General features: G+C 60.8%; 107 protein-coding genes and 1 pseudogene (1 of these 108 cut by a window edge). 56 read left to right on the top strand and 52 right to left on the bottom strand.

Annotated elements, in window-relative coordinates; translation table 11 throughout:
• Positions 1-110, bottom strand: the beginning of a protein-coding gene (locus BLP82_RS02255) for an excinuclease ABC subunit UvrA (protein WP_092164964.1). Its footprint begins 2548 nt before the window's first position; 110 of the gene's 2658 nt are visible here — the first part of the coding sequence; its start codon is at positions 108-110; the stop codon falls past the left edge of the window.
• Positions 111-304: 194 nt separating this feature from the next.
• Here BLP82_RS02255 and BLP82_RS02250 point away from each other — a divergent pair, with 194 nt between their 5' ends.
• Positions 305-1783, top strand: coding sequence for a hypothetical protein (locus tag BLP82_RS02250; RefSeq protein ID WP_092164962.1), 1479 nt, complete (start codon positions 305-307; stop codon positions 1781-1783).
• A gap of 209 nt (positions 1784-1992) precedes the next feature.
• On the opposite strand, the gene BLP82_RS02240 is transcribed toward BLP82_RS02250, so the two are convergent.
• The 5 genes from BLP82_RS02240 to BLP82_RS02220 all read right to left on the bottom strand — a co-directional run bounded on the left by BLP82_RS02240 (position 1993) and on the right by BLP82_RS02220 (position 7239).
• On the bottom strand, positions 1993-2958 hold the full coding sequence (locus BLP82_RS02240; RefSeq protein ID WP_092164958.1) for a phosphoribosyltransferase: 966 nt from the start codon (positions 2956-2958) through the stop codon (positions 1993-1995).
• Between the two features lie 453 nt (positions 2959-3411).
• Positions 3412-4779: an anthrax toxin-like adenylyl cyclase domain-containing protein gene (locus tag BLP82_RS02235; protein WP_092164956.1), complete on the bottom strand. Its 1368-nt coding sequence runs from the start codon at positions 4777-4779 to the stop codon at positions 3412-3414.
• Positions 4772-5029, bottom strand: coding sequence for a hypothetical protein (locus BLP82_RS31360; RefSeq protein WP_092164954.1), 258 nt, complete (start codon positions 5027-5029; stop codon positions 4772-4774). The genes BLP82_RS02235 and BLP82_RS31360 overlap by 8 nt, the downstream gene beginning before the upstream one ends.
• 81 nt (positions 5030-5110) lie before the next feature.
• Positions 5111-5560 (bottom strand): DoxX family protein, encoded by a 450-nt coding sequence (locus BLP82_RS02225; protein ID WP_218189402.1) that lies wholly within the window; start codon positions 5558-5560, stop codon positions 5111-5113.
• 119 nt (positions 5561-5679) lie between these two features.
• On the bottom strand, positions 5680-7239 hold the full coding sequence (locus BLP82_RS02220; RefSeq protein WP_256576522.1) for a GMC family oxidoreductase: 1560 nt from the start codon (positions 7237-7239) through the stop codon (positions 5680-5682).
• Between the two features lie 580 nt (positions 7240-7819).
• Between BLP82_RS02220 and BLP82_RS02215 the strand changes: the two genes are divergently transcribed.
• Positions 7820-8386, top strand: a complete 567-nt coding sequence (locus BLP82_RS02215; protein WP_092164950.1) for a helix-turn-helix transcriptional regulator — start codon at positions 7820-7822, stop codon at positions 8384-8386.
• A 194-nt stretch (positions 8387-8580) separates the two neighbouring features.
• Complete coding sequence (locus BLP82_RS02210) at positions 8581-9045, top strand: transketolase (RefSeq protein WP_092165033.1); 465 nt, start codon at positions 8581-8583, stop codon at positions 9043-9045.
• A 172-nt stretch (positions 9046-9217) separates the two neighbouring features.
• Here the strand turns inward: BLP82_RS02210 and BLP82_RS02205 are convergent, their stop codons facing one another.
• Both BLP82_RS02205 and BLP82_RS02200 read right to left on the bottom strand, forming a co-directional pair.
• On the bottom strand, positions 9218-11029 hold the full coding sequence (locus BLP82_RS02205) for a hypothetical protein (RefSeq protein WP_139197797.1): 1812 nt from the start codon (positions 11027-11029) through the stop codon (positions 9218-9220).
• Positions 11030-11262: 233 nt separating this feature from the next.
• On the bottom strand, positions 11263-11703 hold the full coding sequence (locus tag BLP82_RS02200; protein WP_092164946.1) for a CesT family type III secretion system chaperone: 441 nt from the start codon (positions 11701-11703) through the stop codon (positions 11263-11265).
• A 598-nt stretch (positions 11704-12301) separates the two neighbouring features.
• On the opposite strand from BLP82_RS02200, the gene BLP82_RS02195 reads away from it, so the two are divergent.
• From BLP82_RS02195 to BLP82_RS02140, 12 genes are all read left to right on the top strand, one after another.
• Entirely contained in the window at positions 12302-13249 is a 948-nt protein-coding gene (locus tag BLP82_RS02195; protein WP_092164944.1) for a sigma 54-interacting transcriptional regulator, read from the top strand.
• Between the two features lie 62 nt (positions 13250-13311).
• A complete protein-coding gene (locus tag BLP82_RS02190) occupies positions 13312-13668 on the top strand; it encodes a type III secretion system major pilin HrpA (protein ID WP_092164937.1) in 357 nt (118 codons plus the stop codon).
• Between the two features lie 69 nt (positions 13669-13737).
• Entirely contained in the window at positions 13738-14625 is an 888-nt protein-coding gene (locus tag BLP82_RS02185) for a hypothetical protein (protein ID WP_092164935.1), read from the top strand.
• 54 nt (positions 14626-14679) lie between these two features.
• A complete protein-coding gene (gene sctI / locus BLP82_RS02180; protein ID WP_092164933.1) occupies positions 14680-15036 on the top strand; it encodes a type III secretion system inner rod subunit SctI in 357 nt (118 codons plus the stop codon).
• 7 nt (positions 15037-15043) lie between these two features.
• A complete protein-coding gene (sctJ, locus tag BLP82_RS02175; RefSeq protein WP_092164931.1) occupies positions 15044-15847 on the top strand; it encodes a type III secretion system inner membrane ring lipoprotein SctJ in 804 nt (267 codons plus the stop codon).
• Between the two features lie 98 nt (positions 15848-15945).
• Positions 15946-16365 (top strand): hypothetical protein, encoded by a 420-nt coding sequence (locus BLP82_RS02170; protein ID WP_092164929.1) that lies wholly within the window; start codon positions 15946-15948, stop codon positions 16363-16365.
• 25 nt (positions 16366-16390) lie between these two features.
• Complete coding sequence (locus BLP82_RS02165) at positions 16391-16969, top strand: HrpE/YscL family type III secretion apparatus protein (protein WP_092164928.1); 579 nt, start codon at positions 16391-16393, stop codon at positions 16967-16969.
• A gap of 102 nt (positions 16970-17071) precedes the next feature.
• On the top strand, positions 17072-17296 hold the full coding sequence (locus BLP82_RS02160; RefSeq protein ID WP_092164927.1) for a type III secretion protein: 225 nt from the start codon (positions 17072-17074) through the stop codon (positions 17294-17296).
• The gene (locus BLP82_RS02155; RefSeq protein WP_092164926.1) at positions 17283-17708 is read left to right on the top strand and encodes a type III secretion protein; all 426 of its coding nucleotides are present in this window, start codon (positions 17283-17285) and stop codon (positions 17706-17708) included. The genes BLP82_RS02160 and BLP82_RS02155 overlap by 14 nt, the downstream gene beginning before the upstream one ends.
• 1 nt (position 17709) lies before the next feature.
• A complete protein-coding gene (gene sctC / locus BLP82_RS02150; RefSeq protein ID WP_092164925.1) occupies positions 17710-19791 on the top strand; it encodes a type III secretion system outer membrane ring subunit SctC in 2082 nt (693 codons plus the stop codon).
• Positions 19788-19997 carry an HrpT family type III secretion system protein gene (gene hrpT / locus BLP82_RS02145; protein ID WP_170842256.1) on the top strand — a complete coding sequence of 70 codons (210 nt, stop codon included), beginning with the start codon at positions 19788-19790 and terminating at the stop codon, positions 19995-19997. Before sctC ends, hrpT begins: the two co-directional genes overlap by 4 nt.
• Before the next feature lie 5 nt (positions 19998-20002).
• Entirely contained in the window at positions 20003-20350 is a 348-nt protein-coding gene (locus tag BLP82_RS02140; protein ID WP_092164924.1) for a type III secretion protein HrpV, read from the top strand.
• A 93-nt stretch (positions 20351-20443) separates the two neighbouring features.
• Here the strand turns inward: BLP82_RS02140 and BLP82_RS02135 are convergent, their stop codons facing one another.
• The 14 genes from BLP82_RS02135 to sctW form a co-directional block, all read right to left on the bottom strand.
• Positions 20444-21865 carry a hypothetical protein gene (locus BLP82_RS02135; protein ID WP_092164923.1) on the bottom strand — a complete coding sequence of 474 codons (1422 nt, stop codon included), beginning with the start codon at positions 21863-21865 and terminating at the stop codon, positions 20444-20446.
• Complete coding sequence (locus BLP82_RS02130) at positions 21853-22800, bottom strand: type III secretion system chaperone (RefSeq protein WP_139197796.1); 948 nt, start codon at positions 22798-22800, stop codon at positions 21853-21855. Before BLP82_RS02130 ends, BLP82_RS02135 begins: the two co-directional genes overlap by 13 nt.
• A gap of 73 nt (positions 22801-22873) precedes the next feature.
• A complete protein-coding gene (gene sctU, locus BLP82_RS02125; protein WP_092164921.1) occupies positions 22874-23950 on the bottom strand; it encodes a type III secretion system export apparatus subunit SctU in 1077 nt (358 codons plus the stop codon).
• Entirely contained in the window at positions 23947-24741 is a 795-nt protein-coding gene (gene sctT / locus BLP82_RS02120) for a type III secretion system export apparatus subunit SctT (protein WP_092164919.1), read from the bottom strand. The genes sctU and sctT overlap by 4 nt, the downstream gene beginning before the upstream one ends.
• Complete coding sequence (gene sctS, locus BLP82_RS02115; RefSeq protein WP_092164917.1) at positions 24741-25007, bottom strand: type III secretion system export apparatus subunit SctS; 267 nt, start codon at positions 25005-25007, stop codon at positions 24741-24743. Before sctS ends, sctT begins: the two co-directional genes overlap by 1 nt.
• A gap of 7 nt (positions 25008-25014) precedes the next feature.
• The gene (gene sctR / locus BLP82_RS02110; protein ID WP_092164908.1) at positions 25015-25668 is read right to left on the bottom strand and encodes a type III secretion system export apparatus subunit SctR; all 654 of its coding nucleotides are present in this window, start codon (positions 25666-25668) and stop codon (positions 25015-25017) included.
• Positions 25665-26045, bottom strand: coding sequence for a FliM/FliN family flagellar motor switch protein (locus BLP82_RS02105; protein ID WP_092164906.1), 381 nt, complete (start codon positions 26043-26045; stop codon positions 25665-25667). Before BLP82_RS02105 ends, sctR begins: the two co-directional genes overlap by 4 nt.
• The gene (locus BLP82_RS02100; RefSeq protein ID WP_092164904.1) at positions 26035-26757 is read right to left on the bottom strand and encodes a hypothetical protein; all 723 of its coding nucleotides are present in this window, start codon (positions 26755-26757) and stop codon (positions 26035-26037) included. Before BLP82_RS02100 ends, BLP82_RS02105 begins: the two co-directional genes overlap by 11 nt.
• The gene (locus BLP82_RS02095; RefSeq protein WP_092164902.1) at positions 26754-27314 is read right to left on the bottom strand and encodes a type III secretion system HrpP C-terminal domain-containing protein; all 561 of its coding nucleotides are present in this window, start codon (positions 27312-27314) and stop codon (positions 26754-26756) included. The genes BLP82_RS02100 and BLP82_RS02095 overlap by 4 nt, the downstream gene beginning before the upstream one ends.
• Before the next feature lie 7 nt (positions 27315-27321).
• Complete coding sequence (locus tag BLP82_RS02090) at positions 27322-27765, bottom strand: type III secretion protein (RefSeq protein WP_092164900.1); 444 nt, start codon at positions 27763-27765, stop codon at positions 27322-27324.
• A gap of 2 nt (positions 27766-27767) precedes the next feature.
• Positions 27768-29117 carry a FliI/YscN family ATPase gene (locus tag BLP82_RS02085; protein WP_092164898.1) on the bottom strand — a complete coding sequence of 450 codons (1350 nt, stop codon included), beginning with the start codon at positions 29115-29117 and terminating at the stop codon, positions 27768-27770.
• Positions 29114-30073 (bottom strand): FHA domain-containing protein, encoded by a 960-nt coding sequence (locus BLP82_RS02080; protein ID WP_092165029.1) that lies wholly within the window; start codon positions 30071-30073, stop codon positions 29114-29116. Before BLP82_RS02080 ends, BLP82_RS02085 begins: the two co-directional genes overlap by 4 nt.
• Before the next feature lie 17 nt (positions 30074-30090).
• Complete coding sequence (gene sctV, locus BLP82_RS02075) at positions 30091-32190, bottom strand: type III secretion system export apparatus subunit SctV (RefSeq protein ID WP_092164896.1); 2100 nt, start codon at positions 32188-32190, stop codon at positions 30091-30093.
• On the bottom strand, positions 32190-33302 hold the full coding sequence (gene sctW, locus BLP82_RS02070; RefSeq protein WP_092164894.1) for a type III secretion system gatekeeper subunit SctW: 1113 nt from the start codon (positions 33300-33302) through the stop codon (positions 32190-32192). Before sctW ends, sctV begins: the two co-directional genes overlap by 1 nt.
• 246 nt (positions 33303-33548) lie before the next feature.
• On the opposite strand from sctW, the gene BLP82_RS02065 reads away from it, so the two are divergent.
• From BLP82_RS02065 to BLP82_RS02050, 4 genes are all read left to right on the top strand, one after another.
• Positions 33549-34085 (top strand): RNA polymerase sigma factor, encoded by a 537-nt coding sequence (locus tag BLP82_RS02065; protein ID WP_092164892.1) that lies wholly within the window; start codon positions 33549-33551, stop codon positions 34083-34085.
• A gap of 97 nt (positions 34086-34182) precedes the next feature.
• Positions 34183-34542 (top strand): hypothetical protein, encoded by a 360-nt coding sequence (locus BLP82_RS02060; protein WP_092164890.1) that lies wholly within the window; start codon positions 34183-34185, stop codon positions 34540-34542.
• Positions 34543-34661: 119 nt separating this feature from the next.
• The gene (locus tag BLP82_RS02055) at positions 34662-35456 is read left to right on the top strand and encodes a lytic transglycosylase domain-containing protein (RefSeq protein WP_092164888.1); all 795 of its coding nucleotides are present in this window, start codon (positions 34662-34664) and stop codon (positions 35454-35456) included.
• A gap of 54 nt (positions 35457-35510) precedes the next feature.
• A complete protein-coding gene (locus tag BLP82_RS02050) occupies positions 35511-36848 on the top strand; it encodes a hypothetical protein (RefSeq protein WP_092164886.1) in 1338 nt (445 codons plus the stop codon).
• Between the two features lie 202 nt (positions 36849-37050).
• Here BLP82_RS02050 and BLP82_RS02045 read toward each other — a convergent pair whose 3' ends face one another.
• Together BLP82_RS02045 and BLP82_RS02040 are read right to left on the bottom strand one after the other, a co-directional pair.
• On the bottom strand, positions 37051-37797 hold the full coding sequence (locus tag BLP82_RS02045; protein ID WP_092164884.1) for a hypothetical protein: 747 nt from the start codon (positions 37795-37797) through the stop codon (positions 37051-37053).
• 355 nt (positions 37798-38152) lie between these two features.
• Positions 38153-39265 (bottom strand): FAD-dependent monooxygenase, encoded by a 1113-nt coding sequence (locus tag BLP82_RS02040; RefSeq protein WP_092165027.1) that lies wholly within the window; start codon positions 39263-39265, stop codon positions 38153-38155.
• A 391-nt stretch (positions 39266-39656) separates the two neighbouring features.
• Here BLP82_RS02040 and BLP82_RS02035 point away from each other — a divergent pair.
• The 3 genes and pseudogenes from BLP82_RS02035 (at position 39657) to nahK (ending at position 44170) form a co-directional block, all read left to right on the top strand.
• Positions 39657-40126, top strand: a pseudogene (locus BLP82_RS02035) (nitrous oxide reductase accessory protein NosL).
• 308 nt (positions 40127-40434) lie between these two features.
• Complete coding sequence (nosP, locus tag BLP82_RS02030) at positions 40435-41598, top strand: nitric oxide-sensing protein NosP (protein WP_092164882.1); 1164 nt, start codon at positions 40435-40437, stop codon at positions 41596-41598.
• On the top strand, positions 41528-44170 hold the full coding sequence (gene nahK, locus BLP82_RS02025) for a hybrid sensor histidine kinase/response regulator NahK/ErcS' (RefSeq protein ID WP_256326633.1): 2643 nt from the start codon (positions 41528-41530) through the stop codon (positions 44168-44170). The genes nosP and nahK overlap by 71 nt, the downstream gene beginning before the upstream one ends.
• 178 nt (positions 44171-44348) lie before the next feature.
• Here the strand turns inward: nahK and BLP82_RS02020 are convergent, their stop codons facing one another.
• The 6 genes from BLP82_RS02020 to BLP82_RS01995 form a co-directional block, all read right to left on the bottom strand.
• Positions 44349-45014 carry a response regulator transcription factor gene (locus BLP82_RS02020; protein WP_072405723.1) on the bottom strand — a complete coding sequence of 222 codons (666 nt, stop codon included), beginning with the start codon at positions 45012-45014 and terminating at the stop codon, positions 44349-44351.
• Between the two features lie 60 nt (positions 45015-45074).
• Entirely contained in the window at positions 45075-45608 is a 534-nt protein-coding gene (locus tag BLP82_RS02015; protein WP_092164878.1) for a PQQ-dependent catabolism-associated CXXCW motif protein, read from the bottom strand.
• 149 nt (positions 45609-45757) lie between these two features.
• Positions 45758-46549: an ABC transporter permease gene (locus BLP82_RS02010; protein ID WP_060742605.1), complete on the bottom strand. Its 792-nt coding sequence runs from the start codon at positions 46547-46549 to the stop codon at positions 45758-45760.
• Positions 46546-47277 carry an ABC transporter ATP-binding protein gene (locus BLP82_RS02005; protein WP_092164876.1) on the bottom strand — a complete coding sequence of 244 codons (732 nt, stop codon included), beginning with the start codon at positions 47275-47277 and terminating at the stop codon, positions 46546-46548. The genes BLP82_RS02010 and BLP82_RS02005 overlap by 4 nt, the downstream gene beginning before the upstream one ends.
• The gene (locus BLP82_RS02000; protein ID WP_092164874.1) at positions 47274-48263 is read right to left on the bottom strand and encodes a YVTN family beta-propeller repeat protein; all 990 of its coding nucleotides are present in this window, start codon (positions 48261-48263) and stop codon (positions 47274-47276) included. The genes BLP82_RS02005 and BLP82_RS02000 overlap by 4 nt, the downstream gene beginning before the upstream one ends.
• 27 nt (positions 48264-48290) lie before the next feature.
• Positions 48291-49457: an ABC transporter substrate-binding protein gene (locus BLP82_RS01995; RefSeq protein WP_092164872.1), complete on the bottom strand. Its 1167-nt coding sequence runs from the start codon at positions 49455-49457 to the stop codon at positions 48291-48293.
• Between the two features lie 377 nt (positions 49458-49834).
• Between BLP82_RS01995 and BLP82_RS01985 the strand changes: the two genes are divergently transcribed.
• Both BLP82_RS01985 and BLP82_RS01980 read left to right on the top strand, forming a co-directional pair.
• A complete protein-coding gene (locus BLP82_RS01985; protein ID WP_092164868.1) occupies positions 49835-51088 on the top strand; it encodes a HAMP domain-containing sensor histidine kinase in 1254 nt (417 codons plus the stop codon).
• Positions 51088-51726 (top strand): response regulator, encoded by a 639-nt coding sequence (locus BLP82_RS01980; RefSeq protein ID WP_092164866.1) that lies wholly within the window; start codon positions 51088-51090, stop codon positions 51724-51726. The genes BLP82_RS01985 and BLP82_RS01980 overlap by 1 nt, the downstream gene beginning before the upstream one ends.
• A 177-nt stretch (positions 51727-51903) precedes the next feature.
• Here BLP82_RS01980 and BLP82_RS01975 read toward each other — a convergent pair whose 3' ends face one another.
• A complete protein-coding gene (locus BLP82_RS01975) occupies positions 51904-52548 on the bottom strand; it encodes a pentapeptide repeat-containing protein (protein WP_092164865.1) in 645 nt (214 codons plus the stop codon).
• A gap of 147 nt (positions 52549-52695) precedes the next feature.
• The gene (gene exaA, locus BLP82_RS01970; RefSeq protein ID WP_092164863.1) at positions 52696-54561 is read right to left on the bottom strand and encodes a quinoprotein ethanol dehydrogenase; all 1866 of its coding nucleotides are present in this window, start codon (positions 54559-54561) and stop codon (positions 52696-52698) included.
• 253 nt (positions 54562-54814) lie between these two features.
• Here exaA and pedF point away from each other — a divergent pair, with 253 nt between their 5' ends.
• From pedF to mqo, 10 genes are all read left to right on the top strand, one after another.
• Complete coding sequence (gene pedF / locus BLP82_RS01965) at positions 54815-55276, top strand: cytochrome c-550 PedF (protein ID WP_092164861.1); 462 nt, start codon at positions 54815-54817, stop codon at positions 55274-55276.
• Between the two features lie 5 nt (positions 55277-55281).
• The gene (locus BLP82_RS01960; protein WP_092164859.1) at positions 55282-56157 is read left to right on the top strand and encodes a substrate-binding periplasmic protein; all 876 of its coding nucleotides are present in this window, start codon (positions 55282-55284) and stop codon (positions 56155-56157) included.
• A 10-nt stretch (positions 56158-56167) separates the two neighbouring features.
• Positions 56168-56923 (top strand): quinoprotein dehydrogenase-associated SoxYZ-like carrier, encoded by a 756-nt coding sequence (locus BLP82_RS01955; RefSeq protein WP_092164857.1) that lies wholly within the window; start codon positions 56168-56170, stop codon positions 56921-56923.
• Between the two features lie 16 nt (positions 56924-56939).
• Positions 56940-57878 carry a quinoprotein relay system zinc metallohydrolase 1 gene (locus BLP82_RS01950; RefSeq protein ID WP_092164855.1) on the top strand — a complete coding sequence of 313 codons (939 nt, stop codon included), beginning with the start codon at positions 56940-56942 and terminating at the stop codon, positions 57876-57878.
• Between the two features lie 300 nt (positions 57879-58178).
• A complete protein-coding gene (locus BLP82_RS01945; RefSeq protein ID WP_092164853.1) occupies positions 58179-59954 on the top strand; it encodes a PQQ-dependent methanol/ethanol family dehydrogenase in 1776 nt (591 codons plus the stop codon).
• A gap of 283 nt (positions 59955-60237) precedes the next feature.
• Positions 60238-61758 carry an acetaldehyde dehydrogenase ExaC gene (locus BLP82_RS01940; RefSeq protein ID WP_092164852.1) on the top strand — a complete coding sequence of 507 codons (1521 nt, stop codon included), beginning with the start codon at positions 60238-60240 and terminating at the stop codon, positions 61756-61758.
• Positions 61759-62016: 258 nt separating this feature from the next.
• The gene (gene pqqA, locus BLP82_RS01935) at positions 62017-62088 is read left to right on the top strand and encodes a pyrroloquinoline quinone precursor peptide PqqA (protein WP_003243383.1); all 72 of its coding nucleotides are present in this window, start codon (positions 62017-62019) and stop codon (positions 62086-62088) included.
• A 132-nt stretch (positions 62089-62220) separates the two neighbouring features.
• Positions 62221-63378: an alcohol dehydrogenase-like regulatory protein ErcA gene (ercA, locus tag BLP82_RS01930; RefSeq protein ID WP_092164851.1), complete on the top strand. Its 1158-nt coding sequence runs from the start codon at positions 62221-62223 to the stop codon at positions 63376-63378.
• Positions 63362-64732, top strand: a complete 1371-nt coding sequence (locus tag BLP82_RS01925) for a hybrid sensor histidine kinase/response regulator (RefSeq protein WP_092164850.1) — start codon at positions 63362-63364, stop codon at positions 64730-64732. Before ercA ends, BLP82_RS01925 begins: the two co-directional genes overlap by 17 nt.
• A 484-nt stretch (positions 64733-65216) precedes the next feature.
• Positions 65217-66860 (top strand): malate dehydrogenase (quinone), encoded by a 1644-nt coding sequence (gene mqo / locus BLP82_RS01920; protein WP_060742587.1) that lies wholly within the window; start codon positions 65217-65219, stop codon positions 66858-66860.
• A gap of 114 nt (positions 66861-66974) precedes the next feature.
• On the opposite strand, the gene BLP82_RS01915 is transcribed toward mqo, so the two are convergent.
• Positions 66975-67442, bottom strand: coding sequence for an Rrf2 family transcriptional regulator (locus BLP82_RS01915; RefSeq protein ID WP_092164849.1), 468 nt, complete (start codon positions 67440-67442; stop codon positions 66975-66977).
• Positions 67443-67589: 147 nt separating this feature from the next.
• On the opposite strand from BLP82_RS01915, the gene BLP82_RS01910 reads away from it, so the two are divergent.
• Positions 67590-68483, top strand: coding sequence for an NAD(P)/FAD-dependent oxidoreductase (locus BLP82_RS01910; protein WP_092164847.1), 894 nt, complete (start codon positions 67590-67592; stop codon positions 68481-68483).
• A gap of 80 nt (positions 68484-68563) precedes the next feature.
• On the opposite strand, the gene BLP82_RS01905 is transcribed toward BLP82_RS01910, so the two are convergent.
• Both BLP82_RS01905 and BLP82_RS01900 read right to left on the bottom strand, forming a co-directional pair.
• Positions 68564-69415, bottom strand: coding sequence for a CAP domain-containing protein (locus tag BLP82_RS01905; protein WP_092164846.1), 852 nt, complete (start codon positions 69413-69415; stop codon positions 68564-68566).
• A 194-nt stretch (positions 69416-69609) separates the two neighbouring features.
• The gene (locus BLP82_RS01900; RefSeq protein ID WP_092164845.1) at positions 69610-70383 is read right to left on the bottom strand and encodes an L-iditol 2-dehydrogenase; all 774 of its coding nucleotides are present in this window, start codon (positions 70381-70383) and stop codon (positions 69610-69612) included.
• Positions 70384-70637: 254 nt separating this feature from the next.
• On the opposite strand from BLP82_RS01900, the gene BLP82_RS01895 reads away from it, so the two are divergent.
• Positions 70638-71558 (top strand): helix-turn-helix domain-containing protein, encoded by a 921-nt coding sequence (locus BLP82_RS01895; RefSeq protein ID WP_092164844.1) that lies wholly within the window; start codon positions 70638-70640, stop codon positions 71556-71558.
• A 285-nt stretch (positions 71559-71843) separates the two neighbouring features.
• On the opposite strand, the gene BLP82_RS01890 is transcribed toward BLP82_RS01895, so the two are convergent.
• Positions 71844-73619: a sigma-54-dependent Fis family transcriptional regulator gene (locus BLP82_RS01890; RefSeq protein WP_092164842.1), complete on the bottom strand. Its 1776-nt coding sequence runs from the start codon at positions 73617-73619 to the stop codon at positions 71844-71846.
• A 285-nt stretch (positions 73620-73904) separates the two neighbouring features.
• Between BLP82_RS01890 and BLP82_RS01880 the strand changes: the two genes are divergently transcribed.
• From BLP82_RS01880 to BLP82_RS01855, 6 genes are all read left to right on the top strand, one after another.
• A complete protein-coding gene (locus BLP82_RS01880) occupies positions 73905-75377 on the top strand; it encodes a benzaldehyde dehydrogenase (protein ID WP_092164840.1) in 1473 nt (490 codons plus the stop codon).
• Positions 75378-75448: 71 nt separating this feature from the next.
• Complete coding sequence (locus tag BLP82_RS01875; RefSeq protein ID WP_060742578.1) at positions 75449-76216, top strand: coniferyl-alcohol dehydrogenase; 768 nt, start codon at positions 75449-75451, stop codon at positions 76214-76216.
• Between the two features lie 90 nt (positions 76217-76306).
• A complete protein-coding gene (locus BLP82_RS01870; RefSeq protein WP_092164839.1) occupies positions 76307-77956 on the top strand; it encodes a DUF1302 domain-containing protein in 1650 nt (549 codons plus the stop codon).
• A gap of 15 nt (positions 77957-77971) precedes the next feature.
• Positions 77972-79333: a DUF1329 domain-containing protein gene (locus tag BLP82_RS01865; RefSeq protein WP_092164838.1), complete on the top strand. Its 1362-nt coding sequence runs from the start codon at positions 77972-77974 to the stop codon at positions 79331-79333.
• A gap of 69 nt (positions 79334-79402) precedes the next feature.
• A complete protein-coding gene (locus tag BLP82_RS01860; RefSeq protein ID WP_092164837.1) occupies positions 79403-80506 on the top strand; it encodes a WD40/YVTN/BNR-like repeat-containing protein in 1104 nt (367 codons plus the stop codon).
• Positions 80507-80558: 52 nt separating this feature from the next.
• Complete coding sequence (locus BLP82_RS01855; protein ID WP_092164836.1) at positions 80559-82979, top strand: efflux RND transporter permease subunit; 2421 nt, start codon at positions 80559-80561, stop codon at positions 82977-82979.
• A gap of 57 nt (positions 82980-83036) precedes the next feature.
• Here the strand turns inward: BLP82_RS01855 and mhpT are convergent, their stop codons facing one another.
• Positions 83037-84260 (bottom strand): 3-(3-hydroxy-phenyl)propionate transporter MhpT, encoded by a 1224-nt coding sequence (gene mhpT / locus BLP82_RS01850; protein WP_092164835.1) that lies wholly within the window; start codon positions 84258-84260, stop codon positions 83037-83039.
• 312 nt (positions 84261-84572) lie between these two features.
• Here mhpT and BLP82_RS01845 point away from each other — a divergent pair, with 312 nt between their 5' ends.
• Entirely contained in the window at positions 84573-85880 is a 1308-nt protein-coding gene (locus BLP82_RS01845) for an OprD family porin (protein ID WP_092164834.1), read from the top strand.
• 237 nt (positions 85881-86117) lie between these two features.
• Here BLP82_RS01845 and BLP82_RS01840 read toward each other — a convergent pair whose 3' ends face one another.
• Positions 86118-86603, bottom strand: coding sequence for a MarR family winged helix-turn-helix transcriptional regulator (locus BLP82_RS01840; RefSeq protein WP_092164833.1), 486 nt, complete (start codon positions 86601-86603; stop codon positions 86118-86120).
• 213 nt (positions 86604-86816) lie between these two features.
• On the opposite strand from BLP82_RS01840, the gene BLP82_RS01835 reads away from it, so the two are divergent.
• From BLP82_RS01835 to BLP82_RS01825, 3 genes are all read left to right on the top strand, one after another.
• Positions 86817-87647 carry a p-hydroxycinnamoyl CoA hydratase/lyase gene (locus BLP82_RS01835; RefSeq protein ID WP_003202420.1) on the top strand — a complete coding sequence of 277 codons (831 nt, stop codon included), beginning with the start codon at positions 86817-86819 and terminating at the stop codon, positions 87645-87647.
• A 105-nt stretch (positions 87648-87752) separates the two neighbouring features.
• Positions 87753-89201 (top strand): aldehyde dehydrogenase, encoded by a 1449-nt coding sequence (locus BLP82_RS01830; protein ID WP_092164832.1) that lies wholly within the window; start codon positions 87753-87755, stop codon positions 89199-89201.
• Between the two features lie 141 nt (positions 89202-89342).
• Complete coding sequence (locus BLP82_RS01825) at positions 89343-91220, top strand: feruloyl-CoA synthase (protein ID WP_092165025.1); 1878 nt, start codon at positions 89343-89345, stop codon at positions 91218-91220.
• A 132-nt stretch (positions 91221-91352) separates the two neighbouring features.
• Here BLP82_RS01825 and BLP82_RS01820 read toward each other — a convergent pair whose 3' ends face one another.
• Complete coding sequence (locus tag BLP82_RS01820) at positions 91353-91670, bottom strand: ElaB/YgaM/YqjD family protein (protein ID WP_092164831.1); 318 nt, start codon at positions 91668-91670, stop codon at positions 91353-91355.
• A gap of 162 nt (positions 91671-91832) precedes the next feature.
• On the opposite strand from BLP82_RS01820, the gene BLP82_RS01815 reads away from it, so the two are divergent.
• Positions 91833-92087, top strand: a complete 255-nt coding sequence (locus BLP82_RS01815; protein WP_003181187.1) for a hypothetical protein — start codon at positions 91833-91835, stop codon at positions 92085-92087.
• A gap of 3 nt (positions 92088-92090) precedes the next feature.
• Here the strand turns inward: BLP82_RS01815 and BLP82_RS01810 are convergent, their stop codons facing one another.
• The gene (locus tag BLP82_RS01810) at positions 92091-92999 is read right to left on the bottom strand and encodes a LysR family transcriptional regulator (protein ID WP_092165023.1); all 909 of its coding nucleotides are present in this window, start codon (positions 92997-92999) and stop codon (positions 92091-92093) included.
• Between the two features lie 85 nt (positions 93000-93084).
• Here BLP82_RS01810 and BLP82_RS01805 point away from each other — a divergent pair, with 85 nt between their 5' ends.
• Complete coding sequence (locus BLP82_RS01805) at positions 93085-94008, top strand: carbon-nitrogen hydrolase family protein (protein WP_092165021.1); 924 nt, start codon at positions 93085-93087, stop codon at positions 94006-94008.
• A gap of 1 nt (position 94009) precedes the next feature.
• Here the strand turns inward: BLP82_RS01805 and BLP82_RS01800 are convergent, their stop codons facing one another.
• Positions 94010-94480, bottom strand: coding sequence for an LEA/WHy family protein (locus tag BLP82_RS01800; protein WP_092164830.1), 471 nt, complete (start codon positions 94478-94480; stop codon positions 94010-94012).
• A 303-nt stretch (positions 94481-94783) separates the two neighbouring features.
• Here BLP82_RS01800 and BLP82_RS01795 point away from each other — a divergent pair, with 303 nt between their 5' ends.
• From BLP82_RS01795 to BLP82_RS01780, 4 genes are all read left to right on the top strand, one after another.
• Entirely contained in the window at positions 94784-95500 is a 717-nt protein-coding gene (locus tag BLP82_RS01795) for a helix-turn-helix transcriptional regulator (protein ID WP_092164822.1), read from the top strand.
• 51 nt (positions 95501-95551) lie between these two features.
• Positions 95552-95893 carry a nuclear transport factor 2 family protein gene (locus BLP82_RS01790; RefSeq protein ID WP_092164820.1) on the top strand — a complete coding sequence of 114 codons (342 nt, stop codon included), beginning with the start codon at positions 95552-95554 and terminating at the stop codon, positions 95891-95893.
• Positions 95894-96093: 200 nt separating this feature from the next.
• Positions 96094-97215 carry a cell division protein ZapE gene (gene zapE, locus BLP82_RS01785; protein ID WP_092164818.1) on the top strand — a complete coding sequence of 374 codons (1122 nt, stop codon included), beginning with the start codon at positions 96094-96096 and terminating at the stop codon, positions 97213-97215.
• A gap of 57 nt (positions 97216-97272) precedes the next feature.
• On the top strand, positions 97273-97767 hold the full coding sequence (locus BLP82_RS01780; RefSeq protein ID WP_092164816.1) for a GNAT family N-acetyltransferase: 495 nt from the start codon (positions 97273-97275) through the stop codon (positions 97765-97767).
• A gap of 24 nt (positions 97768-97791) precedes the next feature.
• Here BLP82_RS01780 and BLP82_RS01775 read toward each other — a convergent pair whose 3' ends face one another.
• Together BLP82_RS01775 and BLP82_RS31115 are read right to left on the bottom strand one after the other, a co-directional pair.
• Positions 97792-99531, bottom strand: a complete 1740-nt coding sequence (locus tag BLP82_RS01775; protein WP_092164814.1) for a phosphoethanolamine transferase CptA — start codon at positions 99529-99531, stop codon at positions 97792-97794.
• Positions 99532-99904: 373 nt separating this feature from the next.
• The gene (locus BLP82_RS31115; RefSeq protein ID WP_013693491.1) at positions 99905-100078 is read right to left on the bottom strand and encodes a DUF6026 family protein; all 174 of its coding nucleotides are present in this window, start codon (positions 100076-100078) and stop codon (positions 99905-99907) included.
• Positions 100079-100328: 250 nt separating this feature from the next.
• On the opposite strand from BLP82_RS31115, the gene gnd reads away from it, so the two are divergent.
• Genes gnd through BLP82_RS01760 form a run of 3 tightly spaced genes read left to right on the top strand, consistent with a single transcriptional unit; the run spans position 100329 to position 103665 of the window.
• On the top strand, positions 100329-101333 hold the full coding sequence (gene gnd, locus BLP82_RS01770; RefSeq protein WP_256574159.1) for a phosphogluconate dehydrogenase (NAD(+)-dependent, decarboxylating): 1005 nt from the start codon (positions 100329-100331) through the stop codon (positions 101331-101333).
• Entirely contained in the window at positions 101330-102850 is a 1521-nt protein-coding gene (zwf, locus tag BLP82_RS01765) for a glucose-6-phosphate dehydrogenase (RefSeq protein ID WP_092164811.1), read from the top strand. The genes gnd and zwf overlap by 4 nt, the downstream gene beginning before the upstream one ends.
• Positions 102847-103665: an HAD family hydrolase gene (locus BLP82_RS01760; protein WP_092164809.1), complete on the top strand. Its 819-nt coding sequence runs from the start codon at positions 102847-102849 to the stop codon at positions 103663-103665. The genes zwf and BLP82_RS01760 overlap by 4 nt, the downstream gene beginning before the upstream one ends.
• A 162-nt stretch (positions 103666-103827) precedes the next feature.
• Here BLP82_RS01760 and nhaB read toward each other — a convergent pair whose 3' ends face one another.
• From nhaB to BLP82_RS01745, 3 genes are all read right to left on the bottom strand, one after another.
• The gene (gene nhaB, locus BLP82_RS01755) at positions 103828-105330 is read right to left on the bottom strand and encodes a sodium/proton antiporter NhaB (protein WP_092164807.1); all 1503 of its coding nucleotides are present in this window, start codon (positions 105328-105330) and stop codon (positions 103828-103830) included.
• Between the two features lie 95 nt (positions 105331-105425).
• Positions 105426-106715, bottom strand: a complete 1290-nt coding sequence (locus tag BLP82_RS01750) for a hypothetical protein (RefSeq protein WP_092164805.1) — start codon at positions 106713-106715, stop codon at positions 105426-105428.
• A 184-nt stretch (positions 106716-106899) separates the two neighbouring features.
• Complete coding sequence (locus BLP82_RS01745; RefSeq protein ID WP_013693488.1) at positions 106900-107166, bottom strand: hypothetical protein; 267 nt, start codon at positions 107164-107166, stop codon at positions 106900-106902.
• 341 nt (positions 107167-107507) lie between these two features.
• Here BLP82_RS01745 and BLP82_RS01740 point away from each other — a divergent pair, with 341 nt between their 5' ends.
• Positions 107508-108833 (top strand): sigma-54 dependent transcriptional regulator, encoded by a 1326-nt coding sequence (locus BLP82_RS01740; protein ID WP_092164804.1) that lies wholly within the window; start codon positions 107508-107510, stop codon positions 108831-108833.
• Between the two features lie 161 nt (positions 108834-108994).
• Here BLP82_RS01740 and BLP82_RS01735 read toward each other — a convergent pair whose 3' ends face one another.
• The 6 genes from BLP82_RS01735 to BLP82_RS01710 form a co-directional block, all read right to left on the bottom strand.
• Positions 108995-110275: a transporter gene (locus tag BLP82_RS01735; RefSeq protein ID WP_092164803.1), complete on the bottom strand. Its 1281-nt coding sequence runs from the start codon at positions 110273-110275 to the stop codon at positions 108995-108997.
• Positions 110276-110321: 46 nt separating this feature from the next.
• Positions 110322-111068, bottom strand: a complete 747-nt coding sequence (locus BLP82_RS01730) for a hypothetical protein (RefSeq protein ID WP_092164802.1) — start codon at positions 111066-111068, stop codon at positions 110322-110324.
• A gap of 58 nt (positions 111069-111126) precedes the next feature.
• Complete coding sequence (locus BLP82_RS01725; protein ID WP_092164801.1) at positions 111127-111807, bottom strand: C39 family peptidase; 681 nt, start codon at positions 111805-111807, stop codon at positions 111127-111129.
• Between the two features lie 174 nt (positions 111808-111981).
• Positions 111982-112965, bottom strand: a complete 984-nt coding sequence (locus BLP82_RS01720; RefSeq protein ID WP_092164800.1) for a heme utilization protein — start codon at positions 112963-112965, stop codon at positions 111982-111984.
• Between the two features lie 59 nt (positions 112966-113024).
• Positions 113025-113618, bottom strand: coding sequence for an adhesin (locus BLP82_RS01715; RefSeq protein WP_092164799.1), 594 nt, complete (start codon positions 113616-113618; stop codon positions 113025-113027).
• 1 nt (position 113619) lies between these two features.
• Entirely contained in the window at positions 113620-114066 is a 447-nt protein-coding gene (locus tag BLP82_RS01710) for a hypothetical protein (protein ID WP_060742551.1), read from the bottom strand.
• Positions 114067-114222: the final 156 nt, after the last annotated feature.

Raw genomic sequence — 114222 nt, 5'->3', positions numbered from 1 at the left:
ATGTCCACGTCGACATTCTTGAGGTTGTGTTCGCGGGCGCCACGCACCCGGACGAAACCGTTGGTTTGCGGCAATGGAGAGGCGGTGGCGGGGCCGGAGCTTGCGGGCATTGGGCGTTCCTTGTGGGCGTCTGCTTAACGCGTTGGGGCTTTCAGGTGAAGCGGCGTCACGCAGAGAATGGAACCTGGGTCACAGCGTTGACAATTATGCGACCGGGTTCGTCCATTCTCGTGCGATAAAAATTTACTCCGGACAAAAGAGATGAGAAAAGCTTCGCAGTTTCCCCCCGGATACGGACCTCCCCATGCCTCGTTCAAAACTGTTCTCTAGACTGTTTGTCGCTCTGCTGGCCGGCGCGGCGCTGTGGTACATGTGGATGATCACCAGTGCCAAGCTGGAGTGGGGTGGCGACAACCCCGATCAGCAGCAAGTGGGCGCCGTAAAGGATACCCGCTTGCGCGCGATGACCCAGTATTGCACAGGCGTGACGGTGACTCCGCAGGGGACTTGGCTGGTGGGACGCCTGGAGGAAGAGGCCCAGGCCCTTGAATCGTCCGCTGATGTCGTGGACCTGGATGCGGTGGTCTATGGCAAGCCCGCTGAGGCTGAAGAGTCGGGGGAGCCCGAGACATTTGCCCGATTGTTCTCTCGTGCCGAAAAGGAAACTTCCTTCATTTCCCGCCTGGATGCCCAAGGGCAATTTCAGCTCGTGGCCCATGTCAGCGGCGCCGCTTGTCTCGTGACGAGCCCCGACGGGAGCAGTGTATTCCTGCTCACGGGCCTGCGTCGGCCTGAAACGGCGAATACCCATGAGCCCGATCAAACCGTGGTCCTTCGCAGTGATGATCAAGGCCGACGCTGGACGTGGTTGACCAAGGGCTGGTTTCCCGAGGCCGATTCGTTGGCCTGGAACCTGGTTCCCTATTTCCACGGCTCGAATGAAGTCTGGGCCGTGGGCCCACCGGACGTGGCGGATGAAGACAGCGATGAGGAAAAACCGACAGCCGTTTCCACCGGCGTCTTTTACTCGGCCGATCGCGGTGCGAACAGCTCGCCGATAATGGCGCCCGAGTCGCTGCTGGTGTCCGCCGAATACGCCCGTGGCAAACGTCCTGACATCACTGACTGGAGCACGAACGCAGGCGAACATGGGGAAGTCCAGACCCATGTCCTGCAACTGAATGCACAGACTGCCTTTATCTGGGCGTCCCAACGCTTCTGGGGTGGCCATCCCGATGGCGTCAGCCACAATATCGCGGTCAATGTCACGACACGGGCCCGATTGCAGGCCCAGGGAGGGCACTGGCAGGTGGTGGACAAGCAGCGCCATGACAACCTGTTCGTGAGCAAGCTGCTACGAAACGATGCCGGGCGGGTGATTGGACTGATCGACCAGGGGGCTCGCGGGCAAGATGTGGTCGCCGAACTGGATACCGCCGCGCTGACCTGGACGCCGTTGAGCGACCTGCCCAGTGTGTTCGCGCCGTTGGGTTCGGATAGTCAGGTGCGTGGCAGCAACTTCTGGATGGGGCAAAACACCCTGCTGATCAACACCACCAGCAATCACCATCCACCGCGCTGGCTCTACTGGTGGTCGGACGCGAACATCTCCGCCGATGGGGTGTTCTATTCCCAGGATTGGGGCCGCTCCTGGCAGCGCCTCGCCATCGGCGGTTACCTGGGCATCCTCGGTTTTCAAGCAGAGCAGGATCGGGTGATCTGGGCCAAGGGCAACTGGTTCGACAACAATGACCTGGGGATTTATTCCTATGGTTTGCGCTGAACGTTAATCAGCGAACCTGGTGCCCGAGTGAGCAATTGTGGCAAGGGAGATCCCGCCGCCTCTTCGACGCTGGACTGTCGGGCGGCAAACGAAGGGTGATGCCAAGGCCAGGCTGACCCGATCGCCGTGAAGCAGCGGATCGGTCACGCCATGGTGGGTGGCTTGTCGGTCCTCGGTGATAACCAGCGGCGTGTTCGCCATTTTCACGTTCAGGATGGTGCCCCAGGCGCGCCGTGTTTCCAATCTGCCGCGCCGATCAATCTTCCCCGGCCGCACCCGGCATGCCACCAGATTACCCGCAATAAAGGCGCTTGCTGCGCGATCAGGATTGCTTGTGTCGGGTCGCTTTCAACGAAGTGCGTGCACCCCAACTGTACGCATGCCCGGGCTTTGTAGAGAGCAACCTGTTCTGGGCTGTCGTTGCACGAGCGGGTATCTCTCATGACCAGCGGTGTCCCGCCATGGCCGTGTTGGCTTAGCCAGGCTTGAGTACGAACGCGATCCATCTCCGGGCGCCCGGTGATAATCGCCTTCACCCGCTCGAGGGGCGGCAGCTGCTTGAAGGGCGCGAGGCGGTCGCGTTCGTCAAGCGCCGCGCTCAAGTCAGCCGCATAACGTTGGAGCGGGATATCCGGAAGCAGTATTCCGTCGAGGTCGATGGCGTACACGTCGTAATCATGATCATGGGCCATCCTGCCGGTACGTCCGCCACCTGTGGCGTTCCAGCGATCGCGATAAGCGCGGGTAACGGCTTGGCGCTCCCAAGGGAACTGCAAGAAATATCCTCGCCCGTCCAGCCCGTAATCAGGGCGAATGCCGCTTAGATCGTCGAAGCCGACAGTGAAGATCTTGACCTTCAAACCCCGCTGCTGCAAAAACGCCACGCAGTCCTTCAGGGTATGCCCGGTGCCGGCGATGTCCTCACAGAGCAGCACTTTGCTGCCCGGTGGAGGGAGCGGGACCGATGAGTCCCAGATCACGCTTCGATCCGCCCGGTAATAACGCAAAAAGGCCGGTTCTACGCCCGTGGCATGCGAGACCATCAACGCCAAGGGGGCGCCGCCTCGCAAGATGCCAATGATGCTACTGAAGGCTTCTTCCAGAAGCGTCGGTTGTATCGAGGCGACCCAGCGATCCATTTGCTCATATGTGACAGGCAGTACGGGTTTATTCAAGGGCGATTGCTCGACAGGCGCTGTTCTATCCGGTGATGAAGCGACTCGGTTGGCGGGTGCCTGTTGTTCTTGATGGTGTTGCAGAGCCATTGCGCAGGACTATGGGTGGTTACAAGGCAACTGGCTCACCACCGTCGGCGGCCACGAAGGAACGTCGGGAGGACAGCTCGCGAAACTCGTCGAGGGAATGTCGTGCTTCTTCAGAAAGAATGCGCGGGTGAAAGTTTAGCGATGTGCTCGGTTTGAGCCGAAGTCTTGGCAGACTCGATGGCTTGCCCATGCCGCAAGCGACCAAGGAGCACAGAAGAACTACTTGCACCCGATATAATTTGATTTTTCTCCTCATGCGCTTGTGCAATTGGTTCGATCAGATGAGTGGTCAATAGTGTTATGCCGGTTCCCACATCAGCCCGATAAATGTGCACCGTATAAGTCGGCGAGGATCTACTCGGTCTATCCGCCGGACTGAATTCGCCGGTGCTCGGCAACCACTTTCAATAAATCCAGATCAGACTGGGAAATATGACTGCCACGCCGGCTGTCTTGGCCGGACGCTGTACTCCCGCGACGAGTGTCAGGGGTTGATAGGGTAGACGACTGACTACTGAGTTTGCGCATGATTTCTTGACTGCGGTTGGCGACGTTAGTCTTTAATTCGTCATCAAACCAACGCCTGTTTCCGACCAGCACATAGCTTGTATGATCGCTTGGGTGAGCGTCACGCGCCTCCTTCAGGAAATCGTTTAACGTGACCTTGTCAGGTATGACTGCAATGGCGCCAAATTCTCCCAGTGCTTGCGGAGCAATGACGGTAGCTGGAAGGTTCCTGTGCATGTCTGTGCTTGGATTGCCTTCATCCGAGCCATGATGAACCAGATTCCAGTCTGATGGATCATCGACATTCAGATGTGTTTTCAACTCGCCGCGCAATGCGTGGTTGATGTCGTCAATGACGCGTTCCTCGAGGCGGGTGACATAATCAACAGTCGGGGCGGCCCCCGCCATATCTTTGGCGGCGATATTTTCATATTTCGATCGAATATGGGCAATGCCAAGATCAGCGGGCTGCTCGTTTGGCGCGGCTGGTTTTACCGAGCCTCGTCGTTGACTCTGTTGTGGGACGTCATCCCATTGCGGCATCAAAAACAGCAAGTCGTAGTCAGCGGTGAAGGGAAGAGCAGGCCTGCCGTGAGGTTGAACCTTCGGTGCCAGCACCTCAACAGCCTGACCGTCCGTGGTTATTCGATAGGTGCCGTTTGCTGTTTTCTCAGCAGTGAAGTTAAACGCGGAACCATCCTCCTTGGTGCTTGCGAACGCAGGTGGAACAAGCGGTCTTATCAAATTATGTTGCTTCAGGTAATCCATACGTGCCGCTGGCAGTTCCAAAGGCACCTTAACCGCATGGCCGTTCGCCACGCACTCTTCGATTTGAAGATTCGCTTTTTCCGTCTCGGCCGATGTCGTGTTGCCTTTTCCACTGAGCTGCTGATTTGCCGGAATAAAACCGAACAGCGGGCCGACCATGGAACTCTTCCCTTTTATATTCAGCCCCTTGGTGGGATAGCCCATCTCGATCAGCTGTGCGTTGTGTGGATCAACAGGGCGGAAAGCGATAATGCATCGATGCTTCCGAGCGATGTCATGGAGCTGGTGCAAGTGCTTCCCACAGATGCCTGTTTGCTGGCTGACTTTATCGATATCGTCGCGAACAACCTCAGTCAACGGGCGGGCGGAAACTGACGTGGCATGCTCAGCCTTAGGCGCTGTTGCTGGGGTAAAGCTGAATGTTGGGCTCCATTGAACCGGACCTAAGCTACTCATTCCATCTGCTTTCCATAATTTTAGTTCTCGAATAGGTGGCGATTTCAGGCATGTGGGTTCCGCAAACCTCGGGAATTTGCTCCTGAAGGTTAGGGCGACCGAGTGGAATACCGCCTGACGCACCCATGATCACCTGCTTGCCGCCTCCATAATCGGTACCTGCTTCCTTTGGCAGGCGCTCGGCCGATGGCACCGAAAAAAAACGCGCCCGAAAGAGCGCGTCAAAAATTGGCTGGATGCGGCCAACCAAAGGAGCTCATGACTGGACCTGCGCGGCTGTTTGATCGGCGGGTCAATGCAATCGCACGCGTGGGTCCATGATCTCTGGCCCTCAGAAACGTGATTTCCGCCCTTTGCTTTCAACCAACGGCAGCAGGCAACGGACGGCATTGCTGCGCAGGTAAAGCGAAGCCCAGGCCGCAATGCCCAATAGCGCACTGATGACCTGCGAAGCAGAGCCGAATTCCCCCAGGCGCAAATGGGTGCAAATGGCACCACCCAGGAACCCTGTCACCAGTATCGCGCCCAATACGGCGGTTCTCGGAATCACGTAGAGCACCGCGCAAACCAGGATGATGCCGCCAATGACAGAGGAGAGGTGATCAGGGAATCCGGTCAGCTCCATGTTTTTTGCGAGGACATGGGGTGCGAAAAGATTCACACCGGCGTCGGCAAGTAACGCCAACACCACCAGAGCGCCCAGGACTCTGCCCGTCCAGCGCGCGGCGCTGGTTTTTTTATGTATATCTGAAATCATGATCAGGACCGTGGTAAAACTCATTGGATGGGTTGACGCACCCGTGTTGAATTCAAGCGAGGCCCGGTTCTCCCGCGGGATTCGGCTCGAAGCAGCCCTAGCGAGTGGCTGGCTCGAGCAGAGTCACCGGCGCCTGCTGACGCTCAAAACTCGTAAGTGGACCGTATAGCCTCCACGGCCCGCTCGCCGATCACGACGCACGGGGCCATGGTATTGCCGCTCGTGACATGGGGCATGATGGAGGCATCGGCGATGCGCAGGCCCTGGATTCCGTAGACGCGCAGTTGACTATCGACCACGGACATCGCGTCCTGACCCATTTTTGCCGTACCGCATTGGTGCCAGTAAGTAACGGCAGCGTTGCGAGCGTAATGTTCGAGCGATTGGGTGTTGAGTTTTCCAGGTAGGCTTTCATGTTTGATCAAGCCCTTGAAGGGCGCCTGCGCGCCCAATTCCTGGACAAAACGAATGTTTTCCAGCGCGTTGCGCCGATCGGTAGGATGCGACAGCGTGTTGGGCTGAATGATCGGCGCATCGGTCACATTCGGGCCGCTGAGCTTGACCCGGCCGCGACTTTCCGGGTGGGCAAGGCCAGCGAACATAGTCCAGCCATGTGCGGGAACGCCAAGTGAGGCGGTCTCTGCGCTGGGCACTGGAAATTCAACTTGGCAGTGGAACATGTCGGGGAGATGCAAGGCGCTTTCGCTGCTCCAGTAGAGCGTGGCCTCCGAGCCGCCATAACCCACTGGTTGAGGTGTCGCGTACTCGAAAATAACGGCAAAGGACACGTGGTCCTGATGATTGGCGCCAACGCCGGGGAGATGCTGGACGAGGGAAATACCATGGCGCTGCAGTTCCTCCTCCGGTCCCACGCCTGATTGCATCAGGACCTTGGGCGTGTTGACCGCCCCCAACGAAAGAATGACTTCGTGATCGGCGTAAAAGCACTCAGTCTGCCCATCTTTTATGGTTTGCACGCCGATGGCGCGTTGGTCCCTGAACAGCACGCGGCTGACAAGCGTATCGGTCAGAACGGTGAGGTTGGGCTGACCACAGCGTGGAGCGACGTAGGCGCGGTAGATGGAGTTGCGCCGGCCATCCTTGACGATGAGATCGTTCAAGGCCGCACCTCCGCGGCCTTCCATCATGGTGCCATTGGGATTTTCAAAAGCCGGTATACCCATGCCGGCAGCCGCACTGATCATGGCGTTGGCAATCGGTTGGGCGTCTCGCACAGGCGCGACATGAACCGGTCCGCCCTTGCCGCGACGCACCGGATCGCAGGTGCCCCGATAGTCTTCCACGCGTTGATAAATTTTCAGGACCGACGTGTAGTTCCACGCCGGGTCGCCACTGAGTGCGGCGAAGTCTTCCCAATCGTTTTTGTGGCCGCGAGCCCACAACATGACATTGACGCTGGATCCGCCACCCAAGCCGCGGCCCATATTCAGTGGGATTTTCCGGTCGTTGAGATGAGGGTTCGCGGCACCTACGAAGTTCCAGTCGCGCTCGGTGCCCAGGTTCAGCGGCCAGTTCCCCGGTTCCAGCACGTGGGGGTGGTCATCGCTGCCTCCTGCCTCGATGAGCAACACCTGCACCTCGGGATTCTCGGCCAGCCGTCCGGCCACGACGGAGCCGGCGGTTCCCGCGCCACAGACGATAAAATCGAAATGATGCTTTTTCAGCTCGGGATTCATAGGCATGAGCGAGGTTCCTTGGCCGGTGTGGTATCGCTCGCCAGATTCAAGCGTCGATCGAGGGGCAAAATCATTGCAGGGGAGAACATGCGGTGAATCTCGCTAGGGTATTGATGGATGAAGCCGGGCACGATGACGGGTCAATCGACTGCCGTTTTGTTTGTTGGGCAATGAGTGACGGCAGGCGGGCAAAAGGTTCCAACGGATGTTTTCCGTCGGCTCGGTAGCAGGAGGTGAAACTCAATCTCGTCAGAGGTGACGAGCGTTGCGAGGGAAGTGCGTTGCGTCCTCGATCCGGGCGCAGAAGAGGACCGAAGTTATTGGCCCTTCTGAACGGCCTGGATGACCGTATTTTCGGTCTCGGCAGGTGTGCTTGCGCGTGGTCGGAAAAATTCCTGAGTCAGCGAGTTATTGCTTTTATTGTGTTTGGATTGATTTATATGAAACAAAAATAGTTTATATGATGGATAGAGAAATATTGTTTCGTGTTTTCGTGAAAATATGCAACACGCTTTCTGATAAATATACTTAAGCTTAAGCAGCGGACCTGTCGACAAAACGTGAATAATAAAACCGGGAGCTGAGCATGATGGACCTGAACGGTTTTAGTTGCCTGTCAAGCGATGCCGAGAGCCACGCCATGGCGGCTCATCATATCTGGCTCATTCCCGGGGTGCTTCCAGATGACGGTTTTGCAAAGAAAGCCAGGGTGCCTCATTGGACCGTCGGTGCCTGCGGTCAGCACGATGGACGTTCGTGGGCGGCTCAGGGATTGGTCCAGTCTTATGATCGGCTCGATGGCCGCGGCTATATCCGCGGCTTCGAAAGCGATTCAGGGCTGATTCGCTATCGACTGCGAGTTGCAACATTGACTTTGGAGGCATTGCGCAGCCAGCCACCGCGGCCACCCGACTTGAGCGCCGAAGGAACTCGCGCCATGGCCCAACCCAGAACAAACAGCAACCCGCTCTCCGAGCGTGAAGCGCAAATATTGCGCTGCATCAGTAAGGGCGGCAGCAACAAGGAAGTAGCGCGTCAGCTTGGAATCAGCCCGAGTACGGTGCGCACTCACGTTGAAAACATGTTCCGCAAGCTGCAATGCACCACACGCGCAGCGGCCACGCTCAAAGCACTGAGCCTCGGGTTGATCTGATTCAGAGCGGAATATGCGGCGTCCACGGCACCTGGCGCCGTATGAGCGGGTGGGTAATATTGAATGTCACGCATCATGGACGCCGATGTGCGGCTGGGTGCAGCGGGTTTTTAATATCGGTATCCGGCCAAGCGGCAGGTTTGCTCTCCGGGATCAGGTAGTGCAATAGGTGCAGATTAATGGGAGTGGGTGCGATGGATGTGATGTTACAAGCAGCAGCTTGGATCAAGGAGCCCTCGCCGGATGTCGGGGTGGTTATTGTCATCAGTGCGTCGTTACCCAAATACATCATTGATCAGGTGCACATTGCCTTGGACGATTGGGATCAGGTTGCGTATCTGGCGGTCCATCGTCCAGCGGAATTGATGCGCGACTGGCTGCAGTCAGGGGCGAAGCCGACGCAATCGGGGACGCCTTCTCACGGTCAGGCGAGGCAGTTGCTAAGCCCTGTGTGTCCAAATTGCTTTTTGTTGGATGTCGAAGTCGAAGCGATCCCAAGCCTCGCTTGGCTGGGGTCGGTCTGTGGTCACAAGCTGCGGGTCCTTGAGCTGAGTCTCGATGGGCTGTCCAATGTGGAAATGGACCAGCAGGTCGAGCGGATTCTGTCGGCCGCTCGGACCCTGGCCCGGTGCCTGCTGCAAGAGCGATGCGCGCTCTAGCGTAGGACGTCATCGCTGCACCTTCGAAACACTTCCTGAACCACGTCCATCGATGTGGACAGCCTGGCGCCGTGGGAGATGAGCAGGGCGTCAATAAAACTTCAACCGGCAGCGCCAGGGGTATGTGTCTGCCGGCTGAAGTGTCCAGTTATCCGGAGGCTATCGAGCCGCGTCACTTTTGCGAAGAAGCTCCTGGTGGTTGTGGGGCCGCCACGTCATCAGAGTCCTCACCCAAGCGCGCGGCAACTTGCTTGATGGCGAGCTCGGTGAGCTCCGTCGGAACCTGGGACGCGACTTGTAATCCCCCTCGGACACGATGGTAGGTATTTTCTGCAGCTCTGCCCCATGTTCCCGGCATGGACCCGTGCGGTAAATCGGCCCGGTCGGGCAACCGGATGTTCTGCATTGCCGTTTGTGTGCGTGGGAAGTTGGACGCCGGTACTTGAGCGGGGGCGCCCGGCCCGGGCAACTCTTGCGTTTTATGCTCCTTTTCAAGCGCCGCCTGATGGGCCTCGGTTTCCGCGCCCGCCTGAAAGCTTGCATAGGCCGGAATAAGTAGCGCCGGCGAGCCCAACGCAGCCAGGAGTACCTGGCCGAACTGCTGCGCCGGTGTGTCTGAGCCAAAGGCCCGCGCCGCTGAGCTGACCGCCATTGCACTGCCCAACCCGACGAGTGAACCGTAGGTTTTACTGAACAGGCTTTGACGGACCTCGGGATTGCTCGGATCGCTGGCCAGCACCGCGTCCGAAGCCGCTTTCGCCAAGCGATTCGCCAAAGGTTTGTCGACGTCCTTGAAGGTGTGGGTCGGCAGCGCGCGCCCGCGCCGATCAGGAACGCTGCTGCGTAGCTGCGCACCCGATTGCACACCTCCCATGAACAGGCCGCCCGCCATGGAGGCCAGCGTGCGCGGCCCAAATTGATCTACTGGAATATGCGGCTTGGCTAGCCCTATGCCTTTGCGAATACCTTGTGCCAGGCCAAACGCGCCGAAGGCTTCAGCCTCGCCAATGCCGGTTCCATTCTTGTTGGCTTGCTGGGCGTTGAGATGGCGACTGCGCAGTTGTTCAACCTCCTGCATGGCGGCGTCTTTTTGTTCTGCGGGCAGGGGCTTGAGCTCGCCATCGACAATAACCCGGGGGTTCGGGTTTGGAATGACCTCTGACGCTTTCACCGGCTTAAGCGCCCACCCGCCCAGCATCTCTTGACTCATGGGTTTGAGCAGGTTGACCCCTACCTCATGTGCCGCCGCCATCACGGGGGCGGTGGCGAATGCCTGGGCCTTGAGGTTGGGAACCGCTGACTCCACGACCGCCCGCGCGAAGCCGAACGCCAGGCCCGACGCGAGCATTTGTGGCACGGCGCCTGCGACGACCGCCTTGGCAGTCGCTCCCCAGCCGTCGTTGTGTTGATGGAGCTGCTGAAGCCTGGCCGGAAGCTTGGCGTTATCCAGTGCATCTTTGAACTCGCCATCGATTGATGTGTGCTCGACCAATTCACCGAGCATCTGGCTGATGCTTTCCCAGTCCTCTGACGGTTGTTTCAATTGCTTCAGCGCGCTGACTGTTGCGTCTGCTTTGGTCAAGGCTGTTTTTAAAGCGCCCGGGATCGAGTTCACAGTCTGTTGGGCATGAAGCGAGAAGGCGTTTTCGCTACGTTCTATGTGTTGTCGGTCGGCGGCCGATAGCTGTGGGTCGGTCAATACCTGGTCATAGAGTGCGACGTGTGCGCCAAGTAAATCAGTTTGCGCGCGCACTGCCTCTGTCAGCACGTTGCGGCAAGCCTCCAGGTCCGGTGGTTGTTGTGGATCCTCCGTCAGCTGTTCCAACTCGCGGATCAGCGTCTGTTGCGCCTCCTTGGCGTCGACCAGCAAGCGGCCAGTCATGGATTCGGGCGCTTTTCCATTGGCTCTTGCAAATAGCTTGTCACTTATATCGGCGTAAGGAGTACCAGGGTGCTCCTGTAAATACTTACCTTCCAGAACCATGCGCTGCTTGGCTATCGCGACGTCAAAGCCGGACCGCCCCAGTCGGGGTGCCAACAACGCGGCCTCCCTGGCTAGCGCGGGGGACGGCTGTCCAGGTTGTGGCGGCTGATGAGCTTGGGGGGCTGGGTTGTTGACGGGCGCACGAGCACGAGTGGGCGTCAAGGGGATATTTGTCCCAAGTGTGGACTGTGTTGGGGTGAAGGGAAAATTTCCTGCGGGTAGCGTCAGACCTATCATAATCCCCCCAGATTCGTGCGCGCCGAGGGATCGCGTTTTGCGCCTTCATCGAGAAAGTAGCAGTGCTGCCATGATTGCGCATATTCAGCGATATGCCCCAGCAACTGCACGAACTGAGGTGCGCCGATCTGGGTCAGCTCGACTGTGCAACTGAACTGTACTTGGCCGGTGTCGTCGTTGTGTGAAAAGCAACAGGAACGGTCCCCGTTGAATAAATGAAAATTGACATTCATAAGCTGAAGTAGGATGGCATCTCTGCGTCGATCCGGTAATGGACCGAAGTCTGCGTGAATCATGACGGTATCGGCTAAGTTGGCAAAATTGAAGGCAATGCCTTTCACGTTTAGCTGAACCAGATCGAAGTCAAGCGCAGTCACAGGGATTTGACAGAGCTGACAGATATCAGTAACCAAACGGTGGTAGCGCTCTTTACTCATTTTTTATTCTCTGAGCTGTTTGAAGGTGAAACAGTTGTTTTTTTATTGTGTTGAACTGTCTCAAGTACTGAGTGGTGCATGCCGTCGGGCAGGTTCCATGTTTTTTAAAAAAATAACGCCAAGCCGTAAAATGTTTATCGAACTTTCTCGAGGGCTCCGGTCAAACCGCGTTGTATCCAACTGTGAAGTAATGCCATTAAAGTGACCGCCGGCGATTGACAGGATTTGGGTGAGCGGTATTCTCTGCCGCCCTAAAGCACTAGTTGTTGAATGGCTTTCAAGAAGAAGCGCTGACAGCGACCAGAGAAAACTGGTCGGTACGATAGTGCCAAGTGGTCATTCAAATTGTTTCAAAAAATATCTCCTACGCTCGATGGAATAACTGATCGCAGCGCGCGTCACACACGCACTTTTGGATCTGCCGTGGAATTTGATCAATAAATGGACTGTAAGCGCAGTGCGCGTGCAGTCGTCAGGCTTGGTGTAGCGGGTCTGTCCGACCTGCGATCATAACTAATGATCGCGCAGCTTATGGCCATGCTTCGCCTCGTGCTTGCAGCGGGAGGGCGTATGAAGTAGTGCCGATCACGGGGTTTATATGGGTGTGTGCGATTACTTTTACTGCGGACCTGACAACATTGCTGAAGCGCCTGATATCAAGGTCATCGCCCAAAGTACTTCGCTGCTTGGCGTCGATCTATTGCTCTCTGGAGAGACGGGGACCGGCAAGGACACTTTGGCTCAGCGGATTCATTCGATGTCCGGGCGCAAGGGTGCCTTTGTCGCGATGAACTGTGCGGCAATCCCGGAATCATTGGCCGAAAGTGAATTGTTTGGTGTGGTCAATGGTGCGTTCACCGGGGCTAACCGCTCGCGAAAGGGCTACATCGAGGCTGCGCAGGGCGGGACTTTGTACCTCGATGAAATCGATAGCATGCCGCTCAGTCTGCAGGCCAAGTTGCTGCGTGTCCTTGAGGTGCGAGCGATTGAGCGCTTGGGCTCTACCACGGTCATTCCGTTGGATATTTGTGTGATTGCATCGGCTCAGCGGCCCTTGGCCGAGCTGGTGGATCGGGGCGAGTTCAGGCGCGATCTGTATTTCCGGCTCAACGTGCTGACGATCCAGTTGCCAGCGCTACGTGACCGTCGCGAAGACATCGTTCCGCTGTTTTCCCAGTTCGTGGCCGCGGCTGCGCAAGACCTGGGGTGCGAGCCTCAGGCTATATCGCCCGAACTCATGCAAGCGCTCTTGGGTCATCCCTGGCCGGGGAATATCCGCGAGTTGAAATCAGCGGCCAAGCGATTTGTTCTGGGACTGCCGTCGTTGACCCTTGGCTCAAGCGCGGAGATCGAGGGGCGCACGCTCAAGGCGCAAATGCGGGCTATCGAACGGATCCTTATTCAGGAAGCCCTCAAGCGTCACGGGCATTCCATTGATGCCGTGAGCTTGGAGTTAGGCATACCACGTCGAACGCTCTATCACCGAATAAAGTCGTTGGACGTATTTGGCAAGACCTCCATGATTGAAAAAAAATCTGGAACCTGATTTGAACAACTTCCCACCCATTGGTACCTAGCAAATCCGCTAGAGTATGAGGAGTTGTTATTATGCCAGGTATTTCAAGCAATCCTTTTAGCAACATTACTAATACGCTGGGTAGTGCTGCAAATATGGGTGTCAACGCATTTGCAGGTGCAAAGCAGGAAGCCAATAGCGTTAAAGCTAACGCCGCTACGCAAGGTCAGTTGACTAACGCAGCATCAGGTGGTGAGTCAATGGCCGCCCAGTTGGATGTAATGAAGCGCAACGATAAGGAACAGGCTGGATTGATTAAGTTGCAGGGCGAGGCGGCTATGCAAACTATGAGACTGAATACAGCGAGCGCTATCGATTCCGCTCGTTCTGACGCGGCAAGCAAGTCTATTTCCAATATGGCTGGCCAGGCTAAGGCCATCAGTTACTAACGATCTGCCCTCCTTTTTTCAGTGTTGCGGTAATAAAAAGGGGGGTAGCCTTTAGCGAGAACCTTAAAAATGCTGAATTCTGTTATAGGCCTTGCAGCATCGGCTGTCGGTGGGGTAGGTGTCTCTGGTGTTTCTCAACCTAAACACGACGTTTCATCAAACATCTCGCCTTCTTTGTCAGGCGTAGTTTCGGAGCTTGCCAACTCCCTAATGTCCGGTGGGAAGCCCGATTTTAATAGTCCGCTGGGCAAGATGGTGCACGAAAAACTTTCCGAAAATGGCGGGTTGGGTCTTATGGGGATGGCGTCGAAGCCCCAAGAGACCTTGAAGAATGCCCTGATGGATATCGTTAAAGACAAGATGGGTAGCAATTTTGTTACCAGCGCCGGCGGCAGGGACAGTAAAGAACTCATGGGTCAGGTTATGAGTGGGTTGGGCCAATCCGCGCTGAATAACGCACTGCAGCCCAAAGGCGATGGCACGACATTTTCCAATGCTGACAAGCCGCTGCTTCAGCAAGTGGCCGATTATATGGACAAGAACAAGGCTGCCTTTGGAGCGCCAGATTCCGGCTCATGGAGTAAAGAGCTGGATGAAGATAATTACTTGTCCAGGGGTGAAACTGCCAAATTTCAACAGGCACTCGAACAAGTCTCTCAACACATGGGGGCCGGAGCGAGTAGAACCGACTATCCGGGCGCTGAAAGGATGATGGAGGGCGGAGAAGGTGGCCTTGGTAGCAGTTCTTCGCTTTCGGGAGGTGGCATGAGTGATCTGGAGCAATTGCGCCAGATGCTAAAAGGCAACGACGGAATGAATATCTTTCAGCAAGGGTTGCAGTTGGGATTAGAAATTGCTTCTGGTACGCAAACCGGCCCTCAGGTGAATCAAGGAGGGCAAGCAGCTTCTCATGCCGCTCAGAATGTCCTTGATGTGATGCGCGCTAGCATAACGTGAGCCCTGAAGCGAAAGTTTGATATTCCATCGTCTATGTTCCATAGGAGAAAACCGGTGACCATTTCCAACGTCAATTCATTCAGGGGTGTCACACCTGACCATGAGCTGGAGATGGTTTCCGCTCCCGCTCAGGCTGATGTGGATTTGTTCAATAGCGCAGTGCGCAGCAATCAAGAGCCAGGTGGTCTGGCAAGTAATCTGCTTGGTGTGATCTCGGAGCGTCTAACCGGTCAAACCGAGTTATCGCATCAGGCTGAGCGTGCGATGAAGACCGCTTCATCTTCAACCGATCCGTTGGATATGCTGAAAATGAATAGTGCTCTCTCCCAATATTCGTTGCAAACGGCGCTCACCACCAAGGTGGTGAGTAAAGGCGCGCAAGTGCTCGATAAACTGACCAATTTGCAATAGGTTCCTCGTGAAAGTACCCGGATTACTAACGGTCTTGGCCTCCTTGGCGCTCGCCGGCTGCAGCGACGACACCGTACTGTTCAGTGGTATGACAGAGCAGCATTCAAACTCAGTGGTCGCTAGGCTGGCACAGGAACACATAGCCGCGCGTAAGCAGATAGAAAAGGCCGGCATAACCGTAATCGTTGCCAATGATGATGTGAATCGGGCGGTGCGGGTGTTGGATGCTGCTGGTTTGCCTCATCAGACCCGGACTAGTTTGGGCGAGATATTTAAAAAGGAAGGGGTCATCTCCACGCCTCTGGAGGAACGCGCTCGCTACATCTACGCGCTTTCGCAAGAGTTGGAATCAACGCTGTCCCAAATCGACGGCGTCATCGTGGCCCGCGTACATGTCGTCTTGCCCGAGCGAATCGCGCCGGGAGAGCCCGTTCAGCCGGCATCTGCATCGGTGTTTATTAAGTATGCAGCGTCGGCCTTGGATCCGGACAGTGTCCGTGGGCGCATTCAGCAAATGGTTGCCAGCAGCATCCCGGGGATGAGCCAGGAGAGCAATTCCACAAAGAAATTTTCGATTGTATTCGTGCCATCTATGGAGTTTCAGGACCCTGAGCATCTCGTGTCCTTCGGACCGTTTCTCATTGATAGCAAGGATGCAGGCTTTTGGTGGGGGCTGATAATTGCGTTGCCTTTGGGTCTGGTGTTTGCGGCAGGTGTCTCGGTCCTGATGTTGCGTCCAGACTGGCGCCAAGCATTGCTTACCCGCTTGCGCGCCAGGCGCCGGACAGCCGGCTTGCCCGCGCAGCTATGACCGATGAGCAGTGGGTCCGATGGTGGTGCTGTACGTGGCGCTGGATGCACCCAGAGTGGAGGTCCGGTGTATGGGAAAGAAATGGAGTTGATTTTGATGTGTGCATTGAAATCTGCCGCAGCCAACACGGCATCTTGCTCAGCTTACTGGGCATTGTCCCATCTGCGCCGCCCGAGCCAGAGCCCAACGTTATCGAATGGCTGTCGTTGACAGAAAAGCAACGTCTGCAGGCTTTATCTCTGGTTCACGCAATTTGTTTTGCGGTGAGAAATGATGAGTTGTCGGAGGAGCAGTGGTCGTGGTGCCGTGGCATAGCCAAGGCGCTGCGACCAGGACTGTGGTTGACTGCTGATGTCACTGACTCGCGCGCGATGCTTGGGGGGTGGCTGGGTGAACGATACTGGTCGCGCCTGCGTGTGTCGTGGGCGCCCCAAGTGGCGCTGGAGCCTGCTTTTAATGTTCCCGCACGCAAACTTGATGCGCTGTGGCGGTCGGTGTTGTGGAGGGTTCAGGTATGACAGGCGCGCAGATTGAGTGTCGAAAATGCTGATTCGTCGAAGTATGTCCTTGGGCGATCTTGAACTTGGACGCGAGTTAATCGTTCGTCACGAGCAGTTCGCTGACTATCGGGGAGCTGTTGACGTGATGTTGCAGGCGCGTGCTGACGCCAATGCGCTGCTGCAACAGGCAGAGACCCTGCGACAAGAGTCTCTGGATAGAGCGCTGGCTGAGTTTTGGGCCCAGGCCTGTGGTTTTTTAGAAGCGTTAGAGGCAGAACGCCAACAATGCAGGGAGGGTGTAGTTGAGGTGTGCCGCGAGTTGTTGAATGTCGTTATCGGCAGACTGTTCGATGAATGCCCTCCGAAGGAACGCATCAGGATTCTGCTGGATCATCTAGTAGCAACCTGTGCATATCCGTTGAGTAGCGCCACTTTGAAGTGCCATCCCGAACTTTATGTTGAGGTGCAAGCCTGGCTGGCAGCCAACAGTTCCTCGGCCCTGTGGCAGTTGAGGGAGGACAGTACGATGGCGGTCCAGTCTATTCGCCTGAGCACCGAAACCGGCGAATACGCCGTTGAGTGGGACGACTTGCGGCGTTCGCTTCAGGCCGCGAGTGCATAATATTTCAATATACCCACGCATGTTTGACTCCAATTATTCTTTTGGAACCTCCAAGAGCATTGGCGCCACCCATGTTGGGTAAATTTTCAGGGAGTTGCACGCATGATCAATTTTAAGTCCCTCCAAAATCAATTGGAAAACAACTTTTCCAATGCAAGTGACAGCGTTGATGAAGCAGCCATAAATGTTGCTGAAAGCGGCAATTTGGAAGACATGAGGGCGTTCGTTCAAGCGACCCAGTCGATGGGCATCACGACCGTTGTCTTGGGTGAAGGGATGCGCGCTCATCACAGCATGACCAAAGCGATCATCGATGGAATTCAGTGATTTCAGCGCGCGACTGAACCGGTGGCTCGATGACTGTTCGGTCGCCCCTTTGGATTGCTGGGTTGACGATGCGAATGTGCAGCTTGCCTGGGTCGAAGGAGGAATCCGCTGCAGCATCGACGTGCTGGATCCGTTTGATGCCAGCGCTCCTGATCGACTGATGAGCATCCTGGGGCAGGGAGGGGCGAGCGTTGCGTGCCGTTGTCCGGGGGCACTGGGTACCGATCCGCAAAGCCAGTGTCTGGTGCTGGTGCACTGGATGGCCTCGTCCAGTTCGGTCGAGGCCTTGCTGGAGGTCTTACAGACCTTGGCCAATCAGCGCGCAGCCATGGTCAGCCTGATGCATAAAACCTTATTTGATTCGCCTTCGGCCGAGTCCCGTCTAGCAACTAATTGGCACACTGGAGTGTGATATGCGTAAGGCCTACCGGTGGTTACCGTGGCTGTTATTGGGACTGAGTGCCCCGGCGTTCGCGGCGATACCGCCAGCGTGGAAACAAACGGCCTATGCGTTCGACGCGCAACAGACTGAGCTTTCAAGCGTTCTTGAAGCATTTGCCCGAGAGTTTGGCGTCAACCTTGAGATGGACCCCATTGAAGGTATCGTCGAGGGGCGTATCCGCGCGGACAGCCCGCAGGCGTTTCTTGATCGATTGAGCCAGCAGCATCAGTTCCAATGGTTCGTCTACAACAACACCCTGTATGTCAGCCCGGCCCGTGACCAGATAACCGAGCGAATCGAGGTATCCCCGGACGCCGTTGACGACCTCAAGGGCGCATTGACTGAACTCGGCTTGCTCGATTCACGATTTGGCTGGGGAGTCCTGCCGGATGAGGGCGTGGTGTTGGTCAGCGGACCTGCGCGGTATGTTCAGTTCATTCGCGACTACAGCAGCAACGTCGACAGGCCCGAGGAAAAGCAAGACGTCGTGGTCTTACCGTTGCGTTACGCGAACGCTGCCGATCGCACCATCAGTTACCGTGATGAACAGCTGACCGTTTCAGGGGTAGCCACGATCCTCAAGGAGCTGCTGGATAGCCGCTCGCAAGGCGGGTCAGGTAGCGTCTTTAACGTGTTGCAAGGCGCGGGACTGGGAGCTGGCGCGAGCAGCGCCAGCAGCTTCGCGGGCACGCCAAGTTTGCTTGGCGGCTTGGCCGATGATCAGTTGCAGCAAACCCTGGATCGCGTGATTGCCGGCACCAGCGGCGGCGCTCAGAACAAGGGCGGCTTTGCTGGCAGGTCGCGGATACGGGTCGCAGCCGACGTACGCAACAATGCGGTGCTGATCTACGACTCCCCCAAGCGCAGGGCCTTGTACGAGAACCTGGTCAAGCAGCTTGATGTGCCACGCAACCTGATCGAAATCGACGCGGTGATCTACGATATCGACCGCGACGAGTTGAACGAGTTGTCCAGCAACTGGAATGTCTGGGCCGGAGGGACCAACGTCAGAGGGTCCTTGCTTGAATCAGGCAGCTCGACGCTGTCGGCCGAAAACGCCGGGCGGTTCGCCCTGGCGGTCCGCACGCTGGAAGCCAAGGGGGCGGCGACGGTGATCAGCAATCCTTCGATCCTCACCCTGGAGAACCAGCCCGCTGTCATTGATTTCAGCCGGACCGAGTTCCTCACCGCGACGGGGGAGCGTGTTGCCGATATCCAGCCGATTACTGCCGGTACCAGCCTGCAAGTAGTTCCGCGCTCGATGCAGCACAATGGCAAGACGCAGGTGCAGTTGATCCTCGATATCGAGGACGGACAAATCGAAGCATCGCTGCTTGATGGCACCAAACCCAGCGTGCGTAACGGCAGCGTCAGCACTCAGGCGGTCATCGCCGAGCGTGGATCGTTGGTGGTCGGTGGTTTTCATTCTCTGCAGTCGAGCGACAAGGTAAGCAAAATCCCGTGGCTCAGCGACATTCCGCTCATCGGCAAATTGCTGTTCACGTCCAGCAGCCGCAGCACCAACAAGATAGAGCGCTTGTTCATTCTTACGCCTCGGCTGGTGGGCAACCAGATTGACCCGGCACGTTATGTCGAAAGCGGCAACCCGGAAGATATCGATTCCGCCGCCCAGCGGATCGACGGGCGCCATGGCGATGGACAACCCACTCGCGTTGATATTCAGCGCGCCTTCACTCAATTGTTGAGTGATGTGCAACCGACAGGTTTTACCCCGAGTAACGAGCCTTTATTCACGCCGGCCACTTTATGCGCACCGCAACAGGGCCTGGTCATCGACGCCGATCGCAGCCAGTGGTATGGGCGCAACGCCTGGAGCATTGGCGTGGTGGTCGCGCGCAATACGGGTGATAAACCGCTGCGTATTGATGAAAGCAGTTGTGGTGGGCGCTGGGTGCTGGGTGTCAGTGCATGGCCTCGCGCTTGGTTGCAGCCTGGGGAACAAAGCGAAGTCTATGTCGCGGTGCGTAATCCCCAGTCGCTCAAGAGCAACGCGACCCTTCGCGACTCATTACTCAAGGAGGCAACTCGATGACCAAGATGAACTGGGCTGCGTTCGGCCTTCTGTGTGTGATGCTCTCCGGTTGCTCGACGACCTGGGGCGGCTGTTCTGGACGGTCCTGCGACCATCCAGACTCCAATAACCGGGAGCTGGTGATCTGGTGGCCGGCGGACATGCGTACTGGCCTGGAAAATCCGCAGGACACCGCGGACTATACTGTCGTGCCACTGCGGGATTGAGCATCATGATACAAGTCTCGGGGAAAGCGGAGTTCTACGAACGGGTAGCTGCTGGGCAAACAGCGGTATGGCCGGTAGCAGCGGGTGTTTCTTTCGTGAGTCGCCATGAGCACCATGATTGGGGTATAGCGTTGCACATCGACAGTCGTGCGCTGCAGCCCCAGCAACTGCGTGAGGCGCTGGAGCGGCGCTTCACGCAATCCTACCTGTTCCCTGACTATTTTCTGTTTCTCGATGCCCACCGCGACTTCGTCGTCTGGCATGCGGTGCCGTCATCCTCCCATGGTCGCGCGGTGCTCGATAATATCTGCCAACATCAATTGCTGTTGGCAGGCTTGAGCCCCTTGGAATGACCGTCCAGCCACTGCGCCAGTAGCGATTGCTGGCGCAGTTTCCCTTCCTTTTGCGACGCTTGAACTGTCGACCGCGCGGCGCGGCGTTGCGGTTCAAGCTTGCTGTTGCCCCGCAGCAGCCGTCGCCGCTTGTTTGTCGACGGCCTTGCGCACACTCGCGTGGGATTGGAATGTTTGATTGACGGTGCGATAGGCCAAACCCATCGCCGCTGCGGTCCCCATATTCCCGAGAAAGCCGGAGAGGGCGGGCGGAACCTTGCCGCGCAGTGCTTCGCCGGTGGCCATATTGATTGCGCCAGCCAGGCTGGCCCAGGCGACTCGAGCGGGGGATTGGTCCAAGACCCGGCCATAATCCTTGAGCGGAAGGTTCGGCTTCAACTCCTGGTTGGTGCCAACCTGGCGCGTGTCGAAATGCCGCTGCAGATGGTTGTCGAGGGTTGCGACAACGGTGTTGAATGCCGCGCGCGTGCCGGCCAGGGATTGGATGGAAGCGGCCAGTGCTTCGCCCAACAGCGGTTGCTGATCCGGCCCGAGCAGTGCCGGACTCGTCAACGTCTGGCCCGGTGGCAAGACCTGTTCACTGATGGAATCGAGCATGAAACCCATGCTCAAGGTCATGGCACCGTAGGCCCAGCCGAGCGTCGGCATATTATCCTCGTCGACCCCGTAGGTCTTGGTGTCGTCCTGGGGGGCGGTCATGCTGAAAGTGGCCTGCATGGTTTCGCGAGAAAGAGCATAAATCACGTCGCGTAGCTGAGTGGCCAAAACCCTCGCGCTCAGCGCACCGTCACCACGCGCGGCGCCCATGGCGCCCATGCCCAGATAAAGCGCCTCGGCGACGACCTGGTTGCGGGTGATGTTGCGCGAATCGCGCTTCATCTGCAGGCGCAGTGTGTCTTGCTTATCGGGCGGCAGAGCGTTCCATTTCGCTTCGCTGAGGGCGAAGTGCCCGCGCACCGCATCGCTGGAGTCGGCGGCGAGACGCTCCAGGCGCGGTTGGCGTACGTAGAGCTGGGTGGCAATGGTCGCCAATGAGACAGCGGCCTGCAAAGCCAGCATTCCCCCCGGGCTTTTTTTCGCGAGCCCCTCGTTGAGTGCACTGTAGGCATGCATGAACGCCAACTCGCGAAGATAGGTAGGCGCTCCGCAGTTGACCATCTGTTGGACCGTATGGCCCGCAGCGGCAAGCGTTGTGCGGCCGGAAGGCAAATTAGCCATGCTGTCGCTCAACGCGAGCTTTGCTCCGCGTCCGACCTTGTTGCCCAGGGCCACGCCGTGTTCCTTGGCGCTTCCCCAGAGGGCGCCCGTGGCTCTGCCTGCCGGCGCCAGATAGTCGCGATGGAAGGCCTGGCTCAGGCCTGTCACATGCGCGCGGGCGCGCGAAGTGAAATCAGGCAGGTGAACGGGGGCCTCGCCGCGCTCCAAAGCATTGATATCAGCGGTGGGATGTCGATGCCGCAGCTCGATTTGCGGTGCTGGCAGGATACGTCCCAGGTTTGGGGCTATCGGGTCCATGGGATGTTCCTTGCTGGGCGAATGGCCGGGGTCTGCATGAAGCTCTCGGCCAGTTTACCGAAGTCCAGCAGCCATTCGGCAAATGCCTGACCGTCCAGCCCCGTGCTGTTCCAGCGCGCCTGTAACGCGCTGCCGTGTGGCGCGAGGACCACGGCAGCTTGGGTCAGCATCATCAGGTGCAGGTTGGCCAGTAATGCGCGTTCGCGTTGCGTCGCCGTGTTCAGCGAAGTTGGCAGCGGCGTACTGATCAGCAGATGTTGGTGATCACTGTCGGCAATCACTTCATAGGCACGGCCGTTGGCCTGGATCACGCCGACGGTCAATATCTGCTCGAAGGGTGGGGCGGCGATGTCCAAGTGCTGCAGCGCAGCGATCAGTAATGGACGATGCCATTCCCGATTCATCGCCGCCTGCGCCTGTTGCCCCGCGCGCTCATCTTGCCTCGGTGCTGTGGTGACGGGCCCGGGTGCGCCGCCTTGGTTTTCTTGAAGTGCGGTGGCACCCGCCACGAGGCTTTCGGCGACGGACAAGAGATGGCTCAGCTCATCGGCAAGCATTTCACGCTGATGTTGCGGCTGCGAGATAAGGCGCAGCACGAGCACGGCGTCACCGCTGTCATTCAGGCTCACGCTACTACTGCTCATTGCCGATATGGCGCAATTGGACCGCAGCAGCAACTCGCTCCAGACCTCAACCGGCAAACCGTTGGGGCGTGGCAGCAGAGCCAACACCACCCACTGCTGCACAGGCGACGTCTGCCAGAGCGACAATTGCAACGTCAGCCCCGGCAACGACAGTTGGGCGCTACGGGAGAACGCTCGTGCCTGCGCAGAGGGAATGCCGAGCCGCTCAGCGGCCTCCAATAACCACGTGTTCGTTTGCTCTGGGAGAGGGATCGATCCCGGGGATTGGAAGCGCGAGCTCGACGAAGGCATGGGGTAGACTTCCAGAAGTTTTGACCACCATTAAAGCGCGCCGGTATTAAAGTTTTATGACTGCAATGGTGGCTCAGTGGGTTTCGAGCTGGATGATTTCCTCGGTGACTTCATCAAGCTGGCGAATGACCTGATAGATGTGGGCAACTTCCAGCAGGGTTTCGCGCGGTATATGGCGACCCGTGCGAACGGTGTACAACGCACGTGCCAGCCAAACACACTGGACCACCGGAATCTTGGCGTCCTGGGCGCGCTTGATCAGCGCCAGTGCATCATCGTCTTGTCCTTTGCAATGAATCAGTGGCAAAGGTGTCTGGCCTGGTCGATAGAACAGGGCCACCGCGTAGTGGGTCGGATTGACCAACAGCAGGTCGGCATCCTCGACCGGCCGGGGGGCTGTGCTGGGTTCGGAGTTGAGCAGTTCGTGCGCCAGCTGACGACGATGGCCTTTGACGTGCGGATCGCCCTCGGACTGCTTGTATTCCTGCTTGATGTCTTCGTGGCTCATGCGCAATTTCTTGGCGTGAAAATATTTCTGCAGGGCAAAGTCGACCATGCCGATCACCAGCAACAGGCCCAAGGTGTTGCGCAAGATGTTCCGAAATACCTCCAGCAACGAGCGCCAGTAGGTGACGAGATCGGTGTCGGCCAACAGCACCAGCTTGCCCAGGATGGGCATGATCGAGACATACAGAATGACCGCAATGGCCAGCGCTTTGAGGACGCTCAACAGCAGGTTCATCAGATTCTGTTTAGAGAACATCTGCTTGATCTGGCCGATTGGATTGAGCTTGCCAAGATCGACCTTCAGGGCCTTGGGCGCAAAGAGAAATCCGATCTGCATCCAGGTACCGGCCAGGCGTATCAGAATCGCCACGCCGACGCTGGCCACGATGAAGGAAACAAGTGTCCACAGCGCTGTTCCGCTGAGCTCAACGGCAGTACTGGCGAAGGGTTCGTTCAGTCGTCGCAAGGGTAATTCGGTGAGGTGCTGGAGGCGCGTCATGCTTTCCTCGGCCATGCCCAGACAGACTTCGCTGACCACCATCAGCACCAGCAGTTTGGCCAGGTCCTGGCTCTGCCCAACCTGGCCTTTTTCCCTCGCGTCGCGTTCTTTCTTTGGCGTCGCCTTTTCGGTTTTTTCGCTCACGGCACTTTCACCAACAGGTTCAGCAGAAATTTCAAATCGAACCAGCGTCCGACCTCGGCGTTACCCAGATCGAGCAGCGTGGGCAGATACACGAGCAGAAACAGCAAACCGATAACGCTCTTGGCCGGCATCGCCAGAATCGAAACATTCAGTTGCTGGGCATAAAGACCGACGATGGCGAAAGCGGCTTCAATCAGCAGCAACAGGCCTATGAATGGCGCCGCGTACAGCAATGCGTGCTGCATGGTTCTGTTCAGCTCTCCAAGCAGTATGTCCAGCCCCTCTACCGTCATGATCGGCATCCAGGCGGTGGGCGGCCAAATGATGTAGCTGTCCCAGATGACCTGGGTAATCAGCGAGAGGCCGCCGGACAGGATGACTAGCATGATGAGCACTTCCTGCAGCAACTCCCCCAGTGGCGTCGCGTCGGGCCCGAGGGATGGGTTGATCTGACCGCCGCTGAGGGCGCCGCGCTGGCTGTCGAGCAAGGCGCCTACCGTCGCGAACATCCAGAAGGGCATATACAGCAGTAACCCCAACAGAACGCCCAGGACCATTTCCTTGAGTAACAAACCGCCGATCATCAGCCAGTTTTCATGTTGTCCGGACAACACCCGACCGATGCTCGGCGCTGGAACCATCGCAACCGCGCAGGTCACGGCATAACGCAGCGGGCCCTTGAGGTATTTGAAGCAAAACGCTGGCACCAGCATCATGCACGGCAGAATCCTAGCCATGGCTAACGCGATACCGAGCATTAGTTCGAACAAATACTCGGCGTTGAATGGCATCAAACGGCGCCTCCGGTGCGTGCGATAAGGTCGAACGCGGTGTTGATGAACAGGATCAATTCAACACCGATCCAGCGGCCGGTCGCCGCCAGGGTCACGCCCACGGCGACCAGTTTGATACCAAAGGGCAGGGTCTGGTCCTGAATCTGCATCAAGGCTTGCACGAGCGACGTCAATACGCCCACCAGCACCGCGACCAGCAGCGGTGGCGCGGTAAGAATCACCACCAGGTACATGCCCTGTTTGAACAACTCCAGCGCTTCCACGGCAGCCTCACAGATAGGAATAGAACAGACTGTCGAGTAACCGCGTCCAGCCCTGGACAAGGACGAACAGCAGCAGTTTGAGCGGCAGCGAAATGGTCATGGGCGAGACCATTTGCATGCCAAGCGCAAGCAGCAGGTTGGACACGATCAGATCAATGACGATGAACGGAATGTAAATCAGAAAACCGATCTCGAACCCGGCCTGCAGCTCCGACAATACAAAGGCTGGAATCGCCAGTAGCAGATCCTTGCTGCTGGCTTTTTCGGCCAGTTCCGCAGGCCACATACGATGGGTGTTGTCGACCAGATGAGTCAGCACGTCCGGATCGGTGTTACGGCTCATGAAGTTTTGCAGCGGGGCGATGACCGTGTTCACGCTGGCTTGAAGTTGTTCGGTAGTGCCTATCTGCAAAGGATTTTCAGCCACCCGTTGCTGGATTTCATAAGCCACCGGAGCCATCACGAACATCGTCGCCGCCAGGGCAGTGCCGTACAACGCCATATTGGGCGGAACCTGTTGAACGCCGATGGCATTGCGCGTTATCAGCAACACCATGGAGATTTTCAGAAATGCGGTGCAGATAATCAAAAACAACGGGATCAGCGAGAGCGCACCCAGAAACAGCGCGAGCATGATCGGGTTCATGCCATCCAGAATCATTGATCAAATACCAAGCGAGTGATTTGCATACCCAAGCGTCCATCCACGTCTACCAGCTCACCGTAGGCGACCACCCGCTCCTCATGGCACAACGTCGCTGCCCCCGGTGCCATGCCCGTGACATCCACCACGGAACCGGCCGCCAGCCGGCCGAGCGCTTCGAGGCTCAGCTTCACTTCGCCACACCGTACGGTCAACGCCAGGGTCACGCCGGACAAGGGCGATGGCGGCTGCGTTGCAGCCTCCTGCGGGAGGGGGGCGTCTGGCTGCGCCGAATCGAGCCGTTCCTGCTGGTCGTCGTTCGCTTCCTGGGCCGCCAACTCATCGTTATTGTCGAACTCGTACAACGGTTCTTCATCCTGCGGTTCATTGCTCATGAATGGAGCCTTCTTCGTGAATCAGCCTGAGCTGTAAGTGATCATTCCGGTCTTCGCTACAAACCGCCCAGCGCTGGTTGCCCAGGTGCAGGTTTCCTCGACCTTGAACATCGAAGACTGCCTCGGCAGGCAACAGCACATCGCCTGGACGTAATGAGCGCAGCTGATTGACCAGCAAATCCATGCGCCCAACGATGACCGGATGAGTCAGGACCCAACATTCAGGCACGGTTTGTTCGATAAATCGCCACGGTGCGTCATTCAGCACTCGCAGCAGTGATTCGGCGCCGAGGCTTAGCGTTCCGTAGGCTTTCTCGCCATTGCGCTCGATGAGCACGCGACAATCCCAGCGGTCATCCAGTACCGGCTCCTCGGCCAGTGGCGCCAACGGTGCGAGCAGGTCGGACAACACCGGCGCCATCCGTTGATTGATCAACTGCCAATACCACGCTTGCGGCGGCTCGACGGTGAGCACGGGAACTTCACCGCACAGACTCAGCAGCGCATCGGCGTTCGACAACAGCAGGGGGCCGTGTCGGCTGGACAAGCCTATCCAGCGCTCATCGGCAATGGCGCCGCAGGGTGTCAGCGGGCCGAGCGTCATGCGTATCTTTTCAGCTCCGCTGGTGAACTCCAGGAAGCGGCCGCGCCCCAAGGCCAGGGAGGCCATTGCGGCCGTGCTCGTCAGGCGTCGCAGGCTGAGTTTTTTCATGCGGGCCCCGTCGGCTGTAATCTCAGCTCGACGTCATGGTCCAGCGCCTGGGCGAATGCTTGCTGGCAGGCGCCATGATGCTTGGTCAATCGCTCCAGGACGTCTGCGCGCTCCAGACCAAGCTCGATATCCCAATGGCTGTCTCGTTTCTGGGCGCGAATCTGGACCTTGCCCAGATTGGGCATTAGCAGGGTGGCGCTGAAAGGACGGTTGCCGTGTTGCGGCAACTGCAGCGCCAGCTCATCAATCAACTGTGTCGGTATGCCGTCGAGCGGCGCGAACATAGAGAACGAGCTCGAACCATTGCCCGAGCTGCCCTGGTCGTCCGAATGGGCGGGCGGTGGTGGTACAAGCATCTGCATGAACAACATCGCATCGGCGTCCAGTGGCCTGACGCCGTCGTTGGCAGATCTGACTTCGACCGGACGGTTGCGTTGGACCTCGGTGCCTTTGCTCGACGGCGTCGTGGATGCCGCGGCAGTGGGTTTTGCCGCAGGCGCGGCAGGTGCCTGTGGAGCAGGGCGCTGGGGTGGCGTGTGCTTGATGGGGGCAGTCATGTCTCACTTATTCCTCACTGAGTGTCTCGCTCATGCAGGCGAGTTTTTCCACCGCGCGTTGCCGTGCCTTGGCGTCCAACTGTGCTTGTTGCAACGACTGCTCCTGCGCTTCGATGTGCAAGCGCAACTGGCTGACGTCCTGGCGGATCTGGGCGAGGCGATCAAGCATGCGTCGCTCCTTTTCGTGCCAGCGGTCGATATCAGCCAGTTCCAGCGTGGTTTGCAGGTGGGTATCGGCTAACGATCGCCGCTTGCGCTTCTGATTGGTACGCTCCTGGTTCATTGAGCGTTCGCTGGCCAGCAGTTGCTCGCGCAACCTCGCCACCTCCCGTGCAAGGCGCGCACGGGCACGTTCTGCACTGGCCTGGCGGTGCTGACGCAAAGGGCCGAGCAGGCCGATGACGCGCTCCAGCGCCTGGCGCTCCGGGTCCATATCGAGATCTTCGTCCAAGGTCAGTCCACCAGTTGCGAGGTAATGTGATTGAGTTGGGCGAGTGTTTCTTCGAGCGCTACCGGCCCGCGCAGGTCCTGGCGCAGGAAACGGTTGATGCTGTCGTTCAGTTGTACCGCCAGGTCAGTGACCGGGTCGGCACCGGCCTGGTATTCACCCAGGCGCAGGAGCATTTCCACCTGTTTGTAGGCCGCCATCAACTGGCGCAGGCGATTATTGGCCTGGACATGCTCGCGGCTGGTGACGTTGCCGAGGATCCGGCTGATGCTCGCGGACACGTCAATGGCCGGATAGTGCCCACGCTCGGCCAACTTGCGCGACAGCACGATGTGCCCGTCGAGCAACGACCTGACTTCGTCGGCGACGGGATCGTTCATCGAGTCGGCCTCGATCAGCACGGTGTAGATGGCGGTGATCGAGCCGTTCTCGCTCATGCCCGCGCGCTCGACCAGTTGCGGCAGCAGGGTGTAGACCGAGGGGGGCAGGCCGCCACGTCCGATCGGTTCCCCGGCGGCGATGCCGATTTCGCGTTGAGCACGGGCAAAACGGGTGAGCGAGTCAATCAGCAAGAGCACTTTCATGCCGCGCTGACGGTAGGCTTCCGCGATAGCGGTGGCGGTGAAAGCGGCGCGCGCACGCTCCATGCTGGAGCGATCGGAGGTGGCGCAGATCAGTACCGAACGCCGGCGTAGTTCATCATCCAGTTCATGGTCGAGGAACTCGCGCAGCTCCCGTCCCCGTTCGCCGATCAGGCCGAAAACGATGACGTCGCAGTCCATGTTCCTGGCCATCTCCGCCAGCAGCGTGGTCTTGCCACAGCCCGCTCCGGCGAACAATCCGACACGCTGCCCTTCGCCCAACAGGATGGCGCTGTCGATGGCGCGAATACCGGTGGGCAGCGGGTTGCTGATGCGTGGTTTTTGCATCGGCGGCAGGGCATCGGCGATCACAGCTGTGGTGCTGCGACCATCATGGACATCGGCAAAGGCGCCGAGGCCGTCGCCCAGCAACGGTCGACCAAAACCATCGAGCACGCTTCCGAGCAACTGATCATCCACCCCTATGCGGTGCGCCATCCCAAGCGGTTGGATGCGGGCCCCGACTTGAATGCCGGCAGGGGTGCCAAGGGCACTGAGCAGTGTGCATTGATCGGTAAAACCGACAATTTCCGCCAGCATTGAGCTGCCGTCCGCCTTGCTGACTTCGCAAAGATCGCCAATCTTGGCCGCAGGCACCTGGCACTCCAGCAGTATCCCGCTCACCGCCGAAACCTTGCCGCTGACTCGCACGGCCGAACAACTGGCCAGCCGCGCGCGCTGTTGTCGAGCCCATTGTTCAAGCGCATCGGTCACCAGCTCACCTCGATATGCTGGTCGCCATCGAAGATGATTTTGTGCTCATCTATCCGCGTCAAACGCAGGCCCTGCACCACGTCGCCAACATAAATCTGCAGGCCGTCGGCGGTCACCAGGTGAGCATTGTTGCCAGCAATAATTTGCACCAAGGTGAACGGCAAGCTGGTCCTGACGATGCCGACTTGATCGACCATCGGGACCGTGGTGGGGTAGCGCTCTTTGAAACTCTTGAGCATTCGCTGATAGACCTCCAGCGCTTCCTCCTTGAGGTTGCCTTTGAGCACCAACCCTTCGTCAAGCTCCTCGACGGTGACCTCTGTGAGCAGGCGTTCCGCCAATTGAGTGGTCAGGAGCCGGCGGATCTGTTCCCGATCTTTCAGGCTGGTGCTACCGGAGGATTGGGCGGAAGCAGGCGCCGGGGAGGGTTGCGCCGGACTTTGAGGCGCCTTGGCCGCGGTAACCTTGACGGTGCTCGGCGGGGCTTCGGACTGGCTAAGGCCCCAGGCGCCACCGACCAGGCCTACGACCACGCCAGCGATCACCGCCGATATCAGCTTCAAGGAGGGCACGCCTGGCATCGATTTACGCGCGGGAGACGCTGACGACTGAGGCGGCTGGCCGTTGGCATCCGCAGGCGTGGCCAGAGCCGGTACGTCAGGCCAGGGCTCTTCGGCGGATGCCAGGCACAGCCAGACGTTTGCGACGGCGAACGGTTGGTTCGGCGTCAATGTGATAGCGTTTGACGCACGCCCTTCGTCGTCGTTGACCGGCATCTGTTCGGCCGCCAGGTTCCAGCCTTCCTCGGTTCTGCTCAACCGACAATGGAGCGAGGCGATGCCCGGGTCGTATAACGCCAGATCATGGTCGTCGTTGGCGCCGATCAGCCATTGGTCGCCAACCAACGGCAATGCAGCGCCCTGGTGCAGCCCATTCAATACTCGTAGTTCAAACATCGCGAAGGCACTCGACATCAAGCCGCATAGTCGTCTTCCAAGGGCAAAAATTCATTTTCCAGGTCGAAACGGCCGAGGACCTTCACCTCGGAGGCATTGGTAATCTCGGCAAAGGAGAGCACCGGCACGTGATGGAACTCGTCCTGCAATAACGTGCGTAGCGGAGCGCGCAGATCCTGGGCGACCAACATCACCGCACGTTCTGACGATCGCTGCGGGAAAGCCATGCGCAATTGTTGAACCAGCATCAGGCTGGATTCGCTGTTCAGGGCAAAGAACGTCTCGGTTTGCGTCTGACGCAGGCTGTCACGCAGGATGCCTTCGCTCTCAGGGGTGAACAGCCAGACGAGCAATCCCTCCTGGCTGCAATACTGGTTGTAGATCAACGACTTGAGGGCGATACGTACATAATCGGTGAGGGCCAGGACATCGCGCTCATGTTGCCCATGTTCGATCAAGGTTTCGGCGATCACCCGGATACCGCGCAGGGGCACGCATTCGGAAGCCAGCCGCTGCAGTACCTGAGAAAAACGCGCGAGAGGCATGACGCGCTGCAGCTCCTGGGCCAGTTCCGGCTGTTCTGTTTCCAGCCAGCCGAGGATCGCCTTGGTTTCCTGCAGCCCGATGAATTGCGGTCCGCAAATCTGCAGCGCGCGCTCCATGCGTTCGATAATCAGCGTACTGGGGCTGATAATTTCCACGTCGCAATTGTGCAGGTGTTCAGCATCGGCCGGTACCCAGATCCACTGGCTTTCCTGCCGTTCCGAACTGCCTTTGCTGTATTGCTGGTCGTTCTCAATGGCTTGTGAGGAGCCATCGATAGCCACCAGGGTCTCGCTGAACGTGGCCTTGAGTACAGGAACCTCGTACACCGTAAAGCGGAATTCATCCGGCTCCAGATGCGCCTGGTGTTCGATGATGAACGAGGGCAGCGTCAGCCCGAAGTTCACCACCAGGCGATTGCGCCGTTGACGAATCTCGCTGACCAGGGCTTCGATCCGCTCAAGACTCTGGCTGGGATGAAATTGCAGGACAAACTGGCGGCTGGGCAGGAACATTCGCAGGTCTTCCTGTCCGTTATTTTCCGGGGTTGTCGGGGCAGCTTGCTCTTGATTGCCCTTGGGGTTGGCGCGATTGATCTGCAACAGGCCGCCGCCGCAACAGATGATGGCGATCGTGATGAACACCAGGGTCGGCATCCCGGGCATGGCGGCGAAGCCGAGCATTGCTGCCGAGGCGATGATCCAGGCTTTGGGTTGGCTGGTGATCTGTTCGGCAATTTCACGGCCGATATTGGCCGGCCCGGCGGCATCTTCGTTCGGCACACGAGTGATGATCATGCCGGCCGTCACGGAGATCAGCAGCGCGGGGATCTGTGCAATGAGGCCGTCGCCGATGGTCAGTACCGAATACAGCTGCACGGCATCGCCGGCAGTCATGCCGTGTTGTATGACGCCAATGGTGATACCGCCAATCATGTTGATTGCGACGATGATCAGGCTGGCGATTGCGTCGCCGTTGACGAACTTCATTGCGCCGTCCATTGCGCCAAACAGCTGGCTTTCCTTGCCAAGCTCCGAGCGCCTGCGCTTGGCCTCGTGGACGCTGATGAGGTTGGCGCGTAAGTCGCTGTCGATCGACATCTGTTTACCGGGCATGGCGTCAAGCGTGAAGCGTGCGCCTACTTCGGCCACCCGTTCCGAACCCTTGGTGATGACCATGAAATTCACCACTGTCAGAATCATGAAAATCACCATGCCGACCGCCAGGTTTCCGCCCACCACGAATTGCCCGAACGCTTCCACAATGTGCCCAGCGTCCTGGTCCAGCAGAATCAGCCGGGTCGTGGCAATCGACAGGGCCAGGCGAAACATGGTTGTGATCAGCAGTACCGAAGGGAACGTCGAGAAGGCGAGTGGGCGAGGCAACTGCATGGCCAACATGATCAGCAGACAGGAGATGCAGATGTTCACCGCGATCAGAATGTCCACCAGCCAGGTGGGTATCGGGGTAATCATCATGAACACAATGGCCAGCACGATAAACGCGCCGACGACTTCTGAGCGGCGCATCGCCGCGAGTGCCAGACGGTTTAGCAGGTCGATAATCAGATTCATCAGGCCAGGTTCCCCTTGAGCTGGTTTTGCTCTTGCTGAGTGAGTTCGGCCATCAGCAACAACAGGTTCCCCAAGGCATTCTGTCGGGACTTGAGGTCTTGCCACAGCAAGATAGGCAGCTGTTGGAGCATCGGGCGCAGGCCGTTGAGAAATGACAACTGATGCTTGAGTTGCGCGCCGCCGATAAATTGCGTGAGTTGCAAGGTTTCCTGCAGGTTCATGCCCTTGCCCGAGAGTACGAGCAAGTGTTTGAGAAACGTCGGTGCGCTCACCTGCAGTTGCGGGTTCTTGTCACGCATGCGCCCGAGCAGGTGTTCGCAGCTTTTAAGCAGAGTTGATACATGCCTGGCGGTATTCACGCCATGCATCAGGGTGCGTAATTGCTGGCGAGGGCTCGATGGATTGGCTGAGGCAAGGTCGTCGGCAATGGCACGACGCAGGTCGCGCAAGGTCGGCTCGAACTGTGCTTCGCCATCCTCTTGACCCAGTAGCGTGTCGATGAGGCTGGTTATGGTGGGCTGGCCTACGACGCCGTTGTAATACAGCTCCCGCAGATTTTTGCGTCGCTGCGAGTCCAGCCCCGCTCTGGAAAAGGCCCGGGCCGTATTGACACCCGCGCGGGCTCTGTTGCCATGGCGCTGCCTGAGTGCGCTGGCGTGATCCGATAGCGCCTGGTGCTCATCCCGGGCACCCTCGTGATGCGCTTGTTTCATTGCGGCTTGCAGCATGACATGCGCTTTGGCCGGGTCCCCGCCAGCGAAGGCGAGCACCCGGCCAAGCATCGACTCATCAGAGCGTTGACGTTTCAGGGTCTGGCGCAGGGTACGCACTGCTTCATCCAGCCTTCTGTCATTACTGCCCATCAGCATCTGATAAAGCTCACCGAGCTTCATCGCCTTTGATTGCAAGACGGTACCGCCGATGACCAGCTCACGCTGGCTGAGCTCCTTGCTTTGTTGGATCAATGCGGAGGTGAATCGCGCCACCTGTTGTGGCGTGGTGCCCTGGTCTTTTGCGATGTGCGACGCCGTCTGCGTAGCGGATAACGCTGGGCGGGCGCTTGCCGGATTGACCGAATGAATCGCGACTGGGGTGAAACCGGGGATTTTCATGGGACGGCATCGATGCAAAGAGTCATGCGCAGTGAGTGGCGCAAACCCGCCATCGGGTTCCTGAAGTCAGCGCTTTCGCGTGGGCGTGCATAAATGCGTGACGACTTCGATCGGTTTATGCAAAAGATTGCACGAACAGAAAAAAACTTAAAAAAATCTTCATGAAGAACAGTGGCTTAGATCGCGCAAACGGTTGGCACGCATATCGCTCTTACAGCCGGACTTACCTTCAAATGGTTATTGTCCATGTGTGTAATCAACTCGATCACGTATCCGGCTCCGGCTTCTCTCCTTCGTCAGCTCGATCGCAGGATGGTGCAGAAGGTGCGGTTGTTTATCAGGGCAAAGGTCGCGAACCCTGATGATGCGGAGGATCTGCTCCAGGCAACCTTCCTCGAAGCGCTACGTAACGAACACAAGTTTCGGCACGACTCGCTGCTGCTGACCTGGCTCTGCGGCATCGCGCTCAACCTCATTCGCAGCCATTTCAGGCGCCTCTACAACCAGCCGTTTCATGACGACCTGCAAGAATGCGGCGTATTGGAGATGGCCGACAGTCGCGATGTTGTATCCGAGGTCAGTGGCTTGCGTCAGCTGGTGCGAGTCTTTCGTGCGATGGAAACCTTGCCGCCGAATATGGAGGAGGTGATTCGGGTCGCGATGGAAATGGAAGGTAATTACCTGGAGACCGCCGCTCGGCTGGATATACCGGTTGGCACGGTGCGTTCGCGCCTGTCGCGGGCCCGCGAGCAACTCAAGCGGCGAGTCTCCAGCGAGTACTGAGCCCAGGCGAATCTGCGCCGCGGCGATAAGAACAGGGAACCTCTTTCGCCTCTGGCTCCACGCATTATTTAGATCCCATCTTCACGGAGTGCCCGGTATGCGAGTTTGCATCGCTTACATCCAGGGTCCTGATGACAGTTCGAAGGCCGGACAGGCTATTGCACGGGTTCCGAACTGGACACTCGAGACATCATCAGTAAGCGCCGGAAATGTGCGCGCGAACCTGGCTTGCAGCCGAACATTGCTTGTATTCAGGCCAACCGGTATTGAGTTGGCGTTGCAGGAAACGACCAGAGCGCTCATCGAAAAATCGCCTTCAGCCAAACGTCAGTTTGCTCGACTGATGAGGCGATTGTTCGATACCGGCCCTGTTTCGCAGTCCGCACATCAAACCGCTTTGCCTGAGCACTACGCCTTCGAACCGATCGTCACCGTATTCGCGAACCTGGAGCATTGATTTTGAGCTTGTCTATCTCTCCCATTCGTAGCGCCACCCCCGACACGCTCCCTGCGCCTGAAAACCACAATGAGCGGTTTAGTCGGCACGGCGGTTCAAATCCCGCAGTGGCAGGCGATATGTTCGCGGCTCGCCCCGAGCGACCGATCAATTTCGGCCCGCCTCCTGAGGTGTCTAACCGGCCTGTGTCTGCACAGAAGAGTGATGCCGAGCAAACCGACCTGATGATGCAACTGATGGAAGTCATCATGAAGGCCATCATGCAGTGGCTCCGTTCCTTGATGAATCAACAGGAAGGAGGCGGGGGAGGTGGGATTGCCCAGCCAGGGGGGCAACCCCACAACACGTTGATGGCGCAACCGGGTGGTTCTGCCGCCCCTGGCGGTGGCGTCAACAATGCCCAGGCCGGTGGTGTGGCTGGCAGTCCGGCCTTGAGCGGTCAGGGTGGGTTGCACTTGCCCGCGCAACTGGAGCCGTATCGCCAGGATATCGTGGATGCCTCCAATGCTACGGGTGTTCCGGGCAACGTGATAGCAGCGCAGATATGGGCTGAGTCCAGAGGCAACCTGAATTCCAGCAGCACCAATGTCAACGGCAAGACCGACGCTGGCTTGATGCAAGTCAACGCCGACACCTTCGCTCAATTGAAGAGAGACAATCCGGCGCTGCTTGGCAATGCCGACGTCAACAACCCCCGCGACAACATCATGGCGGGGGCCCTCTATTTGCGCGATCAGACCAATGCTTTCGGTGGCGACATCGGCGCAGGGCTGCGCGCCTATAACTCCGGCCCCGACAAGGTGAATCGCAACGATTTGGCGGATACCGGAGGGGTAGGGGATCCCGGTTATCCGGCCAATGTATTGCAATTCGCCGAGATCATTGCGAGCGGCAGAGGCCAACTGCCTGGCTGATAGACACGTCGCGTTTGCGCAGAACATAAACCCGCATGTAAGGAGTAGCACCTCATGGATATCAATAGAGCCGGCTCCCCCGTGCCACTGCGCACACTAGAGAGCCATCACGTTAACGATGCTCGATCAACGCATCTGGAGCGAAGCGGGGACGTATCGTCTGTTAATGGCGACAACTCTCCAGAGCTGGCCGCGTTGAAGGACAAACTTAACAACCTGTTCGAACCCCACAGGACGGCTGAGAACCATGAGGCCATCAATGCCTTGATTCATGATCGCGCCGTTGAATTGCAGGAAATGGGAGAGACGCCGGAGACGCTCGAGGCGTTGCTCGACAAGGCGGCGCGCATGGATCGTGTCACGGCTCCGATACAAGGTGCGGTGGCTTCCGTGCCCTTTGCGGCGGCCTCGGTTGTTTTGGACAAGGTGCCTGAGGTGACGGCTCATGTTGCCAATAATCCAGCCTTGACCGGCTTTGTGGCGGGCTCTTTTTCCGGTGCGATGGATGCAGTAGGCGGTGGTCTGCTGGCGAGAGCCACGCACGACACTTATTGGCTGAAGCCGCCGCCGGAAACCTTGGAGCCGGTGATGCAGCAAGCCTTGACCAGCAAAAAGGAGCAAACCAGGGTGAGTAACGCTGGGGAGGCTGCGCTGTCCTGGCAGACCTTCAGTGCTCGAAATGCTGTGCGCTTGGGGGTAGCGGGCGTCATGAATGCCACAGTCGGACCGAAGGCTGCCTCGGCGGTTGATACGGCGATCGCCTCAGCGGGAGGTTTGGCTGCCGGCGCAGGTTATGCCCATCTTATGAACAAAAACGACTTGCAGGCCCATCGTGCCGGGCCCGCCTATCTTTTAGGCCGTACCGACTGGAAGACCCAATATCAAGCGCTGAAAGAAAGTACGGCACTGAGCCCGATGGCAAACGGTGCCAAGCGTATGGCCAAGCTTCCCCTGGACGTCGTGACCGGTACGGCAGAGGCTTTGAGTGGCGCGTTGTCCTTTCAAAGTCTGGTCTCCAACTTGGGCGTACTGGGTGGCGGCTTCGGTTTGGCATCGCTGGCTCGCGATGCGGCCAGAGATCTGGCAACCCAGAAAGGTCTGGGGCCAGGAGAGGTCGCTGCGGTAGACCACACGGTCAACCTCGCCATGTCGGCGCTTACTTTTGGTTCCTATGGGGTGGCCAGTATTGCAACCGAGCCCCTCAGCAATGCGGCCGTAAAAGTATTGCAAGAGGACGTTCCCGCCAAAGCGCAGGAAGTTGCTGATGCAACTCTAGAGGCCGGCAAGGCGCTGGCGCGAGGCGCTGTCACTACGGCGAGAGAATTAACGGACCGCGCGCTGGAGCATCGCAGACTCAGAGAGGGCGGAGGTGCGACGGAGGATCCCGTCTGATTTCACGCGTCTCGGATGATGTCGATAGGCTGTAGTCAGGGCTATGAGCATGCGCTTGGCATTTATGCCAAGCGCTTTTTGTCGCAGCAAATGGCGGGGCATTTTTAACGCTGTAAAACACCTGACTAAATGTAAGGCACCAGGGTGATAGGCACCACCCTGTATTTCCAGCCTCAGATGCCCTTTATGTGATCCGATCTGTCTATCTAGCCCAGCGTTGAAGCTGATCCAGTCTGGCCTCAATACCCGCTTGCTGTGGGGCTGGCAGCGAAGCAACTTGTCGGATCGCGGAAGATAGCGGGTTGATCATCGGCAACGAGGGTGTGTAGCTCGTTGCATATAAGCTCTCCATTGCGCTTACATGTTGCTCGAGCGCGGCGCCTCGCTCTTGTTCGGGTAGGTGTTGCAACCCATGCAGGTTCATATTCCTCAAGGTCCAGGCCATCTGGTCTTTTGTTGTCGTCGTCATTCTCATCGGCTGGGCCGACGTGACGACATCGCGCAATTTGCTTGATGCCGCCAAGCCTGTAGTGGCCAAGGCCGGCGTACGTGTGAGATTCAATAACGGCGAAATTGCGCTCGCGAGGCCCATGCTTTGATGGGGTGAAGTATCAATTAATGCTAGAGACTGCTCGATCGTTTTTTTCAAGTGCCCAACGTCTCGAGTGCCGGTGCTTAATTCTGAAAGTTGGCGTTGCAAATAGGTTGCGAGGCGGCGACTCAGTTTTTCATGATCTGCAGGGTGTAGGGGGGAGGCTAATAACCCCAAGGCATCGTCTATTGCCTGGGGGGCAGCGCGTCCATGACCAGCATTGAACTGGCGGAACAATTGCTGCAATTGTTTATGCTCCTGGCCGGCGGTGGGCAAGGTCTGGTGATAGGCGCGCGCTGTGCTGGCGAGCGCAGCCTTGTCTTTCGCAGGCAAATGACTGGCCACCTCAAGAAGCATTTCTGGCGGAACATTGCCCAAAGGGCTGGGCCGGAGTGAGTGGGCTGCAGATGAATGCTCAAACTGAATACCCGTCAAGAGTGACGCGCGTGGATGATCAGCAGGGGCATGCGGTCGTATTGATGATGAGTCTCTTGCGGTATCTTGCGCATTGTTTGAATGAGCCGCGGGGCCATCGGTAGCCGGCTGGGGCGGTGATGGATCTACCGTGGTGGCGTCCATATGATTGTTGCGCACGCGGGAAATACAGTTACCACCCATTGTGATCACTTCCTCAGTATTAAATCCAATGAGTGGTTCCAGATTCTCTGCGGGTTCCCATGTCGATCAGCCATTCGTAGCCCCGAATCTTCAGTCAAAGGGGCGCCGCCAAAGGCGAGTAACTCCGCGCATACAATCTGTTACCGAGCACTTTGAGGACAGCGTTGCGCATCGGAGTCGGCCACGCTCGCATTTTATCCCGGGCTGCACATTGCTTTTGCGTCCATTCAACGCGATGTCTGCGTCTGGCGGTGTAAGTCGCGAGCGCGCCATCTGGGCTCTTTGCTGCGGCTATAGACGCTGCCAATACCAGCGCATCCTCAAGCGCCATGCCCGCGTTCTGCGCCATACTCGGTGAGGCTGCGTGAGCCGCATCTCCAATGAGCACAACACGTCCTTTTACCCAATCGTCCATGACGACTTGTTCTATTTTGCTGAAATGCACCAGGGTGCCGGCAGGTATCTCCGTAATGAGCGGCAAAATAGGACCGGAAAAATCGTTGAACAGCGTTGGCAGCGATGCTTGCGCAGTTGCGCTCTGAATGTCCTGGGAGGCGAGCGCGGTATCGGCGTATACATAGATGTCATTGGCGTTTACCGGAATTGCGAGCAACGCTTTGCGATGACCCAGCATCGCCGTCCAGCTATCAATTGCCGTGGTGTTACGCGTTATGAAACGCCAGCTGACATTGCCGACGTAGGTCGGATTGATCGCCGGAAACAGCATGCCGCGTACCGATGAACCAATACCGTCAGCACCGATGACAATGTCATAAGTGGCGGATGAGCCATCGGAAAAGTTCACCTGGCATGTCGTGGCTGATTGCTCGATTGCTTCTACCGCCAATCCAAAACGTAGCTGAGTCCGAGACAAGGATTGACGCAGAATGCCGTGTAATTCGGCGCGAGGCAGCGAGAGGCAGGGCCCACATGATCCCCACACGTCTTGGGTCTGTGTCACAGATAACTGCCTGCCGTTTTTGTCGAGGATGCTCTGGGTGCGGATGAAGGCGGCGGCACTTTGAACACGGTCGAGCAGGCCCAGCTGCTTGAGTGCGCGGCCAGCGTTTCCCGGCAGGAACAGTCCTGAGTCACCGCAGCTTTCGTCAGGGCGGCGTTCAACCAAATCTGCCTGGTAGCCTTTGAGCTCAAGCGCCCTGGCCATGGAAAAACCGGCGATTCCGCCACCGACAATCAAAATTTTCATCCACAAGCCCTTAGTCATGTTAAGTCTTTGTTACAACAGCCGAAGTTGGCACCTTGTTCCGTCGATGTAATGCAGTTATCAGGTTGGGCTGCTTCTCCGGCTTGACGATGAATGGAACAGCGTCCATTCCGAAGGGCTACACATCCACACCTTTGTCAAATCGATAAGTGGTTCCACTGTTACAAACAGTTCCCTGCGTTGTGTGAACGCAAGCATTCTCTCGGCAGTGCCCGCTTAAATTAAGCAGTGCGCGGCGACCGGTGGTTCACTTGGACACGCCGCCTGATTGCGGCGAGCGCGGCTTGGCTGGGTCGGAGGAGTACATGTCCTCAAGTTGATTTCAATCAAGGGCCGCGCAGGGGGGGCTTACCATGATCGCCAAGATCCTAAGGTGTCCTTCAAGGCAGGCCGCCTCTTGGCCGGGTTACTGGTGTGCCTGGCGCTGGCGTTCCATCCCAGTGACGAGTGCCATGTGTGCGGCATGGTCATCACTGACTTTCCCGGGCCCAAGGGCGCGGCGGTCGGGGCAGGGGGCGTGAAGAAGTTCTGCTCGCCGGCGGAGATGCTGGGCTGGTGGCTGCACCGGAAAACCATCGGGCCGACGTCAAACTGTATGTCCATGACATGGGCCGCAGTCATTGGGCTACGCCGGATGACGCCCACCTGATCGACGCCCGCACCGCCTACTTCGTCATCGGCAGTGAGCTCGAAGGCGCCATGGGCGTGGTACTGGCCTCGTTATCCGATCCCCAGGCGGCACAAAAACTCGCCAGCGATACCGGCGGCCGGGTGCTGCGCCTGGAAGACATCGACCAGAAACTGCTGGGGCAGGCAAGCGCGATGGCGCCGATGAGTCACTGATACCTGGCAATGTTGCTTGTATGCCGAACCGCCTTTGTGGAGAGGGAGCTTGCTCCCGCTGGGCTCTGTAGGAGCTGTCGAGTGCAACGAGGCTGCGATCTTTCCCCAAACGCTTGAGTCTCAAGCGAAAGATCAAAAAGATCGCAGCCTTCGGCAGCTCCTACAACCGAGCGGGAGCAAGCTCCCTCGCCACATTGCGCATCAACCTCATCCCATGGAAGCGTCCACCCACTACCCAAGTAGCATTCGTCGCGCCGCCGCAGCTTCGTACACTCAGGGCTCCTATCACGCACCCGCCGGAGGCGACGATGCAGCAGGCCCAGAGCGAGGGTGTGGTGAGCGCCATGTCCCAGGCGAGCGACGTCCAGCAGGTGGCCCAGGCGCTGGCGCGGCAGTTGTTGCACCCGCACCTGGGGTTCGTGCTGTTTTTCTGTTCAGCCGAATACGACTTGCCGGCCCTGGGCCAGGCGCTGTCCCAGAGTTTCGGCGGGATTCGCCTGGTGGGCTGCACCAGCGCCGGGGAAATCACCCCCCAGGGCTACGGCCGCAACTGTGTGACGGCAGTGGGTTTCGATCATCGGCACTTTTCCATTGCCGCCGAGCTGATCGGGGAAATGGAGCACTTCAGCCTGATCGACGCCCAGCAAATGGTCGAGCGCCTGGCCAGCGGTTGTCGCAGCAACGCCTTGGCGCCGATCAAGGGCCATAGTTTCGCCTTGACCCTGCTCGATGGCTTGTCCAGCCGCGAGGAAATGGTGCTGGCGGCCTTGAGCGCCGCCCTGGGGGACATCCCGCATTTCGGCGGTTCGGCCGGCGATGACAACTACCTGACCCACACCCACGTCTACTTCGAAGGCCAGTTCCACAGTGGCGCGGCCGTGGTGGTGCTGATCAACACCTGGCTGGAATTCGAAGTCTTCACCACCCATCACATCCTGCCCCGCCAGGAAAAACTGGTAGTGACCGGTGCGGACAGCGCCTCGCGACGGGTCTATGAGCTCAACGCCGAACCCGCCGCCGAGGAGTATGCCAGGCACATCGGCGTACCGGTGAGCGCGCTCGACTACCGGGTGTTCGCCGCCCATCCCTTGGCCGTGCGCATCAATGACCAGTACTACGTACGGGCGATCCAGCAGGTGCACCCGGACTTGAGCCTGAGTTTCTACTGTGCGGTGGAGACCGGCATTGTCCTCACCGCCATGACTCCCGGTCCCTTGCTGCACAACCTGCAAACGCTGTTCGACGGTTTGCAGGCGCGCCTCGGCGACTTGCTGCTGACCATCGGCTGCGATTGCTTCCTCCGGCGCCTGGAGTTGGAAGATCGTGGCGGCCTGGAGCAGATCGGCCAGTTCCTGCGGGAACAACGGGTGATGGGGTTCAACACCTATGGAGAACAGTTCAATGGCATGCACATCAACCAGACGTTCACCGGAGTTGCCATTGCCCGACATCGCGTCCCCGGCCATCGCTGACCTACAGGCTCAGCTCGCCAGTCTGCAGCACGAAAACCGCAAGTTGCGGCGCATCAACGAGGCGCTGATCGAGCGGGTGGAGTCCGGCGTCACCCGGGGCAACGACCCCTATGCGGCGTTTCAACACTCGGTGGTGCTGGCCGAGCAGGTGCGTGAGCGCACCGATGCCCTGAACCAGGCCATGGCCGAACTCAAGGCCGGCAATCACTTGCTGGGCGAGGCGCGGCTGCGGGCGGAAACCGCCCATCGACACCTGATCGATGCCATCGAAAGCATCTCTGACGCGTTTGTGCTGTTCGACGAGCAGCAACGCATCGTCCTGTTCAACAGCCGCTTCAAGGCCTTCTGGGCCAACAGCCGGGTACGGATCATCGCCGGCATGCGCCTGTCCGAGGTCAAGCGCCTGATGACCGCCAACGGCCTGTTCAGCGAAGAACCCCGGGGCCAGGCCGACGAGCACGTGTTGTATCGCTTGCAGAACGGGCGTTGGCTGCAAGTCAGCGAGCGGCCGACCCAGGAAGGCGGGCGGGTGATCCTGTTTACCGACATCACCGACGTCAAGCTCAGCGAAACCGTGCGCCGCGAGCAGGCCATTGCGCAGAAATCCCATTTGTTGCAGCGGGCGGTGGACAACCTGTCCCAGGGCGTGGCGATGGTCAATGCCCAAGGCGTGCTGGAGCTGTGGAACCGGCGCTTCCTCGAGCTCAGCGGCCTGGCGCCGGTGGCGGCCCACCGGCCGTTCAACGAAGTGATTGCCGACAGTGAGCTGCAACTGCTGACCCCGGCCAGCCGCGACAGCAACGGCCGGCTGATCCACGAATGCGAGCAGCGCCTGTCCGATGGCCGGGTGCTGGAGATTCGCACGCATCCGTTGCCCACCGGTGGCTACGTCAACACCTTCACCGACATCACCGAGCGCTACCAGCACGCCGAGGCACTGAGCGAAAGCGAGCGCTGGATCCGGCTGATCACCGACCATGTGCCGGCGCTGATCGCCTACCTCAACGCCGACCTGGTCTATGAGTTCACCAATAAGGTCTACGAGCAATGGTATTGCTGGCCCCGTGGCGTGATGCTCGGCCAGAGCCTGCGCGAAGCCCATAGCGAGCAGCATTACCAGCGCCTGGAAGCCTACGTGGCCCGGGCGCTGGCGGGTGAGAGCGTGACGTTCGAATTCGCCGAGACCAACATCAACAACCAGGAGCGCTACATGCTGCGCTCCTACGTGCCGAACCGTTTGGCCAATGGCGAAGTGGTCGGGATTTTCGTGCTGATCCGCGACATCACTGAACGCCGTCGCACCGCCGAAGCCTTGCACCAGGCTTACCAGAACCTGGAGCAGCGGGTCCAGGAGCGCACCGCCGAACTGACCACACTCAATGACCAGTTGCTGCGCGAGATCGACGAGCGCAGCCGGGTGGAGTTGCGCCTGCGGGAGGCCAAGCGCGAGGCCGAGCAGGCCAACCTGTCCAAGACCAAATTCCTCGCGGCGGTCAGCCATGATCTGCTGCAACCGCTCAACGCTGCCCGGTTGTTCACCAGTGCCTTGCTTGAGCGCCGTGAGCCGGTCGCCAACGCGCAACTGGTGCGCAACGTCAGCAATTCGCTGCAGGACGTGGAGAACCTGTTGGGCACCCTGGTGGACATCTCCAAGCTGGACGCCGGGGTGATCAAGGCCGATGTCGCGCCGTTCGGCCTCAGTGAGTTGCTGGACAACCTGGCCGCCGAATACGCCCAGATCGCCCGCAGCGAAGGGTTGGAGCTGCATTTTGTCGGCTGTTCGGTGCTGGTGCGCAGCGACATGCAACTGCTCGCGCGGATCCTGCGTAACCTGCTGAGCAATGCCATTCGCTATACCCCCAGCGGGCGGGTGGTGCTGGGCTGTCGCCGACATCGCCAGCGCGTGTCGATCCAAGTCTGGGACAGCGGCATCGGCATCGCCGAGAACCGCCTGGAGGAAATATTCCAGGAGTTCAAGCGCGGTGACGTGCAGCGCCCGAACCAGGACCGTGGGTTGGGCCTGGGCCTGGCGATTGTCGAGAAAATTGCCGGGATCCTCGGACACCGGATCCAGGTGCGCTCCTGGCCGGGCAAGGGCTCGATGTTCGCCATCGACGTGCCGCTGAGCGCCACCGCGCCCAAGCCGTTGCCGTGCCTGGACATGAGCGAGCCGATGCTCGAACGACTGCGTGGGGCACGGGTCTGGGTGCTGGATAACGACGCGGCGATCTGCGCCGGCATGCGCACCTTGCTGGAGGGCTGGGGGTGTCGGGTGGTGACCGCGCTGTCGGAACAGGATCTGGCCCGCCAGGTGGACAACTACCACGCCGAGGCGGACCTGCTGATCGCCGACTATCACCTGGACCACGATCAGAACGGCGTCGATGCCGTGGCCCGGATCAACGCACGCCGGGCCTCACCGATCCCGGCGATGATGATCACCGCCAACTACAGCAACGAACTCAAGCAGCAGATCCGCGAGCGCGGGCACACCCTGATGCACAAGCCGGTACGGCCGATGAAGCTCAAGATTGCGATGAGTCACCTGTTGGGCCAGCTCCCGAACCATTGAGCCGGACACCGTTTGTGGCGAGGGGATTTATCCCCGTTGGGCTGCGAAGCAGCCCCAGGACCTGTCAGACGTACTAAATTGTCAGGTTTTAGGGCCGCTTCGCGCCCCAGCGGGGATAAATCCCCTCGCCACAGGAAAGTGTTAACCATGTCCCCCGGTCCAAACAGGGGGGACCGGTTCACCGCCGCAGATAAGCCCCGAAATCAATATCCCCGGCACTGAGGATCGCCTGCACCCGGTTGTGCACATTGAGCTTGCGCAGGATCGCCGAGACGTGGGCCTTGACCGTGGTTTCGGCGATATCCAGGGTGTAGGCGATCTGCTTGTTCGACTCGCCCTTGGTCATGCGTTCGAGCACCAGCAGTTGCTTACGGGTCAAGGCCTGGAGCAGTTCCGGCGGGAACGCCGGGGTTTCGTTCAGGCGCCGGCCCACCGGGCTCTTTTGCGTGCGGATGATGTCCGGCGGCAGGTACACGTTGCCGTTGAGGATCTGCTCGATGGCGTCAGTCATCTGCGAGCGTGGCGAGGATTTGGTGATGAAACCCACCGCGCCATAGGTGATGGCCTGCAACACCACTTGCTTGTCCTGCTCGGCGGAGACGATGACCACCGGAATGGTCGGTGCCTCGTTGCGCAGGTTGATCAGGCCATTGAGCCCGTGCATGCCGGGCATATTCAGGTCCAGCAGGATCAGGTCCAGGTCGTCGTGCTCGGCGGTCAATGCCAGGGCACTGTCCAGGTCGGCGGTTTCCATGACCTCGCTGCCAGGAAAACCGTCGCTGATGACGTTGTGGATGGCTTCGCGAAACAGTGGGTGATCGTCGGCTATCAGGATTTTATACATGGCCATTCACCTCGTTATTGTCGTGTGGGGCAGGGCAGTTGCGCGCATTTCTTTGCAAAATCAGGGAAAGGGTTCGGGGCGGGCCGCTTGCAGGGGCAGGTTGGCCGCCTCCCAGGCATCGAGGCCATCGCGATACCAGTACACTTGCTTATAGCCCATGGCAGCGGCGCGTTTTACCGCGTTCCAGCTCAACCAGCAATCGGCGCGGCAATAAAAGACCAGCGGTAGATCCAGCCGCCCGCCAGTGGCCGTGCGCAGGTGATGGCTGAAGTAGTCCTGCCAGGTCGGGTCGAGATCGCCATCACCGGTATTGGCCAGCCACAAGCTGCCGGGGAGGTTGGCGTGGGGTTCGTTGTCGATGAAACGCCCTTGGACCCACGGACGACGATAAACGTCGATCAGCAGCGGGGGCGAGGCTTGGCCGAGCAGGCGTTGCAGGGCCTGGGTGTCGAGGGTCTGGGCGCCGTCGACGGTGGCGGGCGTCGGGCTGCGGTATTGGGCGATGCGGTAGCCCTGCGCTGAAAACAGCGCGGTCTCGGCCTGGGCGACATTCAGTGCCAGGCCCAGCAAGAGGATCGCCAGCAAACGGGGCATAGGATTTATCCTTTTTGTTATGCGCCCATTACATGCCAGGGTCGAGGTCTTGTGAATGCGACCATAGACAGGAAAACCGGTACTAAAGTAGTAATTTTAGCCATGGGGCCCTGCGCAGACCCCCTGTGGGATATTAGGCTGGGGCAGGATCAATTGGCCTTGCGCAACGCCGCATGCTGCGGATTGAACGTCCACACCGCCAGCAGCGCGAACACCAGGGTCAACCCCACGCATACCGCCATCGCCAGGAGGTTGAACTGCTCATACAGCGCAAAGCGCACCAATTCCACGCCATGGGTGAACGGGCTCACCGCGCAAAGCCAGTACAGCCAGGGGCTGGCTTCCTGCATTTTCCACAGTGGATACAGCGCCGAGGACAGAAAGAACATCGGGAAGATCACGAAATTCATCACTCCGGCAAAGTTCTCCAGTTGCCGGATGGCATTGGACAGCAACAAGCCCAGGGCGCTGAGCATGAGGGCTACCAGCAGCAAGGCTGGCAAGGCCAGCAGCAGGCCCATGGTCGGTGGCTGGATGCCGTACAGCCAGGCGATGGCGAGAAAGGCGTAGACCTGTAACAGCGAGATCAGTGAGGTCGCCAGCAACTTGCTCGCCAGCAGGAAAGCCCGGGGCAGGGGGCTGGTGAGCAGGACGCGCATGCTGCCCATTTCCCGGTCATAGACCATCGACAGCGAGCCCTGCATGCCGTTGAACAACAGGATCATGCAGGCCAGCCCCGGCACGATGTACACCTCGTAGGGAATGTAGGTGTCATAGGGCGCGATGATGGCGATGCCCAGCGCCGCGCGAAAGCCCGCGGCGAACACCAGCAGCCACAGCAGCGGCCGGACCAGGGCGCTGAGCAGCCGGGTGCGTTGCAGCACGAAGCGCAGCCATTCGCGCACCACGATGCCGCTGAAACAGTGCCAGTACGCGTTCATGGCCGGACTCCCGAGGCGGTCAAATGGTTGAAGGCCGAACCGAGGGTGCCACCGTGTTCCTGGCTCACCGCGTCGGCCTGGCCGCTGGCGACCAGGCGGCCCTGGTGCACGATCAACAGGTCGTCGTCGGGTTGCACTTCGTCCAGCAGGTGAGTGGTCCAGAGCACGCTGATGCCCTGTTCGCTGCACAGTTGCCGAACGTGCAGGCCGAGGGCGAGACGGCTGGCCGGATCGAGACCGACGCTGGGTTCGTCCAGCAATAACAGGCGCGGTTCATGGAGCAGGGCGCGGGCGATTTCCACCCGGCGTCGATGGCCGCCATTGAGGTCGCGCACCCGCTCGTGGCGGCGCTCGGTCAGGTGCTGGCGGGTCAGTTCGGCATCGATGCGGGCACTGCCTTGGCGCCGCGAAAAACCATGCAGCGCCAGGTGATAGCGCAGGTTCTGTTCGATGCTCAGGTCCAGGTCCAGGGTGCTTTGTTGGAACACCACGCCCAACTGGCGCAAGGCCGGTCGTGGCGCCTTGTGCAGGGAGTGGCCACCGACGCGGATATCGCCCCGTTGCAGGTCGTACAGGCGCGTGAGCAGGGCGATCAGCGTCGACTTGCCGGCGCCGTTGGGCCCCAGCAGCGCGGCGAAACGGCCGGCGGGCAGGCTGAAACTCATCTGCTTGAGGGCTTCGCGCGGGCCATAGGCAAAGCTCAAGTCGCTGACTTCCAGGGCGTTCATGGCGTGACCACCACGCCCCAAGGGTAGCGCCCGACTTTCACCGACTTCAGGACTTTGCGGCTCTCTACATCGATCACCGAGACATCGCCACTGACGCCATTGGTTGCCAGCAGTTGCTTCTGGTCCGGGGTGAACGCCAGTTGCCAGACGCGCCGGCCCACGAGCAGGTAATCCAGCACTTCGAAGGTCTTGGCGTCGATCACCGCCACATGGTTGGCCGGACCCAGGGCGACGAACGCCAGCTTGCCGTCGGCGCTGAGCTTGATGCCCACCGGCTGCACCTTGTCGGGGTGGACACCCTTGATCTGGAACGTCAGGGTCTTGAGCACCTGGCGCGTGGCGACGTCGAGGACGGTCAGCGTGCCACCGATCTCCGCCGAGGCCCAGAGCTGCGTTCCGTCACGATTGAACTCGACGAAACGTGGCCGTTGGTCCACCAGGGTGTTGTCGGCCAGGGTCTGGGTGCTGGTGTCGATCCAGTGCAGCATGTTCGTGGTTTCACTGGTGTTGACCGCCCACTTGCCGTCGGGGCTGACAGCCATGCCTTCGGGCTCGACACCCACGCCGATCTGGCCCAGCACTTCGGAGGTATGGGTGTCGATCACTGTCACCAGCGCATCGTCTTCGTTGGACACGTAGAGCCAACGGTCGTTGGGATGCAGGGCGAATTGCTCGGGATCCTTGCCCGAAGGCAACTCCTTGACGATCTTGCGGGTGGCGACGTCCATCACCTGGACCCGGTCCGAATCGCTGGCGCAGATGTAGAGCAGGCGATTGTCATGGGACAGCAACAGGCCGCGGGGGCGCTGGCCCACGGGCAAGGTCTCGATGACTTCCAGGCTCTGCATGTCGATCAGGCTCAGGCTGTTGTCTTTTTCGTTGGAGACCCAGGCGATGCTGGCAGCGGCGGGATCGGCAGCCAGCAGAACAGCACCCAGGGCGAGGACTTGGCAGAGCAGGGCCGGTTTGAACAGCGGGCGGCGCATGGCGGTTTTCCTTATTGTTGTTATCGATCAGGGGTAACGGCAGCTCACTTCGGGCCGGTCATAGCCCAGGCTGTCCATTTCATTGGAGGGGTGCAGAAAACCGTCCTGGGGCGAGGTGCTGACCAGCGCCCGGGGCTGGACCAGGGGAATCGGTTGGCGTAGTTGGCCATTCCACGACCGGTAGCTGAGCTTGCGTCCCTTGAAGCCGTCCAGGGGCAATTGGTCGCTGAGGGCCAGTTGGCGGAGGGCGAACGGGTCGGTCTGACGCAGTTTGCTCACGGCGCTGGCGATGCTGCGCACGGCGATCCAGGCGGCGAAGTCACGGTCGTTCATCCAGCGCCCGGCGAGGGCTTCGAAGCGTTTTTGCAACTGCGCCGCGCCGTAGGTTTCCACGGTCTTGTGCCAGCCGGTGGGCGTCAGCCCTTGGGTGCCGGCCACTGGCCGTGGGTACCAGGTCTGGTAGGGCAGGTATTCGCCGAAGTCGCCGCGCTCGTCAGCCACCAGCACCACGTCGTATTCGGCGGTCTGGGTGAACAGCGGCATGTCGGCCTGGGCGCTGCGGCGCTGGTCATTGTCGAACTGCCAGGCCTTCTCGGCGACGATCTTCATGCCGAAGCGTTTCATGGCCCGGCGCAATGCAGTGGCATAGGCCTGGTCCTCGGGTGTCTGGCCGACGATCAGCAGGGCCCGCTGCCATTTGCGCACCACGCTGAACTGCACCAGGGCATCGGCGAGCATGGCTCGATCGGGCAGGCTGTGCAGCACGTTGCCCAGGCAATCGGTGGTGCGCAGGCTGTCGTCGGGGCTGCCGGCGTTGAACAGCAGGCTGTCGGGCAGGGCGGCGCTGAGATCGCGCAGACTGGCGGCCGGTGCATTGACCACGAACAGCCGCAGTCCTTGGTCGTGTTGGGCGCGGGCAGCCTGGAGCAGGGCTTCGGGGGTGTCGACGCTGGCACTGTCCAGGCGATAGTCGTGCTTGAGGAAGCGCCCGGTGCTGTTGCTGTCGATGATCGCCAATTCGGCGCCGCGCTGCCCGGCATCGGCAGGCTCGGCAATGACATTGGATAACAGCGGGCCGGGGTCGGGGCGATAACCCAGGTAGCCGATGCGTACTTGCAACGGCGTGGCATCGCCCGCGTGAGCGGTCGCCGCTGCCAGCAGAAAAACCAGGGCGTAACTGACGAGCCGGCGCATGACGTCCTCCATTGCGGGTAGCGCCAGCATAGGAAGGCTATGGCCCTGGGGAAATATGCAGAAAGTACCGCCGGGGCAGTACCAAGGTAGTAACTCGCGTTGGAAGCCGGGGTTTTAGGATGCAAGGCATCGTCATTGCCCAGGAAGGGACAGACCATGCGGATTCTCAAGACCCTGCTGCTGACGTTGCTGCTGATCCTGAGCTTGATCGGGGTGGATCGTCCCCAAGCCTGGAACTCTCCAACCCCTCCTGTGGGAGCGAGCTTGCTCGCGATAGCGTTGGTTCAGTCGGCCTCGGTATCGGCTGTGCCGCCGTCATCGCGAGCAAGCTCGCTCCCACAGGGTGGGGGTATCAATTCAGGGTTGGAGCACTAGCCATGTCGGCCCTATGGCGCATCAACCTCTGGGTGTCAGCCTTCTTCGCCCTGGTCACCCTGGCTTGTGCCGTCTTGCTGTTGCACCAGGCCACAGCCGATGTGAAGCGAGAATTGCAATCGGCCGAGTCGGTGGTGCATTACCTGCGTGAAACCGCCGAGCGCGACCCGGCCAGTCTCCAGCCGCGGTTGACCGGCAGCCTGCGTCATGTGCGGGTCCGTTGGCTTTCCCCTGGGGAACGGTTCCCCGCGGATGAAGACGGGATGAAAGCCTGGCTCGGCCGCCAGCTACTGGACGACGGCCCCGCGGCCCAGGTGGTGGCGTTGCCTGACGGTCGGCGGGCCTGGATTGCCGTCGATCCGCGGGACGAAATCGACGAGATTCTCGATTCGTTGGTGCAACTGTTGTACGTCTGCGCCTTGGCGCTGTCGCTCAGCCTGTTGGTGATCCGCTGGGCGGTACGCCGGGGTATGCGTTTGCTCGATGAATTGCTGCAGGCACTGCGTCAGGTGTCTGCCGGCAACCTGCAGGTGCGCCTGGGCATTGAAGGTGTTCCGGAAGCGCAGCAACTGGCGGGGCATTTCAATCGCATGACCGCCGCCCTGGCCGCGGCCCAGGCCGATAACGCCCGGCTCACCCAGGCCTTGCTGGCCGTGCAGGAACAGGAGCGCACCCGGCTGGCCCAGACCCTGCACGACGACCTGGGCCAATACGTGGCCGGCATTCGTGCCCGCGCCTGCCTGTTGCGCCTGGTGATGGATCAGCCGCCGGTGCTGGAGCAGACCGTCAGCCAGCTCGAAGACCATTGCGAGCATTTGCAACAAGGTTTCCGGGCGCTGGTGCATGACTTGTACCCGGTGGTGTTGCAGCACCTGCCATTGTGCGAAGCCATCGGGCTCTTGGCCGGGCAATGGCAGGCCAGCCAGGGCATCGCCTGTCAGCTGCGGATCGACGAAGCCTTGCCGCCCATGTCCGGATCGGACAAGACCCACCTGTATCGCCTGTTGCAGGAAGCACTCACCAACGTTGCCCGGCATGCCGGTGCCACGCAGGTAAGGATTCGCCTGCAACATCGCGCCGGGCGCCTGCGCTTGCTGGTGCGCGACAACGGCCGCGGTGCGACGCAGCCACCGCGCGCCGGTGTGGGCTTGCACTCGATGTCCGAACGGGCGCGCAGCCTGGGCGGGGAGTTGCGCATCATCAGCCAGCCTGGCGCCGGTTGGGCGCTGGCCTTGAATATTGCCCTGGAGGCGTGATGAACATTTTGTTGGTGGATGACCATGCGGTGGTTCGGCAGGGCTATGCCAGCCTGCTACGGGCGCTGATGCCGGACCTGCAGGTCCGCGAAGCAGCCACCGGTGAAGAGGCGCTGAGCCTGGTGCAGGAACAGGTGCCGCACCTGCTGATCATGGACTTTGGCCTGCCCGGTATCAGCGGTCTGGAAACCACCCGCCGGCTACGCCAGCGCCTGCCGCAACTGCGGGTGCTGTTCTTCAGCATGCACGACGAATTGCCGCTGGTGCGCCAGGCATTGGACGCCGGCGCCGCGGGCTATCTGACCAAGAATTCGGCGCCCCAGGTGTTGGTGGAAGCGGTACGCCGAGTGCTGGCCGGTCATGCCTACATCGAACAGTCCCTGGCCACGCAACTGGCCTGCGCCAGCTCCCGGCAGGATGTCGACCCGCGCCTGCAATGCATGACCCAGCGGGAGTTGGAGATCTTCGTCATGCTCGCCAAGGGCACACCGGCGCGCACCATTGCCGAGCAGCTGTGCATCAGCGCCAAGACCGTGTCCAACCACCTGACGTTGCTCAAGAGCAAGTTGCAGGTCAGCTCCCATGCCGAGTTGGTGCACTTGGGGATTGATATGGGGGTGGTGCGGGTGGCGGGGTGAATCCCTGGTTCCACTGCGATGGTCAACGGTGGTGAGGGGATTTATCCCCGCTGGGCTGCGAAGCAGCCCCAAAACCTGACAACTCGGTGTGTCAGATTCACTGAGTGAGCTGCTCCAGGGGCTGCTTCGCAGCCCAACGGGGATAAATCCCCTCGCCACAGGGTTCTGTGGCAATCCTTACTGATCCCAAGAAGTCGGGCAGCCGGTGCAGCCTTCCATATTCGCATCCTGGAAATTTCCATAGTGCTGGCGAGAACCGCTCAGGTTGGCCTGTTCCAGGTTGCTTTCGCCGAGCTTGGCTTCCTGCAGGTTGGCGTCGCGCAGGTCGGCGCCCTTGAGGTCGGCCTTGCTCAGCCAGGCCATCTCCAGGTCTGCGGCCTGCAGGTTGGCACCTTGCAGCCGCGCGCCGGACAAGCGGGCGAACTGAAGGTAGGCGGCGGTCAGGTCGGCACGTTGGAACTGCGTGCCCTGGGCGAATAGCCCCCAGCCCTGGATCGCCTTGAGCGTGGCGCCGCTGAAGTCCGCCAGGCGCAGGTTGCTTTGTTGCAGGCTGGCGCGGGTCAGGTTGGCGCCCTGCAGCTGGGCTTTCTCGAGGTTGGCCAGGTCCAGCCGCGCGTGCCGCAGGTCGGCGTCGCGCAGGTCGGCACCGCTGAGGTTCATCTTGCGCAGGTCCTGGTTCGCCAGTTTTGCGCCACGCAGGTTGGCGCCGGGGCATTGGCTGGCTTCGGCGATGACGCAGCCGTTGAGGGTGAGTGGGGTGTCGAGGTCGTCGGCGTTGGCCAAGGCGCCAACGAACAGAAGCAGCAATGACAAGCATCTCATGGCATGAACTCGGGCAATTGTGGGAGCGAGCTTGCTCGCGATGGCGGTGGTTCAGCCGGCATTGATGTTGACTGACGCGGCGCCATCGTGAGCAAGCTCGCTCCCACAGGGGGTTGTTGTATCGATCAGGATTCAGGTGGGATCGGGCTATTTCTGCGCGGTCGCCTTATCCCAACTCGGAATCTTGAACACCCAGAACGACCCACCCTGGGCTACGGGCTTGGTCAGTTCTGCCATGTCACCGCCCCACAACGGTACGGCGCCGCCGTAGCCGACGGTCACGCCGATGTACTGCTCGCCGTCCTGTTCCCAGGTGATGGGCGGGGAGACAATGCCGCTGCCGGTCTGGAACTTCCACAGCTCCTTACCGGTTTTCGCATCAAAGGCCTTGAAGAATCCGTCGCCAGTGCCGGTGAACACCAGGTTGCCCTTGGTCGCCAGCACGCCGGCCCACAGCGGCAGCGGTTCCTTGTGCTCCCACACCACCTTGCCGGTGGTGGGGTTCATCGCCCGCAGGCTGCCGACGTGATCGTCGTACATGCGCTTGATACGGAAGCCCATGCCCAGGTAGGCCGAGCCTTTCTTGTAGTTCACTTCTTCGGTCCAGTATTCCTCTTTCCACTGGTTGCCGGGGACGTAGAACAGGCCGGTGTCCTGGCTGTAGGCCATGGGGTTCCAGTTCTTGCCGCCGAGGAACGGAGGCGAGACTTCCACCGGCTTGCCCTTGGTTTCGCCGGGCAGTGGCTTGGCCGGGCGCTGGCCGGGATTTTCCACGGGGCGGCCGGTCTTCAGGTCGATGTGGCTGGCCCAGGTGATGTTATCGACGAAGGGGAAGGCGTTCTGCAGCTTGCCGTTGTTGCGGTCCACCACGTAGAAGAAGCCGTTGCGGTCGGCGTGGGCGGTGGCCTTGACCACCTTGCCGTCCTTGTCCTTGTAGTCGAACAGCACCAGCTCGTTGTTGCCGGAGAAGTCCCAAGCGTCGTTGGGCGTGTGTTGGTAGAACCACTTCACCTCGCCCGTACTTGGGTCGACACCGACCTGGCCCGAGGTGTAGAGGCTGTCGTAGTCGTGGGGGTTGCCGTCCTTGGCCGTGCGCGCCCAGGTGTTCCACGGGCCGGGGTTGCCCGCACCGACGATGATGGTGTTGGTCTCGGCGTCGAAACTGGCGCTCTGCCAAGGTGCGCCGCCGCCATGACTCCAGGCTTCGACCTTGCCGGTTTCAGTGGTCTTGTCGTCGGGCCAGGAGGGCGCCTTGACGTCGCCGGTCGGGGTGCTGTCCTTGCCGTTGAGACGGCCCATGTGGCCTTCGACGAACGGGCGCATCCAGACTTCTTCGCCGGTGTCCGGGTCGCGGGCAAACAACTGCCCGACCACGCCGAACTCGTCGCCGGAGCTGCCGTGGATCAGCAGCACCTTGCCGCTGGTCTTGTCCTTGATCAGCACCGGTGCGCCGGTCATGGTGTAGCCGCCGGCGTGATCACCGAATTTTTTGTTCCACACCACCTTGCCGGTGTTCTTGTCCAGGGCGACCACCCGCGCATCCAGGGTGCCGAAGTAGATCTTGTCGCCATAGATGGCCGCGCCGCGGTTGACCACATCGCAGCACGGGCGAATGTTGTCCGGCAGCCGGTGGTTGTAGGTCCACAGGCGTTTGCCGGTCCTGGCGTCGAGGGCGAACACCCGCGAGTAGGAACCGGTGACGTAGACCACGCCATCGCTGACGATGGCTTGGGATTCCTGGCCGCGCTGCTTCTCGTCACCGAACGAGTAGGACCAGGCGGGGGTGAGCTTGAACACGTTCTTGTCGTTGACCTGGGCCAGCGGGCTCCAGCGCTGGGCGTTGGTGCCCATGCCGTATTGCAGCACGTCCTGGGTGGTCAGGTGGTCGTTGGCAATGTCTTCCCAACTGACCCCTGGCGTCGCGGCGCTGGCCAAGGGGCTCAGCGACAGACTGCCGGCCAATAGCAAGGCAACAGTCAAGGAGGAGAGGGCGGGTAGCGTTTTTATTCTCATGGTGGCAGTTCCCAGTGAAGGTTTTGGCCTGACTAGGTTGGGTCGCGCCGGTGCCTGGCCGATACGGAAAAAGTCCCGCCTTTGCCGGGAAGACTTCCCGAACCGCCTGTCTTTGCGACTTGCGTCGGATGGCCTGCTACCAAGGAACTAGACCGCGGCCACCAAAGCAGCATTCGGCTGTGGCGGTGTGGTTCCTAAGATGACGGCACGGCCTCTGCAGAGAGGTCATGCGTGCAATCCAGAGGGCATAACAATGACAACAAAATGCAACGCCATCATCGCTACCGCACTGCTGATGGGGCTGATCGGCGCAGGCTCCGCGTGGGCCCACGGCAACGTAGTGCCCCAGGCAGTGGAAACCAAAGGCTTGACCCCGGTCAAGGACACCAACCTGCCGCTTGACGGCGATGGCTGGGCTTCGCAGAACCCATACCGCAGTTCTCCCGAGCGTGACAAAGCTGTGGAAATCGGCGCCTCGGCCTACAACCAGAACTGCGCCGCGTGCCATGGCCTGGAAGCCAAGTCCGGTGGGATCGCCCCGGACCTGCGCATGTTGGACGCAGCCGAAGCCGGTGATGAATGGTTCGTCGAGCGCGTACGCCACGGCGCGGTGCGCGACGGTCGGGTCTATATGCCGAAGATGGCCGATTACCTGAGCCAGGAAGCCTTGTGGGCCGTGCGCACTTATCTCGACAGCGTGCACGTCGAGGAGTGATCGCCATGCGCTGGTTCGCCTGGGTAATCTGCTGCGTGTTGCTGGGTGCCCAGGCGGTTCAGGCCCAGGTGCGCAGCTACGATCAGATGATCGCCGCCGGGGAACTGAAGGTGGCGGTCTACAAGGACTTCGCCCCCTACAGCTTCGAAGACCAGGGCCAGCCCAGGGGGGTCGACGTCGAACTGGCCCAGTCCTTGGCCAATGCGCTGGGTGTGCGCCTGCAACTGATCTGGGCGCCGCCCGGCGAAAAGCTCGATGACGATCTGCGCGACTACATCTGGCGCAGCAGTCCGCTGCATGACCGGCAACTGGCCGACCTGATGATGCGCGTCCCGTACGATCACGACTATGTGCAACGCCGCAACGACGTGGGTGAGTTGGAAAATGCCCAGGTGGTGATGTTCGGGCCTTACCAGCAGGAGTGCTGGCAGGTGGCGTATGACCGTCGCCGGCTGGATTCGGTGGGCAGCGTCGCGGTATTCCAGCAGCACCCTATCGGGGTGGAGGTCGACAGCGTGCCGTCGTTCTACCTGACCTCGGTGTTCAACGGCATGCTCAGCGCCAAGACCCGCCATTACCCCAGTGTCGCCAAAGCCTTCGGGGCCATGCAGGCTGGCGAGGTCGACGCGGTCATGGCCATGCGTGGGGAAATCGACTGGCAAGTGCATGAGGCGGCCGACCCGCAACTGGCACTGGCGGAGAATGCCTATCCGAACATGGGCAAGCAGCGCTGGGAAATCGGCATGGCGGTGCATGAAAGCAACCGTCAGTTGGCCTATGCGGTGGAAGAGGCACTGGAAGGCTTGATCCGTGACGGCAGCGTCAAGGCTGTCTACGCCCATTACGGCCTGCGTTACGAAGTGCCCGAGATGTACCAATAGGAGCGCAGGGATGAACTGGCGAGCGTATGGCCTGCTGTTGTGGTGCCTGCCGTGGCTGGCGATGGCGGTCGAGCCAGGAAAGGATCCGGTGCCGTCGGTGATGTGGGCCTTCTATCACAAGCAATTGTTGGGGGACGCGCCGTTCGTGTTCGACGAGCGGGTTCGGTTGCTGGCACCGCCCTTTGCCGAAGACGCGCGCCAGGTACCACTGGAAATCGATGCCCGGGCCTTTGCCGGCGACGTCGTACGGGTGCTGGCCTGGGCCGAATTGAATCCGTTGCCGAAGATCGTCGACTTCCACCCGGGGGAGCGGGTGCTGCCCTGGTTGTCGATCCGTATTCGTATCGAGCAGGCCACGCCGTTGCGGGCCGCCGTGCAGACCCGCGATGGCCTCTGGCACGTCGGTTCGACCCTGATCGACGCGGCGGGTGGTGGCTGTACCGCGCCCAGCGTGGTGCGCACCCAGCCGGGTTGGGAAGAGCACCTGGGCGAGGTGCTGGGTGGGCGGTATCCGCGAGGGGAGTCGAGTCGCTTGCGCCTGCAAATTGCCCACCCCATGGACAACGGCCTGGTGAGCGGCATCCCGGAATTCTTTATCAACCAGGCGCAACTGTTGGACGCCGACGGCAAGCTGCTGGCGCGCCTGGAGCTGTTCCCGGCGGTCAGCGAAAACCCCAACCTGGGCTTCGATATCCAAGGCCCGGGACAGACCCGCCTGATGCTGCGCGACAACAGCGGCAACGCGTTCGAGGCGGCCATTCCCTGACCAGAAGGAACGCGCCATGCGCTGGCTGTTATTGATCTGTCTTGGCCTGTGCCTGCCGGCATGGTCCGCCACCGATTATTCACTCAAGCCCCGGCAGATCGCCGAAGGCACCTGGCTGCTGGAAGGCAGCACCGAAAACTTTGCCAAGACCAACGGCGGTAACATCGTCAATACCGGCTTCATCGTCACCGATGCCGGCGTGGTGGTGATCGACACCGGGCCGTCGAAGCGCTACGGCGAAGCCCTGCGCCAGGCCATTGCGGCGACCACCGATAAGCCGGTCATCCAAGTCTTGCTGACCCACCATCACCCCGACCACGTATTGGGCAACCAGGCGTTCAGCGACGTGCCCATCGGTGCCTTGGCCGGGACCACGGACTTGCTGCGGCAACAGGGCGATGCCATGGCGGAAAACATGTACCGGCTGGTGGGCGACTGGATGCGCGGCACCGAGGTGGTGCTGCCCAGCCAAGTGTTGACGCCCGGTGTGCTCAAGGTGGGCAATCATGGGTTGCGATTGCTGCAACTGGCCGGGCATACCGGGGCCGACCTGGCCATCCTCGACGAAACCACCGGCGTATTGTTCGCCGGCGACCTGGTGTTCTACGAACGGGCCCTGACCACCCCCAACAGCCCGGGGCTGGAGGTCTGGCTCAAAGACCTGGACACCCTGCAGGCCTTGCCCTGGAAGCAGATCGTGCCCGGCCATGGCCCAGTGGCGACTGACGCCCGACCCTTTGCGCAGATGCGCGATTACCTGGGCTGGCTCGACCAACTGATGCGCGACGGCGCGGCCCGGGGCGAGGACATGGCCGAGATGATCCGCAGCCCCATCCCCGAACGCTTCGCCGGGATCAGCCTGAGTCGGTATGAGTTGATTCGTAGCGCCAGCCATCTCTATCCACGTTATGAACGGGCGGTGATGACGCGGGTAGATGCCCATGACCCAGGCTGAAGACACACCCCTGTGGCGAGGGGATTTATCCCCGCTGGGCTTGCAGCCCCATGAGCCAGTCCAGCCACCCTAATCGTCAGCAGAAGATAAAGGGCCGCTTCGCGCCCCAACGGGGATAAATCCCCTCGCCACAAATGGGCCCGTCGCAGGCATTGTGGACACAGGCAACGGCCCCACATGTACCAAGGAACTAGAAAACTCAACACAGCGGGCAATTGTTGCCGGCGGCCCCGAGCCTAAGAATCTGCGACAGACCGGGAAAATTTCCCGGGTATAACAATAACCGCAGAGGTAGCCGTCATGAGTCATCCCGCACGTCGCCAACCCTTCGCCGTGAGCCTGCTGCTCAGTGCCATGCTGCTGTCCGGTTCGGCCCTTGCAGCCGTGACCGATCAGGAAATTCTCCAGGACCCGAAGAACCCCGAGCAGATCGTGACCAATGGCCTGGGCGTCCAGGGCCAGCGCTACAGCCCACTCGACACGCTCAACGACAGCAACGTCAAGGATCTGCGTCCGGTCTGGGCGTTCTCCTTCGGCGGCGAAAAGCAGCGCGGCCAGCAAGCCCAGCCGATGATCAAGGACGGGGTGATGTACCTCACCGGCTCCTATTCTCGGGTGTTTGCCGTGGATGCGCGCACCGGCAAGAAACTGTGGCAGTACGATGCGCGTCTGCCCGATGACATCCGCCCTTGCTGCGACGTGATCAACCGCGGTGTGGCGCTGTATGGCGACCTGGTGTTCTTTGGCACCCTCGACGCCAAGCTGGTGGCATTGAACAAGGACACCGGCAAAGTGGTGTGGAGCAAGAAGGTCGCCGACCACAAGGAAGGCTACTCCATCAGTGCCGCTCCGCTGATCGTCAACGGCAAGCTGATCACTGGCGTGGCCGGTGGCGAGTTCGGCGTGGTGGGCCAGATCAGCGCCTATGATCCGAAGAACGGCGAACTGCTGTGGACCCGTCCGACCGTGGAAGGCCACATGGGCTACGTCTACAAGGACGGTAAGGCGGTCGAGAATGGCATTTCCGGTGGCGAGGCGGGCAAGACCTGGCCGGGCGATCTCTGGAAGACCGGCGGTGCGGCGCCTTGGCTGGGCGGCTACTACGACCCGGAAACCAACCTGTTGCTGTTCGGCACCGGCAACCCGGCGCCATGGAACTCCCACCTGCGTCCTGGCGACAACCTCTATTCCTCCTCGCGTCTGGCCCTGAACCCGGACGACGGCACCATCAAATGGCACTTCCAGAGCACGCCGCACGACGGCTGGGACTATGACGGCGTCAACGAACTGATCTCGTTCAACTACAAGGAAGGCGGCAAGGACATCAAGGCCGCGGCCACCGCCGACCGTAACGGCTTCTTCTACGTGCTTGACCGCACCAACGGCAAATTCATCCGCGGCTTCCCGTTTGTCGACAAGATCACCTGGGCCACGGGCCTGGACAAGGACGGCCGGCCGATCTACAACGAGGCCAGCCGTCCGGGTGCTCCGGGCAGCGAAGCCAAGGGCAGTTCGGTGTTCGTGGCACCGGCGTTCCTCGGCGCGAAAAACTGGATGCCCATGGCCTATAACCAGGACACTGGCCTGTTCTACGTGCCGTCCAACGAATGGGGCATGGACATCTGGAACGAAGGCATCGCCTACAAGAAAGGCGCGGCGTTCCTCGGGGCCGGCTTCACCATCAAGCCGCTGAACGAGGATTACATCGGTGTACTGCGGGCCATCGACCCGAAGACTGGCAAGGAAGTCTGGCGCCACAAGAACTATGCGCCACTGTGGGGCGGGGTGCTGACCACCAAGGGTAACCTGGTGTTCACCGGGACGCCTGAAGGGTTCCTGCAGGCCTTCAACGCCAAGACCGGGGAAAAGGTCTGGGAATTCCAGACCGGCTCCGGCGTGCTTGGCTCGCCCATCACTTGGGAAATGGACGGCGAGCAATACGTCTCCGTGGTGTCCGGGTGGGGCGGCGCGGTGCCGCTGTGGGGCGGCGAGGTGGCCAAGCGTGTGAAAGACTTCAACCAGGGTGGCATGCTCTGGACCTTCAAGTTGCCGAAAGCGTTGGTGGCCAAACGCTGAGTTGAACGGGCCGGGCGCGGTCCTTGTGGCGAGGGGATTCATCCCCGCTCGAGTGCGCAGCGCTCGCAGAAAATTTGGGGCTGCTTCGCAGCCCAGCGGGGATGAATCCCCTCGCCACAATGGACCGCGCCCATAGTTGGTTCTCGCATCCCAGAAATTCAAAACCTACGACCAAATAACGAGAGCCCCCCTGCCAACGACGCATTCGTCCGGCCGGCGGGGCTCTCTACCATCGGCCTATCGCTTGTCCCGTGACAGGCATCGACCAGGCAGAGGCCCCATCATGATCTACGCACAACCCGGAACCCCAGGCGCCGTCGTTTCCTTCAAGCCGCGCTATGGCAATTTCATCGGCGGCGAATTCGTCGCGCCGGTCAACGGCGAGTACTTCACCAACACGTCCCCGGTCAATGGCGAAGTCATTGCCGAATTCCCACGCTCCAGCGCCGCCGACATCGACAAGGCCCTGGATGCCGCCCATGCCGCCGCCGACGCCTGGGGCAAGACCTCGGTGCAGGACCGCTCCCTGGTGCTGTTGAAAATCGCCGACCGCATCGAGCAGTACCTGGAAGTCCTCGCCGTTGCAGAAACCTGGGACAACGGCAAGGCCGTGCGCGAAACCCTCAATGCCGACGTGCCGCTGTCGGCTGACCATTTCCGTTATTTCGCTGGTTGCATCCGCGCCCAAGAGGGCGGGGCCGCCGAGATCAACGAACTGACCACGGCTTATCACTTCCACGAACCCCTGGGCGTGGTCGGGCAGATCATCCCGTGGAACTTCCCGCTGCTGATGGCCGCCTGGAAACTCGCCCCGGCCCTGGCCGCCGGTAACTGCATCGTGCTCAAGCCGGCCGAGCAGACGCCGCTGTCGATCACCGTATTCATGGAGCTGATCGCTGATCTGCTGCCGGCCGGTGTGTTGAACATCGTCCATGGTTTCGGTCGCGAGGCCGGCGAAGCCCTGGCCACCAGCAAGCGCATCGCCAAGATCGCCTTCACCGGTTCCACCCCGATCGGCTCGCACATCATGAAATGCGCCGCCGAGAACATCATCCCGTCCACCGTGGAGCTGGGCGGCAAGTCGCCGAACATCTTCTTCGAAGACATCATGCAGGCCGAGCCGGCCTTCATCGAAAAGGCCGCCGAAGGCCTGGTACTGGCGTTCTTCAACCAGGGCGAGGTCTGCACCTGCCCGTCCCGTGCGCTTGTGCAAGAGTCGATCTATGCGCCGTTCATGGCCGAGGTGATGAAGAAAATCGCCAAGATCAAGCGCGGCAACCCGCTGGATACCGAGACCATGGTCGGTGCCCAGGCTTCCCAGCAGCAATACGACAAGATCCTTTCCTACCTGGAGATCGCCCGGGAAGAGGGCGCCGAGTTGCTGACCGGTGGTGCGGCCGAGCACCTGGAAGGTGACTTGTCGAGCGGCTATTACATCCAGCCGACCCTGCTCAAGGGCCACAACAAAATGCGTGTGTTCCAGGAAGAGATCTTCGGCCCGGTGGTGGGTGTGACCACCTTCAAGGACGAAGCCGAAGCCCTGGCGATCGCCAACGACACCGAGTTCGGCCTCGGTGCCGGCCTGTGGACCCGCGACATCAACCGCGCCTACCGCATGGGCCGGGCGATCAAGGCCGGTCGCGTGTGGACCAACTGCTACCACCTGTACCCGGCCCATGCCGCGTTCGGTGGCTACAAGAAGTCCGGCGTGGGGCGTGAAACCCACAAGATGATGCTCGATCACTATCAGCAGACCAAGAACCTGCTGGTGAGCTACGACATCAATCCGTTGGGGTTCTTCTAACCTACGGGGGGATCGTTCCCACGCAGAGTTGATCGTTCCCACGCTCTGCGTGGGAATGCAGCCCGGGACGCTCCGCGTCCCAAAAAGCCGAACGCGGAGCGTCCGTTGAGGCATTCCCACGCAGAGCGCGGGAACGATCGAATGGCCTGTGCTACCAACGCACCCCACCCACCGCTTCGAAAGTAGCATTCGAGCCCCAGGCGTGGCGTGCATTAATGACCTTGCCGGAATCGCCCGGTACAAGAAGAGGAAAGACCCATGTGGACTAAACCCGCGTACACCGACCTGCGTATCGGCTTTGAAGTGACGATGTACTTCGCCAACCGATGAGTGCTGGCCCGGCCTGGAACATTCAGGCCGGGCTACCCATTGGTCTGATTGCATTCACAGCGGGATGCTTTAGGCTCAAGGTATCCCCTGACAATAACAACAGGCTTACCAATGAGCCACGTAACTGAAAAGATGAGCCTCAGCCCGCTGCGCAAGTTCGTTTCTCCTGAAATCATGTTCGGTGCCGGTTGTCGGCACAATGTCGGCAACTACGCCAAGACCTTCGGGGCACGCAAAGTGCTGATCGTCACCGATCCCGGGGTCATCGCCGCCGGTTGGGTGGCGGACGTCGAGGCCAGTCTCCAGGCCCAAGGTATCGATTACTGCCTCTACAGCGCGGTCTCGCCCAATCCACGGGTCGAGGAAGTGATGCTCGGTGCCGACCTGTACCGGGAAAACCATTGCGATGTCATCGTCGCGGTGGGCGGTGGTAGCCCGATGGATTGCGGCAAAGGCATCGGCATTGTCGTTGCCCACGGCCGCAATATCCTCGAGTTCGAAGGCGTCGACACCCTGAACGTGCCCAGCCCGCCGCTGATCCTGATACCCACCACGGCGGGGACGTCGGCTGACGTGTCGCAATTCGTGATCATCTCCAACCAGCAAGAACGCATGAAATTCTCCATCGTCAGCAAGGCGGCGGTACCGGACGTGTCGCTGATCGACCCGGAAACCACCCTGAGCATGGATCCGTTCCTGTCCGCCTGTACCGGCATCGATGCGCTGGTGCATGCCATCGAGGCGTTCGTGTCCACCGGTCACGGCCCGTTGACCGACCCCCATGCCCTGGAAGCCATGCGCCTGATCAATGGCAATCTGGTGCAGATGATCGCCAATCCGGCGGACATCGCTCTGCGGGAAAAAATCATGCTGGGCAGCATGCAGGCCGGGCTGGCGTTCTCCAATGCGATCCTCGGGGCTGTGCACGCGATGTCCCACAGCCTGGGCGGGTTCCTCGATTTGCCCCATGGCCTGTGCAACGCGGTACTGGTGGAGCACGTGGTGGCGTTCAACTACAACTCGGCACCGGAGCGTTTCAAGGTGATTGCCGAGACCCTGGGCATCGATTGCCGGGGGCTCAACCACCGGCAGATCCGCACCCGCCTGGTGGAGCACCTGATTGCCCTCAAGCACACCATCGGTTTCCACGAAACCCTGGGCCTGCACGGCGTGAGCACCTCGGATATCCCGTTCCTGTCGCAACATGCGATGCACGACCCGTGCATCCTCACCAATCCTCGGGAGTCGAGCCAGCGGGATGTCGAGGTCGTCTATGGCGAAGCCCTCTGACGAGCTCCAAAAAGCCTTGGAGGGACTGCTGGGGCTGGGTAATCACTCGACGCGCAAGAGTCATTATCCGGAACTGACGGCGCGCCTCGATGAGCTGGAACAGGCCCGGCAACACCTGCAACAGCTCAACGACCAACTGGAGCAGCGGGTGGCCGAGCGCACCGATGCGCTGTTGGAAGCCAACCACAACCTGCAGCAGCAGATTGCCCAGCGCGAACGGGTAGAACAGCAGTTGCGCGATGCCCGGGACGTCGCCCAGGCCGCCAACCGCAGCAAGGACAAATACCTGGCCGCCGCCAGCCATGACCTGTTGCAGCCACTGAACGCGGCTCGCTTGCTGATCTCTACGTTGCGTGAACGCGAACTGCCTGTCGCCGAACACGTGCTGGTCGAACGCACCCACCAGGCGCTCGAAGGCGCCGAAGACCTGCTCACCGACCTGCTGGACATTTCCCGGCTGGATCAGGCCGCCGTCAAGCCCGACCTGGCGCCATATCGACTGGATGAGTTGTTGGGGCCGCTGGTGTCGGAGTTTCAATCGGTGGCCGGTGCCGCCGGGTTGGAGCTGCGAGTGCGGTTTGGCGACGAAGCGGTGCTGACCGACCTGCGATTGATCAGCCGTATCCTGCGTAATCTGCTGAGCAATGCCTGCCGCTACACCGACCAAGGCGGCATTCTCCTGGCGGCCCGACGCCGGGGAGGGCGCTTGAGCCTGGAAGTCTGGGACACGGGGCGGGGGATCGCCGCCGATTGCCTGGAGTCGATTTTCCTCGAATTCAATCAACTGGACGTCGGCCGGGCGGCGGATCGCAAAGGCGTGGGCCTGGGGTTGGCGATTGTCGAACGCATCGCCCATATCCTCGGCTACCGGGTGCAGGTGCGTTCGCGGCCGGGACGGGGCTCGGTGTTCAGTATCGAGGTGCCGCTGTCCAGCGAAAAACCATTGCCCGTGTCGCTGGCCCCGGTACAGGCGGTCGCCGGCAACCCGCTGCCGGGGCGGCGCTTGTTGGTGATCGACAATGAGCTGAGCATCTTGCAAAGCATGGCCGCGCTGTTGGGGCAATGGGGCTGCGACGTGTTGACCGCCACCGACGAGGCGGGTGCCCTTGACGTGCTGCAGGGGCGGGCGCCGGAGCTGATTCTGGCGGATTTCCACCTGGATCATGGGGTCGTGGGCTGTGAAGTGGTCAAGCACCTGCGCGAGCATTTTCGCCAGGCGATCCCGGCGGTGATCATCACCGCCGACCGCAGCGACCAGTGCCGCCGCGCCTTGCGCAAACTGGATGCACCGCTGCTGAACAAACCGGTCAAGCCTGGCAAGTTGCGGGCGGTGTTGAGTCAGATGCTCGGATAGGTTTGTGTTGTAGATACTCTGTAGGAGCTGTCGAGTGCAGCGAGGCTGCGATCCTTTAATTCATCCGCTTAGGACTCAAGCGGCCAGGCAAGATCGCAGTCTCGTTACACTCGACAGCTCCTACACGAATTCGTCGCGAGGGCCATTAAAATGCCGTCATTTGGTCGGTGTTTTTGCCAAGAATGTAAAAATGCGCTTCGATCTGTTTATTTCCTTATGTAAACTCCCCCCGCTGCGACAATCGGGCGCGGCTATGCCAGCTCGATAATCACCATTTCGCAGCGTCCCTCACCCAGCTGAAGCCAAGACCTACAAGAAGTCAGCGCCGGAGAGACATAAACGAGAGGCCGACGAACTGCTCGGCCCTGTAGGTCCATCCTCCAGTCCGTCTCGATCCCATCCCCCTGGCTTTCTGGCCGTGGATGTGGTCTATCATTGATCAGGACCGGAGGGCGGAATGGCGTTCCATCCTAGGGATACACACATGTTGAAGAAAACACACACGGCGCTACTGGGCCTGGCGATGGCGATGGGTCTTGCGACCACGCACGCCGCCGAGCCAAAAAAAGTGGATGTCTTGCTCATCGGTGGGGGCATCATGAGCTCGACACTCGGCGTCTGGCTCAATGAGCTGGAGCCGGGCTGGACCATGGAAATGGTCGAGCGCCTGGACGGTGTTGCCGAAGAGAGCTCCAACGGCTGGAACAATGCCGGTACCGGTCACTCTGCTTTGGCTGAACTGAACTACACGCCGGAAGACAAGAACGGCAAGGTCGATATCTCCAAGGCCATCGAAATCAACGAAGCCTTCCAGATCTCCCGCCAGTTCTGGTCCTGGCAGGTCAAGAACGGTGTGCTGAAGAACCCGCGTTCGTTCATCAACTCCACGCCGCACATGAGCTTTTTGTGGGGCGACGAGAACATCGCGTTCCTGAAGAAGCGCTACGAAGCCCTCCAGGCCAGCCCGTTGTTCGCCGGCATGCAGTATTCCGAAGATCGCGAGCAGATCAGCAAGTGGGTTCCGCTGATGATGCAAGGGCGTGACCCGAGCCAGAAAGTCGCGGCCACCTGGAGTCCCCTGGGTACTGACGTGAACTTCGGCGAAATCACTCGTCAATTCGCGGCTTACCTGCAAACCAAGCCGAACTTCTCCCTCAAGCTGTCCAGCGAAGTGGAAGAGATCACCCGCAACGAAGACGGCACCTGGCGCGTTTCGTACAAGAACCTGAAAGACGGTACCGAAACCGAGACCGACGCCAAGTTCGTGTTCATCGGCGCCGGTGGCGGGGCGTTGCACCTGCTGCAGAAGTCCGACATCCCGGAAGCCCGTGAATACGCAGGTTTCCCGGTGGGTGGTTCGTTCCTGGTCACCGAAAACCCGACCGTTGCCCAGCTGCACCTGGCGAAGGCGTACGGCAAGGCTTCGGTGGGCGCACCGCCGATGTCGGTTCCACACCTGGACACCCGTGTGCTCGATGGCAAGCGCGTGATCCTGTTTGGCCCGTTCGCTACGTTCTCCACCAAGTTCCTGAAGAACGGCTCGTACTTCGACCTGCTGACCAGCACCACCACCCACAACATGTGGCCGATGACCAAGGTCGGTATCGAACAGTATCCACTGGTCGAATACCTGGCCGGCCAGCTGATGCTGTCGGATGAAGATCGCTTCAACGCCCTGAAAGAGTACTTCCCGGAAGCCAAGCAAGAAGACTGGCGCCTGTGGCAGGCCGGTCAGCGCGTGCAGATCATCAAGCGTGACGAAGAGAAGGGCGGCGTCCTGAAACTCGGCACCGAAGTGGTTGCCTCCCAGGACGGCAGCATCGCCGGCCTGCTGGGTGCTTCGCCTGGCGCCTCGACCGCTGCACCGATCATGCTGACCGTGCTTGAGAAGGTCTTCAAGGACAAGGTTGCCAGCCCGGCCTGGCAGGAAAAACTGCACCAGATCGTGCCGAGCTACGGCACCAAGCTCAACGATAGCCCTGAGCGCGTAGCCCAGGAATGGGCCTACACCAGCGAGGTCCTGCAACTGGACCCGCCACCGGCCATCGGCAAGCCAGGCGCCCCAGCGGCACCGGCCAAGCCGGCGGAAGCCCGTGAAGCCAACCCAGCGGCTGACATGGCGCTGTAAGCCGGACGCTGTCTGGTGAGGTACAAAAACGCCGCTCATTGAGCGGCGTTTTTTTGGGGCTCGGTTAACCCTGTGGGAGCGACCTTGCTCGCGATGGCGGTACACCCGCCAACATCAATGCCCCATCCGCGAAAGGTCAGCCCCGTCCTCTGCGCAAATCTGTCGAAACCGCAGATCAAAATCCTCCGCCAACTGCGCCAGGGTAATCGCCCCCAAACGCTTGAGCAGCAACGCCTGGGCCTCATCGAACGCATCCGTCAACGCCGCATTCACCGCTTGTTCCACCAAGCATTGCGGATGATCGGTGGACAGGCCGATGGCGAAGATCGACGTGCTGCCCAAGGCCTGATGGATATCCAGCAAGGTCATCTCCGACAGCGGCTTGCTCAAGGTCCAGCCGCCGCGATGGCCTTTTTCCGACGTGACATAGCCCTTTTCCTTGAGCAAGGCCATGGTCCGACGCACCACCACCGGGTTGGTGCCCAGCATCTGCGCAATGGTATCGGAGGTGGCGGATTGCTGGTGGCGGCCCATGTGGATCAGCACATGCAGCATGCGGGACAGGCGGGTGTCGGTTCTCATGATCGTTGCGGTATTCCATGGCGGAGGCGGGTGTGAGTATCGCCTGTAATTGTAAAAGTTACGAGATCGTTGACAGGCGCTTTTCAGGGAACTTACGATGTGTCGTGACTTCGCCGCACCCGTCGAAACCTTTCTTGGAGAATGATCATGCGCTATGACGTCATCATCGCAGGCGGCAGCTACGCCGGTATGTCCGCAGCCCTGCAACTGGCCCGTGCCCGGCGCAAGGTATTGGTGATCGATGCCGGTCAGCGTCGCAATCGCTTCGCTGCCAGCTCCCATGGCTTTCTCGGTCAGGATGGCCGGGCTCCCGGGGACATCGCCGAGGATGCGCGCCGCCAACTGATGGCCTATCCGACCGTTGAATGGGTATCGGGCACGGTGATCAATGCCGGCAAGGTGGCGGACGGCTTTACCCTGGCAACGAGCGACGGGCAGTGCTTCGATGCCCGCCGGCTGCTGTTGGCCACCGGTGTGATCGATGATTTGCCCGACGTGGAAGGGCTGGCGCAGCGCTGGGGCAAGAGCGTGTTTCATTGTCCGTATTGCCATGGCTATGAGCTGGAGCAAGGGCCGATCGGCGTGCTGGCGACCTCGGAAATGTCCTTGCACCATGCGTTGATGCTTCCGGACTGGGGGCCGACCACGTTCTTCACGCGCGGCGTGTTCGAGCCCGACCCTGAGCAGCGTGCCAGCCTGGAGCGACGCGGAGTCACGATGGTGCCCGAGCCCATCGAGCGCATCGAAGGCGACCGGGCCGACGTGGTGTTGGCCAATGGTCGAGTGGTGAGCATTGATGGTCTGTTTGTCCTGCCTCGCACCCGCGTCGCCAGTCCGTTGGCCGAGTCCCTGGGATGTGAATTCGAGGACGGGCCGATGGGGGCCTTCATCCAGAGCGACATGACCCGGGAAACCAGCGTGCCAGGGGTGTTCGCCTGTGGCGACGCGGCCATGCCCTTCGGCTCGGTGGCGCTGTCGGTGGGAGACGGGGTGAGGGCGGGCTCAGGCGTGCATCGGTCGTTGATCTTCGGGGGGCATTGAATCGCGAGCAGGCTCGTTCCCCTATTGAGGCACTGAGCCCTGTGGGAGCGAGCTTGCTCGCGATGGCGCCGGTGCCGGTACTACTGGGTGCCAAACATCGCCGTCCAATAAATCCCCGCATCGCTTTTCGGATCGGTCGCATACCCGGCGCCCAATTCGCGGAACTGCGGGTTCATCAGGTTGGCGCAGTGCCCCGGGCTGGCCAGCCAGCCGTCCACGACCTTGAGGGCCGTGTCCTGCCCGGCGGCGATGTTCTCGCCGATCAATTGGCCCAGATAGCCAGCCAGTTCGGCGCGGTCGCCCGGCGTGCGGTTGTCGCGGTCCTTGTGGTCGAAGAAATTGTTGTTGGCCATGGCCCGGGTGTGAGTGACGGCGGCCAGGGCCAAGGTGGCGTTCCAAGCCAGCGGCGTGGTGGCGGCGAAGGCTTCGGTGCCGCAGCGACGCGGCTGGGCGCGGGCACTGTTGATCAGTTTCAGCAGTTTCTGGCCTTCGGTTTGCCAATCACCCAGGCGCGCCGACAACAAAGGGCGCGCCAGCACGATGCGCCATTCGCGATCCAGGCGGCTGACGCCGATATCAACGAACTGCGGGTCGAGCACCACCTGGCAGAAGCTTTCCTGCACGGCTTTCATGGCCGATTGCGCATCGCGCGGCCCGGACAGGCTGATGGCTTGCACGTTGACCATGGGATAGGCCGCCCGCGCCAGCGCCTGCTGCAGGTCGCCAATGCCATTGGCCGACAGGATCAGCCGGGAGTCCATGGCCAGCGGCGGCAGCTCCAGCGAGGCCTGGCCGGCACAGCTTTGGGATTGGCTGCGGTAAAGGTTGATGGACTCGACCAGTTGCGTCTCTTCGGTGGCCGTGGCGCTGGTGGTGAACACCAGGCCCAGCAACAGCACGACAAGACCCATGACGGATGAAATGGCACGCATGTAAATCTCCCTTGAGCGGACGGCGCCTATGATGCGCAATTTTTGCCCCGCTGGGGCAACGGTATTCACGCTCTCTTGAAATCCCTTGGAACGGCACCGTTGGGTACCGTTCGGGACAATCCTCAAGTACTGGGATCAATTTTCAAGCGAATAAGTCCATTTCCGTCGTTTCAAGGCCATAAAAACCCGGATTATTAGCTCATCCAGTTACCGCCATCGACGTTGTACGTCTGCGCCACCACGTATTCACTCTCCGCCGAGGCCAGGAAAATCGCCATTCCGGTGAGGTCTTCCGCGGTGCCCATCCGGCCATAGGGCACCTGTTGTCCGACCTGGCGCTTCTTTTCCCCTTGCGGCAGGTTTTCGTGGCGGGCGAACAGCGCGTCCACGCCATCCCAATGCTCGCCATCCACCACGCCGGGGGCAATGGCGTTGACGTTGATCCGATGCTTGATCAGATCCAGCCCGGCGGACTGGGTCAGGCTGATCACCGCTGCCTTGGTGGCGCAATAGACCGCCACCAGGGCCTCGCCCCGCCGGCCCGCCTGGCTGGCCATGTTGATGATCCGCCCGCCGTGGCCCTGGCGGATCATCTGCCGTGCCGCCGCCTGCAGTGTGAACAGTGTGCCGGCGACATTGATGGAAAATAGCCGTTCGTAGCTCTGGCGGGTGATGTCCACGATGGGCGCCAGGTCGAACAGCGCGGCGTTGTTGATTAGGATATCCAGCTTGCCGGCCCGGGCTACCACGGCCGCGATGGCCTGGTCGATGGAAGCTTGGTCGGTTACGTCCATTTTGACCGCGTAGGCGCTGTCGCCCAGTTCGGCGGCGGTGGCCTGGGCCCGTTTCAGGTCGATGTCGGCGATCGCCACCGTGGCGCCTTCGTTGATATAGGCCTGGGCAAACGCCCTGCCGATACCCCGGGCGGCGCCGGTCACCAGGGCATTTTTTCCTTCCAGTCGTTTCATGGGGCTTGGTCCTTGCTGCAATGGCTTCAGAGGGTAATCAGCGTCGCACTCACCAAATGGCGATGGCAGGCCGATTACAGCAGTGCCGCTGAAAACCGACAAACCCGCGCAGGATGGTGAGGTGGTACTTTTTTAACTTGTGCCGGTGTCGCCAGCGTGGGTTAAAAAAGTATCGGTGGGCGGTCGGGCCGAGGCTGGCGGAGCGCCGCGCACTCGGCGTAAGGTGCCCGATATAACGATAAAAGAGGCGCGACATGCCTGATCACCGAACGCCCCTGTTCGAGCAGCGACCGGCCGAACTGGAAGTCATCCTGCCCGAGCCCGAACACAGTTTTCGCTGGTACGAGCACGACTACCCGTACCCGCTGGCGCGCTGGAACCATCACCCTGAATTCGAAATCCACCTGATCCGCCAGGGCAGCGGCAAACTGTTGGCGGGGGATTACATTGGCCCGTTTGGCCCGGGCCATGTGGCAATGATCGGTCCGGACTTGCCCCACGATTGGATGGGTGACCTTGCGCCGGGGGAGTACTTGGCCGGGCGCGACGTGGTGTTGCAATTCGACGGCGCCACTTTGCTGGCCTTGCGTCGCACCTTGCCTGAACTGGGGGACCTGCAGGGGCTGTTCGAGCGCGCCCGCCGTGGCCTGGCCTTCGGTGGCAACACGGCGCAGCAGGCCGCGCACCTGCTGGAAGCCATCGGCCCGGCCCAGGGGCTGGCGCGATTGACGCTGTTCCTGGAGCTGCTCCACACCCTCAATCAAGCTCCCGGTGACGAGGCCCTGAGCCTGGCGAGCCCTTGCTATGCGCCGACCCTGGATGCGCGCAGTTCCGAGCGCATCCACAAAGCGTTCGAGTACCTGCAAGCCGAACTCACCGGCGACCTGCGCCTGTCGGTGATCGCCCGCCAATTGGCCATGAGCGAGCCGGGCTTCTCGCGGTTCTTCAAGCGCATCACCGGGCACGGTTTCATCGATTTGATGCGCAAGCTGCGGGTCCAGCGCGCCTGCCGTTTGCTGTTGCAAAGTGAGATGCCGGTGACCGACATCTGTTTTGAAGTGGGCTATAACAACCTGTCCAACTTCAACCGGCACTTCCGCATCGAGATGAACCAGACCCCCAGCGAGTATCGGCGGGCCGCTTTTGCCCTGCTTGACGGAGCCGCCACCCGGTAACCCCTGTGGGAGCCGAGCTTGCTCGCGATGACGACGGCACATTCAACTTCAATGCAACTGGCCCACCGCCATCGCGAGCAAGCTCAGCTCCCACAGGGGGATTGGCGGTGGACGCGGGTGCAAGGAACACCACGGATCCATTGTGGGAGCGAGCTTGCTCGCGATGACGTCAACACAGCCAATATCAATGCCAACTGACCCGTCGCCATCGCGAGCAAGCTCGCTCCCGCAGGGTCGCGAAGCGGCCCCAAGACCTGCCTTTGCAGCATCTCCCAGGTTCGGTGTTCAGCCCGGGACACCTTTTTGATGCTTCTTCAATCGATACGCGAACTGCGCCCGGCTCAGCCCCAACGAGCGTGCGGCGGCTGCGAGGTTGCCGCTGCTCAGTTGCAGGGCTTCGTTGATCAGGCGTGATTCCAGGCCGTCAATGGAGAAGTCTGCGTCCAGTTGGCTGAGGGACTGGAGCAGCGCCGGTTTTTCCACGGCATCGTTGGCGGCCAGGCCCATCGGCGAGAGGCCGCCGAGGTGGTCCACCGAGTAGGCGTCCACCGGCAATTGCTCATTGCGAAACAGATGGACCAGGTCAATGGCCTGGCCTTCTTCGCTGGCGATCAGGCCCCGCTCGATGAGGTTCTGCAATTCCCGCACGTTGCCCGGAAAGTCATAGCGCAACAGCACCTTCAAGGCACGCATGGTCAGGCCCATCGGCGTGCGGCCGTATTCCTGGCAAAAACGCTTGAGAAAGGCGTTGATCAGCAGCGGTATGTCATCGCGGCGCTCGCGCAAGGGCGGCAGGGCGATGGGGTAGACGTTGAGCCGGTAGAACAGGTCTTCACGGAACGCGCCGTCCGCCACGGCCTTGCGCAGGTCGATGTTGGTGGCCGCCACGACGCGCACATCGACCTTGATGCCGTGGCCGCCGCCGACCCGTTCGATTTCCCGCTCCTGCAAGGCGCGCAGCAACTTGCTTTGCCCGGCCAGGCTCAGGCAGGTGATTTCATCCAGGAATAGCGTGCCGCCGTGGGCGCGCTCGAAACGACCGGGGCGTGAATGAGTGGCGCCGGTGTAGGCTCCGCGCTCGACGCCGAACAGTTCAGCCTCGATCAGATTGTCGGGGATGGCCGCGCAGTTGAGGGCGATGAACGGCCCCTCACGGCGGCGGCTCAGTTGGTGCAACTGGCGGGCGAACATCTCCTTGCCCACGCCGGATTCGCCGCTGACCAGCACGGTGGCCGGGGTCAAGGCCACCCGTTGCAAGGCCTGGGTCGCGGCGTTGAAGGCGGCGCTGGCACCAATCAATGGCTGTTCGCTGTCCGGCACCGGGACGGTTCCGGCCACGTTGTCGGACTGAGTGTCGGCGCGGGCGACGACGGTCGGCGGGGAGGCGTTGAGGTAATTCAGGTCTTGCTCGATGTCGCCCCATTGTTCAGCGGTCTTGCCGACGACTCGGCAGCGTTCGTGGCCCATGCCCCGGCATTCCACTTCGCGAAAGACCACCAGTTGCCCGAACAGCCCGCTGACGAAACCGATGGCGTAGCCCAGTTCGGTCCAGCACACCGGATCCTGCCCGGTGCCATAGGCGGCGACATGCTCGTCGGCCTCGCAGGAGTGATGCCAGAGAAATTCCCCCTCATAGAACCCCGAGTCGGCGTCGAACTTGAAATGCAGCGGTTCGACCTTGGTCATGCCTTCGAGGGTATGCAGATGCGTGCCGGCGCGAAACACCGCCGCGGCATCGGCGTGGGGCCAGCGTTCACGAATCAGCCGGGCGTCGCGGGCGCCGGAGGAATAACCGGTGCGGGTGAGCATGCCTCGGGCCTGCTCCAGCCCCTGGCGTTCGATGATTTCCCGGCGCAATGCACCGAAGGAGGAACTGTGCAGCAGCAACATGCGCTGGTCGTTGAGCCAGATACGGCCATCGTCGGGGGAGAAAAACAGGCAGGCGGTGAGTTCTGCCGGGGTGGGCGAACTGCTGTCGCTCAACTCGTTGCTATCCCCCCGTGGATGGAAATGCTCGGTGGCGATTCGATGATCCGGCAACTGGCAGTGGGGATTATTCATTGTTATGCCCCTGATGACGGGGTGATCGAAATGATCACCTGGCCAGATAGTTATTAAGCATAACTTTATCAAATGAACAAGCGGCAGATGGCCAACGGCCAGATCGACGCAGGCGCCCGGTGCGTCATGCCTGGCGAAGAACCTCGAGCCAGAGCCTTGCGCCAGGTTTATCAAGGCCTGCGGGCAAAACCGGCACAGCGCTTGCTCAAGCACTTGCACGGCGTTTGCGTCGATACCTTCCAGGTGCGGCAAACGATGACAACAACAAAGAGCCGGGAGTGTTAAATGTCTGCACCCAAAAGCCACCTGCTGTCCCAGGTGATCGAATCGGAATGTGTCTTCAACGGTGACTGGGTGCCTGCCTCGGGCCCGCTGCAATCGATCATCGAGCCGGCCACCGGTGAGCGGTTGATGCGCTGTGCCATGGCCGACACCGCCGACATTGCCAAGGCCAGTCGCGAGGCTGCCCTGGCGCAGCCGGCGTGGGCGGCGCTGGGCCCGCGGCAACGGGCGGCGATCTTCCGCAAGGCCGCCGACGTGGCCGAGCAGTCCTTCGACGAGCTGGCGTTGTACGTGGCCCGGGAGACTGGTGCCGCGCTATTCAAGGGCCAGCACGAAATGCGCGAAGCCATCGTGCTGTTGCATCAGGCCGCCGGTCTGCTGTCCCAGGCCCATGGGGTGGTCCTGCCCAGCGAGGCAGGGCGCCTGTCCTATGCGCGGCGCCAGCCCCATGGCGTGGTCGGGGTGATTTCCCCCTTCAATTTTCCCCTGGTGCTGTCCATGCGCTCCGTCGCGCCGGCCCTGGCGGCGGGCAACGCAGTGGTGCTCAAGCCGGATCCGCAGACTCCGGTGAGTGGCGGTTTTCTTATTGCCCGGTTGTTCGAAGTGGCAGGCCTGCCCAAGGGCTTGCTGCAAGTGCTGCCCGGCGCGGCGGATGCCGGGGAGGCGCTGTGCCGCGATCCTAATGTGCGCATGATCGCCTTCACCGGCTCCACCGGCGCCGGTCGCAAGGTCGCTGAGGTGGCCGGGCGCAACCTGAAGAAGGTCGCCCTGGAGTTGGGCGGCAAGAACCCACTGATCATTCTCGAAGACGCCGATCTCGACCTCGCGGCCCGGAACGCGGCCTGGGGCGCCTGGCTGCACCAAGGGCAGATCTGCATGGCCACCGGGTTGATTCTCGCCCATGAGTCCATCGCCGCCGAGCTGACCCGCAAACTGGTGGAAAAGGCTCAGGCCATGACCCTCGGCAATGCCGCTCGGGAAGAAGCCGCCATGGGGCCACTGATCAATCAGCGGCAGTTGCAACGGGTGCACGACATTGTCAGCGACACCGTGCTCGCCGGGGCCCGACTGGAGGCCGGCGGCGATCACGATCGGCTGTTCTACCAGGCCACAGTGCTCAGCGGCGTGAAGCCGGGCATGCGCGCCTTCGACGAGGAGGTCTTCGGGCCCGTGGCAACAGTGGTCAGCTTCGCCACCGATGACGAAGCCATCGAATTGGCCAATCGCACCGAATACGGTTTGGCGGCGGCGATCATTTCCCCGTCCGTGGGCCGGGCCATGGCCATCGGTGAGCGGTTGCAGTGCGGCATGTTGCACATCAATGACCAGACCGTCGCCGATGAGTGCGTCAACCCGTTCGGCGGGCGCGGCGCCTCGGGCAATGGCGGCAGCGTCGGCGGCCCGGCGGACTGGGACGAATACACCCAGTGGCAGTGGGTGACGGTCAAGGATACGGCGCCGATCTACCCGTTCTGACAGGTCGCTCTTTAGTGGGCCCGATGAGCTGAGGGCCCTGCGAGTACACAAAAATAATAAGAGGACTCAACATGAAACTCGACAACAAGATTGTGCTGGTGACCGGTGTCTCGTCGGGTATCGGTGCGGCCACGGCGAGCCTGCTGCGTGCTCACGGCGCCCAGGTGATCGGCGTGGACCTCAAGGCGCCGCACATGACCCTGGATGGTTTTGTGCAGGGCGACTTGAGCAGCGCCGAGAACATCGAACGGTTGCTGCCACAGCTGCCCGCACGGCTCGACAGCCTGTGCAACATTGCCGGCGTGCCGGGCACTGCCAACCCGCGGCTGCTGGCGCGGGTCAACTACCTTGGGCTGCGGCACTTGAGCCGTGCGCTGCTGCCGCGCATCAGCGCGGGTGGCAGCATCGTCAACATCGCCTCGATCCTCGGTGCCGAGTGGCCGTTACGCCTGGAACAGCACAAGGCGCTGGCGCGCATCGAAGACTTTGCCGCCGCGCAAGCCTGGCTGGCCGATCACCCGGTGCCGGACCAGACCTGCTACCAGTACTTCAAGGAAGCCTTGATCGTCTGGAACTACCTGCAGGCCCAACCCTGGTTCCTCGAGCATTCGGTGCGCATGAACAGTGTCGCACCGGGCCCGGTTTTCACGCCCATCCTCGATGACTTCGTGAGCATGCTCGGCGAGGCCCGGACCCAGGCCGATGCCCATCGCATGAAACGTCCCGCTTATGCCGATGAGGTGGCGGCGGTGATCGCTTTCCTGTGTGCCGACGAGTCGCGCTGGATCAACGGCGTCAACCTGCCGGTCGATGGTGGATTGGCCTCCACCTACATCTGAATGCGCACCCGCGCAAAGCGGCGTGAGCCGTGACCTGAGCGTGTTGGCTGGCAAAGCCATGCCCAAAAATAACAATAATGAGAAGCGTCCATGGATAACCTCAAAGATAGCTTTCGTTTCAAGCATTGCGCCCTGTTCCTGGCGTTGTGCAGTACCGGCGTGATGGTCGATCGGGTCGAGGCCATGCAAATGGACTTGGGTGACTCCGATTGGAAACTGCGCTGGGACAACACCATCAAATACAGCCAGGCCTGGCGCCTGCACGGGCAGGACAGCCGCTTGGTCAACGCCCCAACCGCCAACGGCCTGTACCCCTCAATCCAGAGCCAGGGCGATAAGAACTTCAGCAGCGGCCTGGTCTCCAATCGCCTGGACCTGTTCTCCGAGATGGACCTGAGCCGGCAAAACTACGGGCTGCGCGTGAGCGGCGCGGCCTGGTACGACGATATCTACAACCAGGACACCGACAGCAGCGAGCAACCGCATTTTCTCAGCGAAACCCGCAAGCTCCACGGTCGTGACGCGGAAATTCTCGATGCCTTCGTGTTCTTGCGCGGTGACCTCGGTGAAGACTCCCAGGGCGTGGCGCGCCTGGGCCGACACAGCCTGATCTATGGGGAAAGCCTGTTCTACGGCGGCAACGGCATTGCCAATGCCCAAGGCCCGACCGACGTCGTCAAGTTGCTCAGCGTGCCGGGGACTCAGTTCAAGGAGATCCTGCGTCCGGTCAATCAAATCTCCGGGCAGTTGCAGATCAACCCGCAGTTGTCGGTGGGGGCTTACTATCAGTTCGAGTGGGAACGTTCCAATCTGCCCGGTGCCGGCAGTTACCTGAGCGATGCCGATGCCATCGGTTACGGCAGTGGTCCGTTGCGCGAAGTGTTCGGCAACGACACGGTCAATGGCGGCGATCTGAAGCCGCGCAATTCGGGGCAGGGCGGCATGCAGATCCGCTTCAAACCCAGCGGCACCGAGCTGGAGCTGGGTTTCTACGCGGCCCAGTACCACGACAAGGCGCCGATCGGGTTGTACGCGTATCTCGACGGTCCGGCGGCAGCGGCCACGGGGTTGCCGATCCTGGGTTCCTATCGGCAGGTCTACGCCGAAGACATCAAGACCGCCGGCGTCAGTTTCTCCACCGCTTACGGCCCGTTCAACTTCGCCGGTGAAACGTCGGTGCGCTGGAACGCACCGCTGGTGAGCAACCTGCAAGTGGTGACCCCCGGCATGGAGGCCGATGGTGGCGACAGTGAGTTGTTCGCCAGGGGCAAGACCGCCCACGCCAACCTGTCGGCGATTTACCTGTTATCGCCCACCGCGTTCTGGGACGGCGGCTCGGCCCTGGCCGAACTGGCCTGGAACCGCACCCTGAGCGTGACCAAGAACGCTGCCGCGCTGGATTCCAACACCACCCGCGATGCCACGGCGCTGCGGGTATTGATCGAGCCGGCGTACTTCCAGATCGTCGACGGAATCGACCTGACCGTGCCGATCGGCATGGGGGTGGTGCTCGATGGGCGTTCATCGGCGGTCAATAAATCCGGCTTCGGCAACACTCATTCCGGTGACTGGAGTGTCGGGCTCAAAGCCACCTATCTGCAACGCTGGGACGTCGGCCTCAACTACGTGAACTTCTTCGGCGCACCGAAAGCCGGCCTGCGCGAAGACGGCAATTTCAGTTACGGACAGTCGTTGGCCGACCGCGACTTCGTCTCGCTCTACGTGAAAACCTCATTCTAATAAGGTGGATTCGCCATGCAGAACACAGCATTCCTGAACACGTGCGTCCTGACCCTGGCCCTCGCCAGCATGGGGCTGGCGCAAGCGGCGGTGTCGCCTGAACAGGCCGCACGCTTGAAAACCGATTTGACCCCCCTGGGCGGCGAGCGTGCCGGCAATGCCGATGGCAGCATCCCGGCTTGGCAGGGCGGTTATACCCAGGTTGCGCCCGGCTACAAACCGGGAGACAAGCGCCCCGACCCATTCGCCAGCGAGAAACCGCTGTATTCGATCAAAGCCGCGAACATGGAACAGTACGCCAGCGAATTGGCCGAAGGCACCAAGCTGCTGCTCAAGAAATATCCGGACTATCGCCTGGACGTATACCCGACCCATCGCTCGGCCGCCGCGCCGCAATGGGTGTATGACAACACCAGTAAGAATGCCACCCGCGCCACGCTGGACGTGGACAGTGAGAAGGTCTCCAACGCCTACGGCGGCATCCCGTTCCCGATTCCGGAAAACGGTGCGCAAGTGCTGTGGAATTATCGGTTGTCGTGGCAGGGCGGCGACACCATCAGCTCGCCTTTCGATACCTGGCTGATGACCGCCGGCGGCAAGAAAGTCCAGGCGACCCGGGCGCAATATACCTATCAGTTTCCTTACTACGTCGAAGGCGGCAGCCTGGAAAACTATTCGGGCAAGTACCTGCTGGGCAAGCTGTTTACTGAATTGCCATCGTCCAAGGCCGGCGAAGGCCTGATGACCCATTGGGACCTGGACCCGGCCAATCGGGCGGCCTGGCAGTATCTGGTCGGCCAGCGCCGGGTTCGCCGGGCGCCGAACATTGCCTATGACACGCCGGACTTCGTGACCTCCGGCGTCGGCCTGTTCGACGAGGCGTTCATGCTGTTCGGGCCGACCGATCGCTATGACCTCAAGCTGGTGGGCAAGAAAGAACTGATCGTTGGCTACAACAATAACCGCGCCGCGCTGGCCAAGAGCGACGACCTGGTCAAGGCGAACTTCCTCAATCCGGACCTGGTGCGTTGGGAGAAGCATCGGGTCTGGGTGGTCGAGGCCACGCTCAAGGCGGGCAAGCGCCATGTCGTGCCGCGTCGGACCTATTACGTCGACGAAGACTCCTGGCAAATCCTGATGGCCGACGGTTACGACGCCCAGGGCAAGCTCGGCCGGCAGATGTATTCGTTGACGCTGCTGGCATCGGACCTGCCGGCCCTCACCGCACAGGTCATGTGGGGCAGCTACAACCTCGACACCGGGGCCTACTTCCTCAACTCATCGAGCAACGACCTGGCGATTCAGTACCAGAAGGTCGCGAAGCCTTCGGCGTCCTACTTCACACCGGATGCCATGGCCAACGAAAACATGCGCTGAACCTGTGGCGGCCGTGGCGAAGAGGAGGTTCGTCGCGGTCGCTTACGATTTTCCAGGCGGAATAACGATATGAACGTTGAAAAAATCTTTGCGCGTCGCGGTCCGCTATGGGGTGTTTGCGCCCTGGTGGGGTGCCTGTTGGCGAGTGTGCCCTGGGTCGCACAGGCGACGACATTGGCGGTGCTGCAGCAACCGGCACTGCCGACGACCAAGGCCCCGCGCGCGGTATTGCTTGGGCTGGCCCGGGCCGGCGAGCGCCTGGTGGCGGTGGGCGAGCGCGGGATCGTGCTGCTCTCGGATGATGCTGGCGTGAGCTGGCGCCAGGCCAGGGTACCGGTCAGCGTCAGCCTGACGGCGGTGCAATTCGTCGATGCCGAGCAGGGCTGGGCGGTCGGTCATCTGGGGGTGGTGTTGCACACCCAGGACGGCGGGGAAACCTGGCAAAAACAACTTGACGGTGAGCGCGCCATCGCCCTGGCGGTGCAAGTCGCCGAGCGTGATGCCAATCAACCCGACGGTGCCAGCCAGTTGGCGCAGGCACGGCACATGCTCGATGACGGACCGGATAAACCGTTTCTCGACCTGTACTTCAGTGACCGCCTGCACGGCTACGTCGTGGGCGCCTACAACCAGATCTACCGTACCGATGACGGCGGGCGAAGCTGGCAACCGTGGATGCGGCATGTGGACAACCCCCAGGGCTTGAACCTGTATGGCATCCGCGCCTTGGGCAAGGATTTGCTGCTGGTGGGGGAGCGCGGTCTGCTGTTGCGTTCGACCGATGGCGGGCAGTCATTCCAGGCCTTGAAGTCTCCTTATGAAGGCAGTTTTTTCGGCCTGCTCGGCACTCGCGATGGGGCCTTGATTGTCTATGGCTTGCGCGGAAACGCCTGGTGGTCCGATGACCGTGGTGGCAGTTGGCGACGCCTCGACACGGGTATCGAATCAACGCTGGCGAGCGCCCTTGAACTGCGCGATGGCGGCCTGTTGTTGGCCAGCCAGAGTGGTGAGCTTCTCTTCAGTCATGACCAGGGCCGCAGCTTTGACAAGCGTCAGAGCCGCAGTGGCGGGACGGTCGCTGCCGTGCAGCAAGCGGTCGACGGCAGCCTGGCCAGCGTCGGTTTGACCGGCGTGGCCGCTGACCAGGATCCGCGGACCTCCGGTAAACCTTGAAACTTCACGGTGTAGCGCTATCGGGCCACGGCTCGTGCAACAGGAGTCAAACTTGAAAGACGACAGAACCCAAACCGTGATCGGCCGCCAGGAAGACTTCGACCGGGCGTCGGGCAACTTCGCCGAGCGGGCGATCTTCAACCATCGACCGCTGGTGATCCTGCTCTGCCTGCTGGTGACCTTGGTACTTGGTTGGCAAGCCACGCGCATCGGCATCAATGCCAGTTATGAGAAAACCATTCCCACCGGGCATCCCTACGTTGCCAACTTCCTCGAGAACCGCAGTGAGTTGAGCGGCCTGGGCAACTCGCTGCGCATCGCCGTGGAGGTCAAGCAGGGGAGCATTTTCACCAAGGATTACCTCGATACCCTGGCCAAGCTCAACGACGAACTCTACCTGTTGCCGGGGGTCGACCGCCCCTACATGAAATCGTTATGGACCCCGACCACACGCTGGACTGCCGTGACCGAAGAAGGGCTCGACGGCGGCACGGTGATCCCCGACGACTACGATGGCTCGACCACCAGCATCGAGCAGGTGCGGACCAATGTGGCGCGCTCCGGGGAAGTCGGTCAATTGGTCGCTGGCAACTTCAAGTCCAGTGTGATCTTCGTGCCGTTGCTGGAAATCAATCCGCAGACGGGCAAGGCGCTGGACTATGGCGAGTTTTCCCGGCAATTGGAGGCATTGCGGGACAAGTACCAGACCGATGACCTGCGGATTCACATCACCGGCTTCACCAAGATCGTCGGCGACCTGATCGAGGGGATGACCCAAGTCCTGCTGTTCTTCGTGGTGGCGGTACTGGTGACGGTACTGGTGCTGTTTGGCTACACCCGCTGCGCGCGCAGCACCCTGGTGGTGGTGACCTGTTCACTGGCGGCGGTGCTGTGGCAACTTGGGCTGCTGGCCCTGCTCGGTTATGAGCTGGATCCCTACTCGGCACTGGTGCCGTTTCTGGTGTTCGCCATTGGCATGAGCCATGGCGCGCAGAAGATGAACGGCATCATGCAGGACATTGGCCGTGGCACCCACCGGGTGGTCGCCGCGCGCTACACCTTCCGCCGACTGTTCGCCGCCGGCATCACCGCTTTGCTCTGTGACGCGGTGGGCTTCGCGGTGTTGCTGCTGATCGACATTCGAGTGATCCAGGACCTGGCGATCACCGCCAGCCTCGGGGTGGCGGTGCTGATCTTCACCAACCTGATCCTGCTGCCGATCCTGCTCAGCTATATCGGCGTCAGCCCGGCGGCGGCGCAACGCAGCCTGAGTGCGGAAACAACCGAGCAACAGGCGCAGATCAAACATCCACTGTGGCGCATGCTTGACCTGTTCACCCAACGGCGCTGGGCCATTGGCGCCATGTTGGCGGGTTTGCTGTTGGCCGCATTTGGTTTTGCCGTGAGCCTGCACCTGAAAATCGGCGATCTGGACCCCGGCGCTCCAGAGTTGCGTGCCGACTCGCGCTACAACCGCGACGCATTGTTCATGACCCAGAACTACGCGGCCAGCTCGGATATCTTCGTGGTCATGATCAAGACTCCGGAGGATCAATGCACCCGTTACGCCAGTCTGTCTGCGGTCGATGCGCTGGCTTGGCAACTGGAGCAATTGCCCGGCGTGGAGTCGACCACCTCAATGGCGGCGCTGAGCAAGATCGCCACGGCCGGTTACAACGAAGGCAACTTCAAATGGTATGAACTGATCCCCAATGATGGCGCACTGGGTGCCGTGCAGACCCGTGCTCCGCGAGAGTTGTTCAATCAGGGCTGCTCGATGCTGTCGCTGTACGTCTACCTGGCCGATCACAAGGCCGACACCTTGAACCGGGTGGTGGAGGCCAGCGAGCAATTCATTGCCGGGCACTCGATGCCGGAGGTCAAGTTCATGCTGGCGGCCGGCAGCGCGGGGATCGAGGCAGCCACCAATATCGTGGTGAAGAAGTCCATGCGCGAGATGCTGTTCTGGGTCTACGGTGCGGTCAGCCTGCTGTGTTTGCTGACCTTCCGCAGCTGGCGCGCGACCCTGTGCGCGATGCTGCCGCTGATGCTCACTTCGATCCTGTGCGAGGCGCTGATGGTGGGGTTGGGCATGGGGGTAAAAGTCGCGACATTGCCGGTCATTGCGCTGGGTGTGGGCATCGGGGTCGATTATGCGCTCTATGTGTTGAGCGTGATCCTGGCGCGAATGCGTGCCGGCGACACCTTGGCCCAGGCGTATTACCAGGCGCTGCTGTTCACCGGCAAAGTGGTGTTGCTGACGGGCATGACATTGGCTGTGGCGGTGTCGACCTGGGCTTTTTCGCCGATCAAGTTCCAGGCTGACATGGGGGTTCTGCTGGCCTTCATGTTCCTGGTGAACATGCTTGGGGCCTTGATCCTGTTGCCCGCCCTGGCCTGGTGGCTGCTGCCGCAGAGGGTCTTCGTAAAAAAGCCTGAGTCGAGTCGGCAGGCGGGGTGGGTGAGGGGCTGAGGGCGTTCTAGGATGGGGGCGCATATCCGTTACCTGATAACGGATATGCGCAGTGACTCAGGAATGCTCCACAACCGGATTCGTAGCCCTCAATCGTGGCCCCACCGAATGGCGTATCACACTGAGAACAGCCAACGTCGCAATCACCAGCCCAGGAGAAGTCGCCAGCAATACAGCAGTGGTCCCACCCCCGGCCGCCAGGATCTGCCCGGCGGCCAGAGGTCCGGCCACCGACCCCAGGCGCCCAATGGCCACCGCAGCACCAACCCCCGTCGCACGCACGGCCGTAGGGTAGGAGGGCGGTGCCAAGGCATAGAGAACCAATTGCGCGGCCATGACGAACAACCCGGCAGCAAACCCGGCGATGCCCATGGGCACGATGCCGACCGACAAACCGACCCCGGCCAGGGCGCTCAGCAGGCCGGCATAGACGAACAGCACCACCTTGATGCCATTGCAGCGGTCCAGCAACAGGCCGCCCAGCAACGAGCCAAGGGCGCCACCGATGTTGAACAGCATCTGCACGAGGCCAGCCTGGGGTTTGCTGAAGCCCTGTTCCAGCAACAACGATGGCAGCCAGTTGAGCAACATGTACATCACCGTCAGGGTGAAGAAATAGCTCAACCACAGGGCCAAGGTAGTACGGCCGCGCCCTTCACCGAACAGCGCCTGGGCAGTGGAGCCTGGCGATGAGCCGCCATCCTGCGCCTGGCGAAAGGCACTGGATTCGGGAAGCCACAGGAGCATCAGCGGCACCACCAGCAACGGCGCCAACCCACCGATGAAAAACGTCATCTGCCAGTGCTCGCCAAACAGCATGGCGACCACGGCGGCCAATGCACCGCCCAACGGCACCCCCGCATACATCACGCTGATGGCCGTACCCCGGCGCTGCTCACCCACGGCTTCGGCACACAGGGCAATGAGGTTGGGCAGGGCGGCGCCCAGGCCCAGGCCGGTCATGAAGCGCACCAGCAACAGGCTGGAGAAGTGTTCGACATAAGCGGTGCTGAGGGAAAACACGCCGAAGAGCATGACAGCGGCGATGAGGATTTTCTTGCGGCCGATGCGATCAGCGATCCAACCACCGAAGAAGGCGCCTGGCAGCAACCCGATGATCCCGGCGCTGAACACCCAGCCCATCATTTTCGGGTCAAGGGCAAACGTCTGTCGTAGTCCTGCGGCGGCGGTACCGGCTGACTGCAGGTCGAAACCCTCGATCAACGCAACAATGAAACACAAGGCAATGGTCAGCGTCGCACGACGCGCCGGACGGTCCATGGCAAATCCTCTTATTGTTTTTGTGAGGGGACACCGCTCGGAGGAAAACCGGCGGGTGCGTTTAAGATTAACAAAGCTAACTAAAAAATGAAGGGTGCCCGAAGGGCCTCCATAAGTGGCCAGTTCAGTATGAAAATCAGAGGCTTGGCAAGAATTCACGGATGAATTGGTGAATTAGTTAATTATATTAATGTTCGATTATCGGACACTAGCGATTGACGAAGCGCCCGTGCGGTTTCCATTCTTTGTCCGCAAGGCCCCCCTCGCCAAGGTTGGGCCGATCAAAACAACAACAATAAATGGACACCGAACATGCCAAACCTTGCTCGGGGCACGCTGACGGCGCGCCCTGTTTCATCTCTCGTCCCTCTGCTGGTCGGTCTCGGGCTGAGCCTCGGTTCTCCCGCATCGTGGGCGGAAGGTTTCATCGACGACAGCCACGGTACGCTGACCCTGCGCAACTACTACATGGACCGCGACTACAAGGACGACGGCGCCAAGACCGCAGCCCGGGAATGGGCTCAGGGTGTGTTCATGAACATGGAGTCGGGGTTCACCCCGGGTACGGTCGGATTCGGCCTGGATGTCAGGGGGTTGCTGGGCATCAAGCTTGACTCGTCGCCGGATCGCAGCGGCACTGAACTGTTGCCGGTGTCCAGCAGCGACAAGCGCGCGGCGGATGAATATTCACGCTTGGGTGTGACCGGCAAATTGCGTTTCGCTCAAACCACGGTGAAGACCGGCGATGTATCGATCTTCCTGCCGTTTGCCTTTGCCAGCCCGTCGCGGCTGCTGCCGCAGACCTTTCGCGGAACGACGCTCAGTTCCAAGGATCTCGACGGTTTGACGTTGAACACCGGGTATATCGATCGCATCGCTCGCCGCGATTCCACCGATTACCAGCCGATGAGCATCGCCTCGCCCAACCGCCGGTTCAACGGCGCGGCGACCTCTTCCCATATGGCGTATGTGGGCGGTGACTACCAGGTCAACAAAGACCTCAGCCTGCGGGCTTACCACGCCGAAGTGGCGGATCTGTACCAGCAGAACACTCTGGCGTTGTTGCATAACCTGCCCCTGGGCGATGGCGTCCTGACCACCGACCTGCGCAGTTTTTTCAGTGACGACGACGGTGCGGCCAAGGCCGGAAAGGTGGACAACCGCAATGTCTCGGCGCTGGTCGGCTATCGCCTGGGCGGGCATCGCGTGAGCCTGGGCTACATGCACGCCAGTGGCGATACGGCCACGCCTTATGTGTCCGGCACCGAGTTGATGGGCTTGAGTGAAATGACCATGAGCTCGGACTTCCTCAATGCCAAGGAGCGCACCTGGCAGGCGATACATGACTACGATTTCGCCGCCGTGGGTGTGCCGGGCCTGAGGACTCGACTGCGTTATGTGCGTGGCGATCACATCGAGCTGGCGGCCCTCAATGCCGAGGATCGCAAGGAACGTGAGTTCCAGATGGAGTTGGGGTATGTGATCCAGGGCGGCCCATTGAAGAACGTCGGGTTGCTGGCGCGCAAATCGATCTATCGCAACAACTTCCCGGGTACGGCGGCGTTTCGCGACGAGAACCAGACCCGGTTCCTGGTGACGTACAGCGTGCCGATCTGGTGATGCCTTGACGAGCCATGCAGTACTTTTGTGGCGAGAGAGCTTGCTCCCGCTGGGTTCTGTAGGAGCTGACGAAGCCTGCGATCTTTTGATCTTTCGCTTGAAACTCAAGTGTCGGGGGAAAGATCGCAGCCTCGTTGCACTCGACAGCTCCTACATGGCTTCTACACAGCTTCTACGGATGCAGTCCGGCGCGAGCAAGCTCCCTCGCCACAGGGGAGCGGTGTTCTTTGGTGTTCTTTATTGGTAAACCTTCTTCAACAACCGCAGCAACTCTTCGCGCTCAGTCCCCGAGAGGGCTGCGGTGGAATCAAGGTCGCTCTGGGCGGCGATTTGCTTGAGCTCCTTGAGCAGGGTTTCGCCGGTCTTGCTCAGGAAGATCCCATAGGAGCGCTTGTCCGGCTTGCAGCGCACGCGCACCGCCAGGGCCCGGCTTTCCAGCTTATTGAGCAGCGGCACCACTTGCGGCGGTTCGATCGCCAGGGCCTTGGCCAGGTCGGCCTGCATCAGGCCGGGATTCTGGTCGATGATTGCCAGGGCCGAGAACTGGGCGGGCCGCAGATCGTGGACGGCGAGCCGGCCAATCAGGTTCTGGAACAGTTTCAGCTGGGCGCGGCGCAGGGCGTAACCGATCAGGTCGTCCAACGCGGAGTCCAGCGGCACCTGTGCGTCGGTACCGGCGACCAGGGGCTCGGCGGGTTCGGCAAGCTTGGAAGACTTGGCCATCGAAGTGAGTGTCCTCAAGGTAAGTGGTTAACAAGGCTATCCAGTTTGCCGGGGTTGCGGCGCCCTGGCTACGGGCTTGTGCATATTCGAATTTTTTAACCTTCGATCTCGCCTCTGAAAAATACAGATAAACCGATTAATAGTTAATTGACATAACTAAATTTCCAGTTTAGTTTTTGATCATCTTCAGCCAAGAACAAGAGAGCACGCATCATGAGCAATTACGAAGGTCGCTGGAAAACCGTCAAGGTCGATATCGAGGAGGGCATCGCTTGGGTCACCCTCAATCGCCCGGAAAAACGCAACGCCATGAGCCCGACCCTCAACCGCGAGATGATCGACGTGCTCGAGACCCTGGAGCAGGATCCGGCCGCAGGGGTGCTGGTGCTGACCGGGGCCGGTGATGCCTGGACCGCGGGCATGGACCTCAAGGAATACTTTCGCGAAGTGGATGCCGGGCCGGAAATCCTCCAGGAAAAAATCCGTCGCGAAGCCTCGCAATGGCAGTGGAAATTACTGCGCATGTACGCCAAACCAACTATCGCCATGGTCAATGGCTGGTGTTTCGGTGGCGGTTTCAGCCCGCTGGTGGCGTGCGACCTGGCGATCTGTGCCGACGAAGCGACCTTCGGTCTCTCGGAAATCAACTGGGGCATCCCGCCGGGCAACCTCGTCAGCAAGGCCATGGCCGACACCGTGGGCCATCGCCAGTCGCTGTACTACATCATGACCGGCAAGACCTTCGGTGGGCAAAAAGCCGCCGAAATGGGCCTGGTCAATGAGAGCGTGCCCTTGGCGCAGCTGCGTGAAGTCACCGTGGAACTGGCCCGCAACCTGTTGGAAAAGAACCCGGTGGTACTGCGGGCGGCCAAGCATGGCTTCAAGCGCTGCCGCGAACTGACCTGGGAGCAGAACGAAGATTACCTGTACGCCAAGCTCGACCAGTCGCGCCTGCTCGATACCGAGGGTGGCCGCGAGCAGGGGATGAAGCAGTTCCTGGACGACAAGAGTATCAAGCCGGGCCTGCAGACCTACAAGCGCTGAGACTACTGCGCGGCGGGCGCCATCGTGCGCCCGCGGGCTGTTCGCCCAAGGCCCTCGGCGCTACTGTGAACGTGTTCCCGATAAAGACAATAAAGAGGAATCACCATGCTGGACGTGCCCCTGTTGATTGGCGGCCAGTCGTGCCCGGCCCGCGATGGCCGGACCTTCGAGCGCTGCAACCCGGTGACCGGTGAGGTGGTGTCTCGCGTGGCCGCCGCCACCCTGGAAGATGCCGATGCCGCCGTGGCCGCGGCCCAAGCGGCGTTCCCCGCCTGGGCCGCGCTGGCACCCAACGAACGCCGCACGCGTCTGTTGCGGGCAGCCGAGCAATTGCAGGCCCGAAGTGGCGAGTTTATCGCTGCGGCCGGCGAGACTGGCGCCATGGCCAACTGGTACGGTTTCAATGTGCACCTGGCGGCTAACATGCTGCGCGAAGCCGCGTCCATGACCACCCAGATCAACGGCGAAATCATTCCTTCCGACGTGCCAGGCAGTTTCGCCATGGCCCTGCGTCAGCCCTGTGGTGTGGTGCTGGGCATCGCGCCCTGGAACGCCCCGGTGATTCTCGCCACTCGCGCCATCGCCATGCCCCTGGCCTGCGGTAACACCGTGGTGCTCAAGGCTTCCGAGATAAGCCCGGCGGTGCACCGGTTGATCGGCCAGGTGTTGCAGGACGCCGGGCTGGGTGACGGTGTGGTCAACGTGATCTGTAACGCACCGGCGGATGCGCCGGCCATTGTCGAACGGTTGATCGCCAACCCGGCGGTGCGCCGGGTCAATTTCACCGGTTCGACCCACGTCGGACGCATTGTCGGCGAACTGTCGGCGCGCCATCTCAAACCAGCGTTGCTGGAACTGGGCGGCAAGGCGCCGTTGCTGGTGCTGGATGACGCCGACCTGGACGCCGCCGTGCAAGCGGCCGCCTTCGGGGCCTACTTCAACCAGGGCCAGATCTGCATGTCCACCGAGCGGCTGATCGTCGATGCCCGCGTGGCCGATGAGTTCATCGCCAAGCTGACCGCCAAGATCGCCACCTTGCGTGCCGGTGATCCGGCGGCCGGCGATTCGGTGCTGGGCTCGTTGGTCGATGCCAGTGCCGGCCAGCGCATCAAGGGACTGATCGACGATGCCTTGGCCAAAGGCGCAACGCTGGTCACCGGTGGCCAGTTGGAAGGCAGCATCCTGCAGCCGACCTTGCTCGACGGTGTCACTGCGCAGATGCGCCTGTACCGCGAAGAGTCCTTCGGGCCAGTGGCGGTGCTGTTGCGCGGTGAGGGTGATGAAGCGCTGTTGCGCCTGGCCAACGATTCCGAGTTCGGCCTGTCGGCAGCCATCTTCAGCCGCGACACCACCCGCGCGTTGGCTTTGGCCCAGCGGGTCGAGTCGGGCATTTGCCATATCAACGGGCCGACCGTGCACGACGAAGCGCAGATGCCCTTCGGTGGGGTCAAGTCCAGTGGTTACGGCAGCTTCGGCGGCAAGGCGTCCATCGAGCATTTCACCCAGTTGCGCTGGGTGACCTTGCAGAACGGTCCCCGGCATTACCCGATCTGAAACCCATCGCATCTCGGGCGGCCGGGCCTCGAAAGCCGCCGCCCGGATGCAGGCCAGAATAACAATGACAAGGCCGCAGCCCCGCGCTGCCACGCTCCGCTCGCATTGCGACCCGAGCGTGCCTTGGTGGAGGAAATGTACGTGAGTTCCGAGTCCAGATCGTCCTCCCGACCCGAGGCCGGGCGTTATCGCCAGGTGTCGATTGGTCATCCTGCCGTCGAAGTCCGGGAAGAGCGCGGCATTTTGCATATGCGCTCCCTGGAACCCCTGGCCCCGCTGCCGGCGCGTTTGCTCGAGCGCCTGGTGCACTGGGCCGAGGTGCGCCCGCAGCAGACGTTCATCGCGGCCCGTGAAGCGGGCGGTGACTGGCGTCGGGTCAGCTATGCGCAGATGCTCGACAGTGTCCGGGCCATCGCCCAAAGCCTGCTCAGCTATGGTTTGTCAGCGGAAAAACCCTTGGCGCTGCTCTCCGGCAACGACATCGAACACCTGCAAATGGCCCTCGGCGCGATGTATGCCGGCATTCCCTATTGCCCGGTGTCGCCGGCTTATTCATTGCTGTCCCAGGATTTCGCCAAGCTGCGCCATGTCTGCGACCTGTTGCAGCCGGGGTTGGTGTTTGTCAGCGAAGCCGCCCCGTTCGAACGAGCGATCAATGCCGTATTGCCGGCGAACGTTCCCTTGGTCACGGTGCGCGGCGAGATGGCGGGCCGCTCCAGGACAAGCTTCGCCAGCCTGTTGGTCCAACCCGGCGGCGCGGAGGCCGAGCAGGCGTTCGCCGCCACCGGCCCGGACAGCATCGCCAAGTTCCTGTTTACCTCGGGCTCCACCAAGCTGCCCAAGGCCGTGATCACCACCCAGCGTATGCTGTGCGCCAATCAGCAGATGTTGCTGCAAACCTTTCCGGTGTTCGGCGAGGCGCCGCCGGTGCTGGTGGACTGGCTGCCGTGGAACCATACGTTCGGCGGCAGCCACAACGTCGGCATCGTGCTGTACAACGGCGGCACGTTCTACCTGGACGATGGCAAACCCACCGCCCAGGGCTTCGCCGAGACCCTGCGCAATCTCAAGGAAATTTCGCCCACCGCCTACCTGACCGTGCCCAAGGGCTGGGAAGAATTGGTCAGCGCCTTGGAGCAGGACGGTGAGTTGCGCGAGCGTTTCTTCAAACGCATCAGCCTGTTCTTCTTTGCCGCGGCGGGCTTGTCCCAAAGTACCTGGGACCGGCTCGACAAGGTCGCCGAGCAGCATTGTGGCGAACGTATCCGCATGATGGCGGGCCTGGGCATGACCGAAGCGTCGCCGTCCTGCACCTTCACCACCGGGCCCTTGTCCATGGCCGGTTACATCGGTCTTCCGGCGCCCGGCTGCGAGGTCCGGCTGGTGCCGGTGGACGGCAAGCTCGAAGGACGTTTTCGCGGGCCGCACATCATGCCTGGCTACTGGCGTTCGCCGCAGCAGACCGCCGAAGTGTTCGACGAGGACGGTTTCTATTGCTCGGGGGATGCGATCAAACTGGCCGATGCCAGCAATCCGCAACTGGGGCTGATGTTCGACGGGCGGATTGCCGAGGACTTCAAATTGTCTTCCGGTGTCTTCGTCAGCGTCGGGCCGCTGCGTAACCGGGCGGTGCTGGAAGGTACACCCTACGTCCAGGACCTGGTGATCACCGCACCGGATCGCGAGTGCCTGGGTGCGCTGGTGTTTCCACGACTTGCTGAATGCCGGCGCCTGTCAGGCCTGGGCGCGGATGCCAGCGACGCCCAGGTCCTCGCCAGTCCGCCGGTACGCCAATGGTTCGCCGACTGGCTGCAACGCCTGAACCGCGAAGCCAGCGGCAACGCCAGTCGCATGGAGTGGATCGCCTTGCTCGATGAACCGGCGTCCATCGACCGTGGTGAAATCACCGACAAGGGGTCGATCAACCAACGGGCGGTGTTGCAGTGGCGGGCGGGGAAGGTGGAGGCGTTGTACCGCGGGGAGGATGCGTCGATCCTGCGGGCGGGCCCCGCCGCTTGAGGCAATCAAAAGTCCTTGTGGGAGCGAGCTTGCTCGCGATGGCGGTGGTTCAGCAGCAGAGACGTTGCCTGGCACACCGTCATCGCGAGCCAGCTCGCTCCCACATCAGGTCCGGGGGCTGGTTGCTATTGTTTAACGCCGGCCCAGCAGCAAACCCACCACCAGCCCGAACCCCGCTGAAATCGCCACGGTCTGCCAGGGGTGGCCGCCAATATAGACCTCAGTGGCATCGACCATGGGACGGGTACGCTCCCGGGCGCTGGTGACCGAGTCGCGCGCCTGTTGCAGTTTCTGGGCTATCTGGCCTCGCAGGTCTTCGGCCTCTTCTCCCACCAGCGAGGCACTGCTTTTGAGCAGCTTTTCCGATTCTTCAATCAGCGCCGTCAATTCGCTGAAGGCCTGATCCTTGATTTGCTCTCCGTTCGCTTGCACGGTGCCTTTACGGGCCATGGAAATACTCCTTGTGTGGATGATGGCATTGAACAATGGAGTGCCGCGCCGGTTAAAAAGTTGCAGCGCTTGGCCTCGGCGGGGCAGTCCATCGCAAATCGTGGTTAAGACGTTTCCCTGCAAGGTGTAAGATGGCGCCTATTTACGCAACAGGTAATTCCCATGAGCTTCAATCTGGCTGACAAGCCCCTGGCCGAGCGCGCCGCGCTGGAAGACGAAAAATCCCGACTCTTTGAACTGTGGCAAAACAACCTGGGCAAGGCCAAGGGCGATGCTGCCCGCCTGTTTGGCGAGCGCTCCAAGCGCAAGGGCAAGTGGGCCGAGTGGGTGCGTGCCGAACTGGACGGCATGTCGCCGCCGGAATACGCCAACATGGTGCGCAGTGAAGTCAATCGACTGATGGCCGCCAACAAGTAAACCTCAGGCAAACGTCGCGGTAATGGCCTCGCGCACCTTGAGCATTGCCGGATCCATTTGCGTGTGGGTCCGCCAGCCCAGTTCGATGGGGTAGCGGGGCAAGGCCAGGGGGCAGGGCAGCAAGGCCAGGCCGCTGAGGTCGGCAATGGCCCGGGCAGCATGGGCCGGAATCGTCGCTACGGCCTGGCTGCCCTTGAGCAGGAATGGCAGCGCGGCAAAGTGGGTGGTCGAGGCACAGACTCGCCGACTCAGGCCAAGCCCGGCCAGTCCTTCGTCGGTGATGCCGATGAAGCCCCCCGAAGATACCAGCAGATGCTCGCGGGCCACGAACGCCTCCAGGCTGAGGGATTGCTGGCCGTGCGTCAGGCTCGCCGCGTCCAACAGGCAGGCGTAATCGCCTTCACCCAATACCTGGCGGCTGAGCAGCCGCTGCGCGAAACCACCCGCCGTGATCGCCAGGTCGAGATCGCGCTCCATCAAGGCCCGGCCGACGATCTGGCTGTGGGTCTGACGGAAAATCAAGCGCAGGCCCGGCGCACGTCGGGCCACTTCGTCGATCAGGCGCCGCCCATGGGCAATCTCGAAATCGTCCGACAGGCCGACGATCACCGAGCGGCCGTCATAATGGCTGGCATCCGGGTCGACCATCGCCAGGCTCTGGCGACATTTGTCCAGGGCTTCGCTGATCACCGGTTTCAGCTGGTTGGCCCGCAGCGTCGGCGCCAGCCCCCGACCCGTGCGCACGAATAATTGATCGTCATACAACCCGCGGAGCCTGCGCAATGCGGCGCTGATGGCCGACTGGGTCACGCCCAGGCGCAGGGCGGCGCGGCTGGCGCTGGATTCGTCATGCAAGGCTTCGAAAGTCTTGAGCAGATTGAGGTCGATGTCGGCGATATTCATGGGGCTCATATCATTTAGCAGCATTCGGGGCTTTATTCATGATCGGTCGCTCCTTGAGAATCAGCAACACCTGATGATCACGGAGTTGAAAACCATGCCCAAATCCATTGTGGCTGCCCTGCAGATCGGCTCGTTGCCTGGCGGCAAGGGCGAGACCCTGGCGCAGATCCTTTCCTACGAAGACGCCATTCGCCAGGCCGGTGCACGCCTGGTGGTGATGCCTGAAGCGTTGCTCGGTGGCTATCCCAAGGGCGAGGGGTTCGGGACGCAACTGGGTTACCGGCTGCCGGAGGGGCGTGAAGCGTTCGCTCGCTATTTTTCCAATGCCGTTGATGTACCCGGCGTAGAAACCGAAGCGTTGGCCGGGCTGTCGGCGCGTACGGGAGCGAGCCTGGTGCTGGGCGTCATCGAGCGGGTCGGCAGCACCCTGTACTGTACCGCGCTGTATTTCGAACCCGATGCGGGCCTGGTGGCCCGGCACCGCAAGTTGATGCCCACCGGTACCGAACGGCTGATCTGGGGCAAAGGCGATGGTTCGACCTTGCCGGTGATCGACAGCCAGGTTGGCCGGGTCGGCGCGGCGGTGTGCTGGGAAAACATGATGCCGCTGCTGCGCACCGCGATGTACGCCAAGGGGGTGGAGGTCTGGTGTGCGCCCACGGTGGATGAGCGGGAGATGTGGCAGGTGACCATGCGGCATATCGCTCACGAAGGGCGTTGTTTTGTGGTCAGTGCCTGTCAGGTCCAGGCCTCGCCGCAGGCGCTGGGTATCGAGGTCGCGCACTGGCCGGCCGAGCGGCCGCTGATTGCCGGTGGCAGCGTGATTGTCGGGCCCATGGGCGATGTGCTCGCCGGGCCGCTGAAAGACACTGCCGGGCTACTGACCGCCGAAATCGATACCGATGACCTGGTTCGCGCGCGCTACGACTATGACGTGGTCGGGCACTACGCCAGGCCGGATGTGTTCGAACTGGTGGTGGACGAGCGCGCCAAGCCAGGCGTGCGCTTCACGGCGTGATTCACCACGTCGCCGCGGAGCCTGGCAGTTCGAGGGTCCCGCGGTCGACGAAGCGCATGGTGCCGAACGCGCCGCCGGCGAGTTTGCCCTTGAGCACATAGGGCAGGTTGTCCAGGCTTTGGGTCTGGCTCAGGCCCAGGGTCTGGCGCAGTACGGAAAACGCCGAAATGCTCACCGGGACGCTCAGGATCGCTTCGGAAAAGCGCGGGATCGAGCCGGCCTGGTCACTGACCCCTGTCGCCAGCGTACGGCCGTTGACCTCCAGGTCCAGCGCCACGCCGTTGTAGTCGATGGCGGTTTCGTTGGGGTTCTGCACGCGCAGCTTCACGGCGAAGCGCACTTCCAGGCCCTGGTTGGGCAGCGGTTCGATGCCGACCACGTTGATGTTAAGCGGGTCACGGTGCGGGAAGAGGGCGCAGGCGCTAAGGCTGAGCAGGATCAGGAATACGGAAAGGCCGAGGATTCTGCGCATGGATTGACTCTCAAAGAATGAAAAAACCGGAAGCGATTGAGCACGATACCCCACAGGTGCTTGTGGCGAGGGGATTTATCCCCGCTGGACTGCGAAGCAGTCCCAAAAATCTGAATCCAACCCGTCGGATCGGTTGAATCATCTCTTTTGGGGGCCGCTTCGCGCCCCAGCGGGGATAAATCCCCTCGCCACAAAGTCCGGTTCCGGTAGATTGCCGGGCGATCGTCGGCGTGTGGCTCCTGACAGTTTCTGACACCAGCCTCTGCTAATCTGCGTCATCTTTTTCTTTGCGGACAGTCCATTGTGTCGCGTACCACTCGGCTGCTCACTTTGCTGCAAGTCTTGCGGGGCAAGCGTTGCCCGGTCACCGCTGCGACGTTGGCGGGTGAACTGAATGTATCCGAGCGTACCTTGTACCGCGACATTGCCGAACTCACGGCCCTCGGCGCGCCGATCCAGGGCGAGGCGGGCGTTGGTTATGTATTGCGCAGTGGCCTGTTCCTGCCGCCACTGATGTTCACCGCCGATGAAATCGAAGCCATTGTGCTGGGCTTGCGCTATGTGGATCAGCGCGCCGATGAGGTGCTGGGCAAGGCGGCCGCCGACGCCCTGGCGAAGGTTGCCGCGGTGCTGGCCCCTGATGTGCGGGATGCGTTGCGCAACCCTACGGTCCTGCCGGGCCCGCCGGGTTATGGTTATCCGCAGAACACCGTGGAACTGAATGTCTACCGCCAGGCCATTCGTGCCCAGGCCAAGCTGCACATCGACTACGCCGACGTGAACAAGACCCCGAGCCAACGCCTGATCTGGCCGCTGGCCCTGGGCTTTTTCAATGAGGCGCGAGTGGTGGTGGCCTGGTGCGAATTACGCGGTGCCTACCGGACCTTTCGCACCGACCGGATTGCCTCGGCCACCGAGCAGGGCGAGCGGTATCCGGGCCGGCGCAGCGATTTGTTGCGGGACTGGTTTGCGTTGATGAAGTTGGACGAAACCGGGCGTTTTACTCCTGACAAAAACTGACACAACGCTGTTCTAGCATGGTGCCAGATCGATAAAACAAGGAGCCATACCATGTCCAATCCCGTCTCTTCCCTGGCCCCGGCCATCGCCGGCTACATCGCGGCTGCCAATGCCCGTGACAGTTCGGCGGTGACGCGTTTCTTCGCCGAGGATGCCAACGTGTTCGATGAAGGCCAGCACCGCGTTGGCAGCCAGGCCATCGCCCAATGGATGGAAGACACCGCCCAGCGATTCCAGCCGCGGGTGGAAGTCCTCAATGTGCAGCAGCGCACTGGCAAGGTGCTGGTGCAGAACCTGATCTCCGGAACATTCCCCGGAAGCCCGCTGGAGTTGCGTTATACCTTTCGGCTCGATGAGCAGGGCAAGATCAGTCGGTTGGATATCTCGATTTAGCAGTCTGCACCCTGTTATGTGAACACTATTGTGGCGAGGGGATTTATCCCCGCTGGACTGCGAAGCAGGCCCATACGGTTTGAGGCCTGGCGTCTGCTTCGCAGCCGAGCGGGGATAAATCCCCTCGCCACAGGAGGCACGGTTCTTCTGAGCGTTTCGCATGGCATACTCCCCACCTTCGTTTTCCGGACCCGGGCCGTATGACTTTCGACTCCCCCTTGACTGCCTGGCAGCATGCCATCGAACACCACGGTTTCGTCCAGGACGAGGCCCAGGAATTGGCCATCATGGCGCTGGAGCAATGCCACCAGGCGTTGCACGAAGGGCGCAAGTCGATCAAGGGCGTTTATCTCTGGGGCCCGGTGGGGCGTGGCAAGACCTGGCTGATGGACCGCTTTTATGAAAGCCTCAAGGTGCCGGCCCGCCGTCAGCACTTCCATCATTTCATGGCGTGGGTGCACCAGCGTTCGTTCCAGCTCACCGGCACGCCGGATCCTTTGCAAGCCCTGGCCCGGGAGTTGAGCGCAGAAGTACGGGTGCTGTGTTTCGACGAACTGTTCGTCAACGACATTGGTGACGCGATCATTCTCGGGCGCTTGTTCCAGGTGATGTTCGAGCTGGGCATGGTGATGGTGAGCACCTCCAACCTGCCACCGGAAGAACTCTATGCCAACGGCCACAACCGTGAGCGCTTCCTGCCGACCATCACCGCGATCAAGCAGCACATGCAGATCGTGCCGGTGAACGGCTGGCAAGACCATCGCCAGCACCCAGGCCAATTGCAGCAGCGTTATTGGCTGCGCGATCCCGGGCAGCCCGATCCGCTGGGCGATGTCTTCAACCTGTTGACCAAGGGGCAGGTGTCGAGCCGCGCGCCGATTGACGTGGGCCATCGCCTGCTTGAACCGGTCCAGGCCAGCGATACGGTGCTCTGGAGTCGTTACGCCGACCTGTGTGAGCAACCGTTCTCAGCGTTGGATTTCATGGCGCTGTGCGACCGCTTCAGCGTCATCCTGCTCAGTGACGTGCCCTGCCTGAGCGCCGAACAACGCGAGGGGCGCATTGCCCGTGGCACCGAGGACGGCGTTGAACGGGTCGTGGCCGGTGACCGTGAGTTGCCGCAGTTATCGGTCCACGACGACGGCGTGCGACGGTTCATCGCCCTGGTCGATGAATGCTATGACCGCAAGGTACCGTTGTGCCTTTCGGCTGCGGTGCCGATGGATGAGTTGTACACCGAGGGCTATCTGCAATTCCCGTTTCGCCGTACGCTCAGTCGCCTCCAGGAAATGCAAATGCAACGTTTTGGTCAGCCAGCCTGACCTGTATCCCGCCGACGGCATCGAGCCGCCGGTACTACCGAAGTGAGATGGAAGGTCATGGAAGAACCCAAGGACATTCTTGTTCTGCAAGCCAGCTACACCAACCCGGTCCACGCCGAAGCGATCTGTCATGTGCTCAACGGCTATGCGCAGGACCCGATGGGCGGAGGACATCCGTTGCCGACCGAGGTGCTGTTGCATCTGCCCGAGGAACTGGCCAAGCGTCCTCATGCCTTCAGCGTGCTGGCTTTTGTCAACGGCGAGCCGGCGGGGCTGGTTAATTGTTTCGAAGGTTTTTCAACCTTTGCCTGCCGGCCTTTGGTGAACATCCACGACGTGGCGGTGATGCCGGAATTTCGCGGCCTCGGGTTGAGCCAGAAGATGCTGCAGAAGGTCGAGGATATTTCCCGCCAGCGCGGTTGCTGCAAGATCACTTTGGAAGTGCTTCAGGAAAATGCCGTGGCGCAGGGCAGCTACGCCAAGTTCGGCTTTGCCCCTGGCATGTTCGACCCCGCCCACGGCCCTATGCAGTTCTGGATCAAGCCCCTGTAAAAGCGGGCATCCGATCGGTTTCGATTATTTCTGCACGACTTCGGCCAAGGGCGCCTTGGGCTGCATCAGGCTGAAGTCGATCAGGGCCTTGCGTGGGGTTTGATACGGGTTGCCGATCAGCAGTGGACGGGCCTTGAAGTCATCGCTGACCAGGCTCTTGCTGTGGTCCAGCTCGTCAAAACTCAAGCCGGCCAGGTCCGCCCAGGTGTGGATCAGGTGTGAACTGCTGTAGGGGCGTGACAGCTCGCCGGCAAAGTTCCAGTCATGGTTTTCGCGCCACTTGGGCGAAGCCCAGGCCATGAAAGGAATGGTGTACATCGGTGCGGTCGGTTTGCCTTCGTTGCGGCCCAGCGTGCCGTGTCCCGGCGAGTCGAACACGTCTTCGCCGTGGTCCGAGAGGTACAGCAGGAAGCCGTTGGGATCGGTCTTGGCGTAATCCTTGATCAGGCTGGATACCACGAAGTCGTTGTACAGCACCGCGTTGTCGTAGCTGTTGTAGGTCGGGACTTGGTCATCACGCAAGCCCGCCGGTACGCCCTGGCGGTCAGTGAATTTGTTGAACGTCGGCGGATACCGGTACTGATAGCTCATGTGGGTGCCGAGCAGGTGCACCACAATCAGCTTGCGTGGGGCGCTGTCGGCCAAGGCCTTGTTGAACGGTTCGATCACGTCGCCATCGTATTGCGCGGCATTCTGGTTGCGGTTGTTGTTCAGGTACACCTGTTCATCGGCCTGTTGGGAAAAGGTCGTGAGCATGGTGTTGCGCTTGGTCATGGTCTGCTGGTTGGTGATCCAGAAGGTCTTGTAGCCGGCCTGCTTCATCATGCTGACCAACGATGGCGTACTCAGGTACAGGTCTGGGCTCTCCTCGTCGGCGAACGTCAGCACCTGCTGCAGCGCTTCGATGGTGTAGGGGCGCGGGGTGATGACATTGTCGAACACCGAAAGCTGGTCCTTGAGCTTGTCCAGCTCCGGCGTGGTTTCCCGCGGGTAACCGTACAGGCTCATGCGCTGGCGGTTAGTGGATTCGCCGATCACCAGCACCAGGGTGGCTGGCTGTTCTGCGGTGGCATCCTTGAGATTGCTCAGGGGAGCAATCTTGCTGGCGCTGTGGAGCATGCCTTGCATGTTTTCCAGCTGTTCACCGTAGCGACGATAGGCCACCAGCATCTGCCATGGCACGGCCGGCTCGATGCGATCTTCGAACTTCTCCAGGCCACCGGCGAAACTGCCGGTGCGCAGGGTTTGCTTGACCAGCGGATAACCGGCCACGGCGAGCACGATGACGGCTGCGGCGACCATGGCCTGGCCCCGAGGCAGGTACACCGGACGCAGACGGGTCCAGAGCCAATAGCCAACAGCGGTGTGGGCCAGGAACGCCGCCACCATCCACCATGCAAAATACTGGGTCAGGTACTCGCCGGCTTCAGACACGTTCGATTCGAACATGATGAAAATGACGCTCTGGGAAAATTCCTGCTGGTAAATGAAGAAGTAGCCCAGGCTGGCCATGGAGCAAGCCCACAGCACCACGCCGATCAATGCCGCGAGCACGCGTGTACGGGTGGGGAAGAGGAGCAGGGGCGCCAGCCACACCGCACTCATCACGAACGCTTGGCGAAAGCCGGTGAAACCGGAAGTGTCGCTCAGCAGGATGAGCAGTTGGGTGATGCCCGAGAAATACCAGAAGAACAGAAACAGCCAGCCGAGTCCGGCCCAGTCGAAACCTTTCGCAGTCGTTTTGCTGCGTTTGAACAAGCTCATCAAGCGCTCCAGCCTTTATCGACGAGGCTGCCGGCACCGGATTGGTGACCGCAGGCCTGCGTCGAGCAACCCTAAAGGCGGGGAGTATTACGAGCCGGTTGTGAAAACTTTGTGAGTTTTTCGGATACAAAATGCACGTGAGGTACGAATGCACCTGTGGCAAGGGGATTTGTCTCTAGGGGCGGGACCTGTGGGAGCAAGGCTTGCCCGCGATAGCCGCGCCGCGGTCGAACAGCTGAACCGCGTTATCGTTCATCGCGGGCAAGCCTTGCTCCCACAGATAGAGTTCTCGCCTCAAGTGGGCACGGCAGGACTTGCATGAAAGTGACGCTGTTTGACCAGCATCACTTCTTCGACTGTGCCTATGGGGCGGTTACCGAGCCAGGGACTGGCTCTGGTGGGACAGCTGTGCGTGTTGCAGCTGCATGCGCAACTGCGTCACTTCATCGAGCAGCAGATCGCGTTCTTCCTTGAGTAGGCGCAATTCATCGCGACGAATGGTCACATAAAGGGTTTGGGGAGGACGTGCGGTAACGACAGGGCCCATTGCTCACCTCGCAAATGGCGTACATCAACTATAGAGATGTCGCCATGATTTGGTCGACACCTCTACTATCGGCGCCGATTCTGATTTCTTTTGCTTGTGATTGGAACTTTTTTATTTTTCATGGTCGCTGTGTCTTTGGCCGGATCTTGAGCGTTATCCCTTGTGATCGCTCGAATTACCCGGAAACTATGCAGCAATGCTCTGGACTAACCTCCATTAGTCGATAGTGTTAAATCTTTGACACACCTTTATTTGTAGTAGGGAGCATCAGCACATGCAACTCGGGATCATTGGACTGGGCCGCATGGGCGGCAATATTGCACGGCGCCTGATGCTCAATGGGCACACCACCGTCGTCTATGACCGCAATGCCGCTTTTGTCGAAAACCTGCGCCAGGAAGGCGCCACGGGCGTGGCGGACCTGCCGGCGCTGGTCGCCGGCCTGGAAAAGCCACGGGCGGTCTGGGTCATGCTGCCGGCAGGCGCACCCACCGAAGACACCATCAACGTTCTCAGCGAGCTGCTCGAGCCGGGCGACGTGATCATTGACGGCGGCAACACGTATTACAAGGACGACATCCGTCGCGCCCAGGCCTTGTCGGAAAAAGGCCTGAGCTATATCGATGTCGGCACCTCCGGCGGTGTTTGGGGCCTGGAGCGCGGTTACTGCATGATGATTGGCGGCGAGGCCGAGGTGGTGAAGCGCCTGGACCCGCTGTTCGACAGCCTGGCGCCGGGCATGGGCGACATCCCGCGCACCCGTGATCGCAAATCCGACGATGACCGTGCCGAACGTGGCTACATCCACGCGGGCCCGGCGGGTTCGGGACATTTCGTGAAGATGATCCACAACGGCATCGAGTACGGCATGATGCAGGCCTTCGCCGAGGGCTTCGACATCCTCAAGACCAAATCCAGTGAAAGCCTGCCCCCGGAGCAGCGTTTCGACCTGAATGTCGCCGATATCGCCGAAGTCTGGCGGCGCGGCAGCGTGGTGTCGTCCTGGTTGCTGGATTTGACCGCCGACGCGTTGGCCAGCGATCCGAAACTGGACGGTTTTTCCGGTGAAGTCGCCGACAGTGGGGAAGGGCGCTGGACCATCGAGGCCGCCATCGAGCAAGCAGTGCCGGTTCCGGTCCTGTCCAGCTCGCTGTTCGCCCGTTTCCGCTCGCGCCAGCAAAGTACCTACGGCGACAAAATGCTCTCGGCCATGCGTTTCGGCTTTGGCGGCCACGTGGAGACGCCGAAGAAATGACCTCGATCGCCAGCAAATCCAAGGCAGAACCTGCGCCGCCGACCACGTTGTTCCTGTTCGGCGCCCATGGCGATCTGGTCAAGCGCCTGCTCATGCCGGCGCTTTACCACCTCAGTCGCGACGGTCTGCTGGAGGATGGGCTGCGCATCGTCGGAGTTGACCACAACGCCATCAGCGATGTGGATTTTGCCAAGAAGCTCGAAGACTTCATCCGTAACGAAGCGGCGAGCAAGGGCGGTGATGCCGACCGCGCGCTCGATCCGGCGCTGTGGGCCAAGCTGGCCCAGGGCATCAGCTACATCCAGGGTGATTTCCTCGATGACGACACCTACCAGGCGCTGGCGGCGAAAATCGCCGCCAGCGGCACCGGCAACGCGGTCTTCTACCTGGCGACCGCGCCGCGTTTTTTCAGTGAAGTGGTCAGCCGCCTCGGTGCGGCCGGGCTGCTTCAGGAGCAGGAGGGGGCTTTCCGGCGGGTGGTGATCGAAAAACCCTTCGGCTCCGACCTGCAAACCGCCGAAGCGCTGAACGCCTGCCTGCTCAAGGTCATGAGCGAGAAACAGATCTATCGCATCGACCATTACCTGGGCAAGGAGACGGTGCAGAACATTCTGGTCAGCCGTTTCTCCAACAGCCTGTTCGAGGCTTTCTGGAACAACCACTACATCGACCACGTACAAATCACCGCCGCCGAAACCGTCGGTGTGGAAACCCGTGGCAGTTTTTATGAACACACCGGCGCCCTGCGGGACATGGTGCCTAACCATCTGTTCCAATTGCTGGCGATGGTGGCCATGGAGCCGCCAGCGGCATTTGGGGCCGACGCCGTGCGTGGGGAAAAGGCCAAGGTCGTCGGGGCGATCCGGCCCTGGTCGGTGGAACAGGCCCGCGCCAACTCGATCCGTGGCCAGTACACCGCCGGTGAAGTCGCTGGCAAGGCGGTGACCGGTTATCGCCAGGAAGCCAACGTCGCCGCCGACAGCAACACCGAGACCTACGTGGCCCTCAAGGTCATGATCGATAACTGGCGTTGGGTGGGCGTACCGTTCTACCTGCGCACCGGCAAGCGCATGAGCGTGCGGGATACGGAGATCGTCATCTGCTTCAAGCCGGCGCCTTACGCGCAGTTTCGCGACACTGAAGTCGACGAACTGCAACCCACGTACTTGAGAATCCAGATTCAGCCCAATGAAGGCATGTGGTTCGACCTGCTGGCCAAGCGGCCGGGGCCGGCGCTGGACATGGCCAATATCGAATTGGGCTTTGCCTATAAGGACTTCTTCGAAATGCAGCCGTCCACGGGTTACGAAACCCTGATCTACGATTGCCTGACCGGTGACCAGACTCTGTTCCAGCGCGCCGACAATATCGAAAACGGCTGGCGCGCCGTGCAACCGTTCCTCGATGCATGGCAGCAGGACGCAACGGTCCAGCCTTACAAGGCCGGTGAAGATGGCCCGGCGGCCGCCGACGACTTGCTGACTCGCGACAATCGCGTCTGGCATGGCCTCGGATGAGTGATCTGGTGAAGCGCCCCATCCGGTTTTTACTCAGCGACATGGACGGCACACTGCTGTTGCCTGATCACAGTCTCAACCAGCGCACCATCACTGCGGTTCGCGCATTGCGTGAAGCTGGCGTGCTGTTCAGCCTCGCCACCGGGCGGCCGCCGCGGGCGATGTTGCAGCAGATCGAGGCCCTGGGCGTCGACCTGCCCACGGCGGCGTTCAATGGCGGCACGCTGGTTCATCCCGACGGCAGTTTCCTCGCTGTCCATTACCTGCCGCCGGAGGCGGCACTGGCCACCCTGGCGCTGTACGCCGATCAGTCGGGCATCGAAGTCTGGGTATTCGCCGATGGCGATTGGCTGGTACGTGACGCCCACGGGCCGATGGTGCCGGTGGAGACGCGTGGCCTGGGCTACCCGCCGGTTGAAGTCGAGAGTTTCGAGCCTTACCTGGAGCGGATCGACAAGATCGTCGCCACCAGCGCCAACACTGACTTGCTGGTGGAACTGGAGGCTCGGCTGCATCCGCTGCTCAAGGGCCAGGCCCAGGTGTCGCGTTCACAACCGATCTACTTGGATGTGACGGCGATGAAGGCGAACAAAGGGGAAGCGCTGTCGACCCTGGCCGCCTTCCTCGACGTGCCATTGGAGCAGACCGCGGCCATGGGCGACGGTGGCAACGACCCGGCGATGTTTCACCGGGCGGGATTATCGATTGCCATGGGGCAGGCGGAGGAGGCGATCAGGCGTCAGGCGGATGTGGTGACCGCCGCCGTGACCGAAGATGGCGCGGCCCTGGCGATCGAGCGGTACATCCTGCCGTAGGATGTCCTGACCTGTAGGAGCTGGCGAAGCCTGCGATCTTTTGATCTTTCGCTTGAGACTTAAGTGTCTGGGGAAAGATCGCAGCCTCGTTGCACTCGACAGCTCCTACGTACAGTCCAGCGGGAGCAAGGTTCCTCGCCCCAGGTTTTACTCAGAAATTGCTTACAGCCAGTAAGTCACCGCATACCAGCCCAAACCGCCCATCACCACGGTGTAGGGCATGGCCATCCAGACCATCCGGCCATAAGACAGGCGAATCAGCGGTGCAATCGCCGAGGTCAGCAGGAACAGGAAGGCAGCCTGGCCGTTGGGTGTCGCGACGCTCGGCAGGTTGGTGCCGGTGTTGATGGCCACCGCCAGGGTCTCGAACTGTTCGCGGCTCATGTGGCCGGAGACGAAGGCCTGCTTGACCTCGGTGATGTAGATGGTCGCCACGAACACGTTATCGCTGATGGCCGAGAGCAGGCCGTTGGCGATGAACAGCATGCCGGGCTGCTGGTCGGCGGGCAGGGCCAGGACCCACTGGATCAGTGGCGTGAACAACTGCTGGTCGTGAATGACCGCCACCACTGCAAAGAACACCACCAGCAGCGACGTGAACGGCATGGCGTCCTTGAACGCATTGCCCAGTCGATGCTCGTCGGTGATGCCGGTGAAGGCGGTAATCAACACGATGACCATCAAGCCGATCAGGCCGACTTCGGCAATGTGCAAGGCCAGGCAGACGATCAGGATAAGTGCGGCAAGACCTTGGACGATCAGGGCTGCGCGCTGGCGTGCGGTGCGCTCGCGATTGTCCTGCTCAGCATAATCGGCCAGCACAGTGCGAACGTTGTCCGGCAGTAGCGTGCCGTAACCGAACCAGCGCAGCTTTTCCAGGGCCACACAGGTCACCAGCCCGGCAACCAGCACTGGCAGCGACACCGGCGCGACTTTCAGGAAAAAGTCAGCGAAATGCCAGCCCATCTCGTGACCGATCAGCAGGTTCTGCGGTTCGCCCACCAGGGTGCAGACACCGCCCAGCGCCGTGCCGACGGCACCATGCATCAGCAGGCTGCGCAGGAATGCCCGGAACTGTTCCAGGTCGCCATGGTGCAGCGACGGCAGGCCGTGGTCTTCATCGACGCTGCTGTCCTGGCGCGGATCGTTGCCCGATGCCACGCGGTGGTACACCGAATAAAAGCCCACCGCGGCGCTGATGATCACCGCCGTGACGGTCAAGGCATCGAGGAATGCCGACAGAAATGCCGAGAGAAAGCAGAACATCAAGGCCAACAGTGCCTTGGAGCGCACACCCAGGAGCAGGCGCGAGAACAGGAACAGCAGCAGGTCCTTCATGAAGTAGATTCCGGCCACCATGAACATCAGCAGCAGGATGACCGGGAAGTTATGCAGCAATTCATCATACAGCGCCTTGGGTGTGGTCATGCCCAACAGCAGGGCTTCGACCAGTAGCAGCCCACCGGGCATCAGCGGGTAGCATTTGAGGGCCATGGCGAGGGTGAAGATGAACTCCACGACCAGCATCCAGCCGGCGACCACCGGACCGAGGGTCCACAGCACCACGGCGTTGAGAACCAGAAAGGTGATGATGCACGCCTTGTACCAGCGCGGGGAATGCCCAAGAAAGTTGTGCGCGAAAGCTTGAGCCATCGAACCGGACATCGGCTGCTCCTTTTAATTAGAAGCGCGCAACTTGCCGTAACAAATGGGGAATATCAAGCGTAGGCATGAATACCGTTCGCCCACGACGATCTGACTCAGGCCCAATACCGCGCAATCACCGCTCGATAATGCCCCTGGAGCGAGTAGCCACCCACCAGGATTCTGCCGTCAGACTGCAGCACCAGGGCGGTGGCGGTGTCCAGGCTGTAACCGAGTCGAGTGCGAACCCAGCCTTTGCCTTCACCGAAATCCGGATCGAGGCTGGCATCCGGCAAATGCCGGGCGAGCACGAAGTCGGCTTCGATACCGCCGATGGTGGCGCCAGCGATCACCAGCTTGCCATCCGGTTGAAGCTGGGCCGCCGTCCACTGGCTGGCGTTGCGCCCGATCGCCATGAGCTGACACTGGCCCTGGTTGCAATGACGGTCCGGCGTGCCGTCCAGGCGCACTTTCAGGGACAGGCTGTGCATCGGATCGCGGCTGCTGCCAAAGGCTTGTAGATTGCCGCTCGCATCCTGAACGATCTGGCTGACCATCACGCTATGACCCTGCGCCAGGATGGACAGGAAGCCCTCTTCACCGAAGCTGTCATCGAGCTTGCCGTTGCTGTCATAACGGGCTATCAAGCCATGCTGGGGCAAGTCAATGGCGCCGCCGACGACAATATGACCGTCAGCCTGGAGCATCAGGCAGCCAAGCCAGGTATTTTTCAACGCGCGTCGGACCATTACGAAACCGCGACCGTTGAACGAGGTATCCAGGGTCCCGTCCGGCAGGAGCCGGATCAATACACCGACATGGTCGGACAATTGATAGTGATGGTTGGCGAGCAAGAGAATCCGGCCATCGGCCTGCACTTGCATGTCGCAGGCCTCGAGGCCTGGCACGCCGGGCGGCAGCCAGGGATCGCGCAGGCCTTGGGAGAGATGGCCGCAGAGCCGGATGAGGTGTCGGCCAGCATTGCCGAAGCTCTGGACGGCATGGCCCTGCTGATCGAACAGCGCCAGGGCGGGAAGGGTGTGTTCGTTGTTTTCATAGTGCAGGCCGGACAGCAGGATGTGCCCGTCGGGCAGCTCGATCACTTTGCCCGCCGTCGCTTCGAAGCCCTGTTCGAACGCGCCGATCACGCAGCCGTGGCTGCCGAAACCCGGATCGGTGGAACCGTCATGGTTGAGCCGCGCCAGCCCGAACCGGCTGCCATGGGCGGTCTCGATCCTGGCCGCGACGAGGATTCGGCCGGCACGGTCGAGGGTCAATCCGGTGATCAGGCTCGACGTGCTGCCTTCGAAATGAACCCAGGCTTTGCCGTTGGCGGCAAAGCCTGGGTCAAGTTGCCCGGCGTGGGTCAGGGCCGGGGGGAGTTCCAACGCGAACTGATCGAGCATGCCTGCCTCTCCTTGCGTGTCGACCGGCCCGAAAGGGCGATGACTGCATGAGGGCAACATTCAATCCTTGAATGTGACAATGCACAACTGTCAGGTACTGCAGTTACAGGGGCGATGCGTGCCATAACAATGGCTTTACAACCCAATGCCAAGCCTGCAATCGATAACAGGCTCTACCGGCGGTTTATTCGGGCATCGACCAGGATTGCAAGGTATAGCCTTCCTGGCTCAATTCGGCACGGGCCTGTTTCAACAGATCGGCCAGTTGGACCGGGTCGGTATAGGCGCTGCTTGGAATCTGAGTGCGGCCAATATGGGTATTGGTACGGTCGATGACGGTCAGGCTAAGTTCGCCGTTACCGTCTTGTGGAGCCCAGGCCACGCATTGGAAAGGACGGAATGCGCGGTCGGCAATCAAAAGAGCTTCGTTGATACGGAGCGGGGCGTTCATGGCATTTTCTCTCAAGTGTGCCCAAACAAATGATGTGCCGTCGGTTGGGCGTACCGTGCGGCTGGTTACTTGTACTGATGTCCCGAACCGGTAGGCGGGTCACACATTATTTAAATAAATTTCGATTTTCTTTCAGACCAGGCTTTTGCTCTTTTGTTTGAAAGCCTCCTGAAAGAAAAACGCCCACAACAACTAACGAAACGCTTGCTTATAACCAGTTTGAGGCGATCTCGATAATCAATTGATACAAGGGTGCGTCAACTTCTTGCTACTGTTACATGCAGGTTTGCCAAACGACTGTTTCTAATCATATTTCTTTATTTTGGCGCCAAGGATCAGTCATGGTCGAAGCCAGTACGTCACGTCGTCTGCTCGTGGTTGATCCCTGCGACGATTGTCATCGCCTGTTGCCAGGTCTGCGCGCCATTGGTTGGGACGTGGACAGTTGCGCCCTCGAACACGCCGGCGATCGGACCTGTGACGTCGGTCTGTTGCGCTTGCAGCCTTTCCACCTGGAGCGTCCGGAAGCGGTCAAGGAGTTGATCAGCCGGAGCGGCACCGAATGGATCGCCGTGCTCAGCCAGGAAGTGTTGCGCCTGCAAAACGTCGGTGATTTTGTCTGCGAATGGTTTTTTGATTTCCATACCTTGCCGTTCGACGTGTCCAGGGTCCAAGTCACACTGGGCCGGGCGTTTGGCATGGCGCGCTTGCGGGGGCAGGGCTCGATTCACATCGATCGGCCCGAACATGAACTGCTGGGTGACAGCAAGCCGATCCGCGAACTGCGCAAGTTATTGAGCAAGTTGGCGCCCGCCGAGTCGCCGGTGTTGATTCGCGGCGAGAGCGGCACCGGCAAGGAACTGGTGGCGCGCACCCTGCATTGTCAGTCCCACCGGCGCAACAAGCCGTTCATTGCCATCAACTGCGGCGCCATTCCGGAACACCTGATCCAATCCGAGCTGTTCGGGCATGAAAAGGGCGCGTTTACCGGCGCTCACCAGCGCAAGATCGGACGGATCGAGGCGGCCCACGGAGGCACGCTGTTTCTCGATGAAATTGGCGACCTGCCGTTGGAGTTGCAGGCCAATCTGCTGCGTTTCCTGCAGGAAAAACACATTGAACGGGTCGGTGGCAGCCAGCCGATTGCGGTCGATGTGCGGGTCTTGGCGGCCACCCATGTGGACCTTGAGGCGGCCATCGAGCAAAAGCATTTTCGCGAGGATCTCTACTACCGCCTGAACGTGCTGCAAGTGGCGATGGCGCCCTTGCGCGAACGCCATGGCGACCTGGCGATGCTCGCCAGCCACTTTTCCCATTTCTATAGTCAGGAAACCGGCCGCCGCCCCCGCAGCTTCAGCGAGGATGCATTGGTGGCGATGGGCATGCACGACTGGCCCGGGAATGTGCGGGAGCTGGCCAACCGCGTCCGTCGCGGGTTGGTCCTGGCCGAAGGACGGCAAATCGAAGCCCGGGACCTCGGCCTGGCCAGCCACCAGGGCGTCGCGGCACCGATGGGCACGTTGGAGGATTACAAGACCCGCGCAGAGCGCCAGGCCCTGAGCGATGTGCTCAACCGGCATAGCGACAACCTGAGCGTGGCCGCCCGGGTGCTGGGCGTATCCCGGCCGACGTTCTATCGTCTGCTGCACAAGCATCAGATTCGCTAGAACAGCCTACACACAACCCATTGTGGGAGCGGGCTTGCTCGCGAAGGCGGTGTGTCAGGTTGATCCATGTCACTGACACACCGCCTTCGCGAGCAAGCCCGCTCCCACAGTAGTTTTGCAGTGCCCTTGCAATATGTGGCCATCACATACCCCTGAGGGCATCAGAAGTAATACGGGAATTTCAGGCTAAAGGTGAAATCCGGCGCATCGTCGGTCAGCCCGATGGACAGGTTGGGCACGATGGTCAGGTTGTCGGATGCGGCGACGGTCATGCCGATGTTGAAGTAACCGGCGTTGGCGTCGCTGGAGGTCACCGACTCCCAGTCGCCACCGTCCTGTTTGAGCTTGCTTTTCTTTTGGATCAGGTCAGAGACCGAGAACGACATGCTCATCTTCTCGTTCAAGGCAAAGGCGATGCCCGCACCGAGCTGGAAGCTGTCGCCGATCCGCACTTTGCCCGGTACCTTCTGGTTGACCGTGGAACTGATATCGTCGAACGATTCTTCGAAGTTATGGGTGTAGGACAGGGTACCGAACAGGACCGCCGGGTCGAAGGTCTTGACCAGTGACAGCCCAGGCGTGATCGACCACACGCCGTTGCCGGTGGGCAGGTCGTCAGGTACGAACAGGTTGGTGTTGGCCTGGGATTGGCGCAGCTTTATGCCAAACGGGTCCTTGCCGGTGGGCGCCTTGACCCGCAGGGTGACCACCGCGTCCGGAGAGTTGATCGACTCATCCATGAACTTGTAGGCGATGCCGAAGTTGACGTCGCCGATGGTCGGGTCGCGGGTCACGGTTTCTTCGCTGGTGACCCCGGCCGCGCCGTTGTTCGCGCCGCCTGACTGATACGTGGATTCGCGGTAGACCACCGGCACGTTGAGGTCGAACTGCCAGCGATTATCGAAGTTATAGCGGCCGGTGAGGTCCAGCGTCCAGGTGTCGGCCTTGATCCGGTCGAGGTTGATGTTGCCCAGGAAAATCGAATCCAGGGCCAGGAAGCCGTTGAGGATCAGTTGCCGCGTGTCGTAGCGCGAATAGGTCACGCCGGTCTCGAAACTGAACTTGCCGCCGCCGAAGAAGCCGCTGGCCTCGTCATAGAGGTTGGAGACACTCTGGGCCGGCTGGGAGTCATCGGCCAGGGATTGCCCGTAGCCGCTGCCACCGGCCGTTGTCGCGCCGCCGGCCACGGTCTGGTTGCCTTTCATGTCGGCCGGGGATTTGGCCAGGCGCTTGGGTGGTGGCGCGGCGGGTTGATCTTCCACCTGGCGAACCCGCTGCTCGAGCACCGCCAGGGCTTTCTGCTGGACCTCGTATCGTTGCTTGAGCTCAAGAAGTTCCTGTTTCAGGGCCTCGATGTCGGCGTCCGGGGCCGCCTGCAACACGGCCGCCGGGAACAGCGTGCTTAAACACATCACAGCGCGCAACGATACGGATCGATACATGAAATATGCCGTCCCTATTTGCCCAATGGTCGGAAAACAGCGTAGTTCAATAACCGAGGTTACGGAGGCCGCGCAGTTGGGTCAGATTGCAGTCCAATGCCCCGGCACTGGGGCCGTTGTTGTTCAGCACCACGTTGAGCTGCGTCATATTGTTGACCAGGTTGCTATTGCCCAGCAGGCGAGTGTTTTGCAGCAAGCCGCCCTGGGCCACTTGTTGCAGGGTGCCGCCCTGGTTGTGGCTGGCCTGGATCGCCATCTGCACGCCGTTGCCGGTGGCGGTGACCGCGACGCTGCCGGCGGCATTGCTGCCGCTGATGGTCTGGCCCTTGGTCAGCAGTTGCCCCTGGGAAGGTACGAGCGCCGGCGCCTGGTTGCTCTCTTTCACATTGATGTTGACGTTGTTGTAGGCCGTGTTGCCGTCGCCCGCGGCACGCACGCTCTGGGTCACGCCCTGGCTGGTACCAAGGCCGGCACCACCGGTCATGTTGCCGCTGCCCTGTTCCGGGACGCTGCCATTGCCGGTCTGCTTGATGGTGGAGACATAGAACTCGGGTTTGACGGTGGCGGCCTGGATCTGCATGGTGCTGGTGGCGCCGATCAAGTCGCCGCTGGCGTTGCGCCAGGTACTGCTCATGACGATGCCGAAGCTGATGACTCGGCCGGGCATGACATAACGACCGCGCAGCTCGGCAAGCTCCTGGTCCTTGACTTCGATGGGTTTGAAGCCGGCATGGGCATAGCCCGAGGCAGTCGCGAGCAGGCAGGCCAGCGACAGCCAGTGTGACGTTTTCATGTGCTGCTCCCGGAGCGTCCTGCTCCTTTTTGTACTTATTGTTGGCAGTGGTCGGCGATTAGAAAAAGTCGCTCTGTATGAAGCCGAAGTCCATCAGTTCCGCATCCCTGACCGGGTTGAAACCGTCCAGCTTGTTACGGGCTGTCAGGGGTTGAGGAGGGCTGCGTAGCGCATTGGTCTTGTCATAGCCCGGGCCGACGATCGCAAAGACGATGCCATTCCAGCCTTTGACGAACTCATCGTGGGCGTAGCGCTTGTGCCCCAGCACCGGGTCGCCGATGTAGACCCATTGCTTGTCGGCCCGCTGCAACACCACGAAGTGCTTGTAGCCGCGTATTTCCATCAGGACGACCACCGGAATCGTCACCGCCTCGAGTTTCTCTGGCGGTATGCGGTAGCCTCGGGCACGCATGCCGATGGTCTCCACGTAGCGCTTCATGTCCAGCATGGAAAACCCCTGGGTGCGAACCAGGTCCTGGTCGGCATTGACCAGCATGCCTTTGATGACGTGCTCTTCATCGACGTCAAGCCAATAGGCCTGGCGCAGCACCGTGGCCAGCGCGGCGGCGCCGCAACTGAAATCGGTTTTCTGCTCGACGATGTCGCTGAATTTACGCTCGCGTACGCTTTGCACCGGTTTGTAGACCAGCATGCCGCCAGGCAGGGCGGCGACCGGCATCTGCGCCGCTTCGGCCATACAGGTCAGGCAGAGCAGCAGGGAAACGGCAGTGACACGCATGATCAATACGCCTAGTGGACGTCCGGGGAAAAGCCCCCTGTGGGGGCCGAGCCTGTGGGAGCAAAGCTTGCTTGCGATAGCGGTTTTAAAGCCAGCAGAGGGGCCGTACGTGACGACCTCGATCGCGAGCAAGCTGTGCTCCCACAGAGCTACTACCCCCACAGTGGTACTTTTTTACATGCAAGCCTTGCAGCCGGCCGCGATGGACAGCGAGTTGCTTTGCTGGTTGCCCACGCCTGCCGACACGTTGGCGCCGCCGTTACCGGAGAAGCCGTTCATGGAGTTGGTCATGGTGGCGTTGTTGATCACAGGGTTTTTCCAACCGTCGCGGGTCAGCACCTGCTGGGTGTTGCTGCCGGCCAGTTCGAAAGTCCCCACGGCGGAGAACTTGAACTTGTCGTCATCATGACCGCCGCCGTAGCCGCCTCTGTTGTCCCATCCGCCATGATCGTTGTCTTCGGCGGTGCCGGTACCTTTGGCCTTGAACGTGCCTGAGGCGCTGTAGGTGCTGGTGAGGGTGTCGGTCTTGTAGGTCCGCACGCCTTTGTTGTCGACCACAAGGCCGGTGGAGGACTGGTCAGCCGAGGCCGAGGCCTGTGCGACACGGCCCCCGGATACGGCGATGGCCAGGTTGTTTTTCTGCTGGTTGAAGTTCCCGGCGGTCACGTTGATACCGATGTTGCCGGAGCCGTTGTTGCCCGCATTGGTGAGCGAGGCGTTGTTTTGCGTGGAGTTGTTCTTGACGTAATTGTTGTTATTGACCTGCGTGGCGCTGGAGGCGGCGACAGCCGAGCCGAAGATGAAGCTTTCGTCGGCGGTGGCCAGGGCGGCGGCGTTGTCCTGCTGGTTGCCGTCGCCGCCGGCAATGTTGGCGCCCATGTTGCCGTTGCTGCCATTGAGCGAGTCAGTGGCTTCAGCGGTGTTGCGGGTGGCTTGGTTGGTCACGACGTTGCCGTCGCTGTTTTGCTCATCCAGCACGGTCGCGCCAGCCCCGGCGCTGATCGAGAGCAGTTGCTCGAGCGACGGACCTCTTGGGCCTTGATTGCCGTGGCCGTTACCGTGGCCGTTGCCACGCCCGTTACCATCGGCCTGCGCAGCCATTGCCATGACCGCGGCGAGAGCGAAAACCAATGGTTTGAGTGCCATTGTAGGTTTCATGGTGTTTCTCCTTGCGTGTCGTTGGTTAAGTGTCGGTACTTTCTTATGTAGCCCCCGGGTCAATCAGCGACCCGGATGCTCAGGGTGTTAGCCATTCGGTTCCCCACCCCGGCGCTCTGGTTCACCTGGATTACCCCTCGGCTGCCGGTGAAGGCCTGGTCGCTGGTGACGACCTGGCGACTGCCGGTTGGGGCGCCAGTTGCTCCTGAGTTCGGTAACAACGCCACGTTCTGTTGGGACAGGGCGCTGTCGTCCATGCTCTGCGGATGAGCACTGATGCCCACCCGCATGACATTGGCCATCTGGTTGTTGGCCCCGGCGGACTGGTTGACGCCCAGCACGCCGTTGCCGTTGCTGAAGGAATGGCCACCGATGCGGGCGGTGGCGTTCATGGAAGGGGCGGCCTGGGTGTCGACACGTTGCTGAACGTGGGTGCTTGCCTGGGCGTGGCTGCCAATGGCGATGGCCCGGGTGTTGGTTTGCTGGATCTGGTCACCGGCCGCCTGGTTGACGTTGAAGTTGCCGGTGTAGTGGCTGCCGGAATCCTGCAGGTTGGCGCTGCTGACCACTGCGACACCCGAATCGGCAAATACGGTGAAAGAGCTGAGCAGGGAAAGCATGATCAGGGCGAGTAGAAACAGTACGGGCTTCATGTCACTGACCTCCCGCCAGCCGACCCAGCGGGGCCAGGCCGGAACTCAACGAGCGGTTGATGGTGCCTGAGATCGCGCCACCACTACCGCCACCGTGACCGGCATTCATGCCCGGCATGCCGTTGGGGTTGGTGACCACATTCAAACCCTGCACGCCGGTATTGGGGGTGACGATGTTGCGGATCGACGAGCCGCTGGCCACGCTGGCGAATTCGCCATCGCTCAGTTCGGTGCTGGCGGTCGCTTGGTTGATTCGTTCGGAGGGGTTGGCGTTGACGGTGGTCGGGTAGGGGTCTTTGCCGCCGTTGCGACCGATTGCGATGGGTTGTACGTCACGGCTGAGCACGATGACGCCGTTGCCCTCGGCCTGTACTGGCAGGCTGAGCGTTGCGCTGGCGGCGCAGCCGATCACGAGCAGACAGGTCAAACTTCTTTCGAAAGTCCCCACGGCATCGATTCCTTCTTCGGTGGGCTGGCCCTGGTCCAGCGTTGCGAAGTGGGGAGGAGCAGGTGTTGTGCCGTGTTTTGAAATGCCCGCCATTTCAATGGGTTGGATTCAGGCGGGGAGCGTCGGGGAGGGATACTGTTTCAGCGCTGAGACAGG

Source organism: Pseudomonas sp. NFACC37-1 (genome assembly GCF_900101575.1).
Classification (GTDB): domain Bacteria; phylum Pseudomonadota; class Gammaproteobacteria; order Pseudomonadales; family Pseudomonadaceae; genus Aquipseudomonas; species Aquipseudomonas fluorescens_AA.
Note: the sequence above shows the minus strand (reverse complement) of the source record. Positions and strands in the feature narration are given on the sequence as shown.

Excerpts from the sequence above, each read along its gene's own strand:
- BLP82_RS02250 (WP_092164962.1), top strand. The coding sequence starts at position 305 with ATGCCTCGTTCAAAACTGTTCTCTAGACTGTTTGTCGCTCTGCTGGCC.
- BLP82_RS02235 (WP_092164956.1), bottom strand. The coding sequence starts at position 4,779 with ATGAGTAGCTTAGGTCCGGTTCAATGGAGCCCAACATTCAGCTTTACC.
- BLP82_RS02225 (WP_218189402.1), bottom strand. The coding sequence starts at position 5,560 with ATGAGTTTTACCACGGTCCTGATCATGATTTCAGATATACATAAAAAA.
- BLP82_RS02220 (WP_256576522.1), bottom strand. The coding sequence starts at position 7,239 with ATGCCTATGAATCCCGAGCTGAAAAAGCATCATTTCGATTTTATCGTC.
- BLP82_RS02215 (WP_092164950.1), top strand. The coding sequence starts at position 7,820 with ATGATGGACCTGAACGGTTTTAGTTGCCTGTCAAGCGATGCCGAGAGC.
- BLP82_RS02210 (WP_092165033.1), top strand. The coding sequence starts at position 8,581 with ATGGATGTGATGTTACAAGCAGCAGCTTGGATCAAGGAGCCCTCGCCG.
- BLP82_RS02205 (WP_139197797.1), bottom strand. The coding sequence starts at position 11,029 with ATGGTTCTGGAAGGTAAGTATTTACAGGAGCACCCTGGTACTCCTTAC.
- BLP82_RS02200 (WP_092164946.1), bottom strand. The coding sequence starts at position 11,703 with ATGAGTAAAGAGCGCTACCACCGTTTGGTTACTGATATCTGTCAGCTC.
- BLP82_RS02195 (WP_092164944.1), top strand. The coding sequence starts at position 12,302 with ATGGGTGTGTGCGATTACTTTTACTGCGGACCTGACAACATTGCTGAA.
- BLP82_RS02190 (WP_092164937.1), top strand. The coding sequence starts at position 13,312 with ATGCCAGGTATTTCAAGCAATCCTTTTAGCAACATTACTAATACGCTG.
- BLP82_RS02185 (WP_092164935.1), top strand. The coding sequence starts at position 13,738 with ATGCTGAATTCTGTTATAGGCCTTGCAGCATCGGCTGTCGGTGGGGTA.
- BLP82_RS02165 (WP_092164928.1), top strand. The coding sequence starts at position 16,391 with ATGCTGATTCGTCGAAGTATGTCCTTGGGCGATCTTGAACTTGGACGC.
- BLP82_RS02160 (WP_092164927.1), top strand. The coding sequence starts at position 17,072 with ATGATCAATTTTAAGTCCCTCCAAAATCAATTGGAAAACAACTTTTCC.
- BLP82_RS02155 (WP_092164926.1), top strand. The coding sequence starts at position 17,283 with ATGGAATTCAGTGATTTCAGCGCGCGACTGAACCGGTGGCTCGATGAC.
- sctC (WP_092164925.1), top strand. The coding sequence starts at position 17,710 with ATGCGTAAGGCCTACCGGTGGTTACCGTGGCTGTTATTGGGACTGAGT.
- hrpT (WP_170842256.1), top strand. The coding sequence starts at position 19,788 with ATGACCAAGATGAACTGGGCTGCGTTCGGCCTTCTGTGTGTGATGCTC.
- BLP82_RS02140 (WP_092164924.1), top strand. The coding sequence starts at position 20,003 with ATGATACAAGTCTCGGGGAAAGCGGAGTTCTACGAACGGGTAGCTGCT.
- BLP82_RS02135 (WP_092164923.1), bottom strand. The coding sequence starts at position 21,865 with ATGGACCCGATAGCCCCAAACCTGGGACGTATCCTGCCAGCACCGCAA.
- BLP82_RS02130 (WP_139197796.1), bottom strand. The coding sequence starts at position 22,800 with ATGCCTTCGTCGAGCTCGCGCTTCCAATCCCCGGGATCGATCCCTCTC.
- sctT (WP_092164919.1), bottom strand. The coding sequence starts at position 24,741 with ATGCCATTCAACGCCGAGTATTTGTTCGAACTAATGCTCGGTATCGCG.
- sctR (WP_092164908.1), bottom strand. The coding sequence starts at position 25,668 with ATGATTCTGGATGGCATGAACCCGATCATGCTCGCGCTGTTTCTGGGT.
- BLP82_RS02105 (WP_092164906.1), bottom strand. The coding sequence starts at position 26,045 with ATGAGCAATGAACCGCAGGATGAAGAACCGTTGTACGAGTTCGACAAT.
- BLP82_RS02100 (WP_092164904.1), bottom strand. The coding sequence starts at position 26,757 with ATGAAAAAACTCAGCCTGCGACGCCTGACGAGCACGGCCGCAATGGCC.
- BLP82_RS02095 (WP_092164902.1), bottom strand. The coding sequence starts at position 27,314 with ATGACTGCCCCCATCAAGCACACGCCACCCCAGCGCCCTGCTCCACAG.
- BLP82_RS02080 (WP_092165029.1), bottom strand. The coding sequence starts at position 30,073 with ATGTTTGAACTACGAGTATTGAATGGGCTGCACCAGGGCGCTGCATTG.
- sctV (WP_092164896.1), bottom strand. The coding sequence starts at position 32,190 with ATGAATCTGATTATCGACCTGCTAAACCGTCTGGCACTCGCGGCGATG.
- sctW (WP_092164894.1), bottom strand. The coding sequence starts at position 33,302 with ATGAAAATCCCCGGTTTCACCCCAGTCGCGATTCATTCGGTCAATCCG.
- BLP82_RS02065 (WP_092164892.1), top strand. The coding sequence starts at position 33,549 with ATGTGTGTAATCAACTCGATCACGTATCCGGCTCCGGCTTCTCTCCTT.
- BLP82_RS02060 (WP_092164890.1), top strand. The coding sequence starts at position 34,183 with ATGCGAGTTTGCATCGCTTACATCCAGGGTCCTGATGACAGTTCGAAG.
- BLP82_RS02055 (WP_092164888.1), top strand. The coding sequence starts at position 34,662 with ATGTTCGCGGCTCGCCCCGAGCGACCGATCAATTTCGGCCCGCCTCCT.
- BLP82_RS02050 (WP_092164886.1), top strand. The coding sequence starts at position 35,511 with ATGGATATCAATAGAGCCGGCTCCCCCGTGCCACTGCGCACACTAGAG.
- BLP82_RS02045 (WP_092164884.1), bottom strand. The coding sequence starts at position 37,797 with ATGCTTCTTGAGGTGGCCAGTCATTTGCCTGCGAAAGACAAGGCTGCG.
- BLP82_RS02040 (WP_092165027.1), bottom strand. The coding sequence starts at position 39,265 with ATGAAAATTTTGATTGTCGGTGGCGGAATCGCCGGTTTTTCCATGGCC.
- nosP (WP_092164882.1), top strand. The coding sequence starts at position 40,435 with ATGCAGCAGGCCCAGAGCGAGGGTGTGGTGAGCGCCATGTCCCAGGCG.
- nahK (WP_256326633.1), top strand. The coding sequence starts at position 41,528 with ATGGCATGCACATCAACCAGACGTTCACCGGAGTTGCCATTGCCCGAC.
- BLP82_RS02020 (WP_072405723.1), bottom strand. The coding sequence starts at position 45,014 with ATGTATAAAATCCTGATAGCCGACGATCACCCACTGTTTCGCGAAGCC.
- BLP82_RS02015 (WP_092164878.1), bottom strand. The coding sequence starts at position 45,608 with ATGCCCCGTTTGCTGGCGATCCTCTTGCTGGGCCTGGCACTGAATGTC.
- BLP82_RS02010 (WP_060742605.1), bottom strand. The coding sequence starts at position 46,549 with ATGAACGCGTACTGGCACTGTTTCAGCGGCATCGTGGTGCGCGAATGG.
- BLP82_RS02005 (WP_092164876.1), bottom strand. The coding sequence starts at position 47,277 with ATGAACGCCCTGGAAGTCAGCGACTTGAGCTTTGCCTATGGCCCGCGC.
- BLP82_RS02000 (WP_092164874.1), bottom strand. The coding sequence starts at position 48,263 with ATGCGCCGCCCGCTGTTCAAACCGGCCCTGCTCTGCCAAGTCCTCGCC.
- BLP82_RS01995 (WP_092164872.1), bottom strand. The coding sequence starts at position 49,457 with ATGCGCCGGCTCGTCAGTTACGCCCTGGTTTTTCTGCTGGCAGCGGCG.
- BLP82_RS01985 (WP_092164868.1), top strand. The coding sequence starts at position 49,835 with ATGTCGGCCCTATGGCGCATCAACCTCTGGGTGTCAGCCTTCTTCGCC.
- BLP82_RS01980 (WP_092164866.1), top strand. The coding sequence starts at position 51,088 with ATGAACATTTTGTTGGTGGATGACCATGCGGTGGTTCGGCAGGGCTAT.
- BLP82_RS01975 (WP_092164865.1), bottom strand. The coding sequence starts at position 52,548 with ATGAGATGCTTGTCATTGCTGCTTCTGTTCGTTGGCGCCTTGGCCAAC.
- exaA (WP_092164863.1), bottom strand. The coding sequence starts at position 54,561 with ATGAGAATAAAAACGCTACCCGCCCTCTCCTCCTTGACTGTTGCCTTG.
- pedF (WP_092164861.1), top strand. The coding sequence starts at position 54,815 with ATGACAACAAAATGCAACGCCATCATCGCTACCGCACTGCTGATGGGG.
- BLP82_RS01960 (WP_092164859.1), top strand. The coding sequence starts at position 55,282 with ATGCGCTGGTTCGCCTGGGTAATCTGCTGCGTGTTGCTGGGTGCCCAG.
- BLP82_RS01955 (WP_092164857.1), top strand. The coding sequence starts at position 56,168 with ATGAACTGGCGAGCGTATGGCCTGCTGTTGTGGTGCCTGCCGTGGCTG.
- BLP82_RS01950 (WP_092164855.1), top strand. The coding sequence starts at position 56,940 with ATGCGCTGGCTGTTATTGATCTGTCTTGGCCTGTGCCTGCCGGCATGG.
- BLP82_RS01945 (WP_092164853.1), top strand. The coding sequence starts at position 58,179 with ATGAGTCATCCCGCACGTCGCCAACCCTTCGCCGTGAGCCTGCTGCTC.
- BLP82_RS01940 (WP_092164852.1), top strand. The coding sequence starts at position 60,238 with ATGATCTACGCACAACCCGGAACCCCAGGCGCCGTCGTTTCCTTCAAG.
- ercA (WP_092164851.1), top strand. The coding sequence starts at position 62,221 with ATGAGCCTCAGCCCGCTGCGCAAGTTCGTTTCTCCTGAAATCATGTTC.
- BLP82_RS01925 (WP_092164850.1), top strand. The coding sequence starts at position 63,362 with ATGGCGAAGCCCTCTGACGAGCTCCAAAAAGCCTTGGAGGGACTGCTG.
- mqo (WP_060742587.1), top strand. The coding sequence starts at position 65,217 with ATGTTGAAGAAAACACACACGGCGCTACTGGGCCTGGCGATGGCGATG.
- BLP82_RS01915 (WP_092164849.1), bottom strand. The coding sequence starts at position 67,442 with ATGAGAACCGACACCCGCCTGTCCCGCATGCTGCATGTGCTGATCCAC.
- BLP82_RS01910 (WP_092164847.1), top strand. The coding sequence starts at position 67,590 with ATGCGCTATGACGTCATCATCGCAGGCGGCAGCTACGCCGGTATGTCC.
- BLP82_RS01905 (WP_092164846.1), bottom strand. The coding sequence starts at position 69,415 with ATGCGTGCCATTTCATCCGTCATGGGTCTTGTCGTGCTGTTGCTGGGC.
- BLP82_RS01900 (WP_092164845.1), bottom strand. The coding sequence starts at position 70,383 with ATGAAACGACTGGAAGGAAAAAATGCCCTGGTGACCGGCGCCGCCCGG.
- BLP82_RS01895 (WP_092164844.1), top strand. The coding sequence starts at position 70,638 with ATGCCTGATCACCGAACGCCCCTGTTCGAGCAGCGACCGGCCGAACTG.
- BLP82_RS01890 (WP_092164842.1), bottom strand. The coding sequence starts at position 73,619 with ATGAATAATCCCCACTGCCAGTTGCCGGATCATCGAATCGCCACCGAG.
- BLP82_RS01880 (WP_092164840.1), top strand. The coding sequence starts at position 73,905 with ATGTCTGCACCCAAAAGCCACCTGCTGTCCCAGGTGATCGAATCGGAA.
- BLP82_RS01875 (WP_060742578.1), top strand. The coding sequence starts at position 75,449 with ATGAAACTCGACAACAAGATTGTGCTGGTGACCGGTGTCTCGTCGGGT.
- BLP82_RS01870 (WP_092164839.1), top strand. The coding sequence starts at position 76,307 with ATGGATAACCTCAAAGATAGCTTTCGTTTCAAGCATTGCGCCCTGTTC.
- BLP82_RS01865 (WP_092164838.1), top strand. The coding sequence starts at position 77,972 with ATGCAGAACACAGCATTCCTGAACACGTGCGTCCTGACCCTGGCCCTC.
- BLP82_RS01860 (WP_092164837.1), top strand. The coding sequence starts at position 79,403 with ATGAACGTTGAAAAAATCTTTGCGCGTCGCGGTCCGCTATGGGGTGTT.
- mhpT (WP_092164835.1), bottom strand. The coding sequence starts at position 84,260 with ATGGACCGTCCGGCGCGTCGTGCGACGCTGACCATTGCCTTGTGTTTC.
- BLP82_RS01845 (WP_092164834.1), top strand. The coding sequence starts at position 84,573 with ATGCCAAACCTTGCTCGGGGCACGCTGACGGCGCGCCCTGTTTCATCT.
- BLP82_RS01840 (WP_092164833.1), bottom strand. The coding sequence starts at position 86,603 with ATGGCCAAGTCTTCCAAGCTTGCCGAACCCGCCGAGCCCCTGGTCGCC.
- BLP82_RS01835 (WP_003202420.1), top strand. The coding sequence starts at position 86,817 with ATGAGCAATTACGAAGGTCGCTGGAAAACCGTCAAGGTCGATATCGAG.
- BLP82_RS01830 (WP_092164832.1), top strand. The coding sequence starts at position 87,753 with ATGCTGGACGTGCCCCTGTTGATTGGCGGCCAGTCGTGCCCGGCCCGC.
- BLP82_RS01820 (WP_092164831.1), bottom strand. The coding sequence starts at position 91,670 with ATGGCCCGTAAAGGCACCGTGCAAGCGAACGGAGAGCAAATCAAGGAT.
- BLP82_RS01815 (WP_003181187.1), top strand. The coding sequence starts at position 91,833 with ATGAGCTTCAATCTGGCTGACAAGCCCCTGGCCGAGCGCGCCGCGCTG.
- BLP82_RS01810 (WP_092165023.1), bottom strand. The coding sequence starts at position 92,999 with ATGAGCCCCATGAATATCGCCGACATCGACCTCAATCTGCTCAAGACT.
- BLP82_RS01805 (WP_092165021.1), top strand. The coding sequence starts at position 93,085 with ATGCCCAAATCCATTGTGGCTGCCCTGCAGATCGGCTCGTTGCCTGGC.
- BLP82_RS01800 (WP_092164830.1), bottom strand. The coding sequence starts at position 94,480 with ATGCGCAGAATCCTCGGCCTTTCCGTATTCCTGATCCTGCTCAGCCTT.
- BLP82_RS01790 (WP_092164820.1), top strand. The coding sequence starts at position 95,552 with ATGTCCAATCCCGTCTCTTCCCTGGCCCCGGCCATCGCCGGCTACATC.
- zapE (WP_092164818.1), top strand. The coding sequence starts at position 96,094 with ATGACTTTCGACTCCCCCTTGACTGCCTGGCAGCATGCCATCGAACAC.
- BLP82_RS01780 (WP_092164816.1), top strand. The coding sequence starts at position 97,273 with ATGGAAGAACCCAAGGACATTCTTGTTCTGCAAGCCAGCTACACCAAC.
- BLP82_RS01775 (WP_092164814.1), bottom strand. The coding sequence starts at position 99,531 with ATGAGCTTGTTCAAACGCAGCAAAACGACTGCGAAAGGTTTCGACTGG.
- BLP82_RS31115 (WP_013693491.1), bottom strand. The coding sequence starts at position 100,078 with ATGGGCCCTGTCGTTACCGCACGTCCTCCCCAAACCCTTTATGTGACC.
- zwf (WP_092164811.1), top strand. The coding sequence starts at position 101,330 with ATGACCTCGATCGCCAGCAAATCCAAGGCAGAACCTGCGCCGCCGACC.
- BLP82_RS01760 (WP_092164809.1), top strand. The coding sequence starts at position 102,847 with ATGAGTGATCTGGTGAAGCGCCCCATCCGGTTTTTACTCAGCGACATG.
- nhaB (WP_092164807.1), bottom strand. The coding sequence starts at position 105,330 with ATGTCCGGTTCGATGGCTCAAGCTTTCGCGCACAACTTTCTTGGGCAT.
- BLP82_RS01750 (WP_092164805.1), bottom strand. The coding sequence starts at position 106,715 with ATGCTCGATCAGTTCGCGTTGGAACTCCCCCCGGCCCTGACCCACGCC.
- BLP82_RS01745 (WP_013693488.1), bottom strand. The coding sequence starts at position 107,166 with ATGAACGCCCCGCTCCGTATCAACGAAGCTCTTTTGATTGCCGACCGC.
- BLP82_RS01740 (WP_092164804.1), top strand. The coding sequence starts at position 107,508 with ATGGTCGAAGCCAGTACGTCACGTCGTCTGCTCGTGGTTGATCCCTGC.
- BLP82_RS01735 (WP_092164803.1), bottom strand. The coding sequence starts at position 110,275 with ATGTATCGATCCGTATCGTTGCGCGCTGTGATGTGTTTAAGCACGCTG.
- BLP82_RS01730 (WP_092164802.1), bottom strand. The coding sequence starts at position 111,068 with ATGAAAACGTCACACTGGCTGTCGCTGGCCTGCCTGCTCGCGACTGCC.
- BLP82_RS01725 (WP_092164801.1), bottom strand. The coding sequence starts at position 111,807 with ATGCGTGTCACTGCCGTTTCCCTGCTGCTCTGCCTGACCTGTATGGCC.
- BLP82_RS01720 (WP_092164800.1), bottom strand. The coding sequence starts at position 112,965 with ATGAAACCTACAATGGCACTCAAACCATTGGTTTTCGCTCTCGCCGCG.
- BLP82_RS01715 (WP_092164799.1), bottom strand. The coding sequence starts at position 113,618 with ATGAAGCCCGTACTGTTTCTACTCGCCCTGATCATGCTTTCCCTGCTC.